The sequence below is a fragment of the Butyrivibrio sp. INlla14 genome, assembly GCF_900102515.1.
In the GTDB taxonomy this organism is placed as follows: domain Bacteria; phylum Bacillota; class Clostridia; order Lachnospirales; family Lachnospiraceae; genus Butyrivibrio.
The window spans coordinates 1-111,356 of record NZ_FMVS01000015.1 but is presented as its reverse complement, the minus strand read 5'-3'; the positions used below and the strand labels follow the sequence as shown (position 1 = coordinate 111,356).

Below are 111,356 nucleotides of genomic sequence, written 5' to 3'. Positions count from 1 at the left end.
TATGTAACTGTGCGGTAACCGGCTGACATATTTACCGTAAGCCGGTACAAAATGACTGATGGATTCGATGGATGGAAAGGAGAAAAGAAATGCCTAGAGCAGAAAAAAGCACGAAGGAACTTAAGAAAGATCTGGAGCGGATCACCGAGAAATACGAGCGCGCACTGGAGAAGGACAATCGGAAGATTGCCGAAGTAGTGCGCAGGTATCTCGGTGACGAACCAGATCTTGTGAAGCTCGATGAGGTACTTGCAAAAGCGACGGAGGAAAACGGAGCATTTGCATCATCGGGCAAGCAAAGCACCGCCGTGAAGGTACGGACTGTTCCTGAGAAAGCGGGAGCTTTTTCGGAACAGGATGTACCGGCAGACGGAACGGCTGAGGATGATGAATGAGCGGGTGTGGTGCGGTGTACACCGGGGACACGCGACATTTATCATTGGGCGGGGCTTTAAAGGAGCCTGATGCCGTGCATCGGGCGACTGCAGGGTCTCGGGGCGCAGCCATGAGCAAGCTACCAAAATGAAATTTTGGTATAGCTTGCCTATACCAAAAAAGAAATTTGGGAAAAGGAGTGACGGCTATGGCCAACTTTGAAAAATTCACTCGCGGTGATTACGGGCTATTCGCCCACTGCGAAAGAAAAAAGGACGAAAACGGAAACTATATCACTTTGGGAAACCAGCGTATCGATCCGGCAAGAACGCATCTTAATTACAACATGTGTCCCAACAGCGGGGAACAAAGGGAACGCCTTGAAGCGCGACTTTCGGACCCTAATGTCAAGTGCCTTAACAGAGCTGATGTGAATGTGTACGGCGGATGGTGCGTTACACTTCCGACTCATGTACCTGTACTTGATGATCTTGGGAACATCGTTTATGAACAGAAGACCGTCCACCATAAGGACGGTACGATCACTGAGGATACTGTACCGAAACTTAAGGAAGTGCAATACACCGGCGAAGAGACCAAACGGTTCTTTGAGCTGGTGTATTTGTTTCTTACCGAAAGGTATGGGGAGGAAAATGTGATCTCTGCATATGTACATATGGATGAAATAACTCCCCATATGCATTTCCTCTTTGTACCGGTGATAGAGGACAAAAAGTGGAATGCAAAGAACCCTGATAAACCTCCGAGGGTAAAGGTATGTGCAAAGGAACTGATTGATAAGATCGAGATGTCGGTGTTCCATCCCGAACTTCAAAAGTTCCTTGATACTCATTCAGAAAAGAACCTGTATCCGGTACTGAACGGAACAACCATCGGAGGTAACCGTACCATTGCGGAACTCAAAGCACAAACGGCTCTTGAGGAAGCGGCCGATGCCACGAGGCAGGCACAGGCGGTTAAAGAAGCAGCGGAACGTACCATTTCTGAAGTAAAGGAACAGGAAAAACAGGTACAGGCAGATATAGAAAGTATTCAGGAAGTACGGCAGGAAACGGAAGCAGATACGGAAAAGTGGCTCGAGGAACTTGAAGAGAAGGAAGTTCCGATAGTACAGGGCTTGCGGGATGATCTTAAAGATATGGGGATTGCTCCGGAGGGCTACGATGACATAAAAAACTTCGCAAAGGCGCTGGATAATCCTGTCAAAAGTAAGACCGGAAAAACTTATGTGGAGATCCCAAATCCCGAAAGAACTCTTCCAATCATCAAAAAGGTGATGAACAAGGTGATAGCTGCCATAGAAAAGACCAGAGAACTGACGAAGAAGGTTAAGGATCAGATGGGTAAAGCAAGAGTATCCGTCAGGGCAATGCTCAAGGAAGCGCAGGAAGAAGCAAGACGGCAAAACGCCGAAAGAAAGCCCACCGGAAAGAAGAAAGACATAAGCCGATAGGCCGCATATCTACTGGGATTTTCATTGAAAACAGTTGATATTTATGGTAGGATATATTTTGGGTTTTTATGTGATATTGGAGGGAAAATAAATGACTGAAAATCAGATTGTTATAAATGAAGGTAGTAAGATTTCGAATCAGAAAACATATGATACCGTGCGCGGATATATAGTGGCGGCGCAGAAACAAGTAAATGCGGCTGTTAATTCTGCAATGGTCGCGGCATATTGGAATATTGGCAAGCAGATTTATGAGGCATGTGGAGAAAGCGAACGCGCTGAGTACGGAAAGCAGCTTCTGCAATACTTGGCAGATAAGCTGACGACAGAGTTCGGAAAAGGCTTTACTGTGCGTAACCTACAAATGATGCGCCAGTTTCATTTGAAATTTCCAAATGCGAACGCACTGCGTTCGGAATTGAGTTGGACCCATTATCGAAGCCTTATGAGGGTCGAAGACGAAAATGCACGTAAATTTTACCTTGAAGAAGCAGTAAAATGCAGTTGGAGTTCCAGACAACTTGACCGACAGATCAATTCATTTTATTATCAGAGAATTTTGGCCAGTAAGGATAAGGATAGCGTAGCTGCTGAAATTGATACTTTAGAACCACAACCGGAATATGAAAAGATTATAAAGGATCCGTATGTTTTGGAGTTCTTAGATCTTCCAGTAAATGAACACTTCTATGAGTCGGATTTGGAGCAGGCGTTAATAGACCATTTGCAGAAGTTTTTGCTCGAATTGGGAAGAGGCTATTCATTTGTAGCAAGGCAGAAACACTTTAATGTAGACGGACGTCATTTCTACATTGATTTGGTCTTCTACAATTACATCTTGAAATGCTTTGTATTGATAGACCTGAAGATAGGCGATCTTACACACCAGGATATAGGCCAGATGCAGATGTACGTGAACTACTACACACGTCAGCTCATGAACGAAGGCGATAACCCTCCGATTGGAATTGTGCTTTGTGCTGATAAGAGTGACACCTTGGTTGAATATACACTGCCGGAAGACAATAGGCAGATTTTTGCTGCAAAATATTTACCGTACATGCCGACCAAAGACGAGCTTAGGAGAGAATTAAATCTGGAAGAATTCGAGAAGAAGGAAGAATAAGATCCTTGGTGGAATTGCAATAGTTGAACTTAACGGAAGAAGGAATCCAGACATGATGCGCTTGATGGCGTGTTTGAAGCTTCATCTTGCATTGGGATTCGAAGAAGCTAACAGGATCATCTGCTTCAAGAAAGGACTTTGAATGAATAAAGAATGGTCGGAGAAAAATAAAAGGATGCAGTCTCTCGTTGGCAGGGAAACGACCTTCGCCGAGGGTATAGATGTGCTGGTTGACTTAAGAAAGGATTTGTTTTCTCAGATATCATATATTGCGGATGCATTTCCCAAGGAGGCATTTTATCATATGCCTTTTGCCGGAGCTGATGGTTATCATAGTAAGACGTTGGTCTATTCCATGTGGCACATCTTCAGGATTGAAGATATTGTGACGCATACATTGATCAGTGGGGATGAGCAGGTTCTGTTTTCAGGCGGATGGCAGGAGAAAACGGGAAGCCCTATTATCACTACCGGAAATGAATTAAAGGGAGAAGAGATTGCGGAATTCTCAAAAAAACTGGATGTAGAAGCAGTGTTCCACTACTGCGAAGCAGTTATGGAATCAACAAATGAAATGCTACGAAGCCTTACATATACTGATTTAAAACGATGTTTTTCTGAAGAAGATAAGAACAGAGTGAAGGATAGCCATTGTGTGAGCACGGATAAAGATGCGGTATGGCTCGTCGATTATTGGTGCGAGAAAGATATCCGTGGGCTTATTAAAATGCCGTTTTCAAGGCATTGGATCATGCACATTGAAGCAATGTGTCGGATCAAGGATAGGTTGTGTCAGAAAGCGCGAAAAGGAACAGACCCAATCGCACGCTGCGGATTATCCTGTAATCATTGCTTTTTAAAGGAGTGGTGCGGAGGCTGCAGAACAGCCTATAATACATGTTCCGATGCAATGAATCAACCTGGGAAAGTATGTCCCAACACGTCATGTTGCATGGAAAAACATATTGACGGGAGCTATGAATGTGATCAAATTATAGACTGCAGGAAAGGCTTTTATGGATATGATGATGTGAATGCAGTAAAAGCAATGGCTTTGTTCACCCGCAAATATGGAAAAAAGGAACTACTAAAAGTGATGGATCAGCTTCATAGGGAGCATGATTTCGAAAAGATCCAAGAGGTTCTCGGTAATGATTTGGAGGAGGGGCTCCGGATATTGGAGAAAAACTATCGGAAAGTGGCGGTTTTGAAAGTATGAAAATAGCAGTTATGGCTGATATCCACAGCAATCACGTTGCATTGGAGAGATGTATAGACGAGGCAAAGAGACTTGGGACTGAAGAATTCCTGTTTCTTGGGGATTATATTGGTGAAATGGCTTATCCCGAACGGACATTAGAATGTCTAGCAAAGCTAAAGAAGGAATATCCCTGCACTTTAATTCGTGGAAACAAAGAAAACTATTGGATTGATCATAAAAACGGAAAGCATAATGATTGGATTTGGAAAGCCGGAACCTCAGGGTCCGGTATGTTACAATATTCATATGCGCACCTTACAGATACTCAAATTCAAGAATTTGAAAAAATGCCAATTTCAAAGACTATGCAATATGATAATATGCCTCCCTTTGTGATATGTCATGGGTCGCCGTTTAAGGTTAATGAGAGCCTGCGTGAGGATTATGATTATATTGATGCGTTGACAGAACGGCTGGAAACAGAATTAACAATTTGTGGGCACTTTCATATTCAAACAAAATATGTTCGTGGCGGAAAAAGAATAATTAATCCTGGATCGGTTGGAACCCCACTTAAAAGTAACGGAAAAGCGCAGTTTATGATGCTATTTGCATGTGGTGGAATGTGGGAGACTGAATTTCACACACTCACTTATGATGTGGAAAAGACCATTCAGGAGATGGACGAAGAAAACTTATCTGTGCAGGCTCCCGGATGGTATAGGGTAGCTAAAGCAGTATTACTCGGAAAAGATGTATCTCAAGTTCAGATTCTATCAAAAGCCTGCGAATTGTGTGAAAAAGAAGAAGGTAAAGTAGACTGGAGATGCGTTCCGGAAAAATACTGGAATCTGGCTCTCGAAGCATTTGGAATATAGAGAATATCATGCGAGGAAGGAAAAAGCAAGCACTTCAAATCGAAGTTTTGGTGGTGGCGATAAATGGACGAAATAAAAATAAATGATAAGATCAGTTACATTGCATCCTCTGAAAACCCTCTCTCCGCAGAAATTGGGATTATTCGAGATAACGGCGTCACTTGGCTCTATGATGTGGGCAACGGAGAGAATCATATAACTGATTTGGATGGAGGTTATAATATAGTTTTGTCTCACTTTCATCAGGACCATATTGGAAATATTAATAAGATTCAAACCAGGGAACTCTACTTATCAAAAGAAACGTATGAATATATTTCCAAAGGGAAAATTGTGTGTGGAAGCCTCTATATCGGAAATCTGCATATTTTTCCCTTACCTTCCAGCCATACAAAAGGTAGTTTGGGCTTGGAAGTAGACAATACTTATGCATTTGTGGGCGATGCACTTTACAGCAAAGTGAGAGATGGCTGTTATATATATGATGCCTGGCTTTTGCAGGAAGAAATAGCAGTTTTGAAAAAACTAAACGCTACCTTCTTGTTAGTCAGTCATTTTGAGGGGTTTATTCGAAGAAAAGAAGATGTTATAGCAGAACTGGAAATGATTTACGAAATGAGAGAGCAAAACGACACGGAAATAAAGGTCAAAATTGATACAGAATAACAAATAAAGATTAAAGGAGTGAAAGTAAAAAATGGAAGATTTCAAGATAATACCATTTGAGGAAAAGCACATAGAAATGGTGCTTGAATATGAAAAAGAGCTTCGCAAACAGGAGCCGGATACATATTATTGGGAACCGGATGAGAATTATAAGAATGCATTATTTGGTTCTTTTTCAGATAGCAGGTTCAATACGGCTGTATCCTATATAGCTGTGCGAGATGACAAAGTAATTGGTAGAATAGATGCATCTCTGATATCCAGCAGGAGTGATGCATCATGTTGTTCTGCATATTTGGATTGGATATGCGTTCTCAAGAATGAAAGACATAATAAGGTTGCACAGGCTCTTTTGGACGAACTACGAAAAGAGCTTAAGACTAAGAATGTATCTCTTTTGATTGCGCTTATGGCTAATAATAATGAGGCACAGAGATTTTATAAGTCTGTTGAAGGCGCATCTATCCATGATCAGGGAATTTGGATGGATATATAAGATAGGACTATGAGCTGTGGGGAGATTTTTGCTACAAACTTATAAAGGATATACATGAGAATTTCCATAATAATGTTATTGTACCTATGACACTTCTTAGGCAGAACTCTTATCGGATCATTGAGAATCTGCACAAAGACGGAATTGATACACATTTAGTTGTACTGGAAGCTGATCATCAGACTGTTCATGACAGAATTTTAGACAGACGAGAGAAAGAAGGCTGTTGGTGCATGCAGAATATCGACAAGTGCCTTGAAGCGTTGCAAAGTTATCGGCATCCAGTTCATATCGATACCCATGAAAAGTTTCTGGAACAGATTGCGGAGAAAATATTGACAAAGGAGTTGTTTTAACTATGAGATTTATTGAGCCTACATGTGAATATGAGAGCCAGATTCGTGATTATAGACAGGAGTTCCTGGATGAAGGTGGTTCTATGGATGGTACAGGAGCTCTTAGACGCATGGAGGATCCGAAAGAATGGATTGAGTACTGTGTTTTGAGCAAGAAGGAAGAAACTGTAACTGATGGATTGATACCTGCAACTCAATACATTTATGTAAAAGAAGATGACAACAAAATAGTTGGAATGCTTCAAATACGTCACTACTTCAATGAATTCCTTGAAAAATATGGCGGACATATCGGATATTCTGTTGCACCAAGTGAGCGCCGTAAGGGCTATGCTACTGAGATGCTTAAAATCGGATTAAACAAGTGCAAGGAGATGGGAATTAACGATGTCCTTATAACATGTATTGACGATAATGAAGCAAGCAGAAAAACTATTCAAAAGAATGGCGGAATTTATGAATCGACAGTAAGTGTACCGAATGAAGGAATTAACCTGGAACGATACTGGATAAAACTTACTGATTAGGAAAATTATAAAAAGCATCTCAACAGTCCTATTGCCCATCAGGTGTTATATTGTGTTATCGTGAAATCTTTCCCTTGTTTTTTCCCTTATCAGCACTCGTAAAGTGTCATGGGACGATATAACACAAGGGAAAACATAAGGGAAAGCAAAACATCTGCAAATTTAGTATTTACAAGGGTTTGCGGATGATGAAACAACAAATTGTAACGAATTATAAACCCATTGGGAATGGTCCATTCCCAATTCAAGTTTATCGAGATGATGTGACAGTGTGTTATATTGGAACATAATATAAATGTTGCGAAAGAACAGGGCATAAAGTATAATTTTTCAATATCTAATTTTTCAGAAAATTCACACAATTATGATTAAAACTAAAGGGCATGCACTAGATTTAATGGTGAAAATCATTAGACATAAGGAGACAAATTAGCATGAAAATGGGAAGCAGTAACGATAAAGAGGCAGTAAAGGCACAGTATGCGTCATCCAAAAGCCTCGATACCAGAATCAACTTCCACAACATGTATTCAACAAACAAGATGGGGTTTGGGCCCTGGCTCATATCTAACTATGAGATAAAAGAGGGAATGAAGGTTCTTGAACTTGGTACCGGAACAGGCGATATGTGGAAAGGGCACGACAATCTCATCGCAAAGTGTGATAAGCTGATTTTATCAGACTTTTCTGAAGGCATGCTTGAAACTTCAAGGAAGAATGTTGGAGAGCATGCAAACGTAGAATACAGGCAGATTGATGTTCAGAATATACCTTTTGAGGATGGTTCTTTTGACATAGTTATTGCTAACATGATGCTCTATCACGTACCAGACATTGATAAAGCAGTCAGCGAGATCAGAAGAGCCCTCAAGGATGACGGCGTGTTCTACAGCGCTACGTATGGCGAGCACAATTTCAACGATATTATAGCTGAGTGGTTTGGCCTTATTGGTGAGAGCTATGACCCTAATCAACTCTTTACCCTTCAGAACGGAAGCGACATTTTGGGAAAAGAGTTTGCGGATATAGAGGTGCGCCGCTACGAGGACTCTCTTCATGTTACAAATATAGAGGATCTTGCAGATTATCTTCAGAGTTTGAAGGCTCTACATGGCATTGGAAATATGGGAAGAGATGAGATCCTTAATATGCTCAAACTCCATGAAGAAGATGGCGCCATCAATCTGCAGAAGGAGTATGGAACCTTCATTGCACGATGCTAGGGAATGGACCACTATCGAGGAGAAATCATGAGCTATATAGAAGTAAAAAACTTAAAGAAAAATTTCACAGTTAAAAAGAAACATGAAAAAGGAAAACTTCTTAGGGAAAAAGAAATTGTAAATGCCCTTAAAGAAGTTTCTTTTTCTGTGGATAAAGGGGAACTTGTGGGTTACATTGGCCCAAATGGGGCAGGTAAGTCCACAACGGTCAAAATCCTGTCCGGAATCCTTACGCCAGATGGAGGAGAAGTAACTGTTGGCGGCATAGTGCCATGGAAAGAAAGAAAAAGACACGTAAGGAACATCGGAGTAGTCTTCGGCCAGCGAAGCCAGCTCTGGTGGGATGTTCCCATAATCGATAGTTATATGCTTCTCAGAGATATCTATAGAATTCCGCAGGGAGATTATGAATCCAGGTTAAAAGAGCTAACGAGTGCCCTTCAGCTTGAAGAACTTATGAGGACGCCTCTAAGACTCCTTAGTCTCGGACAAAGAATGAGAGCAGAGCTGTGCGGATCACTTCTCCACAGACCACAGCTACTATTTCTTGATGAGCCAACTATCGGTCTTGATGCAGTTAGTAAGCTTGCTCTAAGGGATTTTCTTAAATGGGAAAACAATGAGTATGGCACAACAATCATGCTGACAACCCATGATATGGAAGATATCGAGGCACTTTGTTCAAGAGTTATGGTATTAGGCCATGGCAAAAAACTCTTTGACGGAAAGCTTCCGGACCTTCTTGAGCGTTATGACACTGTCAGAAATGTAAATATAAAATACGAGGGAACTATCACGGACTTAAGGCTTCCTGAGGGTGTTAGCTGTAGTCATACAGAAGATGGAATAGAACTAAGCTACAATCCAACCAAGCTTCCTACATCGAAGTTTTTGGGATTATTGCAGGAAGCAGGAAACATCAGCGAGCTTACATTACAGCCCCAGAACACTGATCATATGATCGCAGCCATGTACAAGGAGCTGGACCTATAAAGAGGAATATTATGCCATACTTTACTGTTTTTAAAATGAGGCTTCGAATGGAGCTTCAATATAGAGGGGCCATGATTGGAGGAATTGCTTGCCAGATGTTCTTTGGCCTTATTCTGGTGGCACTGTATAGGGCACTTTACGCCGGTAAGCCTCAGTCAATACCGATAGAAAGTGTAGCGACTTATGTTTGGCTGCAGCAGGCTTTTTTCAGAATGATGCTGGCTTCAGACTCAGAGCTTGTTGATAAGATAAGGTCAGGTGATATAGCCTATGACATGTGCCGCCCTGTAGATATGTACGGCTTTTATTATGCAAGGATCATGGCGCAAAAGCTCATGGGAAGTCTCATGCGCGCGGTGCCAATGCTGATAGTAGCGTTTCTTCTTCCAAAGGGCTGGGGAATAAGCTTGCCGGCGTCTTTTCTAGAACTACTGGCAGCGCTGCCGGCTCTTTTGCTGGGACTTTTATGCGTCTGCGCACTTGAGAATATTACGGTGGCCTTTACCATGAAAACCCTTGATCCAAGGGGAATGCAGGGTCTTCTTAATCTTTTGATGATGACACTTTCGGGAAATCTTTTTCCACTGACGCTATTTCCAGAGAGCTGGCAGAAGATTATTACTTTTTTACCATATGCCCAGCTCCTTGATGCCCCTATAAGACTCTATACCGGGGAATATTTGCCACAGGAAGCATTTAGGATATACGGTATTCAGGCCTTTTGGGCTGTTATTCTCATTGCCCTTGGCGTATCTATGTGGAATGCCAACAAGAGACGAATGATAGTGCAGGGAGGCTAAGTAGTAAAAGGAAAATATATGAATACTTTGCGATTATATATTAAGTCAATAGGAATGCTTTTAAAGAGCCACCTTCAGTATCCAAGCTCTTTTATCATGCAGACTCTCGCCCAGCTTGTCATGGAAGGCGGCGAGATGATGGTGGTCATCCTTATTGTTGACAGATTTGAGAGCCTGAAGGGATGGAGCGGTGGAAATCTCTATTTCTTTTTCGGAATAATGTCAGTATCTTTTTATCTTACTGAAATGTTTGGAAGAGGAATCACAGGAGACTTCCCATCTATGGTCAGAACGGGGCGGCTTGATACTTTCCTTGTACGACCACGCGGGGTGCTGACCCAGGTTTTGTGCGGTGGAACGGACCCAAGACGAATTTCCTGCATAGCAGTGGGCGTTGCGGCGCTGATAATGGGAAGTAACTTATCTAACATAGCCTGGAATCCCCTTAAGGTGCTTGTTTTAGTGGAATCCATTGCCATGAGCTGTCTTCTGATATTGGGACTTTTTATGATCGAGGCAATCTTTTGCATTTTCAGTGTTAAGTCTGTGGAGCTTGTAAATGCCATAACTTATGGCGGCCGAAGCGCCTGCCAGTACCCGATTGATATTTACCCACTGCCTCTTAGGGCTCTTTTTACAGTCATAGCTCCATTTGCCCTTACAATGCATGTTCCGGCGGCCTGGATCATGGATAAACCGCTTTACGGCTGGCCTATTTGGACTGCTTTTGTCACGCCTCTTTCGGGAGCGGTAGTATTTGCAGTGATGACAGCGCTTTTCCATCTGGCGCTGAGGCACTACAGATCCACAGGAAGCTGATATGGACCTAGGGACGGAGTCAGAGTACTACAAAAAAAGAATTGAAGTAAATGCTTATTTTTGCTACCATAAGTCTGCAAAATTAAAAAGGACTTTTAATAATAATGAAAAAATTAGCATTTATAAAAGAAATAATAATTCTGACACTGGCCACATCCATAATTTCGGCGGCGGTTTTCTTTTTCCTAATGCCAAGTCATGCATCAGTTAGCAGTATTGCAGGTTTGGCTATTGTTTTAGCTAATTTCATCCCATTGTCGGTTTCAATGATAACCATCATATTAAACGTATTTCTTTTGATAATCGGCTTTATTACCTGCGGACCGGAGTTCGGCTACAAGACAGTATATACAGCGCTTCTGATGCCAGTGATCATGGGAGTATTTGAGAAAATGTTCCCTGATTTTCAATCCCTTACAGGGGATGCCACATTGGACGTTGTGTGCTACATCTTTTTTGTCAGCATCGGAATCGCGATTCTCTTTAACAGAAACGCATCTTCTGGAGGAATTGATATTGTTGCCAAGATCCTCAACAAATATCTGAGGATTGACCTGGGAAAAGCTATGTCCATAGCAGGTCTCTGCGTTGCGGGCTCTTCAATTCTTGCTTATGACACCAAGACACTTATGCTTAGTATTCTGGGAACATATTTTAATGGAATGATCATTGATCACTTTATCTTTGATCAGAAGCTTAAGAGAAGAGTATGTATAGTTTCTCCTTTTGAAAAAGATATTCGTGAATTTATAGTCACTGAGCTCCACAGCGGCGCAACTATCTATAAAGCAATAGGTGCGTACCGCATGAAAGAGCACAATGAGATCATTACTATTGTGGATAAAAATGAATACCAGAAGCTGATGGCTTTTGTGGATAAGGTGGACCCTCAGGCCTTTGTAACTGTGTATAAGGTAAGTGAAATGCAGTACATGGCCAAGTCAAACCCGGAGAGAATATTTGACTAAATTAACGCTTCTATTTCTTTTGCAGAATTAACAAGGAAAGTTGCGCCCTCATCTACCATCTCCGCAGTATCGCCATAGCCATATGTCACTGCAATACTGTCTATTCCTGCATCTGCGGCGCCCTTTATGTCATAGGCTGTATCACCCACCATTATGCAGACATTTTTGTTAAGACCATAGGTAGTAATAGCATTTTCTATTAGACGCTTTTTATCTGAGCTATGGTCAGAAAGATCTGGTCCAACCATGTGATCAAAGTATTTACTAAGACCAACTCTTTCAAGAATCTTTTCTGCAAACACAAGAGGCTTACTGGTTATCAAGATGACAGTGAAGCCTTTTTCTTTTAAATTACTTAGGAGTGTTGGAATACCATCATAGATACCCACGTCGTACATACGCTCTTTTTCGTAAATGCTCCTATAAAGAGCAACTGCCTTGTTGCAGTCCTCATCCTTCATCTGATATTCCCTTACAAATGAATCATAAAGTGAAGGCCCGATAAAGGTTTCAAGTTTCTCCTGTGGCTGATCAGTTATGCCAAAGTTTGACAGGGCATATGCTACTGACGAAGTTATCGCTCTGCCTGAATCTGTCAGGGTTCCATCAAGATCAAACATAACAACCTTGTATGGCACTATGAACTGTTTAACTTTCTGCAGGATGCCTCTAAGATTGTGGATATCTTTTGCTGCAGAGCCTGTTTCCAGAGAGTGATTAGCTTTATCAACTGTATATAGCTCAAGTCCTAGCTCTCCGCATCTGGATCTGGCAATATCAGTGGGACACCAGGAATCATCAAGCCCATGGAAGACAATGCCTGCCTCTTCCTTTAGCATATCGAAGGTCTGTGGCACCGGGGTAAAAACAAGATGCCTTGCACCAACCTGTAGCTGGCGGTCATAGTACGCGGCCAGGGCTGTGCCTATGCTTTTTCCAATGAATAGAACATCACTGTAATCGGTAAAAGAAATCTCTCCAAGCTCCTCTTTTATCTGATCAGCAGCAATTTCAAAGGCCTCCTTCATCCTGACATTATCATTCATGATCTCACGGGCCTTGTAAGGAAACTCGTAGTTTACTTCTATTATTTCATAGCCATTTTCCCTTGCTAATCGCTTTGAAAAATAAAGAAGTGGCTTATCGCTGTGATAACCCATGCCAGGGAAGATGACTGCAATCTTTTTGTTGTCCATGCGTGCCTCCGTACAAATAAATATCATTGTAAAAGTCAAAATTTCTGACTTATTGTACCACAGATTTCGAACTGATTCGGAATAAAGCAGCCATTTTCTAAAACAAATATAAACTGACTATAAAGCAAAAAAGGTACTATATCTTTAAAGATTTTTATGTGATAACGTCATACAAAACAAAGTTGCAGCTTAAAGAAAACATTTGGATTAGTAAAGGAGAACAGCCCATGAAAAAGAACATTCGTCTGGTTTTACTTGGAGAATTATTGTTGTTTGTAATAGTTTTTTTGATCCTTACTTTGGGAACTGGTTTTGGCGCATCTGCTATACTCTGGTTTCTTGATTTCCCATCAATCATTGTTATTTTGCTAATCCTCATTCCAGGACTTATAATAATGGGAGAGTGGAAGGACTTTCTCAAAGCTTTTTCTGTAGGAATAAAAGAATACAGGCTGTTAGAACTTAAAAACATACTAGAGGCAGTAGCTGCGGCTCAGAAACTTACTGTTTTTGCAGCTCTTTTTGCTATTATAATATCAGGTGTGCTGGTAATGGGTAATCTTAGTGACCCTGAGACTATCGGGCCTAACCTGGCAGTATGTTTCTTGTCTGGATTTTATGCAGTTCTCATTGAGTTCATTTTACTGCCACTCAGACTTAATGCTGAGCGGAAGATGAATGAAGAAATGGATATGGAAGATGAATGATGCTGGAATAACAAAAGAGCATTACCTTCAAGTGGTACGGAAATTTGGCCTGACAAAAAGAGAACTTGAACTAGGCTACTTAAAGATATCTGGTTTTTCAAACCACAGAATAGCGCATATGCTCGGAATTTCAGAACAAACAGTCAAAAATCATTTTACGCACATATTTGAAAAGGCGTGGGTTCCAGGAAGAAAGGAATTTAAAGAATTGTTCCTTCAGGACAAATCGTCATAAGGTTAATGTATAAGAGTATTAAAAGGGGGATTATTTTAAATGGGGAAATTTCTAAATGTCTGGAAAAAAGTTCGCGACTATGTGGAGTACTTCCTGATCTACAGCTTTGCAGGCTGGATTTATGAATCAATCTGGTGCGACGTCATATACCATAAAAGAGGCTTCTTAAACAGGGGAGTTCTCTTTGGACCTTGGCTTCCAATCTATGCAATAGGCTTTTTTATCATAATCGCTGTTCTGAAGCTGTTAAAAATCAAAAAGCCATGGCTGGTATTTATAGTTGGCGGATTTGTCGCAACACTGGCTGAGTTTGTTGCAAGCTACATAATGGAATATAAGCTGGGAAGCTATACCTGGGATTACAGCACCTATTTTATGAACTATGATGGCAGGATTGCGCTGGTCCCAGGCCTTATGTTTGGACTGCTTATCTGTCTTGCGGTATGTCTTTTGCACCCGGCTATTATAAAGCTTCAGAAAAAATTCCAGGATAATAAAATCCACAATATCTGCTTTGTAGTGATCACCCTTTTATTTCTGGCAGATCTTATCAGCCGCATTTGGCTTGGAAGTAACTTTAAGGGGTGACCAATGGACAGTAAATACAGACTTGCTGAGGCTATGAAAAGCTGCATGAAGACTACAACTGTTGAGAATATAACGGTCAAACAGATTGTGGAAAAGTGCGGAGTTTCAAGGCAGACTTTTTACCGCAACTTTATAGACAAATATGACCTGATCAACTGGTACTTTGACAGACTTCTTGAGGTGTCCTTTAAAGAGATGGGCAGCAGGGAAGCCTTAAGGGAAGGACTCATCAGGAAGTTTAAGTACATAAGGGAAGAAAAAGTTTTTTTTCAGGCCGCTTTTAAGGTGGATGATCAGAATAATTTAAAGGAACATGATTTTATCATGATCTTCGAGTTCTACTGCCGGCTTATCAGGGAAAAGACAGGAAATCTCCCCGATAAAAAGATAAGAAAGCTTCTGGAGATGTACTGTCAGTCCTCTATTTATATGACTGTTCAGTGGGTTTTAAAGGGGCTAAAAGAGTCTGAAGAGGAACTGGCCGACCTTATGATCGAGGCCATGCCAGCAAGGCTCGATGAACTATTCAGGACTATGAACATTTTGTGATATTCTAAGTCTTATTTGGAACAAATCAGGCAAAGTGTAACTTACAATAAAATAGCCATAATGCTATGCTTTTTATGGATTTTGTTAATCCGTGTAACGTAAACAAAAGTTTTGTGGAGGACTAGTATTATGGCTAACAGAATTTCTTTAAACGGAACATCTTATCATGGAGCAGGTGCTATTAGTGAGGTTGTTAACGAGTTTAATAACCATGGCTTTAAAAAGGCTTTTGTAGCATCTGACCCTGATCTTATCAAATTTGGAGTAACTGCCAAGGTTACAGATCTTTTAGACAAGGCACAGATTCCTTACGAAATCTACTCAGATATCAAGCCAAACCCTACAATCGAGAACGTAAAAAATGGTGTTGAAGCTTTTAAAAAGTCAGATGCTGACTGCATCATCGCTATTGGCGGCGGATCTTCAATGGACACATCCAAGGCTATCGGTATCATCATCACAAACCCTGAGTTTGCTGATGTTCGCTCACTTGAGGGTGTTGCTCCTACCAAGAATCCTTGCGTTCCTATCATTGCAGTACCTACAACTGCAGGAACAGCAGCAGAGGTTACAATCAACTACGTTATCACAGATGTGGAAAAAGAGAGAAAGTTTGTCTGCGTAGATACTCACGATATGCCAATTGTAGCTATTGTAGACCCTGAGATGATGTCATCAATGCCTAAGGGACTTACAGCTGCAACTGGTATGGATGCACTTACACATGCTATTGAAGGCTATACAACAAGAGCTGCCTGGGAGATGACAGATATGTTCCATCTCGAAGCTATCAGACTTATTTCAAAGAACCTTAGAGGCGCAGTTGAGAACACCAAGGAAGGCCGTGAAGGAATGGCTCTTGGCCAGTACATCGCTGGTATGGGATTCTCTAACGTTGGTCTTGGAATTGACCATGCTATGGCACACACACTTTCAGCTCACTATGACACACCTCACGGAGTAGCTTGCGCTATGTTCCTTCCAATTTCTATGGAGTTCAACCGTGAGTACACAGGTGAAAGACTTAGAGAAGTAGCAAGAGCTATGGGCGTAGAAGGTGTTGACAACATGACTCAGGATGAGTACAGAGATGCAGCTATCGCCGCAGTTAAAAAACTCTCTGAGGACGTTGGTATTCCTAAGACTCTTGATAAGATCAAAGAGGAAGACCTTGACGTTCTTGCAACCGATGCTCTTAACGATGCTTGCTATCCTGGAAACCCAAGAGAAGCAACCAAAGAGCAGGTAATTGAAATGTTCCGCATGCTTATGGCATAAAGATATTCGCATAATTGCGAAAATAAAGTTTAGGAAGCCTCCAGCCCTCACTGGAGGCTTCTTTTTGGTTAAAAACATTATCCAATCGACATAGAAACGTATTTGCGTGTAAAATGGAATGTATAGGAGTGCGATGAAACAAAGTGTTGCTTAATGTTTATGGGGTATCTAAATGAGCTATTTTCTTAAAACGCAGGATAACACTAACTTTTCTGACACCATAAGCCCAGCTATAGATCAAAATAGGTCCGGATGGACCAGGGTTTACTTGGCTGCATCTGCTTTTGCGGAATGTCTGGACAGAAAAATGTGATAGTTAAGGAAGACAAATGATGAAGAGAAAGCAGGGAATACTATCTTACGCACTTATTATTCTGGGAGCAATCATGGCAAGCTTTTCTGTTGCCCTGATTCTCTTGCCTAACGATGCCATAGATTACGGAACAGCAGGCGTTGCCATCATAATCAGTAAACTCACGGGGTTCCAGTTATCCCTCTGCGTTCTCTTTGTCTTTTTACCCTTTGCGGTTGCAGGATTTCTTTTCCTTGGTAAGAAATTTACTATAAAAGCCGCCCTTGGCTCTGTAATTTACATGCTGGGACTGGAAATCTTTGAGAATATTCCATTTGAGTTAAATACAGAGCACTTTCTGGCAGTGGCCTTTGGAGGGGCTATCCTGGGGGCAGGTCTTGCCCTGATACTTAGAAATGGCGGATGCATAGATGGCTCAGAAATACTGGCAAATATCGTGGTCAAAAGGCTCTCTGACAAGACTGGGCGTAACTATAGCCTGACACCTATCCTGCTGATCTTTAACGCCCTGGTGTACATCACCTGTTTTGTAGTTATAGACTCAACAGCAGCGCTTCTTAGCCTTCTTGTTTATGTGGTGGCAACAGCAGTTATCGACCACTACACCGACCACTTTGAAGCTATCAAGCAGGTAACCATCATTACCCAGGACCCCGATGGAATAATTCGCGACATAAAAGAAAAGCTAAACAAAACCTGCACGATAATGGACTCCCGCGGTGCAATTGCCGGAGAGAACAACACTCTTATCTGTTACATAAGCTTTTTTGAGCTTCCACTTATGAAGGATATTATCTCCACACATTCAGGAAGCTTTAGCACAGTATCCACCATCGATGAGATACTAAGATGATTTTGTGAATAAATAAGAAAAGAGGGACGGACATATGGTAAAGGAAATAGTAGGAGATCTTTTAAGACAACCTGTGGATATTGTAGCCCACCAGACGAATTGCATGGGCAACATGGGAGCGGGAGTGGCACTAGCAATAAAAAAGCAGCTGCTTACTTCTGATGCCTATGAGAAATATAAGTCAATATGCAAGGAACAGGGCTCTGACCTTATGGGAAAGACACAGCTTCTCGAGGCACCTGACGGGCGTATTATTGCTAACTGTTTTGGAGAAAATATTCCTACCGGAAAGGGCAAGGATACTGATTATGATGCACTTATGCACAGCATCGCAAAGGTGCGAAACTATGCAAAGAGAAGTGATCCCATGCTCTCTGTCGGTGTACCTGGCCTAATAGGATGCGGCCTTGCCGGAGGTGACTGGCGCATAGTAAGGGATATGCTATACAAGCTCTTTGGCGGTGAGGGCGAGCCTGACTTATACATTTGCTATCTGGATGAGAACGAGTATAGGAAATGGAATAGGGTATGACTTTGGCTGCAGTATTCTATGTCTAAAGTGGTGGACTAGGGACGGCGGTAAGGACAGCAAAAAGGACGGTGATAAGGACTGCAATAAGGATGGTGATAAGGACAGCAAGAAAGGCGGCGATAATAATGTGTCAATATTACGCACATTTTTTACTGCTGTATTTTGTATACCGGAAATTTAGCAGTAGCCCATTTTTTTCACTACTGCTAGAATCAGAAAAAAGGAGTTTTTATAGTAACATCATGGGTGCTGAGCAGTATTATAAGCGGATGTATCTAAAGAATTTACCTCTTATATTTGTTTTATCCATCAAATTAGATAATAATTGACAGATTTTTCAAGAAAATGTACGAAAATCTATAACAATTACACTCGTAGCATTACTAAAAAACTTGAGAAATGGTTATTCAGCAGTAGTGCAAAATTTGCCTTACTGCTGTTTTTTTAAAAAACCGAAAACAATAGTAAAAACTGCACGCAATATAGATAAAATATCTCCGACATGAAAACAGCAGAAAAAAAAGACACTTATAAGCACTTATCATCTACTACTATCTATGGCGACAGCAGAAAAAAGACACTTATAAGCACTTATCATCTACTACTATCTATGGCGACAGCATGGTATATAAAAGACAGCAACAAGTACATTAACAAGAGCAATATCTGCCATGCTTATGTGACAGAAAATGATAAGATATTCTTGATAAAACAGGATAAGAGGAGAAACTAGTGGGGAAAATTATTGTAAACTCAAACAATCAAACTACTTTCAATAACAATGTTGACTACTGCGTAGGAACAGGCCGACTTGGCCTTGCTCTTACAGAGGAATATCTAAAAGAACTTAAATTTGTTCAGGACATGATCGGCTTTTCTTATATCAGAGGTCATGGGCTATTTTCAGATGATGTGGCTATTTATCAGGAGTACGAGGAAGATGGCCAGATCAAGGTAGAGTACAACTACACCTACATTGATAGAATTTTTGACAGATTTCTTGAGCTGGGAATCCGCCCATATCTTGAGCTTGGCTTTATGCCAGAAAAGCTTGCAAGTGGCACCCAGACTATCTTTTATTGGAAAGGAAATACCACTCCGCCCAAGGATTACAAGAAGTGGACAAATATGGTCATCGCCCTGCTTGAGCACCTGAAAAACCGCTACGGACAGGAAGTTACATCCTGGCCTATAGAAGTCTGGAATGAGCCTAATCTTCCAGGCTTTTGGTACAAAGCAGACATGGAGGAATACTTCAAATTATTCAAGGAAACTTTTCTTGCAATCAAGACCTATGACAGCCGCTTTAAGGTCGGCGGTCCCGCAATCTGCGGCGTCAGGGATGCTGAGTGGATAAAGGGCTTTTTGGACTTTTGCAAAAAAGAGGGAATTTGCCCAGACAGGATCACAAGACACCACTACACAGTAGAGTTTCCAGAGAGAATCGGTCATTACGATTACTCCAAGCTTGAAGATTCCAAAATGCGCTTTGAAAACTTAAAGTCTACAAGAGATATTGTTGATTCCTATGAAGAGTTTAAGGACCTTCCTATACATCTTACAGAGTTTAGCACCTCCTACACACCAAGAGGAGTCATTCATGACACTAACCTCAATGCAGCTTATCTTGCAAGACAGTTGTCAGGCCTTGGAGATGTGAACGAAGCTTATTCTTACTGGACATTCGGCGATGTCTTTGAAGAGCAGGGAGTTCAAAACTCACTATTCCACGGCGGTTTTGGTATGGTGGCAGCAGGTAATATTCCCAAGCCCACCTTCTGGACCTTTTATTTTTTCAAGCAGCTTAAGCTCTTTAGCCAGGACTGCGTATATAGAGATGATAATGCTGTAATTGTTAAGAGTGATAGAGGCTACGCCGGAATTCTCTGGAATATTGATGAGGAAGATCAGGTAAAAGAGATTTCGTTTGCCTTTGGAGAAAAGCAAAACAAGTCAGGGCAGGATGCAGAAGAATATACTCTCGTGACCAAGACTGTTGATGAAACTTGCTGTAACCCACTGAAACTCTGGCATGACCTTGGCGAGCCAGCATATCCAACAAGAGAAGAGACTGAGCTTATAAAGAGCGCAGCCTGGCCACTTGTTGAGAGCAGCGTAGTGAAGGCTGATGATAGCGTGGCACTTGTAAAGGTTCTTGTTAGAAAGAATGGCGTTGTGTATTTTACACTTACTAAGAGAAGCTTCACTCCAGACAGGGGCTACGACTACGACAAGGTTGTTTCCTTCCACTAATAGATTAACAAGTTGCAAACAATCCAATTGCAATAAATTAAAAATGTGGTATAATCTTATCCATAGAATCGTAAAAACGCATCAATATAAGAGCAATTCATCATGTTTGCTCGGCATAGATTCTTGTGGACATATCTGATTAAGTTCACAAGAAGTTATAACGGTGATATGAAAGGAACATACCATGGATAAAGAATTCGATATTCAGGAATATATGACACATGGGGTTGAGAGAGTAGTATCTGACGCCATAAAGGCAACTCTTAAGAACCCAAGGGAAAGTGCCTATATGGCCAAGTTTGCCCTTGCCACCAAGGCAGCCTCCAGGAAAAGAGCTAAATTAGAGGCAGAAGGGGAACATATTCCACCATTTCTCATCGCCAGCATTACAAGTAGCTGTAACCTCCATTGTGCAGGCTGTTACTCAAGATGCAACAACGCGACACAGGATACAGAGCCTGTAAGCCAGCTTACAGATGAAGAGTGGCTCAAGGTATTCGATGAGGCCAGTGACCTGGGTGTTAGCTTTATCCTTCTTGCAGGTGGTGAGCCACTTCTTAGAAAGGGCGTCATCGAGGCAGCAGGACAGAGGCAGGACATTCTTTTCCCTATATTTACAAACGGAACATATATGGCAGACAAGTATTTTGATCTCTTTGACAAGAACAGAAACCTTGTACCAATCATGAGTATCGAAGGTGAAAAAGAGGCAACAGACAATAGGCGCGGCGAAGGCGTTTACGACAAGCTTATTTCAAACATGGATGAGCTTAACAGCCGCGGCCTTATCTATGGAGCTTCAGTAACTGTCACCACAGAAAATTTAAAAGATGTTTCATCCGAGGACTTTATCGGCAAGCTCTCAGCAAAGGGGTGCAAAGCAGTTATTTTTGTTGAGTTTGTTCCGGTTACAGATGATGCAGCTAGCCTTGCACCTGGGGATGAAGAAAGAGAATATCTAAAGAGCGAGATTGCAAGGCTCAGAAAAGAGCATCCCGAGATGGTATTTGTTTCTTTCCCTGGAGATGAGAAGAGTTCAGGAGGCTGCATCGCGGCAGGAAGAGGATTCTTCCATATCAACTCTCACGGCAGCGCAGAGCCATGTCCTTTTTCGCCATATTCAGATATCAACGTAAAAGAGACATCTCTTCGAGAGGCTATGAATTCCAAGCTTTTCAAAGCTCTTCAGACCGAAGGTACACTCCTTGATGACCACGCCGGAGGATGTGTACTGTATGAAAAAAGACATGAAGTGGAAGCACTTCTGGGATTGGGGAACAGGTAACGATTCAGCGAACTAGTAGAAGAAAGTTTTTCTTTTACTGACAGATAAGTTGGAGAAGATTATGGATAAAAAACTTGTTTTCCACAAACCAGTATTTGAAGAAGCCGCAGAGCTATCAAGAATTTATGCTCTTAGGGACAATAAGACCTGCGATAGCACGGTTTTAGATACATATATTTGGAAAGACCTGTATGATACAAAGGTTTATCTTGAGGAAGAGGCAGCTCTTATCCTTATGAAAGACGAAAAAGGGTATTTTGCAGCAATGCCCTATTGTAGTGCGGAAGATCTTCCTAAGTATTTCAAACTCCTTAGAAGTTACTTCAATGAAGAATTAAAGGCACCGCTAAGGATAGACCTTGCTGATGAAGATGCCCTGAATGCATTGGGGCTTATGGATAATCCGGATTTTGTAATAGAAGAGGAAACTGATTACAAGGACTACCTCTACGATGCACAGGAACTTAGAACCCTTGCAGGCAAGAAATTCCAGAAAAAGAGAAACCTTGTGAATAAATTCATGAAGGAATATGAAGGCAGATGGGAATATAAAACCCTGTGCTGCATGGACGAATACTTCCTTGAAAAGTTCATGGAAAAATGGGTTGAAATAAGACTTTCAGAGGGTGTGGACAGTAAGGATACGCTCATAATAGAGAAGGATGGAGTAATAGACATCCTAAGAAACTGTGACAAGGTAACCTTCAGAGTTGGCGGCCTTTTCATAGATGAGATGCTGGAAGCCTTCACCATTGGCTCCTACAACAGCAGGGAGCAGATGGCAGTTATCAGCATTGAAAAAGCCAATTCTGAAATACCTGGAATATATCAGATGATCAATCAGCAGTTTCTTTTAAATTCCTATGAAGATGCCAAGATTGTCAACAGAGAAGACGACATGGGTCTGGAAGGGCTAAGACACGCTAAAGAGAGCTATAACCCCATAGGTTATGCCAGAAAATATAGGATTTTGGAACAGATGGCTACGTAATAGATTTTTACTAGCCTATGTCAGATATAAATAGGCGGTTATCTTATGATAATAGAACTTACGGATAAAGAAAAAACGAGATCCCTCTACGAAGAAGCCTTTGACGATCCCAAGGTATTTGTTGATTACTACTATGAAGAAAAATGCCTTGATAACAGGATTATCGTCAGCCTTGAGGACGGCGAAATAGTATCTATGCTGCATCTTAATCCCTATAAGATGAACATGTGTAGGAGTGTTGTACAAAGTTACTACATTGTCGCCGTGGCTACCACTGAAAATGAGCGCCACAAAGGCCACATGAGAAGAATTTTTGAAAAGACATTTGAGCTTTTACAAAATGAACATATTCCTTTTGTATTTCTTTTGCCTGTGGATGAGTCTATATATTCCTGGCTGGGATTTGAAAAGATATGCGATTTTTCGGAGGAAAAAGAAACAGACTATAACAGGATAATGTCTCAATACGACGTTTACTGTATAAGAGATGAGGCCTACCTTCGCAGGATGAAAAGAGAGGATGAACTAAGAAAGCTAGGTAGTGGAGAAGTTCTCCCTGATAATCCTGTGATCATGGCCAAAATTACAGACCTTGACGCCTTTAACAAGGCAGCAGGCACTGATTTTACTGATGAGAAAGAAGCACTTTCATGGCTAAGGAATAAGAATATTTATATATGCGAAGAAGTGTGAATAATAATCCTTGTGGGATTTGACTAAGTGGAGGAAAAACAATGAGTAACTTTTTAAACCTTGTAAAAGAGCGTAGAAGCGTCAGAACTTTTGATGGCTCAGCTCCTAAAAAAGAAGACCTTGAGGCACTGGTAAGCTATGCCAAGGACATAACAAACCCCTATGGTGTTGACGTTAGATTTGTATTTCTTGATGCAGATAAGAACAAGCTTTCAAGCCCTGTTCTTTCTGGTGAAAAATGCTATGTCAGCGCCATTACAACCAAGAAAGAACACGCAGAAGAGGCCTATGGCTACAGCTTTGAAAAGCTTCTTATGAAGGCTCAGGAGCTGGGACTTGGCAATGTATGGATTGGCGGAACAATGCCAAGAGATAAGTTTGAGCAGGCTTCAGGCCTTACAGATGGCGAGATCATGCCATGCATGAGCCCTCTTGGAACTCCGGCAAAAAAGATGTCTGTAAAAGAGACTCTTATGAGAAAAGGAGTTAAGGCTGATTCAAGATACAAATTTGAAGAGCTCTTTTATGTTGGAGACTTCAATACTCCTATGACAGAAAGCTATGCTAAGAGCCATGGACTTTTTGATGATCTTGAGGTAGTAAGACTTGCACCATCTGCAGTTAACAAGCAGCCCTGGAGAATCGTCATTGATGGAAACAAGGCGCACTTCTTTGAAAAGAAGGACAAGGGATTTCAGACACCTGACTATGACCTTCAGAAGATAGATATCGGAATAGCTCTTTTCCACTTCGAGAGTCAGATGCTAGAAGAAGGAAGAAAGCCCGTTTGTTTGGTAGAAGACCCTGGTCTTGCACTTCCAGAGCAGACCGAGTATGTAGCAACATATACGTTCTAAGCCAAAATTGTACTAGGGGACGGAGTCAACGGTTCATCTTTAGTCAGACATTGCGGAGATAGTTCGCACTGTCTGGCTTTTTCTTTTTTCTTTTCCCAAAACGTGATACTCTAAGACAGTAAGATACAGAGAAATTGGAGCAAAAGAGATGAAGAAAGAAGAAAAAACGAATGTGATGCGTGTCCTTGATGGCAAGAAAATACAGTATGAAAGCCATACATACCAGCAGGACGCAACACTTACTGGTGAAGAAATAGCAGGGATACTAGGAGAGGATGCTAAGAAAGTTTTCAAGACCCTTGTAACCCAGGGCAAGAGCGGGGCCTACTATGTATTCGTAGTTCCGGTGCAGGCAGAGCTTGATCTTAAGAAAGCTGCCAAGGCAGCAGGAGAGAAGGCTGTCAGCATGATAAAGCAAAAAGAACTACTGCCCCTTACAGGCTATGTACACGGCGGATGCTCTCCAATCGGCATGAAAAAGCAGTTTCCAACTTTTGTCCATGAAACTGCCGCGGGATTTGAGAAAATTTTTGTCAGCGGCGGCAAGGTTGGTTATCAGATAGAAGTAGCACCAGGTGATATTGTTTCTCTTATAAGGGCTACTTTCGCAGACATAGTGAGCTGAGCCCCATGCGGAGCTGACGCTTCCTATCGCATGATCACAAGCCAGTAATGGTATGAAAAAGACGGGAGAATTGTACTAGAATGACTTATCGCTTGATTGCTTTATTTTTTCTTGCTGTTTTTTATTTTATTTACTTCGCCAAGATGCTTTTGCAGAGGCAAAAGGGCATAGTAACTGACCAGATTGCCAAAAGTAAGGTCCACGACAGGGGCTTTTATATTGAAGCCGTGATGAAGCTTGCCACAATCGCAGCACCTATTACAGAGGTTATCTCAATAGCCTATGGCAGGAGCATGTTCACCATCATGTTCAGGGTGATTGGCATGCATTTGGCATTCCTTGGGGACCTTGTGTTCCTGATGGCTGTCTGGACCATGAAGGACAGCTGGAGAGCGGGAGTTGCCAAGACGGATACAGGCAAAAGAGATCTCATTACCGCAGGCATTTACAAGTATTCAAGAAATCCGGCATTCCTGGGTTTTGATCTGGTATACCTTGGGATACTACTTATGTTTGGTAACCCGCTACTGTGCGTAGTAACTGCCTGGGCTATATTGATGCTTCATCTGCAGATCCTTCAGGAGGAAAAATTCCTTGAGGAGGTTTACGGAGAGGACTACAGGACATATAAAGATAAGGTCAGCAGGTACGCTGGACTTGGGAAGCTGACAAGGCCACTGGAAGTTGCAGGTAGTGATGATGCTGATTCCACTGCAAGGCATATGAGTAAGGCAGCTATCGCATTTTCCAAAATCTGCCTGTACATATACTTCATTTTGGGAGTGTGGTCAGTTCTTTATTTCTTTACCTGCCTTGCCTATGGCGGAGGCCCTAAGCTCTCCTGGGTCTGGATTTGGATCCTTATAGCCGCTTTTTCTTTTGCAAGAGTAGGGATGATAAAGGCTAGGCTCCAGGGCCGGGAAAAGATAAAGATTCCTGCGGCACTTAAATGGATATACAGGTTAGTATTTGCACTGTGCCTTGGAATATTCATTGTTACTGAGGTAAGGATAATTGGTGCCATGACGGCAAAACCGCAGGAAAATCTGGATTATATCATTGTTCTTGGAGCGGGACTTCGTGGAACGGAGCCTTCAAATCCTTTTAAAGCAAGAATTGAGAAGGCAGCAGAGTACCTTAATGAAAATGAAGGCACACAGGCTGTGGCTTCTGGCGGACAGGGAAGACACGAGGCTATCAGTGAAGCGGAGGCTGCAAAGCGCAGGTTGTCGGACCTGTATGGTATTGATGAGAGCCGCATTATCTTGGAGGACCAGTCAGCTGACACAGAGCAGAATCTCAAGTTCAGCCTTGAGATAATAGGCGATGCTGATGCATCTGTAGGAATTGTGACTAATGGTTTTCATGAGCTTCGCGCTATGTCAATTGCCAGAGAGGTCGGCTACAAGAATGTGTACTCAGTTCCTGCACGAACTCTTTTTCCAGTGGGTATACACTACTGCGTCAGAGAGTTCTTCGGAATGATGGAATTTTATGTGAAATATAAGTTGTAAAAGATGGTTACAGCGGCGGAAGTTTATCGTGTGAAATTAGCATGATGTGGAACTGCAAATAAGCAAAGTAATAAAGGAAAGGAACAGGAGATGGAAAATTTCAAACTTTATACACCAACAGAAGTGGTCTTCGGACGAGGCGTTGAGGAAAACACCGGAGAAACTGCAGCTAAATATGGCAGGAAAGCGCTTCTTGTTTTTGGAAAAGGCAGTGTAATAAAAAGCGGACTTCTTGAAAGAGTAGAGAAATCTCTTGCGGCAGCAGGCCTTGAATACAAGGAATTTGGCGGAGCCAAGCCAAATCCAACTCTTGCTCATGCTGAGGAAGGAATAAAGGAAGCTCTTTTGTTTGGAGCAGATATGATAATTGGTATTGGCGGCGGAAGCGCCATAGATACTGCCAAAGCAATTGCCCACGGAACAGCCAACAAGGACCAGAACCTGTGGGACCTTTGGACTAGAAAGGTTCCTCTTACAAAGTCGCTTCCAGTGGGCGCTGTTCTTACAATTGCCGCTGCGGGAAGCGAGATGAGCGATTCTGCAGTTCTCACCAACGAAGCCATAGGTAAAAAAGCCGGCATCAACACTGATTTTAACCGCTGCAGATTTGCAATTGTAAATCCTGAGCTTGGAATGACACTTCCCAAGAATCAGTTATCAGCTGGCGTTACAGATATCTGCATGCACACTATGGAGAGGTACTTTATTCCGGGAATCAAGTGCGATATGACAGATGAGATTGCAGAAGGACTTCTTCGCACTGTGATAAAGAATGGAAAGATCATTGTGGAAAACCCTTCAGACTATGATGCAATGTGCGAAGTATTCTGGGCTTCAAGCCTTTCCCACAACAACCTTACTGAGGTTGGCCGCGGCAAGGACTTTTCTGTTCACAAGCTGGGACATGCGCTGTCAGCCCGCTATGATTTTACTCATGGAGACTCTCTTTCAGCAGTATGGGGATCCTGGGCAAAAGAGCTATACATGGACGCTATAGACCGATTTGCAAGATTTGCACGTAAGGTGTGGAATGTAACAGAGGAAGATGATACAAAGGCTGCTCTTGAAGGTATTGAGAAGACTGTTGATTTCTTTAGATCAATTGGAATGCCAACAAGCATCAAAGAGCTGGGTGTTAACCCTAGTGATGAGGATTTGAAGGCTCTTTCGCTTGATGCTACAATGAATGATACTGTAAAATTATCCCGTATCAGACCGCTTGATGCGGCAGCGGTAGAGAAGATCTACAGGGCTGCGCTGGGATGATATTGCGACGCAAAAAGATATGAGTGCTGAACAATGCTCATACAGTGTATGCTGCAGGAGTCAATACTTTTGATAATAGAACATGAGACGAATGGAGAGACCAGATGGCAGAGACATTAAAGAAAAGAAGCGAAGTACCAGAGAATTTAAAGTGGGATACTTCCAGAATTTATAAGACAAAAGAAGATATGAATGCGGGGCTTGAAGCTCTAAAGAGCCTTAGCGCAGAGATTGAGAAAAACTACAAAGGAAAGCTGACTGACGGGAAGACAATAAATGAGTGCCTTGTAAGGTACAATGATTTCCTGATCATGGTTGATCATGTATCAAATTATGCAAACCTCAACCTTTCAGTGGATTACACAGACGCAGAAAACGCCAGGACAGATGCCTTTGTAACTGGCGAGTATATGAAGGAGCTTGCAAGGCTTTCTTTTATCGACAGTGAAATAGCCCAGGCTCCTGAAAATGTGATAAAAGAGGCAATTGATACCGCTACTATCTCAAAGAACTACCTTGAGGATGTCCTTAGATTTAAACCACATATGCTGAGCGCAGAGACAGAGGCTACCCTGGTTTCAATGCAGGAGGTAACAAGCGCTCCTTATCAGATGTACGAGCAGACCAAGCTTGCAGACATGAAATTCCCTGACTTTGAAGTTAATGGGAAAAAGTATCCGCTTGGCTATTCTCTTTTTGAGGATGACTATGAGTATGAAGAGAACACTGATGTCAGAAGAGCTGCATTTAAGGCTTTCTCTGAGAAGTTAAGAGACTATATGTACACTACAGCAGCTCAGTACGGGGCAAGAGTTCGTTCTGAGAAGATACTTTCTGAGATAAGACACTTTGACAGTGTATTTGATCACCTTCTCTTTTCCCAGAAGGTTACAAGGGAAATGTACGATCGTCAGATTGACCTTATCATGGAAAAGCTTGCTCCACACATGAGGAAATATGCAAGACTTATCAAGAAGGCTCACGGCCTTGATAAGATGACCTATGCAGACCTTAAGCTTCCTCTTGATCCAGAGTACAACCCAAATGTTACTATTGAGAAATCCAAGGAGTATATTCTTGACGGACTCTCTATAATGGGCCCAGAGTATCAGGAAATGCTTAAAAGAGCTTACGACGAGAGATGGATTGATTTTGCCCAGAACGTTGGCAAATCAACAGGTGGTTTCTGTGCAAGCCCATACCAGAAGGGGTCATATATTCTTTTATCCTGGAATGAGAGAATGAGTGATGTCTTTACCCTTGCTCACGAGCTGGGTCACGCTGGACATTTCTACAACTGCCAGCAGCATCAGAGCTATTTTGACAACGAATGCTCACAGTACGTGGTTGAGGCTCCTTCTACAATAAATGAGCTTCTCATGGCTGAGTATCTCAAGGACAAGAATACAGAGGATAAGCGCTTCCGCAGATGGGTACTTGCTTCTCAGATTTCAAATACCTACTACCACAACTTTGTAACCCACCTTTTAGAGGCTGCTTATCAGAGAGAAGTTTACAAGCGTGTTGATAAGGGCGAGTCAGTTCCTGCTGAAACTTTAAATGAGATCTTTAAGGGTGTTCTGCAGAAATTCTGGGGCGATGAAGTTGAGCTTACAGAAGGCTGTGAACTTACCTGGATGCGCCAGCCACATTACTACATGGGACTTTATTCTTACAGCTACAGCGCAAGCCTTACAATTGCAACTCAGGTCATGAAGAGAATCAGGCGTGAAGGCCAGAGCGCAGTAGATGACTGGAAAAAGACCCTTAAAGCTGGCGGAAGCGTAACTCCTGTTGAGTTTGCGAAAATGGCAGGCGTTGATGTAACAACTGATGCAGCTCTTCTAGATACCATCGACTACATCGGAGGCATCATTGACGAGATAGAGACCCTGTCTTGATTTAAGGAATAGGATTGTAAGTAGTGATAAGAGAAAAAATAGAAAAGATAATTGAAGAAGAGGTTATTCTAAGGGGAATAATCAGTAAGCCCAAGTTAAAAACGTCTGAATACAGGAAAATTGATATCCAGTTGATTGCGGGCAAGGACAGCAGTAATTCAAAAAAAACCAAGGCTGGCACATCAGGAAATGACGATGCTTCCTGTTGCAGTGGAAAGGCTGTCGAAAACTGCAGTTATCAGATTTCAAAATATACTCAGAAGCAGGTTTTTCACGAGAATGTAAGCGCATCAGACCTTGCAGGTCGGATCGAAGAGATCATAACTGACCTTGAGATGAGGCAGATGAGCCTTTGGACTGATAATTATGAATACATATTTCTTTTGTCTAAAAAGGGCGAACTTAGCACCAAGCGCAGAGCCCTGAAAGCAGAGGAGAAGGTCCAGACCAGCACCTCTCACAACAGGCAAAAGAACTATATCATCAGTGAGGGCTCAGATGTCCCTCCACTTGTCGATATGGGCGTCTTTACCAAAGATGGCAAGGTTGTAAAGTCCATGTATGACAAGTTTAGGCAGATAAACCGCTTTCTGGAAATTCTTGATGATGAGATAGACAGCGGAAAGCTTCAGCATTTAAACGTCATAGACTTTGGCTGCGGCAAGTCATACCTTACTTTTGTGGTGTACTATTATCTGACTGAGATAAAGGGCATTACAGCTAACATTATAGGTCTTGACCTTAAGGCAGATGTGATAAAAAAGTGCAATCAGGCTGCTTTGAAGTACGGCTATGAGAACCTGCATTTTGAGCTTGGGGATATCAATGGTTATAAGGCACCATTTGATGTGGATATGGTAATTACGCTTCACGCCTGCGATACAGCCACCGATTACGCCCTGTACAACGCAGTGCAGTGGAATGCCAGAATGATCTTTTCCGTGCCCTGCTGTCAGCATGAGCTTAACAAGCAGATAGAAAGCGATGATCTAGCTCTTTTGACCAGGTATGGAATAATAAAAGAAAGATTTGCAGCCCTGGCTACAGATGCCATAAGGGGAAATCTTCTGGAGTATATGGGGTATAGAACGCAGCTTCTTGAGTTTGTAGACTTCGCCCATACTCCCAAGAATATCCTGATAAGGGCCGTCAAGAAGCCAATGGGCGCCAAGGGAGCAAGACAAAAGGCCCTTGATGAAGTGGAAAGCCTTATGAAGGAATTCCACACAGAGCAGACTCTTTATAACTTGCTAATTGAAAAGAATGGAGGACAAAACAATGGCAGTAAACAGTATTGATGCAGAGGACGATCAGTTTGCGTATCGCTATGATACTCAGCTTCTCATAGATCGTAGAGACAAGGATCTTGATGAGGACGAGATTTCAGATTACATCACAGAAAACTTCGAAGGAAATTCACTTATTGCAGCAGGAGATGAGGATCTTGTTAAGATCCACTTCCATACCAACGAACCTTGGAAGGTGCTTGAATACTGCAATACAGTGGGCGAAATCTACGACATCGTTGTAGAAGACATGATCAGACAGTCCAATGGCCTTCAGGGCTGAATGTGACGCTCGGCCTTTCACACGTGGATATTTGATTAGAAATGTTTGTTCATGTAAATGTTTTGGTATTCTTTGGGAGACATACCGTATACTTTTTTGAAGGCTTTGAAAAAGCTAGAGTAGTCGCGGAAACCAAAGCGCTCATAGGTGCTGGTGATGCCTTTTCCACTTATTATGGCATCACGGCACTCTGAAAGCCTCTTTTTTATTATGTACTGATGAAGCGAGATGCCCAGAGTATCTTTGAACAGGTGTGCAACATAATACTTGCTGACAAAAAACTGCCCAGCTACATCATCGAGGCTAAGGCTCTCTTCAAGGTTATTTTCTACGTAACTTAGGATGTTCTGGAAAAGAGTAAGCTCATCGCTGCCAGCATTATTGTGATCTTCATCGTAGATTATGCGATTGATAGTCAGGATCAGGTCACAAAGACAGATATGACGAAATGCATCACTGGCATAACGGTCCTGACTTGTCTCTTCTAAGAGGCGCAGAAACTTAGATTCCACCTGATGAAACTGAGCAGGAGCCAAGTGATAGATGTATTTCTTGAAGGCTTCTGCTCTCTGCATAAGGTACATGTAATCCACAGATTCTTTTATAAGACTATTACAGCAATCCTTGCTGATCCAAAAGACAAATCGTCTATAGTATTCATCCGATTCGTGCATAATAGCATGGTGTGAAACCCCTGGAGGAACTATCATCAGATCCCCCGGGGTCATTTTGTATTGCTGGACTTTTGATGAATTGCGATTTTCATATATTTCCATGGTCACATCCCCTTCAAGAAAGAGGTAGCATTCATAGTAATCGTGGGCATGTGGCTGAAGGGTTCGGAAATTCTTGTCAGAGTAGTAGTACACTTCAAAGTCAGAAGAAAGCATGTACTGTCTGGAGTTAAAAGAAGAACGAAGCTTGTTTTTCATATCTTGTGATCCTTCTGGTTGTGGACTAGTTGGAGTAACATTTGTAGTCAAAGCCTTAAAAGCATATAAAATCGCAGAAACCCAAGTTTTTATAGGTGCCCTGCAGGAAAACTACAGCCATAATTATATCTATGCACCGCAACTTTTGCAATATAAGAAACAAGACCGTCAATTCCAAATCCCTCCCTAAAAAAGTAAAGTGTTATTGAAAAAGAAATAGGCCTGTGGGGGACAATAGCAGGTATGCACAAAAGGAGAACAATCACATGGAAATGACACTTCGCTGGTACGGCAAAGAGTACGACACAGTAAAACTATGGCAGATCAGACAAATCCCAGGAGTAAAGGGAGTTATTACAACTCTTTATAATAAACAGGCAGGCGAGCTCTGGACTCAGGACGAGATCAAAGCTCTCAAGGCAGATGTGGCTGCAGAAGATATGCACATTGCAGGAATTGAGTCAGTGAACGTATCTGATGCCATCAAGGCTGCAACAGCAGACAGAGATGAGCACATCCAGAACTACATCGACACACTGGAAAACCTTGGTAAAGAAGACATCCACATGGTGTGCTACAATTTCATGCCAGTATTTGACTGGACCAGAACAGAGCTTGCAAGGAAAAGAGCTGACGGCTCAACAGTTCTTGCCTACACACAGGAAGCAGTTGATGCTATAGACCCAGCCAAGATGTTTGAATCTCTTTCAGGAGATACAAACGGAACAGTAATGCCAGGTTGGGAGCCAGAGAGAATGGCTCATGTAAAAGAGCTTTTTGAAATCTATAAAGGAATCGACGAGGACAAGCTCTTTGAAAACATCGTTTATTTCCTCAAGGCAATCATGCCAGTTTGTAATAAATATGATATCAAGATGGCTATTCATCCAGATGATCCTGCATGGTCAGTATTCGGCCTTCCAAGAATCATCAACAATGAAAAAAATATCCTAAAGCTCATGAAGGCAGTTGATGATGTGCACAACGGTGTTACTTTCTGCTCAGGATCCTATGGAACAAGCCTTGAGAACGACCTTCCACACATGATCAGAGCTCTTGAAGGCAGAATCCACTTTGCACATGTAAGAAACCTTAGATTTATCTCTCCTACAAACTTCGAGGAGTCAGCACATCTTTCATCCGATGGAACCTTCGATATGTACGAGATAGTTAAGGCACTGTATGAGACAGGCTTTGACGGCCCTATCCGTCCTGACCACGGCAGAATGATCTGGGGAGAAATTGCTATGCCAGGCTATGGCCTCTATGACAGAGCCCTGGGCGCAACCTACATCAACGGACTTTGGGAAGCTATTGAAAAATCACATCAGCGCGGAGTGTGATAGAAGAACAAACCAGTGTATTCTGGTGGAAAACAGCCAATTAACGCCGCCTACTTTGTATGCTGCAAAAGCGGGAAACGCTGAGAATAAGTTCAATAACGAAAAGAGGATATTGTAAAATGAAACTCAATTATGAAAGTTTAAAAAACAATAATTCCTGGAAAGAGAAGGGCTATTTTGTTCCTTCTTTTGACAGAGATAAAATGATAGAAGAAACCAAGGCAAATCCAGAGTGGGTGCACTTTGGCGCCGGCAACATCTTTAGAGCATTTCAGGCAAATCTCTCACAGAGAATGTTGGAGCAGGGCCTTACAGACAAGGGCCTTACAGTAGTTGAGGGCTTTGACTATGAAATCATTGAAAAGATGTACAGACCACACGACGATCTGTCTATCCTTGTTACATTAAAGGCTGATGGAAACGTTGAAAAGTCTGTTATAGAGAGCATAGCTGAGTCATGCATTTTGGATTCTAACAATGAAAAAGAGTTTGCCCGTCTTAAGGATATCTTTTCCGCAGATTCTCTAAAGCTTGCAACCTTCACAATCACTGAGAAAGGTTACAGCCTTGTAAACGGCGCAGGGGAAACACTTCCAACTGTTGCAGCGGATTTTGTGAATGGCCCGGAGAGGCCCCAGAGCTACATCGGTAAGGTTTCAGCTCTTTTGTATGCAAGATATCTTGCAGGTAAAAAGAAAATTGCCATGGTCAGCACAGATAACTGCTCCCACAATGGGGATAAGTTATTTGCTGCCGTAAGTTCTTTTGCCAAGGCATGGACTGAAAACGGCAAGGCAGATGGAGGCTTCCTGTCATATATAGAGGACGAGTCTTTAGTTTCCTTCCCGTGGTCAATGATAGACAAGATTACACCTAGACCAGACGAAAGCGTTAACGAAATCCTCAAAAACGACGGTGTTGAGGAACTTGAGCCAGTTGTAACCTCAATGAAGACCTGGGTTGCCCCTTTTGTAAACGCTGAGGAGAGTGAATATCTGGTAATTGAGGACAAGTTCCCAAATGGAAGACCAGCTCTTGAGAAGGTCGGCGTGATCTTTACAGATAAAGAAACTGTGGATAAGGTTGAGCGCATGAAGGTTTGCACCTGCCTTAATCCTCTTCACACAGCACTTGCTGTATACGGATGTATCCTTGGATTTACCAAGATCTCTGACGAAATGAAGGACGAGACACTTGTGAAACTCGTAAAGACAATCGGCTACGTAGAGGGACTTCCTGTTGTTACTGATCCTGGCGTTATTAAACCACAGGAATTCATTGATACAGTAGTAAATGTGCGTATTCCTAACGTGTTCATGCCAGATACACCACAGCGTATCGCTTGCGACACTTCACAGAAGCTTCCAATCAGATTTGGCGAGACAATTAAGGCTTATGCTGCATCAGATAAGCTTGATGTGCAGGATCTTAAGCTTATTCCGCTTGTTTTCGCCGGTTGGCTCCGCTACCTTATGGGCATTGACGACAACGGAAACTCTTTTGACCCTAGCCCAGATCCACTTCTTGAAAAGGCTCAGGCCTTCGTAAAAGATATAAAGCTTGGCGAAACTGATGAGGCAAAAGTCAAAGCTATGGTTCTTCCGCTTCTTAAGGATGCAACAATCTTTGGAGTTGACCTTGAAAAAGTAGGCCTTGCAGACAGAGTCGTCAGCTACTTTGTAGAACTCATCGCAGGAAATGGCGCAGTTAGAAAGACTCTTGAAAAATACGTTGGCTAATCAAACATAAGGAAATATGAAAAGATCCCATGGCTTATTTTGCAGAGCCGCTGATATGAAATATGTCAGCTAAGCTGACCAGCGGCTCGCAGACGAGTAGGAAGACTAGCCGTCTTCTACTTGGTCAAATGTTAAGCCATGGGATTGTTTATTGTCTAAGAATGCAACATAAAACGGATGCGCATTGTTGATATGATGGATGAAACGTGATATATTTTTAACGTTTGTGCGATTGGAGGATTTTATTATGAAAAAGGGAAACAAGAAAAACAATTGGTTATACGTAGTATTTGCTGTAATGGCAATTATACTTGGAATAATCGCAATATTAACAGCTGAAACATCAATAAAACCAATATATTATGCCACCATGCGAGGGGGAGTACTGATATTCGCCGGAATTATGATTTTAGTATGTGTCATCGATGAAAAATTGCAGTCAAAGAAATGATGTTTTTTTGATCAAGACGAAAATAGTTTGGAAATGATTTTTTGAGGAGGAACTAAAATGAATAAAATTGATCATCCAGCCTTTAAAAAGGCTTATAATGGGAAACTTGCCGGAGTGATCATCGGTGCAATATTGACGGCTGTTGCTCTTGCAATGTTTGTGGGAGGCTATTACTGGAATCAAACTAAGATGTATGAGGCGATTCCCTTTGGACAGGCTTACAACGAACAGCGACTTGAAGATGACATTTATGTATATGTAGAAGTCAGCACAGAGCCTTATGAATTTGCATATTATGATGATGGCCCCAGCTATTATTACATTTCTGACGGTGATGAAATTTATATCATGAAAGCCTTTGAAAGTGACTATGAAGAAATAGTCGCTGGCATCGATAGCGACGGCTATTATCTTCTTATAGGTACTATGGAGAAGATAGATGATGAGGATGTTATTATATTTGCTATAGAAACCTATAATGAAGATGAAACAGATCCTGATAAGATCATTACCAGAGAAGACTTTGATACCTATTTTGCAGGTGTTGTCATTAATCCTAATGGAGGCACAGAGGTCAGCAGCAATCTATATCTCGGCGGAGTCTTTGTGGGTATCTTTGCTTTGATACTACTAATAGCTGCAGGATTAGAACTTTATCATTACAACAGAGCTTTAAATGGACTTAGCGAGTATCAGGCTCAGTATATTACCAATGAGCTTTATAGCCCACAGACTGTATATATCAAGAAATGTAGAGTATTCCTGACTTCTACTTGCATAGTGAGCCTTGGGAACAGACTGGAGATAGTTCCTTACAACAATATCTTGTGGGCATACAGATATGATCAGAGAACAAATATGGTGCCAACCCTGACAAACATGAAGGTTATGAAAAAAGATTTTTCAACAGTATCTATTGCTGATATGCCAGGAGCTGCAAGAGGCAAGGAGGAAGTACTGAATCAGATTTTTGCTGCTATAAGCGCAAGAAACCCTGAGGTACTTCTTGGCTATACACCACAGAATCAGACATATGTTAACCAGCTTAGAACTCAGCAGACCTTTCAGAATAGGGCCATGTAAAAAGAGATGTTTCCAGGCTGGCATTTGCCTTGTTTCCGGTGATGCAAATTAAGAATAATCAAGTGTTCTGCATGATAAGTCCGGTGTCAAGTGATGCAAAATAAGAATAATCAAGTGATTTGCATGATAAGTCCGGTGTCAAGTGATGCAAAATAAGAATAATCAAGTGATTTGCATGATAAGTCCGGCGGCAGGTGATGCAGAATAATAATAATCAAGTTTTTGCATGACAATCTCAGCGTCAAGTGATGCAGAATAAGAATAATTTGATATTATGCATGACAATCTCAGCGTCAAGTGATGCAAAATAAAAATAATCAAGTTTTTTGCATGACAAGTCCGGCGTCAAGTGATGCAAAATAATAATAATCAAGTTTTTGCATGACAATCTCAGCGACAAGTGATGCAGAATAAGAATAATTTTATACTCTGCATGATAAGTCCGGCGACAAGTGATGCAGAATAATAATAATCAAGTTTTTGCATGACAATCCCAGCGTCAAGTGATGCAAAATTGGAATTGTCGTACGCCCTGCATCACAGAAATGATCATAATGATGCAGGACTACCACATTTGCTCGCTATGCATTACAATGAAAAAAGAGATACCGATTTGTCACCAATAACCATTTTAGGAGCTTTCATAAACATAGGAGATTTCATCATGAAAAATGTCACACTTGGACGTACCGGCATATGCGTTCCCCAGAACGGTTTTGGAGCCCTTCCAATCCAGAGAGATTCCCTTGAGGAATCAGTTAAGATACTTAGAAAAGCTTACGATGGGGGCATGAGATTTTTTGACACTGCAAGAGCGTATAGCGACAGCGAAGAAAAGCTGGGTGCAGCCTTCGGAGATGGCTATGTAAAAAGAGAAGACATAATAATCGCTACCAAAACTGGTGCAAAGACACCAGAAGAATTCTGGCAGCATCTTGAAACTTCACTTGCAAAGCTGAAAACAGATTATATTGATATCTATCAGTTCCATCTTATGGGACAGTGCTGGAAACCAGGCGACGGCTCAGGCATGTACGAATGTATGCAGCAGGCAAAGGAGCAGGGCAAGATAAGACATATCGGTGGAACTGCGCATAAGCTCGGCGTTGCCATTGAACTTGCTGAGTCTGGCCTCTACGAAACTGTTCAGTATCCTATGAGCTACCTTGCTACGGAAAAAGAAATAGACCTTATCCACCTTTGTAACAAGAACAACGTAGGCTTTATCTGCATGAAAGGACTTGCAGGCGGACTTATCACAAACTCCAAGGCAGCTATGGCCTTTGCTTCTCAGTTTGATGGACTTGTGCCAATCTGGGGAATCCAGAGAGAGTCTGAACTTGATGAGTGGCTTTCCTACATGGATAACACACCGGTTATGGATGACGAAATCCGCGCATTTATCGAATCAGAGCGTGCTGACCTTATGGGCGATTTCTGCCGCGGCTGCGGCTACTGCATGCCTTGCAGTGTTGGCATCCAGATCAATCAGTGTAACCGCATGATCCTCATGCTCCGCCGCGCTCCAAGCGACTCCTGGTTAAATGATTACTGGCAGGCAGAGATGAACAAAATTGATGACTGCATCCACTGCGGCGCATGCCTCTCAAAGTGTCCGTACGAGCTGGATATTCCTAACCTCCTCAAGAAAAATCTTGAGGACTATAGAGAAGTGCTTGCGGGAAATAGGAAGGTTAAATAATTTTCAGAATAATAAAACTAGCAAAAGCGTAGATTCCAAAAGAGTCTACGCTTTTATAATGCGTAAATATTCATTTAATAATTATTTAACTAGTGGAATAATCGCATTATTGATAAAATGTAAATGGAACATTGCGCAGTTTTTTATGCAACTGACTTCCTGAAAATTGCTGAAAGTCAGAAAAAATCAAACAAATTTAGTTTTGACTGTTAAATTTTCATACAATATGCCGATATATTTGTTAGAGACTCATTCACAACCTATGAGGGGGTTATGATATGGCAAAAACAGCAACATTAAGGGCAGAATCTTTAAGCAATGCGGTCGTTGGACGAAAGATAATTGAGCTAAATTATCAGGAAATCTTTGACCACAAGCCCAATATCTACAAATGGACAAAAAGAGCCTTCGATATTGTGGCTGCAAGTATCGCATTGATACTGTTTTCTCCGATATTTCTTTTGACAGCCCTTGCAATTGAACTGGAAGACGGCGGCCCTGTGTTCTTTACACAGATTCGTGCAGGCCAGAACATGAAACCCTTCAAAATCTATAAATTCCGCAGCATGTACAAAAATGCAGAAGCCATGTTCGAACGCATGCAGGCCCAGAATGAGCAGACTGGCCATGCTTTCAAGATTAAGAACGACCCTCGCGTAACACACGTAGGCAAGTTCATCAGAAGATATTCAATCGACGAACTCCCTCAGCTTCTAAATATTATTAAAGGCGATATGAGCATAGTAGGTCCAAGGCCTATTCTCTATAATCAGATGGAAGAGTGCAACGCCTATGAGAAGCAGCGCCTCATCGCAAAACCAGGCCTTACCTGCTATTGGCAGGTATGCGGCAGAGCCAAGATCAAATGGGATCGCTGGGTTCAACTCGACCTTCAGTACATCGAGGACATGAGCCTTCTTAAGGACATCGAACTTATCTTTAGAACCTTCCCAGCAGTCTTCGGCAAGGACGGAGCTTACTAATTCTCGGGTAAAAGAAATAATGCAGAGCGTAGATTTTCTTGATTGGAAGTCTACGCTTTTTTGATGTGGTAAATACTTATATTCGATATACATAAAACATTAATAAATTTCGATGGGAAATCTTAAGAATTTGATGCTAAACTAATATCTGTGCTTGTTTCTGAGCACTTTATAAAGCAAAATGCTTTATCAATCTGACATTCGTCAGGCAATCCCGAGTATGTGCACAAATAATCGGTAAATGAAAAATGCAACTTAAAGGAGAAATGTATTTGAATAGAAACAACATAGGAAATACAACACACGGTATAACTTATAATCAGGCTAAAAAGGCTATTCAGGAAATGAACCTGATTGAGAATTTTATGTTTGATAGTTCAATTGAAGACAAAGATGATGCGCAAATAGTAATAGGCAAGATACTAAAATCTATTTATGGCAAAGAGTTTAAGAATATTAGAATAGAATGCCAAAAACAGTTAAATGGACTCGAAACAGATTGCCATGGAATACGTCTAGATGCTCGTATAACACAGAATGAATTGGATGAATATCTTGATGCGTCTATTATTGATGTTGAAATGGAGAATAGAGCAGAGGATAAAAAGGAGCTGCCACGACGTCATAGATACTATGAATCACTTGATGATTCTAAAAGTCTTGAAACAAGCACCCCATATGGAAAGCTACCTAATTATGTATCTATAACCATATCGTCTTATGATCCCTTTGACGCTAATGATATGTGCTATGTAGCTACAACAGTCTTGACTTCTCATTTGCATATTCCTTACGATGATGGAGTTATGCACCTATATTTTTATTGTAAGGGGCGACCAAATTTTAATGAGATTATTGATGCAGGCCTCATCAAATCAAAATCGCATAGTAAAAAGCTTCAAGAAATGCTAGAATATATTGTGTCAGGGAAGAAGCCAGCTACATCTGATTCTGATATAGATGCGGTTGATAATGTTGTTACCAAAGTCAAAAATAAGAAGGAGGTAACCACAAAATATATGAGATGGTTTGATGAAATACGTCATTATAAGATGGATGAGAGAAACAATATTGCTCTAAAAGATATAAAGTTTGATAGGGAAAATGGCATTTCTGCAGAAGTTACTAGGAATAGGCTTAGAGAATGGGGCTATGATGACATGGAAATAGATGAGCTTATGTCTACAGTTGCAGAAGAAAATAAATCAGTAAGAATTTGACATAGAGCTAAAAGAATGGGAGAAATCGATATTTTGTTAACGGAAGAAATGCAGGATAGGGAGTTTGTAAAAGCCTGGAAGGAAACAGAACAGGAATATGACATGAAGAGAAGACAGATTGCAGATAAAATCGAGAAAAGCAAAGTCAATAGTTAAAGAAGGCAGCAACATACTTTAATGATGGAGATATGGGAAGCGTAGATTGTACAAAATCTACGCTTTTTTCTATGACAAAAAACTATATATAGTTTATAATTATTGTGTATAAGTACAGCTAATGAAAAGTTGGGTGTTGAGATGAAAACTATATTGCATGTGACAGAAGTGCTGTCAGGTGGGGTCCTTCCTGTGGTATCAGGTATATGTAATGGCTTATGTGATAAGTATAATTTTGTTGTCGCATATGGAATAAGGCCGGATATGCCTGATAATCTTTCTGATCATTTTGATTCTAGAGTTAAACTTATTCCTATACCAGATTTGAAATTGAAATTGTCTCTTAGAGGAGATCTAAGCGCTATTAGAGCGATAAAGAAGATTGTAAAAGAAGAAAGTCCGGATATAATCCATATTCATTCAACTAAAGCTGGTATAGATGCACGAATCGGATTATTGGGGTGTGAGGCAGTTAAATATTATACTCCTCACGGGTTTTGCTTTTTACGAAAAGATCAACTGGGGTTGAAGCGTTTTGTTTTAAGAACAATGGAAATAGTACTTGCGAGATTGTGCGATGGGATAATTGCTTGTGGCAAGTATGAATATGAAGAAGCAAAGAGAATTACTTCAAAAGCCTTGCTTGTAGAGAATGGCTTAGACACAGATTATATGGATGATATTCTTGATGAAGAAGACGAATATGAGCATCAGTACACCATTTATACGGCTGGAAGGATTGGACCGCAAAAAAATCCTAAGGTATTTAACGCTATTGCAGAAAAAATGATTGACTACAAGTTTGTATGGATAGGTGACGGAGAAGATAGGGCATTGCTTAAAAGCAAAAATATAGAAGTGACGGGGGTATTAGATAGGAGAGAAGTAATTAAAAAAGCTGTAAATTTCGATTGTTATATATCCACAAGCCTATGGGAGGGGTTACCAATTGCTCTCATGGAGGCTATGTATATGGAGAAAGAATGCGTAGTTACGGATATCGAAGGTAATAATGAGCTGATTATTGATGGTAAGTCCGGAAGGCTATTTAGATCATTAGATGAAGCGTTTAAGGCATTAACAGATGAAAAGAAATCTTTTGGTGTTAATGCTAAACAGAGAATTGTTGATAATTATACTTTAGTAAAAATGTGTGAAAAGTACGAGAAAGTTTATGGGTAAAAAATTTGAAAATTATGACATTACGTTGGTAGTTACACATAGATGTAATGCCAGATGCAAAATGTGTAATTCATATGAAAACGCATTATGTGCCCGGGAAGAAATAGACTTGGATGATATAAACAAAATTCCTAATTCCAAGTTTGTTCAGATTACTGGTGGTGAGCCATTTTTGCGAACTGACCTGGAAGAGATAGTGGATATATTATATCCAAAAACAAAGCGATTAATGATTAATACCAATGGCTATTTCACGGATGAATTGGTGCGTATTTGTCGCAAGTATCCTAAGCTGGCAATAAGAATATCTATCGATGGAAATAGAGAAATTCATAATGAAATTAGAGGTATTGATATTTATGACAGAGCAGTGAATAGTCTTGAAGAAGTAAAAAAGCTAGGAGTGACGGATTTGGGAATTAGCTTTACACTTCAGGAAAAAAATGCTAATCAGCTGATTGATATGTATAGGTTTGCCTTAAAAAAGGAAGTGGATTTCGGCGTTAGCGTTATTCATAACTCTTATTATTTTAATAAATCCGATAATGCTATAAAAAGTGAAGACTCATTAAAGAATGCTTTGAAATCTCTTGTTGATCTACAACTGAAATCCACAAGAAAGAAAGATTGGGCAAGGGCATATTTTAATGATATGAGTATTAACTATATAGATGGAAAACCTATGCCTGTAAAATGTGATGCCGGAGTGAGTTCGTTCACCATTGAGTGCGATGGAAATGTACTTCCGTGTAATATGACTCCTATGCCATGGGTAATGGGAAATCTAAAAATGCAGACATGGGAAGAAATTATTTCAAGTGAGATAGCAGAAACAATTAATAGCAAATGTAGGAATTGCAAGTTAAATTGTTGGTCTATTTGTAATGTTCAAAGCGCCATAAAGAAAAAAATATGGATTCCAGCTAGTTGGTTGATTGTGAATATTGTAAAAAAACGATAGGACATTATTTATGAACGAGTTGGTTAGCGTGATTGTTCCTGTTTATAACACTGAAGAGTATTTAGAAGAGTGCTTAGATTCTATACTTGAGCAGACATATAAAAATTTGGAAGTTATATTAGTTAATGATGGTTCGACTGATAACTCTTCTTTGATTTGTTCATTGTATGAAGAACGCGATTCAAGGGTGTGTGTTATTAACAAAGAAAATGGAGGACTGTCCAGTGCAAGAAATGCTGGTATACGAAAGGCTAACGGAGAGTATCTGGTATTCGTAGATAGTGATGATATAGTTGCACCTTTTTTTGTTGAAGCCATGGTTAGTTCTATCCAATTGTATGATTGTGATATCTCTTGTTGTGAGAGTGTAAAGTTTATTGAAGATGGATCAAATAAGGCACGAAAATGCTGGTCGGAATTTGGAATAAATGATGTCAATGGAACAATTTACACTAAGGAAAGAGCGATAAAGGATAATTTATATGAAAAAATAAGGATAACTGAGATTCCATATAAAGTGTATAGAAGACAAGTTTTCAAGGATATATTTTTTCCGGAAGGTATTATTTACGAAGATTTGGCAGTTACTTTCAGGTTGTTTATGAATGCTAACCAAATTGTTGTTTTGAATAAAAAATTATACGGATACAGAAAAAGGAAACAATCAATTATAAGTAGTAAATTTGGTGGAAGGAATATGAGTAGTGTCCGTGTGGCTCAAATATTGCAAGAGCACTTGGGAAATGATCCTCTTTATCAAAATGCGGCAGCAAACGCATGTTTCCGAATTAACAGGGTGGCTTTTTCAAAGGTGCCTTATCATATGATTAGAAGCCAAATTTGGGAGCAAATTACTACTTATAGAAAGGAAGTTATGCTTGATAAAGAAGCAAAAACGTATGAAAGACTATTGGCATTTTCTTCTTTCCTAGGACCACTATTCTTTAGGTTTACAGTTGGATTGTTTGAACGCCTGAAATATGGGTATTACCATATTCAAAAATGAATGGAGATTTGAATGATGCAGTTTTGGGGAGTTAATGCAGCTATATTTTTTGCATATTCACTGATTCTGAATAAGTTTAATAAAAAGGAAATATATTTATGGATTTCCTTCATACATTTATGCTCTTTGGCGGCCCTTAGAGGAATTAGGATTGGTACAGATACATTTAGATATTCTAGCGACTACCTGCGAATTTCAAAAAATATTTTTGGTGGAAGCGTAACAATACCAAAATCATCTCTGATGCATAGATATTTTTCTTTTGTTTCTATATTTTTTCCTGGCAGAAATGGATATATGATTACAACATCAATTCCAACGATTAGTGCTGTATTTCTCCTGATAAAGAAATATTCAAAAAATTACTTCTATAGCATTTATCTATATTTGGGCTTTTATTTATACTTCTTTTCTATGAACGCAGGAAGACAGTTTTTTGCCATTTCATTAAGCATTGTCGCTTTTATTTTGCTACGCGAAAAAAAGCTATTGCTTTCGCTTGTGTTCTATTTATTTGCTGTATTGATGCACAGTTCAACTATTATATTCGGAGCATATTACATTATTCATATGATAGAGTGGAATATGGCATTGTTCATTAGTTATTCCGCATGCGCGACTGCTGCAAGCTTGTCTATAGGATTCTTTTTGAGACTTTTTCTCTTTGTTTTTCCGAGATACAAATGGATGGTTAAAACATCCTTCTTATACGAGTGGTCATCAAATGGACGTACTTCTGTTTTACTGGCCCTTTATTGTGTTACAGCTATAGTTTTATCTTTGTATTGGATGGCTGTAAGTGAAGGACGATTTGTATTTACAATCGGAGATAGGAGAATATGTGGAAAAAGAGTTCTAAACAAGGATAGTATAGCATTTATGTACGAATTGATGGCTTTATTGGTAATTGTGGTGGTTATAAATGGTTTTCACCCAACAGTTATTCTTTTTACAAGGCTTACATATACGCTATTTATTTATATTCTGGTACTGCTTTCTAATGCAATCGATAATTTTGGCAAATTGGGTAAATATATCGCCATAGTACTGTTTGCACCATTATTTGTTTTTATGTATCTGCAATTAAAGGGTAATTATTCGGATGTATTGAATTATACGTTCTACCAGTTGTGGTAATAGGGATAATACATATGAATATAAGGGTTATTCTAAATAGAGTGATACAGAATTTAGAAAAAATAAAGATTAGGCTACTGTATTTCGATATTTATGATAATGGAAAAAAATATCTTGCACTAGAAAATTCGTATGAACGAGAATTAGGAGATTATACTCCGAATGCTAATAAGAAGATTTCTAAGAATAAGCAGTATCCTGCAGGCAAAATATTGCGATTTATATTTGAGGGTAATTATTTTGATATTGCAGTTATATATAGTAAAAGATGTTTTATTAAAAATATGTCACCTAAGGCTACAAGTGCGTTGAGCATATTTAGAGTAGATAAGGGAAAGTATGAGAAACTCGCGGAAATAGCACCTAAGAATCCGCATGGACTATTTATACAAAAGAGGGTACCAATAGATAGCGCTGATCCCAATGAAATAGCTATTTTTTTACCTTCGTACGCGAAAATAGACAGGATATCATTAGTGGCACCAAAAGAAATAAAAAAGGTATCTATCCATAGAAAGAACATATTGTTTTATGGATCGAGTATAACTCAAGGCTGTGCAGCTAGTGCGACGAGTAGTAGTTATGTTTCAAAAATAGCCATAGCCATGGATTTGAATGTTTTGAATTTTGGGTTTTCTGAGGGCGCTAGGGGCGAACGTGAATTAGCTGAATTCTTGGCTTTAAAACATGCAGACTACTATGTAATCGAATATGATCATAATTCTGATGAAAAAGAGTTAACTGAAAGGCATTTGGAGTTTTATAAAACAATCAGAAAAGAGAATCCAGAGACACCTATTATTATTATTTCAAGGCTGTCGTATGGAATATCAGTTTCTGAATCTGAAGCACGGAGACGAGAAGAAATAATAAAAAGAACAATTGGATACGGAAGAGAAATGGGTGATAAAGCATTATTTTACATAAATGCGGGTAGTAGTTCTATCGATGAGAGACGAAAGCTACTTGCTGATGATAGACATCCTAATGACGATGGAATGGATTATCTTGCCAGGCAAGTGATAAGCATACTAAGGGGATGGAATGATAAAGATAATTAAAAGTAATCTAAAAAAGATACTGCCAAAAAGATGCCAGGCTTTTCTTAAAATGGGGAAAGATTTTTGGACTTTAAAAAATAGAATAAATAATATTGGACAAAGCGGTGTTGTTGATGTTTTAGTTGGAACACCTTTGCATCAGAATATTGGGGATCATATTATTGCGGAAGCTGAAAAACAATTTTTACTTAGATGTCAAAAAGAAGTAATAGAAATTCCGATGGAAGCTTTTGTGTATTTTAAGGGGAGAATTCAAAACAAAATTGATTATATAGGGACAGTGTATATAAGTGGAGGTGGATGGCTTGGGAATTTATGGCCAGAAGATGAAAACAACTTTTTGAATATGATCAAAGTGTTTGAAAACAAGCGAATAGTTGTGTTTCCACAAACTGTTTATTATGATGACAGCTTAGAGAGCACATTGAAAAAACGTGAAAAAGAAGTTTTGTCAAATAAGAGTGACTTGTATTTCTGCGCAAGAGAACGAACAACATATGACTATGCTAAGAATAATTATGTCGGCGTAAATGTATATTTGTTCCCAGACATTGCTTTTTTTGAAAATTTTGATGATATGTTGGAAAGAAAGAAAAACAGCAATGTTGTAGGGGTTTGTCTGAGAAATGACAGAGAGAAAGATGTGGACTGTAATATAAGTGATCAGTTAAAACAACATAATTATGAAATACGTAAAGTAAACACCATTTACCCACATAGAGTTCACTTGGCAGATAGAAAACAAGCGATTAGCAAGGTTGTTAGGGATTTTTTAAAATGTAATTGTGTTATTACTGATAGGTTACATGCAATGATTCTTTCTGCAATTCTCGGTATTCCGTGCATAGCCATTGATAATAAAACTCATAAGGTAAGGGGGATATACGACGAATGGTTGGGAAACTTTAAGTGGATTTGTTTTGTTGAAAAGAACAAGGTATCAGAAATGGATATTGAGAATATGATAAATACGCTTAAAATACCGGATTCTTTTGACTTAGATTTATTGCGTTCAAGATTTGACGATATGAGGCAAATAGTATGAGTCAAGTAATTAAGAAGCTAATTTTATGTTATTTACCAAATAATACTTGTAACTTACGTTGTTCATATTGTTATATTACGCAAAGTGATAGATGGGAAAAACCGAAAAAGCTTGAATATTCTTATGACTATATTAGAAAGTGTTTTTCAAGAGAAAGATTGGAGGGAACATGCCTTATAAACCTTACTGCGAATGGTGAAACATTGCTACATCCCGATGTGGAACTGCTAGTAAAGGCTTTTTTGGATGAAGGCCACTTTGTGGAGATAGTAACTAATGGAGTGCTTACAAATGCTATTGATAGAATACTAGATAAGAATTGCGATAATCTTGCTCATCTGTTTTTTAAGATTTCATTTCATTATACAGAACTAGTAAACAAGAACCTTTTGGAAGTGTTTTGGAATAATGTTAAAAAAATAAAAAGTTCTGGATCGTCATTTACTATAGAACTTATGCCGAATGATGATCTGGAAAATGAAATAGACAGTATTAAAAAGATCTGTATAGAACAGGTAGGAGCGTACTGCCATCTAACGGTAGGTAGAAATGATAGTATAAATTCTAAACCTTTATTATCAAAGCACCCTGAAGCAGAATATAGATGTATATGGGGGGGCTTTGAATCAAAAATGTTTGATTTTAAGATGGATATCTTAGGGAAAAAGAATCGAAGTTTTTGTTATGCTGGCGATTGGAGCTATTTTGTTAACTTGTATTCTGGTGACGTTCAAGGGTGTTATTGGCAGCCTGTTATTCAAAATATATATGAAAATCCAGAAGAAAAACTTAAGAGTATTCCTATCGGAGGACATTGCAAATTGCCTTATTGTGTAAATGCTCATGCCCATATGGCCTGGGGAATTATTCCAGAGAAAAAGACACCATATTACAACGAGATTAGAAATAAAAAATGCTCAGATGGAAGTGAGTGGATTGTTGGCGAATGCAAGGAGTTTTTCTGCACAAAATTGTATGATTGTAACGAACAGTATAGTTTAGTTAGCAAAAAAATAAAGAATATTCTCTATTACTACTACGCTATAGGTGGCATCTTGGGTAAACCAAAAGAAAGCTGGGAGCGGGTTGAAAGATATCTTAAGAGAAAGAAAAATGGATAAGAATTTTAGTAAGAGCAAGGGAATTACATTTGATGTCTTAGTTTTTTTAATTGGGAATGTGTTAGCTAAGGCAGTTCAATTTTTTTTATTACCATTGTTCACTGCTTATATGTCTACAGATGCATATGGAAGTGGAGAATTAATTAATAATTTTTCCGAATTATTATTACCGTTTGCTACTTTATGTATTTATGATTCTGTTTTTAGATTCTCTGTTAATGAGAATAATTCTGCTTTCCTTAATTCGGCAATTAGTCTATTGATGAGGAGTGCGATAATATGTGGAGTCGCAGTAATTGCTTTTTGGCTGATAAGCAAAGATTGGGCTATAGTTTACTTGTTTGTGATAGTTTATTTATATTCGCTAAAAATGATCTTGGCCTATTACATTAGAGGAAAAGGGAAAAGCGTTTATTATGCATTAAGCGGGGTGATTAATGCATTTTCACTATTCTTATTTAGTAGTGTTTTTTTGGTACTATTAGGTTTTGAAGCGAGGGGATACTTGGCATCTATAGCATTGGCATATATGGTTACATCAATCTTCTTGTTATTTGGCATCGAAGAGAAGATGGTTATAACAATCCGGCCAATTGATAAAGAGATATATAGAAAGATGCTCAAATATAGCACTCCTTTGATCATTTATAATACAGGATATTGGATTACAAACATGTCCGGTAGATACGCGATTTCTATTTTTTCGGGAGTTGGAAATGCCGGAATATACTTGGCTGCGATGAAGATTGCGACGATTATCAATATGATACAACAAGCTTTTTTTATGGCATTTCAATTAAATGGAGCAAAACAATATGATCAAAAAGGCAGTAATGAGTATTTTGACGATATATTAACAATATATCTGGCTGTAGTTTTTATTTTTGGCGGTGCTGTTATGATGCTGTACAAAGTTATAGCAAGGATAACACTTCACGGTGATTTCTATTCTGCTGTAGTTTTCTTGCCTGTAATTATATTAGGTGCTATTGTTGATTGCTTTTTTTGCTATTTTAAGGTCTTGTATTCAGTATTTAAAAGAACAAAAAGGATTATTATTAGTGTTTTGATAGGGGCTATAGTTAATGTTTTTATGTGTGTGATTTTGGTGCCGCAATTGGGAATTCTCGGAGCATGTATATCGAGTATTATTTGTTTTTTTGCGCAGGGAGTATTTAGAATATTTGATACTAGGGCTTTCATAAAGATAAGGATTAATTGGGTGGAACTGCTGACGGTTTTATTTGGAATGGTAATGCAAATGTTCCTATATATGAATGGATATTATTGGGAAGCTGTTTTGCTATATTTAATCATTTCAGCCGCTTTGGTAGTTGGAGTAGTTAGGTTTTGGAGAAGCAGAAGTTATCGACAATTGTAATCTAAAGATAAAAATGGAATATACAAAGACTATGGAAAAAAATGAGAAAAAACTAGCTAGATTGGATTATATTGATTGCGTTAGAGGTATCGCGATATTCCTGGTTGTTTTTGCGCATATAGCAGAGCGATACATGAAATTTGATAGTTATCCAGAGTATTATTCTTTGTATGAACTTGTTTACAAGATAACGTATGCGTTTCATATGCCATTACTAATGATGATCTCTGGGTATGTGTATTGCTATGTTTTTTTTAGTGAAAAAAGAGTTCGTGAAGTAAAATTGAAAAATCATGTATTGGATTTGGGCATATTATATTTTCTAATGAGCTTTCTGGCTTTCTTTTCAAAAATTATATTTTCAAATGATGTTTTGGAACCGATATCTTTCGATAGCATTCTGTATATTTTCATAAAACCCATAGGGCATCTCTGGTATCTACATGTTTTGATTGTCCTTTATTTTATAAATATTTATTTGGTTAAGCTGACAAATGTTTATAAAAGCACTGTTTTTATAGTTGCATTTGTGCTGCTTTGCATGTTCTCAGATTTTGTTCCTCGCGATACGATGATAGCTTCGTTATTGGCACGAATAATGAAATATGAGCTGTATTTTTATATTGGTATAGTGATGAAAGAAGAACCAGAGCATTTTCTATTAAGAAAGTCTCTTATATATTTATATTTTATTGCCTCAGTTATAACGTTATATTTTGCAATGGCTCAAACAGAACGGCCTGATAATCAGAGATTTATTCATGTTATTATGGCAGTTGGATTATCGTTGGGAATTATATATTTTTGCAAGTGGTATAGTATCGGAAATGTGGGAGTGTTTAGAAAACTTGGTCTTATTAGTCTGGAAATATATCTTTTGCACCAGTATTTGATAACATTGCTTAGACTATTACTTTCTAGAATATGCAGTAACGGAATAATTAGCCTTTTCTTGAATGTTACTATTACTTTGGTTTTAATTGCGGCGCTAGTGAAAACTATTAAGCATTATGGGATAAGAGATTATATATTCAAACCTTACAGTAGTATATGTAATGTGCTGAGACGCAAGCAGCGTATATGCCGCTAATAATAAATGTAGATTAATACAATATAGATAATCCTGATTATTAAAATGATAGCACTTAAAATGATAGCGCAAAATAAGAATCATAGCAAATCAAACAAATGTTTGCTATAATAACCAATGGTGCTACCATTTTCGGTGGGCGGTTGGCTCCTAGCCAGGAATTCCTGAGAACTCTCATGTGTTATAGGAGGGATACTATATGGGAAATCTGAAGCTAGAGCTATCTTGATGATTGAGATTGTGGTGACTCTTGTGAGTATTGTGGTGACGATTATCAGTATTATCGTTATTATAATTAGTAATTTGCAAGAATTCAAAGAAATAAGTATTTTATTATGTCCAAGCATCAAAAAAGACCGCTATTTCATTTGGCAATGTAGGATGCGATCTCTTTTGATTCGTAACTATTAACCAGAGCTAACCGTCTATCGGTAGCACTTTTTATACGCTTATAATAGCACATATTTTCAGTTATACAAGTAAGAAGGAAAAAAATGTCAACCTTAGAATCCATAACACAAATAGTAAAAAACTGCGGAGCTATCATGCTTGGCGCGGACAGGAGGAGCCTTGGAATAGATGAAAAGGTAGGACCTGCCAATTTTGTCACAGAATATGACAAGAAGATAGAGAAGATCTTAAGGGAAGAGTTGCTTTCTCTTTTGCCGGATGCAGGATTTATCGGGGAAGAGGGCGAGCAGGCTTTATTTTCTGATAAGGGCAGATTTTTTATCGTTGATCCAATAGACGGAACCACTAATTTCATCAAAGACTATAAGCAAAGCTGCATTTCCGTAGCACTTATAGAGGACGGAGAGGCCAGCATAGGCGTGGTTTACAATCCATATTCTGATGAGATGTTCACGGCTCAGAAGGGGCAGGGGGCATTCTGCAATGGAAAAGAAATCAGGGTTTCCAGGCAGCCTTTGGAAAACGGAATTGTTCTTTTCGGGACGTCGCCATATTATGAGGAACTCAATGAGGAATCTTTCAAGAAGGCTTTTGAATATTTTAAGAAAGCTCTTGATATCAGACGTAGTGGTTCAGCGGCCCTTGATCTGTGCAGCATAGCTGCAGGAAGGGCAGAGCTATATTTTGAACTCAGGCTATCTCCATGGGACTTTGCAGCTGGGGCTCTTTTGGTAAAAGAGGCAGGTGGCAGAGTTACTACGGTTGATGGACAGGAGATTACTTATGACCAGCCATGTTCTGTGCTCGCATCTAATGGAATTTGAGGGATAACAATTATTCAAAATGGGGGAATCCAATGATGAAATCCAATACATCAAAACCCAGCACTCTAACCTTCTGGTCCATGGTTTGGCTTCTTGGCCTTGCGGGGCAGCTTTGCTGGAACATGGAAAATCAGTGGTTTAATACCTTTGTGTATGCCAAGATAGCCAAGGATCCGACCATAATATCCTGGATGCTGGCAATATCGGCGCTGGCAACCACAATTTCGACATTTCTGTTTGGCTGCGTCTCTGACAGAATGGGCAACAGGCGGAGTCTGGTGTCGATTGGATATATCCTCTGGGGCGTGTTTACGATTCTCTTTGGAACGACGCAGTTTTTAAAGCATGGGAACAGCGATGAGACAGCCCTTACCGGGATTGCGCTGGCAGTTGTTGCTGCGGATGCCATCATGAGCTTTTTTGGATCCATGGGTAACGACATTGGCTACAATGCCTGGATCAACGATCATATGACAAAAGACAACGCTGGGGGACTGGGAGCGTCGCTGGCTGTTCAGCCTGTTATTGGAACAATAGCAGGAACTGTGCTGGGCGGACTTCTTGTGGGGGCAGATGATAACTACATGAGGCTCTTTGCTGTAATGGGCGGCCTTGTTATCCTGCTTGGAATAGTGTCCCTATTTGGAATGCGGGATGTAGCAGGACTTAAGCCTTCTAAAAAGGGAACCTTTACTCAGCAGTTCTTTTCCATATTTGATGTAAAAGAGTACATGCAGCACAGAGAACTTGTGTGGGTTAATCTCATGCTGGCGGTTTACTTTGTTTCTTTTAACGTATATTTCTCACATCTGGGAAATTTCATGATCTATTATCTGGGATTTACTGCAGATACCATGGGACTTATAGAGGGAGTGGGGCTTTTGATAGCCATGTTCTCCACAATTCCAGCAATAAGGCTGATCAGGGCAGACAGGTCATCACTGATAATCCTAATTGCAATAATACTTAATAGCATAGGACTTCTGATCATCGGGCTTTTCGTATCACCTGAGAATGTGAACACTGCTACCATATGGAATCCTCATCTTCTTGCTGGAGTTCTTTTTGTGGGAATAGGCTACATTCTGTTTCTGCAGACCATCACGGTGTGGTCAAAGCGCCTGTATCCTGAGGATGCAAGAGGCAGCTTTGAGGGAATCAGGATTGTGTTCTATGTGCTGATCCCGATGGTAGTAGCGCCACTTATTTCAAACCCTATCATCAAGAACAGCGGCGAGTTTGTGGATGAATACGGCTTCACAGAATATCTTCCTACGAATACTCTTTTCCTTGCGGGAGTTATGATCGTGCTGATGACGCTTGTGCCGCTTATCTGGGCTGACAGAGAGCACCGGGCGACTCGTTCATAATTGACCAAATCGCTCGTGTCTGAATTCGCATGCTTAGCACTAATTCTCGAAAATGCCTATTACCACTTGCTTTTTAGGATATCTCTTTTTAGATAAAGGTTTCCATTGGCGTTTTTCTTTATTGGTTCAAGCTGGTTTTTTGAAGCTATGTAAGACAGATTTTGCCTGGAGCATTCCAGTATATTACAACTGTCTGTGGTGTCTAAGATATTGTATCTGGCAAAGGACGTGAAATCCTGGTATTTTAGCGGGATGGAGCGCCCTTTTTGGTATAATGCCCAAGCGGGAATATCGTAAGCGTCGTCGAAAGTGATATAGAAACCGTCAGTGCCTAGAGAACAGGATGCGAAGAGAACATCATTTTTGAGAATCTTATCCACACCAGCAATATCTTTTAACTTGTTTAGGGATACTTTTTTTGTGGAATCATCTGCAAAAAAGCACAGTATACTGTGGCCGTCCAATGGAAGGCAATCAACCAGATTATGCTTCATGCGTTCTTCAACATATATTGGTAATTCATCAATTTTCCTGATGCAGTAAGAATCCTGTGAGCAGCGACCATCAGATAATTCCAGGAACTTCATCTCATCATAGGATTTCAATTTGTGCGTTGAAAGAATACTGCCGATATTCTGGCGGCCACTCGGAATGATCCTTTCTCTTACCCAGGTTAGGCTCAGCTGTCTTGAAATGGAAAAGATATTTCTTTTGACAAGATTTGTGAATAGAAGTGGAGCGGACCATTCGTCCAGATATTCTGGGAGTTCAATAAGGAAGGCCTTCTCCTTGTCATAATACAGAAGAGTACCTACAGACATTCCATTTTCTTCATCATAAATATCATAAATTCTCATAAATCATGTACCTTTCGTATATCATTTCCCAGATTCTGTCTATGAAAACTTGAGAGAGAATAGTCTCTAATCCGTCAAATATTTCCTCTTTATGCTGAGCTTTAAGTTTACCAGCAAATAACTTGTTTTTTGGTAAAAGAGCTAAATTATCCATGCATGAGAAGCTGCCGATGAAGTTATTGCATTTTTTATCAGCTAAAATATCAAAAGAGGTAGCACTATCATCTGAGTCACACGAATATAACAAAGATATGCCATGGTCAAACAGGGGAGCAATACGCAAGGTATGAGCTCGGGAGTTTCTGAGTATTTCTATATTTGCTCCATGTCTGTCTCTATTAAGAATGAGGTAATCAATTACTATCATCTGATCGATATAAGTCTGCCAGCCCATGCGCTTACAAAAATCATAATGAGATTCTAAAGGAATGCAATTTTCCCTATAGTAGTCATCTAAGGCAATCTTGCTCTCACCGCGTTTTTTGAAATCCTGCGAAGCGCATAGATAGGTGGTATATTTTCTGTTTTCAATTTCTATCTCAGCATTAATAAGCTCATATCTCAAATGGTCAACGCCTAGAATTGTAAGAAGCCTGTCTACTATTATTTCATTAATGCATTCATGTCCAATAATACCTCTGGCTGGATCATAATTTGAGAGCTTATAGTATTTTTTCACTCCTCCAAGGGTAGATGTGGACTTTAAAAAAGTGCCGGCTGTTCCACTGGATGAGCGTATGTGTGACCAATTAAGATAGGTTAGGTCCTGTTTTTCTTTTATTATAGTTGCCATGTGATCACCCTAATTCCAACTTGATATAAATGATAAAATATTTGACGTTCGTCAAATAATCTACAGTAATTATATAATTTTATTTGACGCACGTCAAATAAAGTAACTTGTCAGTATTTTTCTGCCATGCTATTATGCAACTGATAGCTAAGTTGTCGCGCCTATAATACACTGAATATGAAATATAAGAATATTACTAAGGCAAAGTTCATAAAAAGGCCAAATAGGTTCATTGCTCACGTTGAAGTTTTGGGTGATGAACTTGTTGTCCATGTCAAGAACACAGGAAGGTGCAAGGAACTTCTGATCCCGGGCTGCACGGTGTATCTTGAAAAGGCTGCAAATCCAGAGAGGAAGACTCCCTATGACCTGGTGGCAGTTGAGAAGGACGGCCGGATAATCAACATTGATTCCCAGGCACCTAACCAGGTGGTAAAAGAGTTTCTTATGAGTCAGAAACAATACTCATACATTAAACCTGAGTATAAGTATGGCAAATCAAGAGTAGACTTTTATATGGAAAAAAAATCCGAGAAATACCTCATGGAAGTCAAGGGCTGCACTTTGTTCAGGGATGGCGTAGGCTATTTTCCTGATGCACCAACAGAGCGCGGAGCCAAGCACCTAAGAGAACTAATAGATGCCAAAAGAGAAGGGTACCATGCCAGGATTGCCTTTGTAATCCAGGGAGAGGGCATCAGAGAGGTCAGACCCAACACGGAGACAGATCCTGAGTTTACCAAGGCCTTTATTGAGGCCAGGGCAGCAGGAGTTGAAGTGGTATTCTATCTGTGCAGAGTGACAGCGGACGAGCTGGAAATCATAGAGGAATCCGGCTAAGCGAAAATAATCAGAAATATGGAAATGGTTGCACATCTGCTTTCAGATAGCACATAGGCCTAAAAAACATGTTACAATGAACAAAAGAACCCGGCTATTTTGCACGTGTCAGTACGATAATTCAAGTGAATCCAGCCAGGTTATATTTAGGAGGAATCATGGTAAAAGATAACAATTGCGGATATTGTGTTGGCGGAGAGCCACTTGCTAAGTTTGGTATTAAGATCTGTGATCTTGAGGTTAGCCAGCTTATTCTTTTTAAGGAGCAGAGCCATCCTGGCAGATGCATCGTAGCTTACAAGGATCACGTTAGTGAGATCGTGGATATTTCTGATGAAGAGAGAAATGCTTTTTTTGCAGATGTAAACAGAGCTGCCAAGGCTATTCACAAGGCCTTTAATCCTGACAAGGTCAACTATGGCGCATATGGCGATACAGGTTGCCATCTTCACATGCATCTTGTTCCCAAGTACAAGGACGAGTTTGAGTGGGGCGGAGTATTCGAGATGAATCCTCAGAAGAAATTCCTTACAGACGAGGAATACAGTGAGATGATCGACAAGATCAAGGCATGTCTGTAACTTAGTTCCTACGTAGTTTATTTTATGCTCAGCACTGGCTAAATAACTATAAATGGCTAATTCTGGATTGTCAGGATTAGCCATTTTGCTATAGGATAGTATTTGGAAACACTAGTTGGAGGGAAAAGAGATGGCATTTGAATTTGATGTACCGGATTACAAGAAAATAAGAGTTATTGTGGATACGGATGCAGCCTGCGAGGCAGATGACCCCTTTGCTATAGCCCATGCGCTCCTTAGCCCCAAGCTAATTGTAAAGGGCATAATTGCTGAACATTTCAAGGTTCCGGGCTCTATGGAAAAGAGCTATGACGAAATAATGACTATTCTTGATGCCATGGATTTAGAAGTTCCTGTTTATCATGGCCAGAAGGGCCCTCTTGGCCAGGATACGGAAGTGTCTGAGGCAGTTAGCTTTATCATTGACGAAGCAAAAAGAGAAGACGACAAGCCACTTTTTATCCTGTGTCAGGGAGCAATAACCAATGTGGCCAAGGCTCTGCAGGTTGAGCCTCAGATAAAGGACAAGATAACCGTCATCTGGATTGGAACCCATGGCGAGGCCCCATGCACAGCGCCTTTCACAGAATTTAACTCAGTAAATGATATAGAGGCAGCCAACTTCGTGCTCCAGAGCGGAGCCAATATATGGCTTGTACCCTCCCATGTCTACATCACAGTCAACATCGGACTTTCCGAGATCCAGCGTCGCATATCTCCCTGTGGCAGGATTGGGCAGCATCTCTTTAATAACATGGTAGATTATAACAATTCAGAGGGAGCTGGCTGGACTCAGGGCGAGAGCTGGTCTCTTGGAGATTCACCGGCTATCGCAATTGCCATAAATCCGGGCTGTGGCCATTATCATGAGGCTGTGGCGCCCCTTGTTCTTGATGACACCTCCTCCGCAGTCAAAGAAGACAACCCAAGGATCAGGATTTATACTGACGTTGATTCCAGATATATTCTTGAGGATTTTATTGCAAAGCTGGAAATAGCCTATGGAAACAACCGTTAACTCTGCCGCCAGGTCATCAGCATCTTACTTAAAAGAGCTGGATATTGCCAAGGCAATTGGCATCATCCTGGTGGTTTATGGACATTTTTATATTGAATTTACAAGCAAATCTGCGCCGGAATTTGCAGTGGCAAGAGTGATATATCTTTTCCACATGCCCCTATTCTTTGCTCTGACAGGCCTTACAAACGGAATATATGGTAAAAGAGCTGCTTCCCACTTTAAAAGCGACCTAAAAAAGCTCTTTATCCCCTATATCATCTGGAGTTTCATATATCTTCTTGCAATAATTCTTGTAAGAGGCGTGATTCCTGGGAAAATGGACAAACTGCCAGGCATACTTTCTGAGCGTTTTCTGGCCTTTATTACAGGAAGGGGAATAGCACCCATATGGTTTTTGCTGGCGCTTTTTTTAGGCCGCACTGTCTATGACCTTATCAGAAGAGCAATCTCTTTTGACAAAAGAAAAAGCAGAGTATTGGTACTACTAGCCTTTGGCGCAATTTCGCTAGTTTCTATTGTCATTTTTAAAAAGCTATCTGCAATGCTGCCAGGCGCTGAAAATACTGCCTACAGATATCTTTTGATAACTCTTTTCAGGATCCCTCTTACGGTCTTCTTCTTGATAGAGGGAGAGTGCATCGGCAGAAACTGGGCCTTTTTTAAAAACCTGAAAAATGCGGGAAGGCTTGCTATAGCTATCATGTGCGGAATTATTCTTGCAGCGTCGGAATTTTTTTTCCATGCGAAGTTTAATTTTCACACCTTGGATGTGCCTAATGCGCCGCTATTTCTTTTGACAGGAACCGTAGGAACACTGATGGTTCTGATGATCAGCCTTATCGTTGCTGAATTCGAGTGGGCGATAGTATTTGAGCCCATAGGCAGGCGCAGCTTTGACATAATGCTGCTGCATTATCCACCTATGCCCTTTATGACAGTGCTGATCCTTGCGGAAAAGAGCCTTCACCTGCCAAGACCATATATTATCAACACAGCAATTACCGTTTTGCTATGCATGTTAATTTCAAAATATTTCTTGAAATTATTTAGAAAGAGAAGTTGATTATCGCTTTTTAGTTATTTTATCAATTTTATACAATGTTTATTAGAATATCCTTAAAATATGATAAATAATTATATTGTACTTGATTTACTTTTTTTTATCATAATGGAGGGATACTATGAGTCTACAGGAGAAACAAATTTATGAGAGTAACCTTCTGGCCTTTAAATTTGCCTGTATAATTCAGGTCTTTGAGCTGATAGCAACAGTCGCCTATCAGTCCCAGAGAGTGGGATTTATGAATACAGTCTCAATGTCTGTTTTGCAGGTGCTGATCTTTATTGCTTCCATCGTGAGCTTTGTAATGTACAGTAAGCGTACAAGGGGCAAGTACCTGCTAATGGGGTGCCTTGCAGGGAGCTATCTGGTAGTAATGCTGGGATCTGTGCACATTACCTATATGTGGGCCTTTGGACCATCTCTTTTGATCCTGGTTCTTCTCTATGCAGATCCGGTTTTGACTTTGGCAACATCAGTTTTTGTGGTGGCTGTCAATATTCTGTATATTCCTCTCTTTTACGCATACTCAGTTGAAGTTGCAGACAGGCATATCGCGGTGCTGACAGATGCTATCTTTGCAGTTTTGCTCTCACTTATGGCAATCTTTTACGCCAGACTTAGCAAGAAGCAGAATAAAGAAGTAGTTGATGAAATTGAAGAACATGCGGTTCAGCAGGAGAAGGATGCAGAAGTCATAAAGAACATTGGCATTCAGATTGGTGAGAAGCTTGAAGAAGCCAACGATGCCATGGAATCCCTTTCTGAGAAAGTCATATCAAGCGCGGAGTCTTCACAGGAGATATCCAAGGCTATCACCCATACTGCAGAGGCTATCCAAACCCAGACTGAGATGAATTCCAATATCACCAAGTCACTTGAGGATATTGCCCACCAGTCCAGGGCTATGCGCCGAAACGCAGATGAAGTTACAGAGAACATAACGGAAGGTAACAATCTGGTAAAAGACCTTACGAAGAAGTCCCATGAATCCTCTGAAATCAATGCTGAGACAGCGGATATGACTTCTAACCTTCAGCAGTCAGCTGGCACGGTAAAAGAGATAGTGGATACAATCCTTAGTATTTCCGGCCAGACAAACCTTCTTGCCCTTAACGCTTCTATAGAAGCCGCAAGAGCTGGCGATGCCGGCAAAGGCTTTGCAGTTGTTGCCGATGAGATAAGAGCTCTTTCAGAACATACCAAGGAATCCGCAGAGCAGATAGCATCTACCATAGATGACCTTATAGGTAAGGTAAACACAGCATCTGCTAATATGCAAAAGAGTGTAGACTCTGCAAATGAGCAGGGCGAAATCATTGCAGAGACAGGAGAAAAATTTGAGGAAATCCTAAGCAAAGTATCTGACCTTACTTCCAGAGCAGGCAAGATTTCTGATAACGTTGAATCCTGCGTAGATGCCAACACTCAGGTAATGGATGCTATCAGCAATCTTTCAGCGACTTCTGAAGAGGTTGCAGCATCTGCCCAGTCCAGCATTGAGATCAGCAGAGACTGCGAAAATGACATGGAGATCACCAAGGATATACTTACAGACATTTTAAAGATCAGTAGAAGTTCGCGGAAGGAATGACATAATGAGAAGACAAGGCCTGACAACACTATGCTACCTGGAGCGTGACAATAATTATCTCATGCTCCACAGAGTCAGCAAAAAGAACGACATAAATAAAGACAAGTGGATTGGCGTTGGAGGCCATCTTGAGGACGAGGAATGCCCTGAGGAGTGCATAAAAAGAGAAATCTTTGAAGAGACAGGATATGATATTCCTCTTTCTGATCTTGAATTCAGGGCGCTTGTGACATTCGTGTCACGAAAAGGTGACTATGAGCTCATGTCTCTTTTTACAGCTACAGCACCAGATGGAGAACCAAAAGAGTGCGATGAGGGCAAGCTAGAGTGGGTGCCCAAGGATAAAATATATGACTTAAACCTCTGGGAAGGCGACAAGATCTTTTTACGTAAGCTCTCCGAGAGCCATAAGTTCTTTTCCCTGAAACTTGTATATGATACTGAGGATAATCTTATCGAGGCAATTCTTGATGGGGTAGATTTGCTGAAGAGGCGATGACAAGCGCTTATATTAAGACTATTTGGAGATGCAGCCATGGCAAGTTGCAGAGTGTGTTACAGAAGATGCGAAATAGCGGAAGGTAAATTTGGGTTCTGCGGCGTCAGACAAACCAAAGATGGCAAGGTAACCCCTATTAATTATGGGAAAATTACCAGCATGGCCATGGACCCCATAGAGAAAAAGCCTCTTTCCAGATTCATGCCAGGCAGCAGAATCCTTTCAATCGGAAGCTTTGGCTGCAATCTGCGCTGTCCATTCTGCCAGAACTATGAGATTTCCTGGTCAGAAGAGGCTTACGCCTTTGGAAAAAGAGCTGACGAATATACGCCGGAAGATATTGCTCAGATTGCTTTTAGCCATAAAAAAGAAGGAAATATCGGAGTTGCCTACACCTACAATGAGCCTCTCGTGTGCTATGAATTTGTCCGTGACTGCGCAAAACTGGTTCATGAAAAGGGCATGGTCAACGTGCTTGTTTCTAATGGAATGGCAAGTCTTGAAGTTTTAGATGAGATAATCCCCTATATCGATGCCATGAACATAGATCTAAAGGGATTTACAGATACCTACTACCGGGATATCCTTGGTGGCAACAGGTATATGGTGATGGATTTTATAAAAGAAGCTGTAAGGCACTGCCATGTTGAGCTTACAACTCTGATAGTTCCTGGAGAAAATGATACTCCCAAGGAGATGAGAGAGCTTAGCAGCTGGATTGCAGGGCTAACAGACAAAGACGGACAGACAATAGGGCAGAACATCCCCCTTCACATTTCAAGGTTCTTCCCCCGCTTTAAAATGATGGACAGAGATGCCACTTCAGTTCGCCTTATCTATGAACTGGTGGATGTTGCCAGGGAGAAGCTAAACTACGTTTACCCTGGGAATGTATAGATTATTATTTATTGGACTTTAGTAGAACTTCACAATGGGTACCAGAGTCTTTTTCTTTATAGCCTCCTGGTACTCTTTTTTCTTGGTCTTTCTAGTGGAACTATTTATGCCGATCCTGACACTTACAGCTCCCTCAGGAATATCTATCATGCTATCTGTAAAACCGTCCCAACTGTTCTTATTTCCAACAAGTCCTTTGTTTTTGTCAAAGAAATAAACATAGTGGAAGGCATGCGTATTCATGTCACCATAGCACAATAGCTGCAGGGACATTGTGCTTGCGCCCTCCGGAATAGACACAAGACCTGTACCATCTCGGCTACATACCAGCGTGCCCCAGTTGGGGTCTTCCTTGAGTGCGCCGCTACTTTGATCGACAGTCATAAAAAGAAAATCCTTCCACTCAGAGAAAGTTTCTCCTTCGCTTGAAGTAAAGGCAGCAGGATGCATTATGGCATCTATCATTGCCTGGCTGCAGGTCAGTTTCTTTCTGTCTATGATGGCAAAATCGCTGCCATTATCCCAATAAATGCAATTAAGTCCGTGGGCCTTGGCTCTTGCTACATAATTTCCTGCGTGAACACTTCTAAGGGAAGAAGGTTTGTAGCCTGTTTTGGTGCCCCATTCGCCTATTATCACAGGAGCGCCAATTCTTTTTGAAAAACTCTCAAGTCTTGCAAAGACAGGCTCAACTCCCTGGTCAAAAAACTGAGGATAGAAGTGCACTGTGGCCATAAGCCTGTCAGGTACTGTGTCCTTGGGAAGCACAAAGGCATCAAGAAATTTTTCTCCATTTCCATCAAGGAGTGTCGGAAGAACAAGGATTCTCTCACTGTTATAGCCTCCTGTACTTCTTACTACATTTACAAAGAGCTGATTGAGCTCATTTATCTGAGATGCAGCCTTTTTACCAAATTGCCAGTATTTCTCGTAGTTGTCAGGCTCATTAAAGGCTTCAAACATGACTCTTGTGTCAGTATCTGCAAAGTACATTGAAATGTCGCTCCATATAGAAGTGACATCAGCTTTTATTTTGTCAAACTCAGAGGCACTGACCCCTGCGTGGAAAATCTTCCCATCATGGTGAGAATCTAAAATGACATACATGTCATTGGATAAACAGTAGCCCACTACCTCTTTTACCCTCTTAAGCCAGTCCGGGTGAACGCGAAGATTTCCGTTTGCATCAGTATAGGTGTGATAGTACCAGGACACAGGAACCCTTATGGTGTCAAAGCCAAGGCTCTTTACATAGCCGATCTGCTCTTTGGTGATCTTGGGCTGCCCCCAGATCGTCTCCTGACCAAGGTTCGCATCCCCTGTGGGTTCCTGATAGTGAGAGTCCAGGGAATTTCCAAGATTCCAGCCAACATTCATAGATTTAGCAAAAGAGCTGGCGGTCAGCTGAGTTTCTGTCTTTTTGCCTGAAGCGGCAGATACCTTTGATGCAATAAAAAGAGAGTAGCCATGTTCAGAAACAGCCTCAAAAAATTGAGGCATCGAGAAAAACAGAATTATGGATAATAGAAAACCTATGATAACTCTAAATTTCTTTATTCTGAACATATGGCTACTCCCCAACTCGCGTATTGACCAATTTTATTTAAGTTCAAACACTGCAAATGCCTGTGGATTAATTGTAAGGGAATTTCCACTAATCTGGCAACCACCTATGGAGTATACTTCATTAAACGCGCAGTGACTGCCGGAAGAATCTTTTTCTTTTACAAAGGCTTTATCTGAGAGAGTTGCGTTTGCCTTATTTCCTGACGGATTTATGGCAATGAGCAGGTTTCCGCGCCTGTACACAAAGGGAAACTGCTCTTTTTCTGCGTAGATGACTTCAAAGGAACCATCGGCCTGAAGATCAGCATATTTGTGGCGCAGGGCAGTAAGAGCCTTAACTGTATTGTAAAGAGAAGAAGAATCCTGAGCCTGGTTTTCTACGGTTGGTGCATCCTCTGACTCATCAACAGGAAGGTAGAGCATATCGCTTGAAGCTTCTGAAAAGCCCTTGTTCTTGCCATTTGTCCACTGCATTGGAGTTCTTGTTCCTGTTCTTGTGTAGCCGCCTTCCTTGGTTGGAAGCTCGAAATAGCGCATACCGATCTCGTCGCCATAGTAGATAAATGGTACACCTGGAAGTGTCAGGAAAAGCGCCCATGCAAGTTTAAGTTCATCTAATTCCAAAGTTCTGCGGGCTCTTGGGGTGTCATGGTTGCAGGTGATAAAGCTAATGTAGCCATCTTCCCTGGTTGCATCATACTTTGGAAGATAATCCAAAAGAAAACGCATAATATCGCCATTTCCATCTTTTTTAAGGAAAGAGTGATCTCCACCTGGAGTTTCGTAATCGCGAAGAAGAGTATTATAGCCATTTCCCTGGTGATCAAGGTAAAAGTCAGCATGGAAGCCGCTTTTAAGGGCCTGCTGAGGATTGCACCACTCAGAAACAATTGCTGCCTCTGGATATTCCTTATCTAGCATCTCTCTGATATTCTTCCAGATCTTGCCAGTAGCTGACTTGTTCTCATCGTCATCTTTTACCAGAGAATCCGCCATATCTACGCGGAAACCATCGCATCCGTGATCTAGCCAGAAACGCATAACATCCTTCATAGCTTCTCTTGTGGCTATACATGCCGGATCATCTGGAGAAAGCTGCCAGTCCTGAGTCTTGTTGAGGAAACCATAGTTAAGAGCAGGCTGGCACTTAAAGAAATTGAGCATGTAGGTGCCATCTCTGTCTGCTTCCCCTCCGACATAAGGGTGGCCGTTTATTCCATAAAACCAGCAGTTTGTCCACACATATCTGTCAGAATACTCATTGCGTTCAGCTTTTTTACTTTCTAAAAACCATGGATGCTCCTCTGATGTATGGCCTGGAACAAGATCAAGAAGAACATGAATCCCCTTTTTGTGCGCCTCTCCAAAAAGTCTGTAGAGATCTTCATTGGTGCCATATCTAGGTGCAACCTTCTTATAATCCCTTACATCATAGCCTCCGTCCTTAAAAGGAGAGTCATAGATAGGATTGATCCAAAGGGCATTACAGCCCAGCTCCTTAACATAATCAAGCTTTTCAATGATACCGTTTATGTCACCGATACCATCGTTATTTGTATCCTTAAATGACTGTGGGTAAATTTCATAGAATACTGCATCTTTTAACCATGCTGGCATAATATCATCCTCCGTATAAATTTGAGAAACCTCGGAACATATCCTGCAGACTTCTTATGGGCATATTCCGCTTTTGCCCACAAGAAGTCACTTATTGCTACATACCTAAGCCTATATAAATAATTGTAAGCCTTATAATTTCTGATAACAATAATGCAAGTAATGTAAGTAATACAAGCATATCTGTATGATGGATAGTAGCGGTGCAAAAAATAAGTTCCGGAAACGTTTCCATTATAGCATATTAGCTTGTCTTTGGGCAGAGATATTTTTAGTTCTCGGACCGAGGATGATGATTTTCAGAACGAAAAAAAGCAGCAAATGCCGATTTCTCTGAGCAAGGTCGAAATGAGGCATTTGCTGCTGTTTGAGTTTTAGTGGTGGAATAATCTAAGTCCGGTAAAGGCCATTACCATGTCATGGCTGTTTGCTGCTTCGATAACATTGTCGTCACGAACTGATCCGCCAGGCTGAGCAACATACTTAACACCGCTCTTGTAAGCGCGCTCGATGTTGTCTCCGAATGGGAAGAAAGCATCTGAGCCAAGGGCAACATCAGTGTTCTTGTCAAGCCATGCTCTCTTTTCGGCCTCTGTAAATACTGCAGGCTTCTCCTTGAAGATGTGTTCCCACTTACCATCAGCAAGAACATCCATGTAATCAGCACCGATGTAAAGGTCTATAGCGTTGTCTCTGTCTGGTCTCTTGATACTATCAAGGAATGGAAGGTTCAGAACCTGTGGAGCCTGACGAAGGAACCAGTTGTCAGCCTTTGAACCAGCAAGTCTTGTGCAGTGGATACGGCTCTGCTGGCCAGCTCCGATACCGATTGCCTGTCCGCCCTTAACGTAGCAAACAGAGTTTGACTGTGTGTACTTGAGAGTGATAAGAGCTATCTTAAGGTCGATGATTGCTGACTCTGGAAGGTCCTTGTTGTCAGTAACAATGTTCTCAAACATTTCATCACCAATCTCAATGAAGTTATGGCCCTGTTCAAATGTGATTCCAAATACCTGTTTCTTTTCAATAGCATCTGGAACATAGTTTTCATCAATCTTGATTACAGCGTAGTTGCCGTTCTTTTTAGCCTTGAGGATTTCAAGAGCTTCATCGGTGTAGCCTGGAGCTATGATTCCGTCTGAGACTTCTCTTTTTACAAGTCTTGCTGTATCAGCATCGCAGACATCAGAAAGGGAGATGAAATCACCAAAAGATGACATTCTGTCTGCGCCGCGGGCCCTTGCATATGCATTTGCAAGTGGGCTAAGTTCACCAAGATCCTCAACCCAGTAGATCTTTTTCTCAATCTCTGTAAGAGGAAGACCTACAGCAGCGCCTGCTGGTGATACGTGTTTAAAAGAGGTAGCGGCTGGAAGTCCGGTTGCCTTCTTGAGCTCTGACACAAGCTGCCAGCCATTTAATGCGTCAAGAAGATTGATATATCCAGGTCTTCCGTTGAGAACCTCGATAGGAAGATCTGCGCCGTTTTCCATGTATACTCTTGATGGCTTCTGATTAGGGTTACATCCATATTTTAACTGAATCTCATTCATTGTTTTTACTCCTTATGCGTTCTTGTTGATGATCCTGCTCTCGTATTTGCCTGTTGTAATCTCGATATATCTTGTGAAAAGAGATACCTTATTATCAGCATTTAAGGCATTCCATACAGTGTTTGTGAAGCTGTCAAGGTCACCCTCGATATTTACAAGTGTAGGTTCTCCTTCATAGCTTGGAAGTGGGTTTCCATCCTTCATGTATGTGTGGATGAAATATCCTTCTCCAGCCTTTGGATTTTCGTAAGTGTATGTGAATCGCTGGCAGGATGATGGATCACCGTGATTGCTCTTTAAGATTGACATGGCAAAGTCATATTTGCCATCCTGAACGTTCATGATTCCTGAAATTCTAGGAGTGTAGTTAGGAGCATCTGGTTCAAACTCTCTTGTTCTAAGTGACTGTTCAAAGGTCTGTCCCTCTGACATAAGATCATAGATTGTGTCTGTCTGATCGCCGTTTGTAACGATAGTTGAGTTTCCAAGAACTCTTACTGGAGCGTAGATGATAAGGCTTGGATCCTCCATCTTGGATGGATCAAAAGCTTGTGTGCGGATTCCTTCGCCATCCTCTACAAATACTCTGTTGCGGGAATTCTCGCTTCTTCCCATGATGAAATATGCACATGCTGCATATTTGCCATCTGGGGTAGTGCCAATTACAATTCCTCTTCCTGGGTAAGTGGTGCTGCTAATTTCTGCTGCTAAATTCTGCATATGTCTCCTTTTTCTTTAAGATCTGCGTGTTAAGCAGACACAAACTCGAAAACATTTCATGTTTTCTCGTTCGTGTTGCTCATCATATAGATACAATTGTTTATTCATGCAAGCATGAAAACAATTGTATCTGCATGACTCTGCTTCACACGCAAAAACCGCCTGAGCATACCTCTAAAAGCGGTTGCCCAGGCGGTCGACATTCAATATTATTATCCGTACTCCCATGTGGTTATCCACTTCCGCCAGTTGTACAGACACTTAAAACATACAATATGTTTCATAAAAAATCAACCACTAAATGATGCAAGTACAAGAATGCAATAAACGTGACTTATTGCAAGATTCTATCTATATGATAATGCTGTCAGACTCCCGTGTTTATATGAAAATGGCCTTAATGTAATTTTCGTATAGTAAGCATAGGCATGCATTAGGCTACTTCTTTATATGCAAATCTAATAATTTTAGTATTTCATTTAATGCTCGGAAGACAGGCTTTTAAAACTTGTTATATGCAAAAGCTTGAAAATAGCATTTGCATGTAATTGCTTCAAGACTGAGTTATAAAGAAACCTTACACGAAAATGCCTAAACAGGCTTTTTCATGCACTATCTTCCTCACATCAGCTTCTCGTCATAGATAGCTCTCTGGCCGCCTACGTACTTAGGGCGGTGACGGGCGCAGATGATAGGAGCGGCGCCAATCTTGCGAAGAGAGATTCTAAGGGGCACCACAACACTGTGCATATGCATACCAATCATAGTTCCGCCGATATCAATTCCTGCATCAGCCTTCTGTCTGATGTCCTCTACAAGCACAGGATCATCAAATCTCTCATAGCATACAGTTGCAAAGGCGCCACCTGCGTGGTTTGGCTGAGGAATAGCATTTACCTGCTCAAATCCATATTTTTCCATGCATGCGCGTTCTACTACAAGAGCGCGGTTTAAGTGTTCGCAGCACTGAGCTGCCACAAAGATGCCCTTGTCCTTCATAACAGGAATTATTCCGTCATAAACAGCATTTGCAGAATCAAGATTTGTTGCTGTTCCAATCTGATCCCCTAATATTTCGCTGGATGAACATCCAACTACAAAAATAGAGCCCTTTTTAAGACCGGCAGCTTCTAATATTTCAGTTACGGCCTGCTTGCTCTGGGCAGTTATTTCAGAAAAGTCCATTATTTCTCCTCCCAGGATATATATTTGGCAAAAGATATGCCAAAACCCGTGTTTATTTCAATATTTACGTTAGCATATTCCAAAGATATGTCAACACAGGTGAAGTATCTGAAAATCCGCCGCAATCGACTCAAATCATTTGTTAAATTACGATAAACAATTCTCTACTCGACGTATAAAAGTTCACTTCATGCTATAATGTATATGATATAGGGTCGAAGGTCATAATGCGTACATGCTTGCATGTAAAGCAGTATGACTTTACGACCCGAACAAATATGAGGAAAAAGCAATTTACGAAGTAAATTAGCGGTTTCCGAGGCCAGTAGTACTTAACGAGGCACGAGTTTAGTACTACTCCCACAGAGTGATATTTGTAGAATTGCGAGAATAACGAAGTTATGGAGCAATTCGTATATCATATACATATGTGAATATAGGGTCAAAGGTCATAACGAAGTTATAGGTAAACTAATGGAAGAGCTAAATCAGGTTTCTAACAGATTAAATGATGGATTTGATGAGCTCACAGGGCTCCTAAACCTCAAGGGAATCCTGCGCCTTCTTACTGAGCACAAAAATATAAGCGGCAAAACCTACTCCGTTATCATCTATTTAAACGTCATGAACTTCAAAGCCTTTAACCAGCAATACGGCTTTGCTGGAGGAAATGAATTTCTAAAGGGTATCGCCCAGGAAATCCAGAAGGTTTTTGATAATGATCTGATCGCAAGAGCTGGCGGTGACCAGTTTATCATCCTCGCCCATTCCATGGAGGAAGAATCCTTACTAAAAAAGATAAAGCTAATACAGGAAGCTTCTCACATTCATGAGAAGGGCCTTAAGATGCGCATAAAAGCAGGCATATATCTTTCAACAGGAGACGAGTCTGACCCGGTTGTTATGGTAGACAGGGCCAAGATAGCCTGTGATGACATTATCAGGTTATACGACAAAGACATTAATTTTTATGATGACAACCTGAAAAAGAGAAATGAACTAAGACAATATGTAATAGATAACTTCGAAAACGCTTTTAAACAGAAGTATTTCAAGGTTTATTACCAAAAGGAAGTCCGCGCCCTCACAGGAAAGGTATGTGGATACGAGGCTCTGGCAAGATGGATAGATCCGAAGTATGGAATGATATCTCCTGCAATATTTGTGGAAGTATTGGAAGAAGTTCATCTTGTCCACAAGCTTGATATGTACATCATAGAGGAGGTATGCCGTGACCTGAAAAAAGATATAGAGTATGACATGGCTGTAGTGCCTGTATCTGTCAATCTTTCAAGACTTGATTTTGAGATATGTGACATAAAATCAGAGATAGACAAATGCAGGGAAAAGTATGATATTCCAAATTACCTTCTAAACATAGAAATCACTGAGAGCGCCATCGCTTCTGGAGAAGATTTCCTGGGACAGCAGATAAAGAAATTCAGAGATGACGGCTACCAGGTCTGGATGGATGACTTTGGTGCAGGCTATAGCTCTTTAAACAACCTTAAGGTATACGATTTTGATGTCCTTAAGATAGATATGAACTTCTTAAGGTCCTTTGAAAACAACAAGAAGTCAAAGGTTATCCTGGCAACAATAGTCAACATGGCCAAGGAACTTGGGATGCACACTCTGGCAGAAGGCGTAGAAACTCAGGAACAGTATGACTTTCTTAAGAAAATAGGCTGCGAAAAGATGCAGGGCTACCTCTTTGGCAAGCCTACCCCTTTGGAAGATTTTGTTAAGCCCGATGATTTTACTTTTGAAAAATGTGAAGATATCAGATACAAAAAGTACTATCACGAAATTGGCGAGTTGAATTTGCTGGGAAGTGCACCTCTAAAAGCCAAGGATATGGAAGTGCGTAATGATGTGCCGATTGCCTTAATGGAGCTTAACGGCGAAGAGATGAAGTTTATATATGCAAATGAGGCCTATATAGAGTTCCTTCATTCTGTTTCTATAAATGGATTTGAAGAAGCCAATAAAAGAACTACAGGCGTCGAACTTGCTGAGACAAGAACAATGCGCAAAGCTTTTGCGAAAGCGGAAAGTAATCCAAATCACATCAGCGATGTAGACGTCATAATCAATGGCAACGTAGTGATAGCAAAAGTTAAATTTATTGTAAGAGAAGGAGATAAGGCAGCCTTTGTTGTAGTGCCGCGAAATCTTTCTGTTTCAGAAAATGAACAGCGACTTGCTGACAACATTCACGTGGCCATGGCCCATGTTCTGGAACAGTATTTTAGAGTTGATCTTTATGACGAGGATGGAACTGTAGATAACATTTTTTTAAATGGAGCCCAGCTTCCTGTTGCTGACGTTGAGCGGAATGCTATCAAAGCTGTCAGTATGTACGCGGATCTGTATCTATATCCGGAAGAACGCCAGAAATTCAAGGACTTCTATGATATGACAACGGTGAGAGACCGGGTAGATAAGTGTAAACGGGATTATCTTGTAGAATACTTCCATTCGGCAATTCCGGGAGATGAGGGAAGAATGCAGATGTACATGATACTTCCTTTCTATTATAATGACAGATGGAAGTATATCTCCTGCTGCAGATATGCTGACGAGATTAACGACGAGTTCAAGCAGCAAATTTTGCAAAAGAAAGACTAGAGAAATGTTAAGGTTTTGTTTTGGGGCATCTGGTGCAGGCAAGAGCACCACAGTATTTGGGGAGATCATAGATAGAAGCTTTCAGGAAAAAGACAGAGATTTTATCATCATAGTTCCTGACCAGTTTACAATGCAGACGCAGAAGGATGTAGTCAGAATGCACCCTTCTCACGCCATCATGAACATCGATGTACTGAGCTTTGGCAGACTTTCTCACAGAATATTTGAGGAAGTAGGCCTTAGCTCTTTTTCTGTGCTTGATGATGTGGGAAAGAGCCTTATCCTCCGCAGAGTATCAGATATTCTTGGGGACAAACTCCCGGTCATCGGCCCTAACATGCACAAACCGGGCTACATAGATGAAGTTAAGTCCACAATTTCAGAGTTTATGCAGTATGGAATCACAGACAAAGAACTTTCTGTCCTTGAGGAAAAAAGCTCTACAAGAGGCGCACTTAACAGCAAAATAAAGGACCTGCGCCTTCTCTACAGAGAATTCCACAATTATATCTCCGGAAAATATATAACTACAGAGGAAACCCTTGATATACTCTGCAACTCAATCCCAAAGTCAGAGCTTTTAAAGGGCAGCGTCATCGTCTTTGACGGCTTTACAGGCTTTACCCCAATTCAGTATAGAGTTATTGAAAAGCTTCTTCTGCAGGCAAAAGAGATAATTGTCACAGTTACAATTGATCCAAAGGAGAAACCTTACGATTCAGCCTTTGAAGAGCAGGAACTCTTTATGCTGAGCAAAAAGACAGTAATGGACCTTGAAAGATTGGAGTACAAGATCCAGCAGGAGGAAATGAAGAACGTTGGAAGCCTGCCTGATTTTAACACCTGGAGAACTTTAAGGGACAGGTCTTTGGATATCATAATAAAAGATCAGCATGTAAAAAGACTTGAAGGCAACCCGTCATTATCTTTTCTTGAGGAGAATATATTTAGATATAATGCCAAAAAATATGACAAAGAGCCGGAAGGCCTTGAAATATACGAAGCCCAGACACCTGAGACGGAAGTGCGCCAGACCATGATCAAAATCTCTGACGCCATCAGAAGCGGCAAATATGCCTATAGAGATATCGCCATTGTATGCGGCTCCCTTGAGGAATATAGCGAACTCCTGGCCAAGTCTTCTGACAGATTCGGGATACCTGTGTATATAGATCAGAACACAGCTCTTATGCTGAATCCATTTATAGAATACATCACAAGTGCCCTGGGAATCGTGATCTCAGGCTACAAATATGAGGACGTTTTCCACTATATGAGAAGTGGTATGACCTCATTTACAAGGCAGGACACTGACCTTTTGGACAATTACGTAAGAGCACTTGGCATAAAGGGACAGAAACAGTGGGACGACAGATTCTCAAGGCGCATGCCCGCCCGCTTTAAAAAGAAAGTAAAAGAGGGAAGCCCTGAGGCAGAACGCGATGTGGCCATAATGGCAAAACTTGAAGATATGAGAAGCCACATCAGCACCCAGCTTCAGCCACTTACCAAGGTTAGGAAGGCAACAGCAAAAGAGATTTCGGAAGCTCTTTTAACTGTTATCTCTGAGAATGCCTGCAGCGAAAAACTCCTTGCCTATAGAGATATGTTCCTTGAAAAGGGAGATACCAGAAAGGCCAAGGAATTTGAACAGGTTTACGACAAGGTTGTAAGGCTCATAGAGCAGATAGGCGACCTTATTGGCTCAGATGAGATTACACTTTCCGAGTATAGAGACATCTTAAACGTTGGTTTTGGTGACATTGAGGTGGGCACAATCCCTCAGGATGTTGACAGGATCATAGTTGGAGACATGGAGAGAACAAGGCTTAAAGAGATAAAGCTTTTGTTCTTCCTGGGAGTTGTGGATGGCGCAATTCCCTCAAATGTAGGAGGCGGCGGAATAATCTCTGACATAGACAGGCAGTTTCTGGTGGACCTTGGAACAGGCGTTGAACTTGCCCCAACTCCAAGGCAGCAGATGTACATCCAGAGGCTCTACCTTTATATGAACATGACCAAGCCCACAGATAAGCTCTTTTTGTCATACTCTGAGCTTGGAAGCGACGGAAAATCCCACAGGCCAGCCTACTTGATTCCTAAGGTGTCCTATATGTTTCCGGAGCTGAAAATCCAAAGGCCGGAGGAGGGCTCTTTTGAAAAACAGAACGTGGCAGCTGGGGACAGTCTTATAAACGCCTCAGACATGCTAAGACAGTACGCTTTGGGAGTTCTTCCTGATGAGGAAAAGAAAAATCTTTACGCTCTAATGCATGTTTTAAGAGATGTAGATGCCACTAAGAACGCCTACATTGAAAAGCTTATGGAGGCAGCCTTTAGGCACTACGAGAATAAGCCATTATCCAAAGCCCTCGCTCTTACGCTTTATGGTGCAAATCTTGAGAACAGTGTCAGCAGACTTGAGCTTTTTGCCTCCTGCTGTTATGCACATTTTATCAAGTATGGCCTAAGGCTGGAGGAGAGGCAGGAGTACGACTTTGACGTTTCAGACCTTGGCAATGTATTCCATGAAGTTTTGGAGAAATATACCGCTAAGATCATGGAGAAGGACCTTGACTGGAGAAGTATTAATAGCCAGGAATCAGAGGAAATCCTAGATAAAGCGCTTGCAGAATGTGTGGAAAACTATGGAGATACCATTCTTTTTAGCAATATACGCAATCAGTTCATGATAGAAAGAATCCGCAGAATACTTCTTAGGACTGTTAGCGTTCTCAAGTACCAGATCAGCAAGGGCAGATTTAATCCGGCCTTCGTGGAAATGGACTTTAGAGAAGCCGGAAGTCTCGATGAGATCAATATTACTCTTTCTGAGGATGAGGAGAATCACATAAGAGAGCAGATGAATCTCCACGGCAGGATCGACAGGATAGATCTTTGCAGGGATGAGGACCATGTTTACGTCAAGGTAATAGATTTTAAGTCAGGCAAAAAGAAATTCAATGTGGCAGCTCTTTTCCATGGCCTTCAGCTTCAGCTTGTTATGTATATGGACGTTGCTGTGGCAGCCCAGAAAAAGTTATCTGGTGGAAAAGAGGTCATTCCGGCAGCAGTTCTTTATTACCATGTAGATGACCCTATGGTTGATGGAAAAGAGGGCATGGGCCCTGAGGAAATCAACGAGGCCATCAAGAACGAACTTAAGATGACAGGACTTGTTTCTGACAGCGATGATGTTATCCAGAGGCTTGATGAGGGACTTTCCTCAAAGTCTGACATAATTCCTGTTGCTTACACCAAGAGCGGGGGACTTACCGCTAATTCCTCCACTATATCAAGTGGAGATTACCAGCTGGTTTCAAGGTACGTAAATACCAAGATAAAAGAGTTTGGGCGCCGGATCTTAAATGGAGATATCGCAGTAAACCCATACGAATCTGGGGATAGAAACTCTTGTACTTTCTGCGAGTACAAGGGAATATGCGGCTATGACGAGAGGCTTTCAGGGTACAAGACAAGGAAGCTTGATTTGTCTGAGAAGGCTGGAGTCAGGGCTCTTGAGAATATCAGAGAGCTTTTTGAGGAAAAAACAAGTGACAGTGCAGAATGAAATAATTAAGGCGGATTTACCACAATGGGGATAAGTTTTACAGATGAACAACAATCAGTCATAGATGCAAGAGACTGTAACATATTGGTATCGGCAGCAGCGGGTTCAGGCAAGACCGCTGTTTTGGTAGAGCGCATAATCCAGATGGTGCTTGAAGGGTGCGATATCGACCACCTTCTGGTAGTTACCTTTACCAAGGCAGCAGCGTCCCAGATGAAGGAAAAGATAACAGCGGCTATACAGAAAAAGCTCATGGAAGAGCCAGATAATAAGCACCTTCAGAAACAGGAAACTCTTATCCACAATGCCCAGATAACAACAATTGACTCTTTTTGCCAATATGTTCTTAGAAATAACTTCAATGCAATAGGGGTCGATCCTTCCTTTAGAGTTGGAGATGACGGAGAACTAAGGCTCTTGCAGGAAGATGTGATGCAGGAAATGCTGGAAGAGGAGTATGCAAGGGCAAAAGAGGAAGGAGAAGGCAGCGACTTTCTCTTTTGCATGGACTACTTTAGTACAGGCAGCAACGACAAAAAGGTGGAAAGCTACATCTCATCTCTCTATAGATTTTCCATGAGTATGCCCTGGCCAGAGGACTGGATCAGCGAAAGAGCTAGAGATTATCAGCTTGATGGAGCCTGTTTTGATGAGCTTGACTGGGTTATCGACTGCATAGACATGACCAGAACCAAGGTAAAAGAAATGGTGGAAAACCTCGATGCTGCAGAGAAAATCTGCTGTGAGAGCGATGGACCATACATGTACGGAGATATGCTTGATGGGGAAAAAGCCAGTGTTGAAGCGGTTTTGAAGTATGATACCTACGACCAGCTATTTGACGGGCTTCGCATTGCCAGAAACAGCTTCGGAAGGCTTCCTTCCAAGAAGGATGATAGTGTAAATCCGGATAAAAGAGAGTACGTCAAGGACCTTCGTAGCAGTGTCAAGGATGACCTGGGTAAGCTGGTAGAGACCTATTTTGCTCTTCCTTCAGAAACAATACTTGACCAGATGAAACTCTGCGACAGAGCGGTTAAAGAGCTATGCCGTCTGACTATCAGGTACAAACAGCTCTTTGACGAGAAAAAGAGAGAACGTCAGCTCATAGATTTTTCAGATATGGAGCACTTTGCTCTGCAGATACTGGTGGACCATCCGGCAGAGGAAGAAACTAAGGGCAAGTCCTGCCAGGAAATAATAGACATGTGCACAGCTTCTGCAGTAGCTCTTGAGTACAGGGATTACTACAAAGAAGTGTTGATCGATGAGTATCAGGATAGTAACAACGTTCAGGAGCTTATCCTAAAATCTATTTCAGGCGAGACCCCTGATAAGTCTGAGCGATTCATGGTTGGCGATGTCAAGCAGAGTATTTACAAGTTCCGTCTTGCAAGGCCTGAGATCTTCATGGAAAAGCTCTCTACCTATAGTAAGGATGCTGGGGCAAAAGACAGACGAATTGACCTTCACATGAACTTTAGAAGTAGGAAAGAAGTCCTTTTTGCCACCAACTATATCTTTGAGAAGATCATGGGCACTGACCTTGGAAGCGTAGATTACGACAAGGATGCAAGACTTGTTCCAGGCGCCAAATGCGAAGAGGCCGGATTTGATATAACTCCTGAGCTTATAATGTTTGACAGCGCCAGTGACAATGACCTTCTTGCAGATTATGATCCCAAGGAAAAAGAAGCCCTTGTTATAGCAGAGCGCATACATAAGCTGATGAAAGAGGATTCTTCTATAAGATTCAAGGACATCGTCATACTCTTAAGATCTGTGTCTGGATGGGATGATACCTTTAAGAAAGTCTTGGAAGAGCAGGGAATACCTGCTTATATTGAGTCAAAGAGCGGCTACTTTGATGCCTACGAGGTTTCAGTTCTACTGGATCTTCTTGCAATTGTGGATAACCCAAGCCTTGATATCCCATTAGTTAGTGTAATGCACAGCCCTATCGGAGGCTTTGATGATCAGGAACTTGCAAGGCTTCGTGTGCTTGCAGATTCCGACGAAAGAGCCTGCTTAGAGGATTCTTTTTACTATGGGATAAAAGAGATAGTGGAAGCCGGAGATGGAGAGAACAGGGAGACACTTGCAGGAAGCGAAGAAGTGCTTGATAAAGCGGAAGACTTTATTGATTTTATTGAAGATTTAAGAACATTATCCGTATACACTCCTGTTCATGAGCTTCTTGAGTATATCATTGAAAAGACAGGCTTTGACAATTACTGCCTTGCCATGCCCTGTGGCAACCAGAGAAAGGCTAATATCGATCAGCTTCTTGCAAGAGCCTTTTCTTTTGAAAAGACAAGCTTTAAGGGACTCTTTCACTTTGTAAGATACATTGAGCACATGCGTTTCGTGCAGGTAGACTATGGCGAAGCCGGAATAATAGATGAAAACGCTGACGTAGTCCGCATTATGAGTATTCATAAGAGTAAGGGCCTGGAGTTCCCGGTAGTTTTCGTATCGGGCCTTACCAAGAGTTTTAACCGCATGGATACTAAGGGGGATCTTATTGCTGATATGGATCTTGGAATTGGCGTTAAATGCATTGATCCGGATTTAAGAGTAAAGTACGACACTCTTAAGAGACTCATAATCGCAGACAAGATGACCTTAGATAGCCTTGGAGAGGAACTTAGGGTTTTATATGTTGCCCTGACAAGAGCCAAGGACAAGCTGATCCTAACGGCTTCTGTTAAAAATCTTTTTGATAAGATTGGAGGAGTAGTCAAGAAACTTCCTGTGCTTGCTGGAGATGACAGACTTCTTCCTTATTCTGTAAGGGCGGGAGCAGGCAGCTATTTTGACCTAATATTATCAGCACTTGTAAGGCATCCTTCCTTTGCTGATGCAGCGCAGAGGCTTGGCTTTGCTCCGCAGCAGTTTTCTGAATACATAGATAAAACCAGTGCAGACACAGCCTTTAACTTTATTTTCTTAAATGATGAGGATATCATAGCGGACATCCTGACAAGTGATATGCTTGGCATTAACAGGCAAAAAGAGCTGGAGGATAATATCCTTAGCTTTGATGAGGAAATAGCTGACAGGCTAAAAGTGAAATTTGAATCTAAATATGCCTTTGAGAATCTGAAGGGCCTTTTTACAAAGACTACAGTTACGGAGCTTAAAAAGCATAAGCTGGAGGAGATGGGTGAGGCCTTTGCAAATGTAGCAACCTTTGTGACTGAGGCAGAAGAGGTTGAATTTATTGAACACTCGAGAGACACAGAATTATCAGAAGATGCTGAAGTTTCAGTAAATTCAAGAGATGCAGATAGGACAGAGAAAGATTCTGAGATCGCAGCCAAAGAGCTATCGAAGGAAAAAGAGAAAAAGCTCACCGGCGCTGACAGAGGTACCGCCTACCACAGAGTTATGGAGATTCTTGATAAGGAAATCTACGGGGATGAAGATTTCATGGAACGTGCAAGAACTGACGCAGAGGGCGGACAAAAAGTAACTCCAGTTGCCAAGCGCATCTACGCCTGGATGGGTCAGCAGGTAAAAAAAGGCATGATTCCAGAAGACTACCTATCCTGCGTATACAGCCCTGATATCGAAGCTTTTTTAAGGACCGACCTTGGGAAGCGCATGGGAGAAGCCTATAGAAGGGGTGATCTATACAGAGAGAAACCTTTCATGATGGGGATTTCCGCAAGAGATCTAAACGAGAAGTATCCTGAGGATGAGATGGTGCTTATTCAGGGAATTATCGACGCCTGGTTTGTGGAAAATGGAGAGATAGTTCTTTTGGACTATAAGACAGACAGGGTAAAAGAAGCTGGAGAACTTGTGAGCAGATACAGCATTCAGCTTGATCTTTATAAGCAGGCTCTTGAGAGGACAACTAATATGAAGGTAAAAGAGGTACTTATATATTCCTTTGGGCTGGCTGAAGTGATTCCTCTGAATGTAATCTGATTTTGTAATAAAAATGTAATTTTTGCCAATTGAACATAGAATTCAAACAAATATTATTATAAGCCGCAAGAGAAAGAAATAATTAGTATCTTTTGCGGCTTTTGCTTTTTTAAAAATAGAATTAGTGCATAAAAGTTGTGGAAACTATGATGAATTTTTGAGGTAAAATTACGAAAATGTGTATCGTTTTATGGAAACGGAGAAAATATTAAGCAAAATGTTACAAAATTCGCAATAATAGTTAATAAAGGCGCAATTAATGAGAAGTCTATCCTATGTAGAATTGTTAGAATGAGGGTGCTCGAGCAGTTGCACAAATTGTATATGGAAAGGGGTCAAGTATGAAAAAGCGTATAGCATTGGCACTATGTCTCATGCTGTTTGGGGGAGCAGTTATCGGAAATAGTGTGGATGTACAGGCGGCCTCTGTCGTAAATGGCAGCTATGTTAAGGCTGACAACGAGAATAACCCGCTTGTAACACAGAATTATGGCGCAGATCCTGGTGTACTTGTGTATAACGATACAGTTTACGTTTATACCACTAATGATACTCAGGAATTTGCAGGCAACAACGAGAACACTTACGGTAAGATCAACACATTGAACTGCTATTCATCCAAAGATATGGTCAACTGGACAGACCATGGCAGCTTCAAGATTGCAGGCAGCAGCGGAGCAGCTAAATGGGCTTCAAATTCATGGGCTCCATGTCTTGCAACCAAAAAGATTAATGGAAAAGACAAGTTCTTCCTTTATTTTGCAAACAGCGGTGGCGGCATCGGCGTTTTGACAGCTGATTCACCTACAGGACCTTGGTCAGATCCTAACGGAAGAGCACTTGTAGATGGAAGAACACCAGGAGCAAGCGGAGTTGTTTGGATGTTTGACCCTGCTGTACTGGTAGATTCAGATGGAACTGGATATCTTTACTTTGGTGGTGGCGTTCCAAATGGACAGGCTGCACATCCAAAGACAGCAAGAGTTATAAAGCTTGGAAGCAACATGACTTCTGTTTCAGGCTCTGCTGTAACAATTGATGCTCCTTATCTTTTCGAAGATTCAGGAATCAATAAGATTGGAAATACATATTATTACTCATATTGCTCTAACTGGAACTGCGCAAATGGTTTCAATAACGCAGCAATCGAGTACATGACAAGCTCAAGCCCTATGGGACCTTTCACATATCAGGGCGAGATCATGAAGAACCCTGGAGTATTCTTCTCAGGTTCAACAGGTAATAACCATCACATGATCTTTGAGTTCAAGGGCAGCTACTACATGGCTTATCATACAAGATCTGTAGAGTCTAAGGTTATCGGAAAGAGCCTTGGCTACAGAACAACTCAGATTGATAAGATCAATGTATCAGGCGGCAAGATCAGCGCACTTACACCTACAATGTCTGGTGTATCACAGCTTTCATACGTTAACCCATATGAGGCAGTGCAGGCTGAGACAATGTTCACTCAGAGCGGCATTACTGTTTCTGGTAATGGCGATGGAGTAGCATGGGTTGGAAGTATTTCAAATGGCGATTACACAAAGGTTAAGGGAGTTAACTTCTCTAAGGGACTTGGCTCTATCACTGTTAACGTAAACAGCAGAGGATCAGGTACTGTTCAGGTTAGAGAAAATAGCCCTTCAGGAAACCTTCTTGGAACAATCAACCTTTCAAACACAAATGGCAAGAACGCAGACTTTACTGGCACAATGAAGAATGTATCAGGTGTCAAGAACATCTGCTTCGTATTCAATGGAAACTTTGAGTTCGATTACTGGAAAGCATCTGCAACTGGTGAAGCTGCAGGCGGCAACGAAGGCAATCAGGGTGACAACCAGGGTGGAAACGAAGCTTCTCAGAACGTTAGCAAGGTTGAGTGCGAATCAATGACAAGATCTGGCGAGTATGCAGGTCTTATCAGCAGCCCATTTGATGGTGTAGCTCTTTATGCTAACGGCGATACTGTAAGCTTTGATCAGTACTTTGCTTATGGAACACATGACGTAACTCTTCGTGCTTGCTCTAATAACAGCACAATGGCCAAGGTTGTTCTTAAGATTGGCGGAGAAGAGAAGGGAACCTTCTATTATGGCGATGAGTATCCTGCAGAGTTTACTCTTAAGGGAGTAACTCATGGCACAGGAGTTCAGAACGTAGAACTTACAATTACATCTGATGATGGAACATGGGATGCATATCTTGATTACCTTTCATGGGGCCAGGGATCAGGCTCATCTGAGAGTGGCAACCAGGGTGGAAACCAGGGCGGAAATCAGGGCGGCAACCAGGGCAACACAGGAAATCAGGGACAGGTTGTAGAAGCTAACCTTCGCAACACCTATGGCGCTCAGTATGGCTATTCAGGAACATGTATCAATCTTTATCAGCTTAGAGATGCAAGCCAGCTTGCATTCCTTAAGACACATTACAACTCAATCACACTTGAGAATGAGATGAAGCCAGATGCTCTTCTTGGCGGCTCTGCAAAGCTTATCTCTGTAAACGATGCTAAGAGCAGAGGCTACTACATTCCAGATGGATATAGCGAGCAGTACGTTCCTCAGATCAACTTCAATACAGTTGATGAAGTTATGAAGATCTGCTATCAGAACGGCCTTAAGATGAGAGCTCACACACTTGTATGGCATTCACAGACTCCATCATGGTTCTTTAGAAATGGCTATTCAGGAAATGGCGGATTTGTAAATCAGTCAACAATGGACAAGCGTCTTGAGATGTATGTAAAGACGGTTATGAACCATGTATACAACAGCCAGTATGGATCAGTTGTATATGCATGGGATGTTGCCAACGAAGTTATCCACGCTAACAACTCTGGCTGGGAAGCAGTTTATGGCAACAACAGAACAAATGCTCCTTATGTAAAGAAGGCATTTAACTACGCTTATGAGACTCTTGAGTACTTTAAGCTCACAGATTCAGTTAAGCTCTTCTACAACGATTACAACACATACATGGAAGTTAACAACGTAATCAAGCTTGTTAACTACATTAACCAGGGTAAGAAGGTTTGTGCAGGTGTTGGTATGCAGTCTCACCTTGGAACCGGATTCCCTTCAGTTGATTACTACACAACAGCACTTAAGTCATTTGTAAATGCAGGATTTGAAGTACAGATCACAGAGATGGATATCACCAACAAGGGTGATTCCGATATGGCTAACTATGCATATAATCTCTTTAAGAACATTAACAATGTAAAGAAGAGTGGCGGTAAGATCACAAGTATTACCTGGTGGGGACTTTCAGATCAGACAACATGGATTGACAACTCAGCTCCACTTCTCTTCTCAAGACCAGGAAGTCCAAAGCAGGCTTACAATAAGGTAATCCAGGCTTATACAGAAACCTTTGGACAGCCTACAGCAGGTGGCGGATCAACAACACCTGAGATTAACCCAAATCCAGATCCAACACCTTCACCAGTTGTAAATGAGAATGCTACTGCAAATATTGCAGATGGCTGGTACTACATTAAGAATCCTATGTCACAGAAGTACCTTACAGTTGAAGGCAACAAGGCAGATGGATGGAACAGCGTAGTTATCAGCACAGGAACAGGTGTTGATGGTCAGAAGTGGTATGTGACAAATAAGGGTGATGGTTACATCACACTTACAAGTGCTCTTGGAAATATCATGCTTGATGTTGCTAATGGCGAAGATGTTGACGAAGCTAATATCGGAACATATCAGGGATATGGCGGAGATGCTCAGCAGTTCATCGTTAAGACAACTTCAACAAGCGGTGTATACACTATTGGTACAAAGTGCTCAAATGCCAGCAAGTATCTTGATATCTATGAGAAGAAGACAGCTGATGGCACAAATGTAGTACAGTGGACATACAATGGTGGTGCTAACCAGCAGTGGCAGTTTGAAAAGACTGAAGCTGGATCACAGCAGGGCGGCGGCTCATCAGAAGGTGGCCAGGGCCAGCAGGAAGATCCAAATCAGGGTCAGACAGATCCAGAGCCACAGCCAGAACCAACTCCTGTTGCTTCAGGACTTGAGCTTGAATACTCTATCAACAGCTGGGGTTCAGGATATCAGGTAACCTACAAGATCGTTAACAGCACAGGAAGTGATGTTAACAGCTGGACACTTAAGGTCAACAAGAATCAGATCAACATCGATTCTTCATGGAACGTAAATGTTAAGACTGATGGTGACTACTATGTGATCACACCAGTTGACTGGAATGCTCATATCGCAAACGGATCAAGCGTAGAATTTGGTTCTATTGGCGTTGGCCAGGTTGGAAGCTCTTTTGACTACACTTTAAACTAATCAGTTTGCAGACAGTAATTACAGACTAAATAATGGGAACCGGTGCAGTAATTCTGCGCCGGTTCTTTTTATGAGTGCACCTCGCGAGAGAATGTCGCAAGCGACACTTTGTTCTCATCTGGTAAGGAGGCACTATTAAGGTTTGTTTTGCATTATTATGCCAAGTTAAGTGATGCAAAGAACTGGAATTATTGATTTGTGCATTACTCGAGCGTTAGAGAATGATGCAAGAGTGGTGATTTAACTTGTTTTGCATTATTATGCCAAGTTTAAGTGATGCAAAGAACTAGAATTATTGATCTGTGCATTACTCAAGCGCTAGAGAATGATGCAAGAGTGGTGATTTAACTTGTTTTGCATTATTAGGTCAAGTTTAAGTGATGCAAAGAACTGGAATTATTGATTTGTGCATCAGTCACATCAATAGCGGCACGCTTTTCGCCGGCTTCAGTTCGTATTCGGAGATCAGATAGAATAGAAGCATGAATGATATTAAATAAAACTAAAATAATGACTTCCAAGATATGCTATAATGAACTGACTTCAAAAACGGTCTTTTCTAAGGAGGAATTATAATGGCACAGAACCCAGTAGTTACATTTACAATGGAAAACGGCGATGTTATAAAGGCTGAGCTTTATCCAGAAATCGCGCCAAACACAGTTAATAACTTTATTTCACTTATCAACAAGAATTTCTATGATGGACTTATTTTCCACAGAGTTATCAGAGGTTTTATGCTCCAGGGCGGAGATCCAGAAGGCACAGGAATGGGCGGCCCAGGCTACGAGATCAAGGGTGAGTTTTCATCAAATGGCTTCAAGAATGACCTCAAGCACACTGAGGGAGTTCTTTCTATGGCTAGAACTAACATCCCTGATTCAGCAGGCTCTCAGTTCTTTATCATGCACAAAAAGGCTCCTCATCTCGATGGAGATTACGCAGCCTTTGGTAAAGTTATAGAGGGTATGGAAGTTGTAAACAAGATTGCAGAGACAGACACTGACTGGAGTGACCGTCCTGTAAATGATCAGGTTATGAAAACAGTTACTGTAGAAACCTTTGGTGTTTCTTATCCAGAACCTGAAAAGGTTTGATCAGCAGGCAATTTTTATAACGCTGCTCCTGGGGATAATATAAGGTTCCAAAGTCTCAGGGTCTGTGATTATAGAGCAATCAAGACCGTATATCTTTTTCATGAGATCCTGAGTGATGATATCCCTTGGAGCACCTTCTGCTATGAGTTTTCCGTCCTTCATGGCAAAAATGTGATCTGCATATCTGATAGACAGGTTGATATCATGCAGGATAGCAACTATAGTCGTTTTCTTTACCTGATTAAGTCTTTCAAGACAATCAAGAATTTCCACCTGATAAGCAATATCAAGATAAGTTGTAGGCTCATCAAGAAGCAGTATATCTGTATCCTGAGCAAGGACCAGTGCAATCCACACTCTCTGGCGTTGCCCTCCTGAAAGAGATTCAACAGGCTTATCTGCAAGATCTAAAATGCCCATGGCTTCCATGGCCGCTGATATGGCACTGTAGTCAGCTTTTGTAAGCTGGCCTAAAAAGTTCTGATATGGAAAGCGCCCTCTTGAAACAAGGTCAGCCACAGTAATGCTGCCTGGAACAAGTGGTGACTGAGGGAGAAGACCGATCTGACGGGCAAGGCAGAGAGTTGGAATCTCATAAATTGACTTGCCATCCAGCATAATGTTTCCCTTCTGGGGCTTTAGGAGTCTTGCAAAGCTCTTTAAAAGAGTTGACTTTCCACATCCGTTGGGGCCTATGATAACGCTAAACTTTCCCTCAGGAATCGTGATATCAAGATCATTTATTATTGTTCTGTCTTCGTAACCGACAGATATATTTTCTGCAGAAAAATTCATTATATCTTTTCTCCCTTCTTGTTAAGGCGCAGCAGGAGCAGCAGTAAATACGGAGCTCCGAGGATTCCTGTGACAACGCCTACCGGGTACTTGGTTGTAAATAGGTTCTTGGATGCAAGCTCTGCGGCATATACAAGGATTGTTCCAATAAAACCTGCAACTATCAGTGCATTCTTGCCATTTCTGGTAAGCCTTACTGCAATTGGGCCAGACAAAAAAGCTATGGACGCGATAGGTCCTGTTGCTGCAGTTGCGACAGCGGTTAGGAAAAGAGAACATACCATGCAGCAGATCCTGACAAGATTTAAAGGAGCGCCAAGAGCTGTAGCATATTCATCCCCAAGCTGCATGATCCTGAGGTATCTGTTACAGATAATAAGAAGCCCTCCGCAGATAATGGTAGTCACAAGGATCATTGGGATGTCTGAAACTGTAACAGAGTTAAGACTTCCTCTTAGCCATCTGAGTGCTGTTCCAACATCATATTCTGAGCCAACAAGCAGCATCCAGGAAATAAGTGCATTTAAAGCAGCCTGCATTCCTATACCTATGAGAATCATCTTGGTTCCAAAGGCATTACCTCTACCTGAGAGCACAAATATCAGCGCTGTGATCAAAAGACCTGCCGCTATTGAAAAGACTGATACGAAAGGCCCGCTGATCCCCAGGATCAGAATGCAAAAGACAGCAGCCGCAGAGGAACCTGATGTAATTCCTATAATGTCTGGACTTGCCAGAGGGTTCCTAAGAAGGCTCTGAAAGGTATGACCTGCAATTCCAAAAGAAAAACCGGCAAGGCCTCCAACTATCAGCTTGGGTAGCCTTAAGGTCTTTATGGTGTAGGCCGCTCCAGATGTTCCCTTACTGCCAAGAACCCTTATCACCTCTAAGAGGGAGTAGTTTGTGTTTCCAAGAGTCATCATAAGGATTCCTAGAACTACTATGACAAGTAGCAGAACTCCTGCACAAAAAAGGTTCTGGTAGTAAGATTTCTTATATATTTTCTTGATATATCTTTCTGTATTGTTCATTTGATAGTATTTCTCACATACTCTTTGCTTTACTTTTCCACACGATCCAGATAAATACTGGTGCGCCCAAAATGGCGGTTATTATTCCAACTTCCAGTTCTCCCGGCCGTCCAAGGACTCTTCCCAAAACGTCAGAAATGACAAGCAGCCCTGCACCGCCAAGGGCTGAAAAGGGGATTATGAGCCGCATGTCGTTATCAAGGAGCTGCCTTATAAGGTGCGGAAGCATAAGGCCCACAAAGCCGATAGGACCTGCAATTGCTGTGATCACAGCGCAGAGCATAACTCCGGCCAGAGCAGAGAAGGCTCTGACAAGACCAACCTTGACACCAAGGGATACAGCCATTTCATCTCCAAGAGCCATTGCATTTAGGGGAGATGCCATGATAAAAGACATACCTATTCCCACAATGACAAATGGCACCACAAGCTTTATGTCACTCCAGGTAGCACCGCCGATACTTCCAACCTGCCAAAAACGAAATTCCTTCATGACCTGTGAGTCTGGGAGCATTATTGTATTGACCAGGGCTCCAAGAGCAGTGCTGACTGCAGCTCCCGATAAGGCAAGCTTAAGAGAACTTGCGCCTCCAAATCCGTAGGAAGCTATCCCATATACAAACAGCGCAGTCAGTATGGCTCCTGCAAAAGAAAGACCAATAAGGCCAAGTCCTGATGAAATATTAAGGTAGGCAATTCCAATAACCACCATAAGAGAAGCACCTGTGTTTACGCCAAGAATACTTGGATCAGCAACAGGATTTCTAGTGATAGCCTGCATAAGTGCTCCTGATATTCCAAGGGCAGAACCTGCCAGAATGCCAAAGACAGTTCTTGGTATCCTGGCGTATATAACTGCAGCCTCAAAAGAGTCACTGCTTTTTCCAATGGTTAGAAGGTAGTGTGCCACATCTTTTAGCGGAATATTCTTACTGCCATAAGCAATAGAGAATAGAACGCTCAGGGCCACAATGATAATTTCTGCGACTAAAAATATTAAGATTTTTGATTTACTGTATCTTTTCTGCTGCATCATTTAACGCTTTCAGATAATCATCAATGCAATAAGGTATGGAAAGAATAGTTGGTGTGCTTGCTGCTGCAAGAACTTCATTTGAATCAAGTAATACGAAGGCCCCGTTGTTAACTGCAGGAATCTTTGAGAATCTTCCATCATTCTGCATTGCAGTTATAAGTGACTCCTCGCCATATGTAATGATGATATCCACATCATCTAAAAGGTCTGCGTTCTCTGCACTTACTGTTACATAGAAAGCATCCTCATCCTCTATGAGATTAAGTACGCTTTCAGGTGTTTCAAGACCAAGATCTCCAAGGAAAGCAGCTCTTGGATCATTGTTTGTATAAATATAGAAAGAACCAAGGTCATCCTCGCTAAGCCAGAAGAATCCAACCTTCTTGCCAGCAAGATCTGGGTAAGCGCTTAGCTTTTCCTGAATGAGCTTTTCTGTATTTTCAACAAGAGCTTTTCCTTCTGCCTCAAGGCCAAGGGCAGCTGCGTCGTTAACTGTTTCTTCCTGCCATGTTGTAGCCCAGGCAACGCTAGGATATGTAACTACAGGGGCAATCTCAGAAAGTCTGTCGTAATCTTCTTTGCTAAGTCCTGAATAAGCTGCAAGGATAACATCAGGATTGCAATCTGCGATAGCTTCGTAGTCCCATCCATCTGTATCATCAAATACATTAGGACTTTCTACTCCAAGATCAGCAAAGCCCTTGGCTGTCCACGCAAGAAGTCCATTCTCATCAACTGGTCCAAAGTTTGCCTCTGATACGCCAACTGGAACAATTCCAAGAGCAAGAGGAACATCAGGATTTCCCCAGGCAATTGCAACCACGTTTTCAGGCTTCTCCTCGATAGTTACTGAGCCAAGAGCATGCTCTATAGTTAAGGGAAAAGAAACATCGCTGGCATCGCCATTTGTAGCTTCAGCCGATGGGCTCTCAGAAGTGATTGCTTTTTCATCTATGTTTTCTACTGTGGAAGATGCTCCACATGCTGTAACGCTTGCTGTCATTACAAGCGCTGTAAGTACTGATAAAATTTGTCTTTTCATGTCATTCCTCCTTTATTAACTTGTTAGCAAAAGCTAACAAGGATTGTTGCATACGACTAACAAAATGTCAAGGATTTTATGAAAGATAATCGCGTAAAATTTGTTTTCTTAAAGATAAAGGTATCTGCATACTTGTAAACTGCCTGAAAAATTTTAGTTTCCGTAGTACACATTTCTTCTTGGTAAATTGCTCCCTAATCCCATGAATCCTGGAAGGCTTTTTGTTTCATTTTTTCCTGCCATAAGTGAATTTTTGTTTTTTTGAATTATCTATTTACAAGTAAAAAAGTATTTGATATATTGTCCCTCATCAGAAACAGTTAATAAATTTTTTAGAATTTGTTTAGACGGAGATAATATTTATGAAAAACATTAAACTTCTTGTTGCATCAGTATTTATGGGAAGCTTTTTGCTTACAGGTTGCGGAACTAACTTTGTTGAGTCACAGATCGAGCTTGAGACAGAGAATGAATTCGTTGTTGAATTTAACGATGAGAATGTTGATATCAGCAGCGCTGTAGCTTCAGTAGAGAGCGTTTCAGACGCAAGCTATAAGGCACGCCCTTACGAAGGCTTCTTCATATTCACAGTTGAGGACGGCTCATACGAGCAGCTTGAGACTATCTGCTCAAACCTTGAACAGCTCCCAGAAGTAAAGGGCGCTCACACAAAGTGGGATAAATAAGTAAAAAGAATTCACGGAAAGAATAAAAGGACTCCATCAGGATGCTTGAAACATCTTGGTGGAGTCTTTTTCGATTCCATTTTAGCAGTATAATAAAAAATTGCATTTATGATGTGACTTTTTTAATTATTTCTTGGCTATATAGGTGTAAGGCGCTTACAAAAACCAAGAAGGGAGCACGTATGAAAGACGAAGACATAATAAACCTGTATTTTATGCGGGATGAAAGAGCTATAGAGGAAACAGACTTAAAATACGGGAAATACTGCAAAACAATAGTTAAGAACATATTGCAAAATGCTCAGGACATTGAGGAATGCCTTGACGACACATATATGAAAATGTGGAAAAGAATTCCTCCAGCAAAACCATTGATCCTAAGGGCATTTATTGGGAAGATTGCCAGAGATTTGGCACTAAATATGTTCTACGCAAGTAAAAGAGTAAGGCGGGGCGGCGGAGTTGTTAATGAAATATTAGAAGAACTTGATGAATGCATTCCTGATAACAACGACGTTGAGCATTCCGTGCTGCGAAACGAATTATCCAATATAATCAGGACATTTGTAAATGAACTTGGGCAAAGGGATGCATATATTTTTACAAGCAGATATTTCTATGCTGAAGATATTTCTAGTATCGCAAGAAAATATGGAATGACCAGGCATAATGTCACCGTTACACTTAGCAGGCTTCGTAAGAAATTGCAGAGCAGATTGGAAAAGGAGGGGTATTTAGCATCATGAGAGCAGAAGACTTATTACAGGCAATGAACGGCATTGACGATAAGATAATAGCAAATACATATAATAGTTCTAATAGCGGAACTATTGTTCATATCAAAAAGAGCTTTCCACTGGCAGCATGCATAGGCATTGCCTTGTTTGCGGCAGCCACAGTTACTGCCGCAGCGGCAATCCGCCATTTCTGGGGACGAGGAATGAATGGAATTGTCAGATCTACAAGCCAGCAGCAACAGACTCTGACTGAACAGGGGCAGGCGGTTGTCTACCCAGAAAAAACAGATTATTCTTCCTATCAGGTCACAGATCAGGGTGTTTCAATTGCTCCTGAGACTGTAATTGCTGATTCTCACTACGCATTTATTTCATTTAAGGTTCAAGGCCTTAATGTAAACGAAATGGAAGAACCCGGTGCAGAGCTCACTTATAATTTAACAGATGCTTCTGGTGCAGAGTCCTATTATATAAATGGCACAAGCAGCTTTTTTGATGGAACTTATCCAAATGAAGAGGGCATGGCAGTATATGAAGATGGCTCACCTATGGAATTTACAGAAAATGGAGAGCTAAAGCTCCGTTATGTGGATGAGAATGGCAACCTTGAGTATAATCTAATGATCTCTACAGCGGATGCATCAGACACTTTGCTTGGAAAGACTCTTCATGTAGAGTTTCAGGAGCTTGGAATATATGCAGATAAATGTGAGTTTGTTCCTTCCGTGGAGGGCAAATGGAACTTTGATCTGAATCTTCCTACAGTCAGCAACGCCAAGACAATTGAGGTTAACAAGGCTGTTCCTGGAACAGAGTGCACCATTGAAACCATTGAAGTGACACCTATCTCAATTATTGTTAATTACAAAATAGATGGAAGCCTTCAGCAGATTGAAGATTGTAACGGAATTCCTATGTTTTCAGGACTTGGCCTTAAGGATGGCTCCAATTACATGTATCTATCAAATGGAGGTTCATCATATTTTACAGATGATTCAATGAAAAAAGGTGCATCATCATCCTGCTTCCAGAGAATCATAGATACTTCAGAAATCAGATCTCTCTTCATAAGAACCAGCGACTACGAAAACGCTGAAGTAGTGGAAATTGAATTGCCATAAACGGATTTGTTGGATTTACTGCACTTGCTAATACATTTGGATATACTGAAATAACACAGTGATATTTCTTGTTCATATCATAGTTGAAAGCCCTGGAGAGTCATAAAGATTTTCCGGGGCTTTTCATATGTAGCACGTCTTACATATTTCCGTGTCATAGGATTGAAAACAGATTCTTTATCTAAAGTCAAAAAATACAAGTATTATCAACCATTGACTCTATTTATTGTAGCAAGCAATTCGTGATTGTTTTACTTCTTTGACTGTGTTATGGTAGAAAAGCCGTGTCCCTCCAGCAGAAAGGAGGTGAGGCAGTCAATGCAGCTTTTAATCACTTTTGCTATCTCTGTAATGGCAAGTATAGTCGCCAACTATATTTGCAAATGGCTGGACAGAGATAATTAACACGGCACTAGCCTGAGTGCAGCTCGCTCTAAAGAGCAAGAAACCCTCGATGTCGCCACATCGAGGGTTTCGCTTTGCCAATACAACTTTTAATCACTTTTAATGCGTTTCCGCATAATCATGTTACTACAATTGTCATGTAGAGTCAATTCCAAAGAATATATGTATTGTAACTGAAAAATCAACTACTATCATTGATTATACCATACATAATTACCGATAAGTTAATAGCAAGATTATATTTCGATTATATATATATGATATAATGTAACAACATAATAAAGAATTATTGGAGTTAGTTTTGATGAGGAACATTTATATGAAATGTAAGGACTGTGGATATAATAATAAGTTGCTTACGCATTATTGCATCAATTGCGGAAAACCAACTAAATATCCTTTTTATTTGCAGGCGTGGTTTTGGGTGATAGTGGAAATAATAATGGTGGGGATTGATAATGTTCCATTGACACTAATTACTTTTGCCATAGTTATTTATATGGTTGTTATAGATATTAAACACAATAAGGTAATAAAGGCTTATAAAAAGAGTTATTTAAATGCATTGGATTATGATTCTCAGAATATTTCTAATGCTCCTTTTAATAGGAATATTGGAACTAATAATGAAAGTCATAAGCCTAGGTGCAAGGAATCTCCAAATAAAAAAGTTACTTTTGATGTAGAGGCATTTAATAGTATTCCACCAAGTGAGATTGTCTTGGAGAAAAAAACAATAAATAATGTAGAACAATTTGAAAAAGTTCATTATACAAATGTTACCGTTAGAACAAATTATGATAAACTTGGTAATTTTGTAGTGATTGATACAGAGACGACTGGCCTAAATGGAAAAAATGACAAGATAGTTGAATTGGCGGCAATTAGATTTGAAAAATGGGAAGCGGTTGAGAAATTTGAAACGCTTGTTAACCCGAGAATCAAGATTCCTAAGGCAGCTAGCTCAAAAAATAACATTTACGATGACATGGTACAAAATTCACCCTCTATAGAAGAAGTAATAAAGAGCTTCTCAGACTTTATAAAAGGTTATAGTATAGTAGGTCAGAATTTGAACTTTGATTTGGAGTTTCTTCATTATGCTGGTGCTGAGTATAGAGGTTTCAAAACCAAATACTATGACACAATAGATCTTGCTAAAAAAATACTTACTTCGCCACGTAGTAAAGTTTTCAATCCAGAGCTTGGATATACAGTTCCAGTAGAAGAATATGATGTTGAAAACTATAAATTGTCTACTTTAGCAGAGTATTACGGTATAGGAGATGATTCTTTAGCGCATAGAGCAGCATATGATGCATTTATTACAGGCTTAGTCTTTAAGAAAATTGTAGACCAAAAAATAAGCAGAAATGAATAGTGTGTAGAATTTCTGTATGTTTTCATCAAAGTTGCTAGACACCAAAGATTAATCAGAATCTGAAAGAGGCTAGTCAGAAATGGCTAGCCCTATTTTCGTGTCATACTTTTTTCTAATTTCGTGTCATACTTTAAAACGGCGAGTGACGAAAAAACGCATAAATAGCACTTTTGAATTGGGATTAAACACAACATATATGACACACTAAAGCAAGAAAAAACCCCGTAACCATAATGGTTACGAGGTTTTTGATTAACAGGGGAAGCAGGATTCGAACCCGCATGAGCGGTTTTGGAGACCGGCATACTAGCCATTGTATGATTCCCCTTTATTCTGTTAACATCGGCCTCATGCACCGACGAATGTTAGTATAGCATAGTGATATGGGGTTGTAAAGGAATATTTTATAGTATTTTAATGATTGATTAATCGTGCTTCGGGAACAAGAGCAGAGCTGTGAACGTTGGAAAACGTTTTCTTTTTTGAGGCGATGTGCTACACTGAAATTGCTTAATGACAGTTACAGAAAGACTGCTAATATGCAGGAAGAACAAGATAAGCAAACTAGTAATATCGAAGTTTTCTTTGATACGTGGAGGAAGTATGATCAGGAAGAATTTTTGGAATAAAACTATAAAGACAGCAGCTTTAGTAACAGCGCTTACGATGACAATGACAGCCTGCGGGCAGAAGGTAGTGTCTGATGAATCAGCGGTTCAAACATCAATAACTGATGAAAACACTGTAGAGCCTACAGACCAGTCAGAGTCCACAACCACCACAGATGGTGAAGGAAATCAGGCAAGTTTAAATAACTCAGAGCCCCTTCCTCCCGTCAATATCCTTGATGACAAGTATCGCACCGCCTACGAAATATTCGTGTATTCCTTCTACGATAGTGACGGGGATGGAATAGGAGACCTCAAGGGCGTAGTGGACAAACTTGATTATATTAACGATGGGGATGACAGCACAGATGCTGATCTTGGCTGCAATGAAATCTGGCTTATGCCAATTTCACCTTCACCAACTTACCATAAATATGATGTCACAGATTACATGGCAATTGACCCTGAATATGGGACAATGGAGGACTTTGAAGCCCTTTTGGCGAAGTGTCATGAAAGAGGCATTAAGGTCATAATCGACATGGTCTTAAATCACACTTCCAACCAGCATCCATGGTTCAAGGAAGCAGCGCAGTTTCTGAGGGATAATCCTGACCTTCAGACAATTTACACAGACAGAGAGACTATGGCGCCAGTGCCGGAAGTCCAGGAAAAATGCCCATATTTATATTATTACAATTTCACCAACGAGCAGCAGACAGGCTTTGAGAAGCTTGCTGGAACAAATTGGTACTATGAAGCCCGCTTCTGGTCTGGAATGCCTGATCTTAACCTTGACAACGATATGGTAAAAGAGGAAATTGCCAAGATCACAGACTATTGGCTTAATAAGGGAGTGGACGGCTTCAGGCTTGATGCTGTTACTTCCTATTACACGGATAACGACACCAAGAATATCGAGTTCATGACCTGGCTCAACGATACCATAAAGGCTCAGAATGCGGACGCATATATAGTTGCTGAGGCCTGGACCAATATTTCTACCTATTCTGAATATTACAAGAGCGGAATAGACAGCTTTTTTGACTTTAATTTTTCTGGAAGTGAAGGCCTGATCGCATCTGTGGCAAGAGGCAAGAAGTCTCCCCAGAGCTTTATACAGGCCATGGCTGATGCCGAGAGTTCTTTTGCTCAGAACAACGAAAACTACATCGATGCGCCATTTTATACAAATCATGATATGGCAAGGTCTGCTGGTTACTATGTTGGAAGAGGCTCCAAGGAAAAAATAAAGATGGCGGGAGCGCTAAATCTCCTTATGGGCGGCAATGCCTTTATATATTATGGCGAGGAGCTTGGCATGAACGGCTCTGGCAAGGACGAGAACAAGCGCGCGCCCATGCAGTGGACAAATGAGAAGTCAAAAGAGTTTGATGTCAGCTCTTTATCTGAAAAAGAAAAGACAAAAGTCGATCCTGCCGGTATGTGCCAGGGTCCAAAAGATATGGACAAGTTTGAAATTACCTGTCCTGGTCTTGATGCCCAGATGGCAGATAAGGACTCGGTTTACAACTATTACAAAAAGGCAATCCGCCTTCGCAACACATTCCCAGTTATCGCAAGAGGCAAGACTCAGCCAATTGACGTTTTGGCGGAGGATAATGTTGGAGCCTTTGTGCGATATAGAAATTCCGGCCTCTCCTCCGATTCAAATGATTATATTGTATTCAATGAAAGCGGCGAGAACATAGGAATAGATGGAAGCGTGCATACAGTACTTGGGGCAAAAGATCCATTGTATGGAGAGGCAGCTCTTTTGATCCTCATAAATAACTCTGACGAGACCAAGACCATCGACCTCTCCAAGTGGAGCGGCACAGGAACAAATCCAGAGCTTGCCTACCAGCTAAATGTCAGCGAGGAGACTAGCTCTCTGAGCGGAACTCAGCTTTCAATCCCATCCTATGGCATAGTCGTAATCAAATGAAATTAAGTAGTTGGGATAGAGGAGAAACATTATGAAAGAATACGAAACTTACATTTTTGATTTATATGGAACCCTCATCGATATCCACACCGATGAGGAGGATCCTGCCCTTTGGGAGAAGATGACGGAGTACCTGAAGGAGAACTTTTCCGCAGAATATACCCCTAAGGCCCTTAGGCAGAGATATCTTGAAATCTGTGCTGAGGAAGAGCAGAACTTGGCAAAAGAAAGCGGCGCTGAATTCCCAGAAATTAAGATTGAGAAGGTCTGGGCAAGGCTCGTACAAAAAGATATTCTGGAAACGTCCGATGAAATCCGTGCCCTCTGTATCTTTTTCAGAGAAGCCTCTAGAGATAAGCTTGTGGTATACGAGGGTGTCACAGAAACTCTTGATAAATTAAAGAAAATAGGTAAGGGCATATATCTTTTGTCCAATGCCCAGAGAGTCTTCACGGAAAAAGAACTATCGGATTCGGGGCTTACAGACTATTTCGATGATATATTCATATCCTCAGATCAGGGCATAAAAAAGCCACAGAAAGAATTTTTACAGCGTCTTCTAACAAAAAACAGCCTATCTTATGAGAAGTGTGTTATGATAGGAAATGATATTTTCAGCGACGTGGGTGTAGCCTTTAAAAATGGCATGGACAGCGTCTTTTTAAACACCTACGACTTTTCTGAAAAGAAAATCGAAAATGAGCTTTCTGAGCTTGGAGTAAAAGGCTCAAGGCTTATGCCGGTTATTGTAGGAGATGGAGATATCCGCCGGATTTTGCCCTGATGGGACGAAAAGGCTAAATCCTGGCGGTAAATGGCAAATAACATATAAGAGAGGTTTATTTATGCAGGACAGATTACCAAAACGTGACGAAGTTGCTGTTGAGCTTACCTGGAGACTTGAGGACATCTATGCCGATGAGTCCAAGTGGGAGGCTGATTTTAACAGAATATCAGAGATTTCAGATAAGATTGCTTCATATAAAGGAAAACTTTCAGAGAGCGCACAGACTCTTTTTGACATGTTCGTTCTTTATGAGGAACTTGAGCACGTAACAGACAATGTTTACGGCTATGCTCATATGAGAGAGGACCAGGATACAGCTAATTCCAAGTATCAGTCACTTCAGCAGCGTGCAATGTCTGCAATTGTGGGCGCTTCTGAGAAGACAGCTTACATCAATCCTGAGATTCTTCAGCTTACAGATGATCAGCTTGATAAGTTCTACGCTGAGTGCGAGGGCCTTGCCAAGTATAAGAGAGTGATAAAAGAGATCAGAAGACTTAAGGATCACATGCTCTCAGGCGAGATGGAAGAGCTTCTTGCCAGCGCATCTGAGGTTCAGGGCGCTTCACAGAAGGCTTACGGAATGCTTTCAAACGCTGACCTTAAGTTCCCTTCAGTCAAGGATTCAAAGGGCGAAGAGGTATCTCTTTCAAACGGAAGATTCGTACCAGTTCAGATGTCCAAGGACAGAGAACTTAGAAAGAATGCCTTCGAGGCTTTCTACGGCAGATACCAGGAATTCAGTAACACATGGGCTGCTATGTACGATGGAGAAGTTAAGGGCCGTATCTTCGAGTCCAAGGCTCGTAAGTACAATTCAGCTTTCGAAGCAGCGGTTGATGGCAATGACGTTTCTCCTGCTGTTTGCGACAGCTTATTTGAGTCAATCCACGACAACATGGACAAGATGCACAGATACGTAACACTTCGTAAGAAGCTTCTGGGTGTTGACGAGCTCCACATGTACGACGTTTACGTTGGAATGCTCCCTGACTTTGATATGAAGGTTTCCTATGAGGAGGCTAAAGAGCTCTCTTTAAAGGCACTAGCACCTCTTGGCGATGACTATCTCAAGGTGGTAAAAGAGGCTTATGACAACAGATGGATCGACGTTGTTGAGAACGAAGGTAAGAGAGGCGGCGCATATTCAGGCGGTACCTACGATGTACACCCTTACATGCTCCTTAACTATAACGATACTCTTGATGATGTGTTCACTCTTGTTCACGAGATGGGACATTCAATGCACACCTGGTATTCTAACAAGACACAGAACATTCTTGATGCAAATTACAAGATCTTCGTAGCTGAGGTTGCATCCACAACTAATGAGGTCCTTCTTTATCACTACATGAAGGATCACGCACAGGATGCCAAGGAGAAGGCATTTATCATCAACCACTTCCTTGACAGCTTCAAGGGAACAATGTTCCGCCAGACTATGTTCGAAGAGTTTGAGAGAAAGACCTGCGAGATGGCTGAGGCTGGAACTCCACTTACAGCAGAGGCTCTTTACGATGTATATCTTAACCTTAACAAGGATTACTTCGGAAAAGATATGATTTCTGACCCTCAGATTGGCTGGGAGTGGTGCAGAATTCCTCACTTCTACTACAACTTCTATGTATATCAGTACGCTACGAGCTTTGCAGCTGCTGTTGCTATTGCAGACAGAATTCTTAAAGAGGGTGCTCCTGCAGTTGAACAGTACAAGAAGTTCTTATCAAGCGGATGCACACAGGATCCTGTAAGCCTTCTTAAGATTGCAGGCGTTGATCTTACAACAAAGGCTCCTATTGATTCTGCGCTTGCTGTATTTGGCGAGGCAATTTCTGAGATGGAAGAGGCTGTAAAAGAGCTTTAATAAGAGGTTTTATCAGATATGGCAAAAGAGGTATGGCGCCCTGGCAATATGCTCTATCCGGTTCCACCAGTAATGGTGAGCTGCGGCAGAGAGGGCGAGACTCCAAACATAATAACTGTAGCATGGGCAGGCACTATTTGTAGTGATCCTGCCATGCTTTCTATATCTGTCCGCAAGGAGAGATTTTCTCACGATATCATCAGGGATACAGGTGAGTTTGTGGTGAACCTTACCAGCAAGAAACTTGCCTATGCAGCGGACTGGTGCGGAGTAAGGTCTGGCCGCGACTGTGACAAGTTTAAAGAGATGAAACTGACTCCACTTAAGTCTCAGAAAATCTCAGCTCCTGGGATCGAAGAGTCCCCTGTTAACATAGAGTGCAAGGTTAAGCGGGTTGTAGAGCTGGGAACCCACGACATGTTTATAGCTGAAGTGGTTTCTGTCTCTGTGGATGATAAGCTTCTTGACGACAAGGGAAGACTCAACCTTGGCAAGGCCAAACTTATAGCCTATTCCCACGGCGAATACTTTATGCTGGGCGAGAAGCTTGGAAAGTTCGGCTACAGTGTTGCCAAGAAGAATAAATCTAGAAACAAAACTGGAAAAAAGAAATAGAGATATGAAATATTTTTGGATGTATATAAAGCAAACATTGCGGTTTGTGTTAAAGCCACTGTCATTTGTGCCCGCAATCATAATGATGATCCTGATATTCTCATTTTCAGAGCAGGACGGAGCTACCAGCTCACAGCTCAGCTATCAGGTAGGCGTCAAGGCATTTACTGTAGCCAATGAAGTTTTTGACAAGGGCTGGAGCAGCGAGAGAATAAGTCAGCTGTCTGAAAAATCCCAGTTTTACATCAGGAAGACGGCTCACTTTACAGAGTACTTTTTGCTGGCAGTTTCAGTAGCTTTTCCTCTTTACGTATTTGGCGTAAGAGGACTTTGGCTTGTTTTCTTTGCAGGAGGTTTCTGCGTCGCCTTTGCAGGCCTTGATGAATTCCATCAATCTTTTACCGTAGGACGCAGCCCTCAGAAGAGAGATGTGGTGATTGACAGCTGTGGTGTCCTTTTAGGAGTAATACTCACCAGAATAGTAGGCTGGACAGGTAGGATGACCATTTTCAGGCCATTGTCAAACATTAGAAACAGATAGTTTTGTTTTTAAATATAAAGCAGTGGCTTCGTATGTAGAAGAGTTGTAAGAAATAAGAGACTCTTGCTGTCAGTAAGAATTTGTGGTAAAGAAGAATACATAGGGGGCGTGCTATGATGATAACAGATAAGCTGGATAAACTTCTTGATATGGCAAAAGAGAACCCAAAGCTTAAGGAGGCTCTTCTTAGAACCAGAGAATCAGACAATCCTATAGCAGATTTTTGCAAGATAGCTACTGACAAGGGGCTTCCTATGACCGTGATGGATATAGTTAATCAGGGGGAGGAGTTCTACGCTGAGATAAAGCGCAGCACTAACGGTGGCGGAGAGAATTCACCTGATCTTGATTATCAGAATGACGAATATTCTATTTTCATGATGAGACTTCAGGACTTATGAGCCTTGGTCCGCGCTATTTGCTTGATTATTTTACAGGAAAAAGAAATAAGTGTTGACATTATACTTGTAATTGTGTTATATTATGTCAGTATTTGAAAACAAAGCAGAGTATCCGCTCTCACCCTGCGGCTTAGCTAGCAGGCGTTAATATCTTTTAGATACAAATTTTTATTTGTGTTTGATTTGATTTCAGGTGGATACATTGCAATGTGTCCACTTTTTTTATGCACTGAGTGCATACGTATTATTGGAGGTATAAGGCCATTAGCGAATTATTTATTAACGATCAGATCAGAGCCAAAGAGGTAAGGGTTATCGGTATCGACGGAGAGCAGCTCGGAGTAATGTCTATCCAGGATGCTAGAAAGGTTGCAGATGATGAGGGTGTAGATCTTGTTATGATCGCTCCTACAGCTAAGCCACCTGTTTGCAGAGTTGTTGATTATGGCAAGTTCAAGTATGAGCAGCTTCGCAAGGAGAAGGAAGCCAAGAAGAAACAGAAGACTGTTGAGATCAAAGAGATCAGACTTTCACCTAACATTGATACTAACGATCTGAATACTAAGGTCAATGCTGCCAGAAAGTTCCTTGAGAAGGGAAACCGCGTTAAGGTTACACTTCGTTTCCGCGGTCGTGAGATGGCTCATATGGGTGCCAGCGTTCACATCCTTACAGACTTTGCTGAGGCACTTAACGATGTAGCTTCTATTGAGAAGCAGCCTAAGGTTGAGGGACGTAGTATGACAATGTTCCTTACAGAGAAGAAGAATTGATTTTCACCAATTTATTGGTTGGAAATAGATATGCTATTTATGGATTGCATTTAGTGTTTGGAGCAATCTGGTCTATATAGCAGAGAAAATTATTTAGATTCACAGGAGGATTCAGTTATGCAGTTAAAGATGAAGACAAAGAGAGCTGCTGCCAAGAGATTCAAGGTTACAGGCACAGGCAAGCTCATGAGAAACAAAGCGTATAAGCGCCACATCTTAACAAAGAAGTCCACAAAGAGAAAGAGAAATCTTAGACATGCTGGACTCGTTGACGCTACTAATGTAAAGGCTATGAAGAGCATTCTTCCTTACGCTTAATCGTAGGTAGTCAGTTAGTTCGCGTTTTAGTTTTAGAAGTACCAGTATTATTTGATTATTTTAGGAGGATATTAAGATGGCAAGAGTTAAAGGCGCATTAAATGCCAAGAAGAAGCACAATAGAGTATTAAAGCTTGCAAAGGGCTACAGAGGAGCAAGATCAAAGCAGTACAGAGTAGCTAAGCAGTCAGTTATGAGAGCACTTACATCAGCATTCGCTGGACGTAAGCAGAAGAAGAGAGATATGAGATCTCTTTGGATCACACGTATCAACGCTGCAGCTAGAATCAATGGCCTTTCATACAGCAACATGATGCATGGTCTTAAGCTTGCTGGCGTAGACATCAACAGAAAGATGCTCGCTGAGCTTGCAGTTAACGATCCAGACGGATTCAAGACACTTGCAGAGCTTGCAAAAGAGAAGATCGCTTAATAGATTTTCACAAGAATATAAAAAGTTTCCAGAATGATATTTATTCTGGAAACTTTTATTGTATTAATAGTTTTTATAGGATAAAATGTAGGGGTATCGAGTATTTGATACCCCTTTTGACATTATTTATTATCGAGATCAACTAGTATTAATATTTTTAGTTTTGATAGAATGTAGAACATATTTGGAGGCGAGATCATGGCACTTGAGAATTTACAACCTAGGGAAGTATTTACAAGATTTGAGGAGCTTTGCAATATACCACATGGCTCTGGCAATCTTCAGCAGATTAGCGACCACATTGTTTCTTTTGCAAGAGAGAGAGGATTAGAGGTTACTCAGGACAGCGAGCTCAACGTCATCATCAAGGCACCTGGAACAGCAGGCTACGAGGATAAAGAGCCAGTTATCCTTCAGGGACACATGGATATGGTAGCTGTCAAGAATGACGACTGCGATATAGATATGAAGACCGAGGGCCTTAGAGTTACAACAGATGGCGAATATGTATGGGCAGAGGGCACCAGCCTTGGCGGAGATGACGGTATCGCAGTAGCATATTGCCTGGCACTTCTTGATTCCAAGGATATTCCTCATCCACCACTTGAGGTTGTCATCACTACCAATGAAGAGACAGGAATGTATGGCGCAGCTGCTATCGACCTATCAGGCCTCAAAGGTAAGAAGATGATCAACATTGATAACGAAGAGGAAGGTGTATTCATCACAAGCTGTGCTGGTGGAGCAAGAGTTTACTCCAAGGTTACAATGGCAAAAGAGTCAGTGGCTGGTGCTTTATGCAAGGTCAGCATTTCAGGGCTTCTTGGCGGCCATTCAGGTGAGATGATAAAGTACGGCAGAGGAAATGCCAATATTATCGCTGGAAGGCTTCTTAAGAACCTTTCCAAGGCTATAATAGTTAATCTTGTTAGCATTGGAGGGGGAGTAGCAGATAACGCAATTCCAGGAACAGCAAGCCTTGAGTTTGTTGTAGCTAATGACAAAGTGGATGAAGCCGGAAATATAGTAAATAATACTCTTGCAGAGCTTAAGGGCGAGCTTGAGGGCAAGGATGATAACATCAATATTTCTTTTGACAAGATTTCAGAAAACGAGGCTGTAGATGCATTTTCAGCTGCATCAACAGAATCTCTTGCCAAGATGATCAGTATCATGCCAGATGGAGTGCAGGCTATGAGCGCTATGGTAGAGGGACTTGTAGAGACATCCCTTAACCTTGGCATCATCAAGACAGAGGGAAATCTCGTAACACTTGAACAGTCTGTTCGTAGCAGCGTTGAGAGTTCCAAGAATGTACTTATAGGTAAACTCCTTACAATTGGAGAACTCTTTGGAGCTGAAGTTACCGTTAGCGGCCAGTATCCAGGCTGGAAGTACAGACAGCATTCAGAACTTCGTGACCACATGGTTTCTGTATATGAGAAGATGTATGGCAAGAAGCCACTTCTTCAGGCAATTCACGCAGGACTTGAGTGCGGAATCTTAAGTGAGAAGATAGACGATCTTGATTGCATCTCAATTGGACCTGATATGCAGGATATTCATTCAGCATCTGAGAAGCTATCAGTTAAGTCTGCTTCTAATGTTTGGGAATATTTGAAGGCTGTACTTGCGTAAGATTTATGAAGTATACAGATATAGCAATAGCTACAGGAGGGCTTACATGGAAGAGACAAGACAAATCATAATGGACGCGGTTATTGACCAGTTCAACCAGAAGGGAATGAAGTTTACGATGGATGACATATCCAAGGAGCTTCATATCAGCAAGAAAACCATTTACAGAGAATTTGATGACAAGGATGAACTTTTCTTTGCAACTGTTGATTATGGATTCTCTGCTATCAAAAAGAAAGAGGCTGAGATTCTGGCAGATGAGTCTTTGGGACTTATAGAAAAAATTTCCAAGCTCATTGTCTGCCTTCCTGATAACTACAAGAACATTGACTTTAGAAGAGTTTATCAGTTAAAAGAAAAATATCCTAAAGTATACATGAAGATAGCTGAGAAGGTTGAAAGTGACTGGGGAGAAACTGTAAAACTAATTAATCAGGCCATGGATCAGGGACTTATAAAAAGAGTTCCTGTAGAGCTTATAAAGCTTATGGTAGAGGGAGCTATTGAGAAATTCCTAAGTTCAGAAGAATTGGCAAACTCTCAGTATAGCTACGAAGAGTCACTTAATATGATGATAAATGTACTTATCAATGGGATTAAGGCGTGATACAAGAGTTTAAAGTTATTGGAGGATTTTGTAAATGATCTATGCAGATGGAAATCTCTTTTTGCTGCAGACAAGGCATACATCATATCTTTTTAGAAAAACAGGTTCAGGACATCTTGAACATATTCATTTTGGAAAATCTATAATTTCAGAAAAGGCTTATGAAAGAGCTCTTGAAAGTGGCAACCTTGAGGAGGCGTTTAAGCTTGGCAAGGATGGGCTTCTTAGCATCACAAACGCTATAGGGCCAAGCCATAAATTTGGCGGCGGTAATATGAATAATTACTCTGCCGAGCATCCTGAAGTTTTTCTTGAAGTGCTGGGCCTTGAGATGTCTTCTTTTGGAAAAGGAGATATCAGAGAACCGCTTATAGAGCTTACCTACGCAGATGGAAATACAACCTCTGATTTTTTATATGATAGCTTTAGGGTTATTGATGGTAGAGAGGCACTTGAGACACTTCCGTCATCCTATGATGATTCGGGGGCTTTAGCTGTTTCAGGCTCAGAAAGTAGCACTAGTACTGATAAGACTCAGGAGCTTATTGTAACTCTCAAGGATTCTGGATATGGTACAAGGCTTGAACTTATCTATACTGTCTTTGCTGACAGTGATGTCATAACAAGAAGTGCTACTCTTTATAATGATAGCGACGCAGATGTCAGGGTTGAGAGACTTCTTAGCACACAGATTGATTTTGATACTCCAGCCCTTAAACTTACTTCTTTCCATGGCAGATGGGCAGATGAAATGGGCATGCACACTTCAATTTGCACGGGCGGCAAGGTTGTGTGTGAGGAGCTTGCTGCCGGAGAGTCCGGTTCAAGATCTAATCCTTTTGTTATTGTTAGTGATGTTGATGCCGGCGAAGACCATGGCGAATGTATTGGTTTCAACCTTGTATATAGTGGCAACCACTACGAAGCTCTTTCTTCTAACAGCAAGAATATGAGCAGATTTGTGGCTGGAATTCAGCCAGTAGGTTTTAACTGGCTTCTTACTCCTGGCAGTAAATTTGAGGCTCCAGAGGCAGTTATGGCTTTCTCTGATGAAGGCTACCGCGGCATGAGCATCAGAATGCAGGACTTTGTGAGAAAGCACATTGTAAGAGGCTCCTGGAGAGATAAGGAGAGACCAATCCTTATAAATAGCTGGGAGGCAGCATATTTTAACTTTACGCAGAGTTCTCTTTTATCCTTGGCCAAAGAGGCTAAGAAATGCGGAATTGAGCTCTTTGTAATGGATGATGGCTGGTTTGGTCAGCGTGATGACGACAAGAGATCCCTTGGAGACTGGTACGAGAACAAGAAAAAGCTTCCTGGTGGTATCAAGGAACTTGCTGATAAGATAAATAAACTTGGTATGATGTTTGGTATCTGGGTTGAGCCTGAGATGGTCAATGCGGATAGTGACCTTTATAGAGCGCATCCTGACTGGGCTGTGACAGTGCCTGGTAAGCCACATTCTACTGGACGTAATCAGATGAATCTTGATCTTTCAAGGACTGAGGTTCAGGATTATGTAATAGATGCTATGAAGAAGGTCTTTTCCGCAGGAAACGTGTCCTATGTAAAGTGGGACATGAACAGGATCTTTTCAGACAGGTTCTCTAAGGGCCTTTCTGCAGACCGACAGGGAGAATTCCAGCATAGATACTATCTTGGACTTTATCGTATTATGAAGGAACTTACAGAGAGCTTCCCTGAAATACTCTTTGAGGGATGCTCAGCTGGTGGCAACAGGTTTGACCTTGGTATCTTGTCTTACTTCCCACAGATTTGGGGCAGCGATGATACAGATGCTTTCTGCAGACTTGATATTCAGAGAGGATACAGCTATGGCTATCCTGCAAGCACAGTAGGGGCACATGTTTCTGCAACTCCTAACCATCAGACACTTAACAGTCTTCCTCTTGAGACAAGGTTTGAAGTTGCCTGTCCAGGCTGCTTTGGCTACGAGCTGAATCTCTGCGAGATGTCAGATTCAGATAAAAAAGTTATATCTGACCAGGTAGAATTCTATAAGAAGTGGAGAAAGGTCTTCCAGTTTGGAGATTATTACAGACTTCCAGATTATGGCTATATGATCGTTAGTAAGGATAAGTCACAGGCAGTGGCTTTTGCTGTTGAAAAGGGCAGTAGGCCCAATAACGATTATAGGAAGATCAAGTGTGTTGGTCTGGATGCAGATGAGATCTACAATATTACAAACCGCGTGGTTCCACTTAGACTCAAGGACTTTGGAAGCCTTGTTAATGCAGTTGCTCCAGTTCATGTCAAGCAGGATGGAATTATCCACAATGTGATGGACAAGATGGTTCCTATGAATGGCGAAGAGCAGAAGGCATGCGCAACAGGTGCCTCACTTATTAGCCACGGTTTTGCCCTTAATCCTAGTTTTGCAGGAACTGGCTATGATCAGGATATCAGGATCATGAGGACTGGAGATTCAAGACTTTATACATTTGAGGGCAGTACTCTTAAGGCTTGAGGAAATGTATAAGTGGTTTATAGCAAATGTAGGCTTAATTAGCTGATCATTGTTACTTTATGCAAGATTTATTGTTATAGCCTCTTGATTTATCCAATACATGATAGTAGAATAGATTTTGCGCAATCTAATATTGAATTGCTTTAAAGAGTAGTTCATACTCATATAGTTGAATAGGGAAAGAGAATGGGAACATTAAAAGATTTATTCTTTGGAAGTGAAGAGGAAAGAGAGGATAGTAATATGAGCGAAGAAGTTAAGGACCAGGCTGCTTCAGGAGAGCTTGTTACTTCAGATATGCTTGTTGGCGATATTATTGTTAAGCATCCACTTGCAGCACAGTTCCTTATGGAGTGCGGAATGGGATGTATCCATTGCCCGGCATCTCAGATGGAGTCACTTGCTGAGGCATGTGCTGTTCACGGTATCGACAGCGAAGAGATCATTGATGCCCTGAACGAGTATCTTGCTGAGCACAACGCATAATAACAAAGCTGTTACCCCTAATATCTCAAAAAGGGGTAACAGCTTATTTTTGCCTTAATTTACAAATGCTAGAATTAGTATCCACCATACTGAGCAAGAAGCGCAGCACCAAATACAACATAGATAATGATTGTAATTACTACACCAATAAGTACCCAGATGAGCTGAGCTTTAGCCCAGTTGGATTTAGATTTGGGAGCGCTGCTTCCAAATGCCCATACAAAGAGCATGATGATGTTTACACATGGAATACACATGAGTAAAATTGTGAGTACCCAATCCCCTACAGATACTGGAGTCTCAACCTCGGGCTGACCTACAGGCTGTGTGTAAACAGGCTGCTGATTCTGGTTCTGGTTCATGTTGTTAGTGTCCATTAAATTCCCTCCTCAAAGAAATAATGTGTTAGTAAAAATACCACATAGACTATTATACGGAAACATGATATTTTTTGTAAACGTTTAAGTGGTGATTTTTCAAGGCTTTACAGCTTTATAATAGATGTGCGTTCGATTACTAAAATAAGCTAAATGTGAGTGAACTGTTACACTCTGGGATTTTACTATTGATATGACATACTCGGGAAATGTATATTTATAGAAATAAATATAAACATAAGGATAATACTATACAGAGAATATATGTGGATAAATGGGAAGAACTATGCGAAACACAATAAATAGAATATATGAAGATATAAAGAAAAACATAGTGCCACTTTCTCTTATCTTTGGTGTTTGGACAATAATGACCATAGTTTTCCACCGTTTTTGTCCAGTTGTCTTATTTTGTGGATTTCCATGCCCTGGCTGCGGAATGACGAGGGCTTTCTTTAGCTTTTTTACCCTCCATCCCATAAGGGCCTTTTTCTATAATCCTGTATATCCCCTCTGGCTCATTACACTGATCAGTGTGGCCTTTAGGCGTTATATCCAGGGAAAGAGCCTAGTTTCCCTTCGCCCACTCTTAATCTTAACGGCTCTTGCCACAATCGCAATCTACATTTGGAGAATGATCTACGTATTCCCAAACCATGAGCCCATGACCTTTTTCCACAAAAACCTCATGTCAACACTCTTTCCATCCTACGATAACTTCATAACCACTCGCATCCGCTAACAACACCCCTCGCCCTCCGGAGTAAGGAGAAAACGATATTCATGAAAGCTTTTTTCGTCTGTGTAAGGAGGAACTATTCATGAGGCTCTTGAAAGGACATAAGAATTCTGATTCGGTTCAACATGTCCGAGCACCAGAAGGCAGCTTTTTACTCACGCCAGTTCCCGTAGTGCTCGTCACTGACAAATGCAGATTTTCTTAGATGTTTCCGCAGTTTTTCTTTTAATGCGCATGCTGCAGCTAAAACTTGCAGGACGGGAAGTAATATTACAATAGAAAATGCCATCGCCCGTGATACGGGCCTATAAAAGAAATACGACATCAACTTCTTCAAGCGAGCTTGGAAGATTGATGTCGTATTTCTTTTAGGCGCAAGCACCACATGGCATTTTCTTAGATAAGATAATTAGCCGTCCTGCTTCAGACAACGCTTCGCATGCGCAGGAAAAACTGCCATGGAAACATTAGAAAATCGCATTTGCCATCTAAGACTCGCATAGGAAACTGGGCGCCTCGCAAGCGCTGCCCTGGTGCGAGTTTTGAACCGTAGAATTCTTATGCACCTTTCAAGAGCGTATGAATATCCGAACTGAAGCCGACGAAAAAAGCTTTCTGAATGAGTGAATATCTTTACTCCGGAGGGCGAGGGGTGAAAATACGGGCTCCAGAGCGTTAGAGGTGTTCCCTGATCATGGCGGAGGTGCGCTTTATTTCTTCCCAGAAATCGCGGGCGGAGAGGCGGATGGCTCCACCACTCATGACGATGACCTGCTCGATGGCATCGGATGTGGCTACGGTTACCCGGTACTTTTTGCCAATTTCGTGAGCGGCTTTTTCTATGTACTGATCCGCAGTTTCAGCTTCCTTGGTGTAGATTACGGTCAGCCCAGCATGATCCTCCATGTGCTCTGTACCGCCTCTTACTCTGTAGGCATCAAAAACAAGAATTACATTCTCTTTTCTGTAACCCTGAAAGTTTATAAGTATATCAACAAGAGAGTCTCTTGCAGCCTTCAGATCCTGGGCTGCAAGCGCCTTTAATTCATCTGAGGCATAGATAACATTGTAGCCGTCAACCAGAAGATATTCCTTCTGGCGCTCTGCAAGGCGCTGCTCCTTTTTGCTGTTTTGCTTCTTGGCAGAAAGAGAAACTTCTGGCGCACCCTCGTCAGGGTCAAGTAGTCCAGCTGCAATTGCTGCTTCTCGCGCCCTCTGAGCGTCCTGAGCTGCGTAGCGGCGTCTGTCTTCCTCGGTTTCAACATACCTTGGTTTTATTGTTCCGTAAGTTTTTTCAAATATATCCTTGAGCTCATTTTCCGTAAAGCGAAGATCACGTTCGATCTCCTCAAAACTACGCTCATCAGTAGTCTTTTTGGTGCTCTTTGCCTGCAATTTCCTAAGGGCTTCCATATCAATGTTATCCACAAGGTCAGTCCTTGCACCAACTCCGCCTTCCGCAGTCCAACCTGTATCAAGATGCATATGGGAGCGCACTTGGTCCCAGGGCACAATTGTTCCAGCTCCGTGGGAACAAAATACAGAAGATGCAGGATTGGCAGTATCAAGCTCGGGGTAGTAGTTCTTTTCTTCAAGAACCTCCTGAGTATTGTGGCAAGGCATATATCCACTAAGGCTTGTGGATATCACCCCCTCGCCCTTTGTAAAACTTTTAAGTTCCTGGGCATAATCATAAATGCAGGCTGCAGGAACTGTTCCAGTCACAATTGATTTGCCATTTTCAAGCTCCGGAAGTCCTACAGTGCCATTCATCTTCTGAATGTCGGACAACACTCTTCCAACATTTTCCTGTGGAACCTCAATCCTGAAGTCAAAGACAGGCTCAAGTAGCACGGACTGAGCCTCCATGAGCCCCTGTCTTACAGCTCTGTAGGTAGCCTGTCTGAAGTCGCCGCCTTCAGTATGCTTTTCATGGGCACGTCCAGTTAAAAGAGTAATCCTCATATCTGTAATCTCAGATCCAGTCAGTACTCCGACATGTTTCTTTTCCTGGAGATGAGTCAGGATAAGCCTTTGCCAATTGAGATTAAGCTCGTCAGTGCTGCATTTGTTGTCAAAAGAAATACCGCTTCCAGGTTCTGTTGGTTCTAACAGAAGATGAACCTCTGCGTAGTGCCTTAAAGGTTCAAAGTGGCCTACACCCTCTACGGGGCCTGCAATAGTTTCTTTATATACAATCTGGCCGGGGCCAAAGCCTACTTCGATTCCAAAGCGGGTAAGGATAAGGTGATGCAGGATTTCTTTTTGCACATCCCCCATGACCTGAACCATGATCTCGCCTGTAGTTTCGTGGATGGACAGAAGGAGCATGGGCTCTTCCTCCTCCAGAACCTTGATTTTCTTATAAAAGGAGATTGCGTCAACTTCTTCTGGAAGAATCAGCGAGCAGGAGAGGATTGGCTGAATGACCTCGGCCTGGGCCTGGCCTTCCAGGCTTCCAAGGCCTTCACCTGCTCTTGTGGTGGAAAGGCCGCTTATTGCAACAACCATGCCTGCTGTCGCTTCAGGAAGCGCTTCAAACTTATCTCCTGAGTAAAGCCTTATCTGGTCTATCTTTTCCCCTCGAATCACATCGCGGACTTTTATAGAACCGGAGAGAATCTTGATATGTGTCAGGCGGTTTCCTGTTGCATCGCGGTTTATCTTATAAACTCTGGCCGCAAAGGGTATAGAAGCAGAGCTTGCTGCAAGATTACTGTTAGCTTTTGGTGCACACTTGGCGCTTGATATGTCAGTATGGACCATGGCGTACTCATCAAGTATATCCAGTAGCTCTTTTACCCCATCAAGTTTGAGAACTGAGCCAAAAAGTACAGGAAAGCACTTGCGACTATTTATAAGGTTTTTGATATCAGCAGATGTTATCTCTTTGCCCTCAAGAAAGGCCGCAAGAAGATCATCGTCGCAGACAGCAAGCTCTTCCTGAAGGTCTAAAGACATGGATTTATTACTCCCAGATGCTAATCCGGAATCAGGCATAAAAGAAACACAGCAGTTTCCAAATTTTTCTTTTACCTCGTCCAAAACTGCCTTTCTGTCAGCGCCTGGCTGATCCATCTTATTTACAAAAAGTATTGTTGGAACCTTGTAGTGATCAAGAAGCTTCCAAAGAAGCCTTAACTGGCTGGTTATACCGTCAGCAGCGCTGATGATAAGTACCGCCATATCAAGGATCTGGAGTGTTCTCTCCATTTCAGGAGAAAAATCTGCGTGACCAGGAGTGTCCAAAAGGGTGAAGGTTGTGTCACCATGTTGGAACATCGCCTGCTTGGAGAATATAGTGATGCCGCGGGATCTCTCTAGCTCGTAGCTATCGAGGAATGCATCCTTGTGATCCACACGGCCAAGTTTTCTGATTGCTCCGGATGTGTACAGAAGTGCCTCCGAAAGGGTAGTCTTTCCGGCATCAACGTGGGCCAGAATTCCGATTGTGATATTTCTTTTCATGAATATGCTTACTCTATTGGGCTGTAGGCAATCTTGACATTGATGTCCTGATTGTAATTGCCAAATCCTTTTCCGAAAATAGTAAGGCCACCAACATGCTCGGCATTTTCTGGAACTTCCAGCTTTAATTTGATGCTGCTCTTGGAGGTGAGAGATAAGCTATCTATAGTCACATCCGAAATCTTCAGACCATCGATGAAGGTGCCCTTGTGGTTAATAACCAGCATCTTGAGCATACCATATTGGTTCCAGTTAGGAAACCACCAATCAGGAGTAAAGATTCCCTTAACATCCCCGAAATCTCCGGGAGAGATCCAGGTACCGAGCAGTATATCATTTAGGTAAAAATATATATCTGAGGGCCATACGTTATTGACACCAGGGGCTTCAGAGCTAAGCTCTGCACAAATGCTGATCTCATCAATCTTCTGGCCGGCAGGAACAAAGTTTGGGAGAGAATAATCCACAAATCCTCTGGTAAACCACAGAATATCGGCATCAAATCTCTCCTGGTGGGCAAAGTACCTTGTATCGTCAACTTCCCCAATCAGCTTGTCGGATGAAGCAAGACCGCAGGTTGGATAAACTTCAAAATCGCTAAAATGCCCAACCTTGATATCTGCAGTGTAGACATTGGATTCGCGAGGTGGCTCCTGTATATCAATAAGAATCTTGTCCAGATTGACTGAGCAGCGCTTCTGATTGCCATGTCCTGTTCCCTCTGCAGAAACTACCACAATTCCACTTTCCTCAAGCTTGCGGATATGCGCAGTCAGGGCACCATTAGTGATCTTCAGCCTTCCAGCCAGCTCATTCATATTCATTCCGCCTTCTTTAAGGAGAATGTTAATGATTTCAATTCGTATTTCTGATCCAAGAGCCTTAAAAAGCTCAAGACCTTCGTCAAGATTCTTGATGTGCAGCATGTCTATACCTCGATGTGATTTTGCCAGATTTGCCTTGCTATGACAGGCAAATAGTGGTTGTTTATGAGAATATAAAATATTTCACACTTTATTATATATGCCCCAATAGCTAAGTGCAATTAAATAAAACTTTCCCAAATCGTCGGACTATAGGTTAAGCCCCTAAATCCGCGGTTTGTTACTTCAATTGTCAGAAAATGAGTGCACCAAAGGCAAAAATCCTTGGTAAACCGCATCATTTTCCCTGATTTTTACTGCACTTTGACATCAGATTTTTGTAAAATGGGACAAAGAAAACTTGATTATATAGTCCGACTATGGTATAATAGGACTATATAAAAAGGAGGCTTTCTTATGCCAGTTCCAGCAGATATCCGTGCAGTTCCCAGACCAGTGAATACTATTGTAGATGACAGTGGACGTGACGGCCCTAAAAGGTACGCCGTTAGAGAAAGAGCATCCA

98 protein-coding genes, 1 tRNA gene and 1 riboswitch are annotated in these 111,356 nt (G+C 41.2%); of the genes, 82 read left to right on the top strand and 17 right to left on the bottom strand.

Going from position 1 to position 111,356, the window contains the following annotated elements; translation table 11 throughout:
* Positions 1-89 precede the first annotated feature (89 nt).
* From BLO53_RS11260 to BLO53_RS11195, 14 genes are all read left to right on the top strand, one after another.
* A complete protein-coding gene (locus tag BLO53_RS11260; protein WP_092061551.1) occupies positions 90-395 on the top strand; it encodes a hypothetical protein in 306 nt (101 codons plus the stop codon).
* Between the two features lie 188 nt (positions 396-583).
* Positions 584-1,849: a plasmid recombination protein gene (locus tag BLO53_RS11255; protein WP_092061548.1), complete on the top strand. Its 1,266-nt coding sequence runs from the start codon at positions 584-586 to the stop codon at positions 1,847-1,849.
* 91 nt (positions 1,850-1,940) lie between these two features.
* Positions 1,941-2,975 (top strand): PDDEXK nuclease domain-containing protein, encoded by a 1,035-nt coding sequence (locus BLO53_RS11250; RefSeq protein WP_092061546.1) that lies wholly within the window; start codon positions 1,941-1,943, stop codon positions 2,973-2,975.
* A gap of 142 nt (positions 2,976-3,117) precedes the next feature.
* Entirely contained in the window at positions 3,118-4,194 is a 1,077-nt protein-coding gene (locus BLO53_RS11245; RefSeq protein ID WP_092061543.1) for a hypothetical protein, read from the top strand.
* On the top strand, positions 4,191-5,054 hold the full coding sequence (locus BLO53_RS11240; RefSeq protein ID WP_092061540.1) for a metallophosphoesterase family protein: 864 nt from the start codon (positions 4,191-4,193) through the stop codon (positions 5,052-5,054). The genes BLO53_RS11245 and BLO53_RS11240 overlap by 4 nt, the downstream gene beginning before the upstream one ends.
* Positions 5,055-5,117: 63 nt before the next feature.
* On the top strand, positions 5,118-5,720 hold the full coding sequence (locus BLO53_RS11235; RefSeq protein WP_092061537.1) for an MBL fold metallo-hydrolase: 603 nt from the start codon (positions 5,118-5,120) through the stop codon (positions 5,718-5,720).
* Between the two features lie 31 nt (positions 5,721-5,751).
* Positions 5,752-6,216, top strand: a complete 465-nt coding sequence (locus BLO53_RS11230; RefSeq protein ID WP_092061534.1) for a GNAT family N-acetyltransferase — start codon at positions 5,752-5,754, stop codon at positions 6,214-6,216.
* 86 nt (positions 6,217-6,302) lie between these two features.
* Positions 6,303-6,572 carry a hypothetical protein gene (locus BLO53_RS11225; RefSeq protein WP_092061531.1) on the top strand — a complete coding sequence of 90 codons (270 nt, stop codon included), beginning with the start codon at positions 6,303-6,305 and terminating at the stop codon, positions 6,570-6,572.
* Positions 6,573-6,574: 2 nt separating this feature from the next.
* Positions 6,575-7,099, top strand: a complete 525-nt coding sequence (locus BLO53_RS11220) for a GNAT family N-acetyltransferase (RefSeq protein WP_092061527.1) — start codon at positions 6,575-6,577, stop codon at positions 7,097-7,099.
* Between the two features lie 434 nt (positions 7,100-7,533).
* Positions 7,534-8,322, top strand: a complete 789-nt coding sequence (locus BLO53_RS11215; RefSeq protein WP_092061524.1) for a class I SAM-dependent methyltransferase — start codon at positions 7,534-7,536, stop codon at positions 8,320-8,322.
* Positions 8,323-8,325: 3 nt separating this feature from the next.
* Positions 8,326-9,315 carry an ABC transporter ATP-binding protein gene (locus tag BLO53_RS11210; RefSeq protein ID WP_442857214.1) on the top strand — a complete coding sequence of 330 codons (990 nt, stop codon included), beginning with the start codon at positions 8,326-8,328 and terminating at the stop codon, positions 9,313-9,315.
* Positions 9,316-9,326: 11 nt separating this feature from the next.
* The gene (locus BLO53_RS11205; protein ID WP_092061517.1) at positions 9,327-10,115 is read left to right on the top strand and encodes an ABC transporter permease; all 789 of its coding nucleotides are present in this window, start codon (positions 9,327-9,329) and stop codon (positions 10,113-10,115) included.
* Between the two features lie 18 nt (positions 10,116-10,133).
* Positions 10,134-10,934 (top strand): ABC transporter permease, encoded by an 801-nt coding sequence (locus BLO53_RS11200; protein WP_092061514.1) that lies wholly within the window; start codon positions 10,134-10,136, stop codon positions 10,932-10,934.
* Positions 10,935-11,038: 104 nt separating this feature from the next.
* The gene (locus BLO53_RS11195) at positions 11,039-11,902 is read left to right on the top strand and encodes a YitT family protein (protein WP_092061512.1); all 864 of its coding nucleotides are present in this window, start codon (positions 11,039-11,041) and stop codon (positions 11,900-11,902) included.
* Here BLO53_RS11195 and BLO53_RS19655 read toward each other — a convergent pair.
* A complete protein-coding gene (locus BLO53_RS19655; protein ID WP_242875367.1) occupies positions 11,899-13,098 on the bottom strand; it encodes an HAD hydrolase-like protein in 1,200 nt (399 codons plus the stop codon). The genes BLO53_RS11195 and BLO53_RS19655 overlap by 4 nt on opposite strands.
* A gap of 227 nt (positions 13,099-13,325) precedes the next feature.
* Here BLO53_RS19655 and BLO53_RS11185 point away from each other — a divergent pair, with 227 nt between their 5' ends.
* The 19 genes from BLO53_RS11185 (at position 13,326) to BLO53_RS11090 (ending at position 31,107) form a co-directional block, all read left to right on the top strand.
* Positions 13,326-13,805: a hypothetical protein gene (locus BLO53_RS11185; protein WP_092061509.1), complete on the top strand. Its 480-nt coding sequence runs from the start codon at positions 13,326-13,328 to the stop codon at positions 13,803-13,805.
* Positions 13,777-14,040: a helix-turn-helix transcriptional regulator gene (locus BLO53_RS11180; RefSeq protein ID WP_092061506.1), complete on the top strand. Its 264-nt coding sequence runs from the start codon at positions 13,777-13,779 to the stop codon at positions 14,038-14,040. Before BLO53_RS11185 ends, BLO53_RS11180 begins: the two co-directional genes overlap by 29 nt.
* Positions 14,041-14,079: 39 nt before the next feature.
* Entirely contained in the window at positions 14,080-14,628 is a 549-nt protein-coding gene (locus BLO53_RS11175) for a putative ABC transporter permease (RefSeq protein ID WP_092061503.1), read from the top strand.
* 3 nt (positions 14,629-14,631) lie between these two features.
* Positions 14,632-15,177: a TetR/AcrR family transcriptional regulator C-terminal domain-containing protein gene (locus BLO53_RS11170; protein ID WP_092061499.1), complete on the top strand. Its 546-nt coding sequence runs from the start codon at positions 14,632-14,634 to the stop codon at positions 15,175-15,177.
* A gap of 129 nt (positions 15,178-15,306) precedes the next feature.
* On the top strand, positions 15,307-16,455 hold the full coding sequence (fucO, locus tag BLO53_RS11165) for a lactaldehyde reductase (protein ID WP_092061496.1): 1,149 nt from the start codon (positions 15,307-15,309) through the stop codon (positions 16,453-16,455).
* 329 nt (positions 16,456-16,784) lie between these two features.
* Entirely contained in the window at positions 16,785-17,621 is an 837-nt protein-coding gene (locus BLO53_RS11160; protein WP_242875366.1) for a YitT family protein, read from the top strand.
* 34 nt (positions 17,622-17,655) lie between these two features.
* On the top strand, positions 17,656-18,153 hold the full coding sequence (locus BLO53_RS11155; protein WP_092061490.1) for a macro domain-containing protein: 498 nt from the start codon (positions 17,656-17,658) through the stop codon (positions 18,151-18,153).
* A 502-nt stretch (positions 18,154-18,655) separates the two neighbouring features.
* Positions 18,656-18,886: a hypothetical protein gene (locus tag BLO53_RS11145; RefSeq protein WP_092061484.1), complete on the top strand. Its 231-nt coding sequence runs from the start codon at positions 18,656-18,658 to the stop codon at positions 18,884-18,886.
* On the top strand, positions 18,886-20,406 hold the full coding sequence (locus BLO53_RS11140) for a GH39 family glycosyl hydrolase (protein WP_092061481.1): 1,521 nt from the start codon (positions 18,886-18,888) through the stop codon (positions 20,404-20,406). The genes BLO53_RS11145 and BLO53_RS11140 overlap by 1 nt, the downstream gene beginning before the upstream one ends.
* Positions 20,407-20,590: 184 nt before the next feature.
* Complete coding sequence (locus tag BLO53_RS11135) at positions 20,591-21,691, top strand: radical SAM protein (RefSeq protein ID WP_092061478.1); 1,101 nt, start codon at positions 20,591-20,593, stop codon at positions 21,689-21,691.
* A gap of 61 nt (positions 21,692-21,752) precedes the next feature.
* Positions 21,753-22,682 (top strand): DUF2156 domain-containing protein, encoded by a 930-nt coding sequence (locus tag BLO53_RS11130; RefSeq protein WP_092061475.1) that lies wholly within the window; start codon positions 21,753-21,755, stop codon positions 22,680-22,682.
* A 45-nt stretch (positions 22,683-22,727) separates the two neighbouring features.
* Complete coding sequence (locus tag BLO53_RS11125) at positions 22,728-23,375, top strand: GNAT family N-acetyltransferase (RefSeq protein ID WP_092061472.1); 648 nt, start codon at positions 22,728-22,730, stop codon at positions 23,373-23,375.
* 41 nt (positions 23,376-23,416) lie between these two features.
* Positions 23,417-24,232 carry a nitroreductase family protein gene (locus tag BLO53_RS11120; protein ID WP_092061469.1) on the top strand — a complete coding sequence of 272 codons (816 nt, stop codon included), beginning with the start codon at positions 23,417-23,419 and terminating at the stop codon, positions 24,230-24,232.
* 148 nt (positions 24,233-24,380) lie between these two features.
* Positions 24,381-24,857, top strand: a complete 477-nt coding sequence (gene ybaK / locus BLO53_RS11115; protein WP_092061466.1) for a Cys-tRNA(Pro) deacylase — start codon at positions 24,381-24,383, stop codon at positions 24,855-24,857.
* A gap of 80 nt (positions 24,858-24,937) precedes the next feature.
* The gene (locus BLO53_RS11110; protein ID WP_092061462.1) at positions 24,938-26,371 is read left to right on the top strand and encodes an ElyC/SanA/YdcF family protein; all 1,434 of its coding nucleotides are present in this window, start codon (positions 24,938-24,940) and stop codon (positions 26,369-26,371) included.
* 90 nt (positions 26,372-26,461) lie between these two features.
* Complete coding sequence (locus tag BLO53_RS11105) at positions 26,462-27,637, top strand: iron-containing alcohol dehydrogenase (protein WP_092061459.1); 1,176 nt, start codon at positions 26,462-26,464, stop codon at positions 27,635-27,637.
* A 104-nt stretch (positions 27,638-27,741) separates the two neighbouring features.
* Positions 27,742-29,538 (top strand): oligoendopeptidase F, encoded by a 1,797-nt coding sequence (gene pepF, locus BLO53_RS11100; protein ID WP_092061457.1) that lies wholly within the window; start codon positions 27,742-27,744, stop codon positions 29,536-29,538.
* A gap of 23 nt (positions 29,539-29,561) precedes the next feature.
* On the top strand, positions 29,562-30,836 hold the full coding sequence (locus BLO53_RS11095) for a class I SAM-dependent methyltransferase (RefSeq protein WP_092061454.1): 1,275 nt from the start codon (positions 29,562-29,564) through the stop codon (positions 30,834-30,836).
* Positions 30,817-31,107 (top strand): hypothetical protein, encoded by a 291-nt coding sequence (locus tag BLO53_RS11090; protein WP_092061452.1) that lies wholly within the window; start codon positions 30,817-30,819, stop codon positions 31,105-31,107. The genes BLO53_RS11095 and BLO53_RS11090 overlap by 20 nt, the downstream gene beginning before the upstream one ends.
* A gap of 35 nt (positions 31,108-31,142) precedes the next feature.
* Here BLO53_RS11090 and BLO53_RS11085 read toward each other — a convergent pair whose 3' ends face one another.
* Positions 31,143-32,039, bottom strand: coding sequence for a helix-turn-helix domain-containing protein (locus BLO53_RS11085; RefSeq protein WP_092061450.1), 897 nt, complete (start codon positions 32,037-32,039; stop codon positions 31,143-31,145).
* A gap of 266 nt (positions 32,040-32,305) precedes the next feature.
* Between BLO53_RS11085 and uxuA the strand changes: the two genes are divergently transcribed.
* The 19 genes from uxuA (at position 32,306) to BLO53_RS10990 (ending at position 53,305) form a co-directional block, all read left to right on the top strand.
* Complete coding sequence (uxuA, locus tag BLO53_RS11075; protein WP_092061446.1) at positions 32,306-33,382, top strand: mannonate dehydratase; 1,077 nt, start codon at positions 32,306-32,308, stop codon at positions 33,380-33,382.
* 119 nt (positions 33,383-33,501) lie between these two features.
* Positions 33,502-35,121 carry a mannitol dehydrogenase family protein gene (locus BLO53_RS11070; protein WP_092061444.1) on the top strand — a complete coding sequence of 540 codons (1,620 nt, stop codon included), beginning with the start codon at positions 33,502-33,504 and terminating at the stop codon, positions 35,119-35,121.
* A 247-nt stretch (positions 35,122-35,368) separates the two neighbouring features.
* The gene (locus BLO53_RS11065) at positions 35,369-35,572 is read left to right on the top strand and encodes a hypothetical protein (RefSeq protein ID WP_092061442.1); all 204 of its coding nucleotides are present in this window, start codon (positions 35,369-35,371) and stop codon (positions 35,570-35,572) included.
* Between the two features lie 57 nt (positions 35,573-35,629).
* Entirely contained in the window at positions 35,630-36,655 is a 1,026-nt protein-coding gene (locus BLO53_RS11060) for a hypothetical protein (RefSeq protein WP_092061440.1), read from the top strand.
* Between the two features lie 664 nt (positions 36,656-37,319).
* Complete coding sequence (locus BLO53_RS11055; RefSeq protein ID WP_092061438.1) at positions 37,320-38,357, top strand: aldo/keto reductase; 1,038 nt, start codon at positions 37,320-37,322, stop codon at positions 38,355-38,357.
* Positions 38,358-38,635: 278 nt separating this feature from the next.
* Positions 38,636-39,340: a sugar transferase gene (locus BLO53_RS11050; RefSeq protein ID WP_092061436.1), complete on the top strand. Its 705-nt coding sequence runs from the start codon at positions 38,636-38,638 to the stop codon at positions 39,338-39,340.
* A gap of 272 nt (positions 39,341-39,612) precedes the next feature.
* Positions 39,613-40,560, top strand: coding sequence for a hypothetical protein (locus BLO53_RS11045; RefSeq protein ID WP_092061434.1), 948 nt, complete (start codon positions 39,613-39,615; stop codon positions 40,558-40,560).
* Positions 40,561-40,575: 15 nt separating this feature from the next.
* Complete coding sequence (locus BLO53_RS19220) at positions 40,576-40,716, top strand: hypothetical protein (protein WP_176757252.1); 141 nt, start codon at positions 40,576-40,578, stop codon at positions 40,714-40,716.
* 141 nt (positions 40,717-40,857) lie between these two features.
* Positions 40,858-41,898: a glycosyltransferase gene (locus tag BLO53_RS11040; protein WP_092061432.1), complete on the top strand. Its 1,041-nt coding sequence runs from the start codon at positions 40,858-40,860 to the stop codon at positions 41,896-41,898.
* Entirely contained in the window at positions 41,891-42,859 is a 969-nt protein-coding gene (locus BLO53_RS11035; RefSeq protein ID WP_092061430.1) for a radical SAM protein, read from the top strand. The genes BLO53_RS11040 and BLO53_RS11035 overlap by 8 nt, the downstream gene beginning before the upstream one ends.
* 10 nt (positions 42,860-42,869) lie before the next feature.
* Entirely contained in the window at positions 42,870-43,865 is a 996-nt protein-coding gene (locus BLO53_RS11030; protein WP_092061428.1) for a glycosyltransferase family 2 protein, read from the top strand.
* Between the two features lie 12 nt (positions 43,866-43,877).
* Positions 43,878-45,002, top strand: a complete 1,125-nt coding sequence (locus tag BLO53_RS11025; protein ID WP_092061426.1) for an EpsG family protein — start codon at positions 43,878-43,880, stop codon at positions 45,000-45,002.
* Positions 45,003-45,016: 14 nt separating this feature from the next.
* A complete protein-coding gene (locus BLO53_RS11020; protein ID WP_092061424.1) occupies positions 45,017-46,063 on the top strand; it encodes an SGNH/GDSL hydrolase family protein in 1,047 nt (348 codons plus the stop codon).
* The gene (locus BLO53_RS11015) at positions 46,047-47,108 is read left to right on the top strand and encodes a polysaccharide pyruvyl transferase family protein (RefSeq protein ID WP_092061422.1); all 1,062 of its coding nucleotides are present in this window, start codon (positions 46,047-46,049) and stop codon (positions 47,106-47,108) included. Before BLO53_RS11020 ends, BLO53_RS11015 begins: the two co-directional genes overlap by 17 nt.
* A complete protein-coding gene (locus BLO53_RS11010) occupies positions 47,105-48,229 on the top strand; it encodes a radical SAM protein (protein ID WP_092061420.1) in 1,125 nt (374 codons plus the stop codon). Before BLO53_RS11015 ends, BLO53_RS11010 begins: the two co-directional genes overlap by 4 nt.
* Complete coding sequence (locus tag BLO53_RS11005; RefSeq protein ID WP_092061418.1) at positions 48,222-49,610, top strand: lipopolysaccharide biosynthesis protein; 1,389 nt, start codon at positions 48,222-48,224, stop codon at positions 49,608-49,610. Before BLO53_RS11010 ends, BLO53_RS11005 begins: the two co-directional genes overlap by 8 nt.
* Positions 49,611-49,641: 31 nt before the next feature.
* On the top strand, positions 49,642-50,700 hold the full coding sequence (locus tag BLO53_RS11000; RefSeq protein ID WP_176757251.1) for an acyltransferase family protein: 1,059 nt from the start codon (positions 49,642-49,644) through the stop codon (positions 50,698-50,700).
* Between the two features lie 494 nt (positions 50,701-51,194).
* Positions 51,195-51,935, top strand: a complete 741-nt coding sequence (locus BLO53_RS10995) for an inositol monophosphatase family protein (protein WP_092061414.1) — start codon at positions 51,195-51,197, stop codon at positions 51,933-51,935.
* Between the two features lie 32 nt (positions 51,936-51,967).
* Entirely contained in the window at positions 51,968-53,305 is a 1,338-nt protein-coding gene (locus BLO53_RS10990; protein ID WP_092061412.1) for an MFS transporter, read from the top strand.
* Positions 53,306-53,364: 59 nt separating this feature from the next.
* Here the strand turns inward: BLO53_RS10990 and BLO53_RS10985 are convergent, their stop codons facing one another.
* Both BLO53_RS10985 and BLO53_RS10980 read right to left on the bottom strand, forming a co-directional pair.
* Positions 53,365-54,162 carry a hypothetical protein gene (locus BLO53_RS10985; RefSeq protein ID WP_092061410.1) on the bottom strand — a complete coding sequence of 266 codons (798 nt, stop codon included), beginning with the start codon at positions 54,160-54,162 and terminating at the stop codon, positions 53,365-53,367.
* On the bottom strand, positions 54,149-54,841 hold the full coding sequence (locus tag BLO53_RS10980; protein ID WP_242875365.1) for a hypothetical protein: 693 nt from the start codon (positions 54,839-54,841) through the stop codon (positions 54,149-54,151). Before BLO53_RS10980 ends, BLO53_RS10985 begins: the two co-directional genes overlap by 14 nt.
* Before the next feature lie 291 nt (positions 54,842-55,132).
* Here BLO53_RS10980 and sfsA point away from each other — a divergent pair, with 291 nt between their 5' ends.
* The 7 genes from sfsA to amrS all read left to right on the top strand — a co-directional run bounded on the left by sfsA (position 55,133) and on the right by amrS (position 61,447).
* A complete protein-coding gene (gene sfsA / locus BLO53_RS10975) occupies positions 55,133-55,795 on the top strand; it encodes a DNA/RNA nuclease SfsA (protein ID WP_092061406.1) in 663 nt (220 codons plus the stop codon).
* 158 nt (positions 55,796-55,953) lie between these two features.
* Positions 55,954-56,376, top strand: a complete 423-nt coding sequence (locus BLO53_RS10970) for an HIT family protein (protein WP_092061405.1) — start codon at positions 55,954-55,956, stop codon at positions 56,374-56,376.
* A 130-nt stretch (positions 56,377-56,506) separates the two neighbouring features.
* Positions 56,507-57,394, top strand: coding sequence for a nucleoside hydrolase (locus BLO53_RS10965; protein ID WP_092061403.1), 888 nt, complete (start codon positions 56,507-56,509; stop codon positions 57,392-57,394).
* Complete coding sequence (locus BLO53_RS10960) at positions 57,378-58,460, top strand: acyltransferase family protein (RefSeq protein WP_092061402.1); 1,083 nt, start codon at positions 57,378-57,380, stop codon at positions 58,458-58,460. The genes BLO53_RS10965 and BLO53_RS10960 overlap by 17 nt, the downstream gene beginning before the upstream one ends.
* 118 nt (positions 58,461-58,578) lie before the next feature.
* Positions 58,579-60,051 (top strand): methyl-accepting chemotaxis protein, encoded by a 1,473-nt coding sequence (locus BLO53_RS10955; protein WP_092061401.1) that lies wholly within the window; start codon positions 58,579-58,581, stop codon positions 60,049-60,051.
* 4 nt (positions 60,052-60,055) lie between these two features.
* Positions 60,056-60,550 (top strand): NUDIX hydrolase, encoded by a 495-nt coding sequence (locus BLO53_RS10950; protein WP_092061400.1) that lies wholly within the window; start codon positions 60,056-60,058, stop codon positions 60,548-60,550.
* Positions 60,551-60,586: 36 nt separating this feature from the next.
* Positions 60,587-61,447, top strand: a complete 861-nt coding sequence (gene amrS / locus BLO53_RS10945) for an AmmeMemoRadiSam system radical SAM enzyme (RefSeq protein ID WP_092061399.1) — start codon at positions 60,587-60,589, stop codon at positions 61,445-61,447.
* An 18-nt stretch (positions 61,448-61,465) separates the two neighbouring features.
* Here the strand turns inward: amrS and BLO53_RS10940 are convergent, their stop codons facing one another.
* From BLO53_RS10940 to BLO53_RS10920, 5 genes are all read right to left on the bottom strand, one after another.
* Positions 61,466-63,013 (bottom strand): glycoside hydrolase family 5 protein, encoded by a 1,548-nt coding sequence (locus BLO53_RS10940; protein WP_092061397.1) that lies wholly within the window; start codon positions 63,011-63,013, stop codon positions 61,466-61,468.
* Between the two features lie 33 nt (positions 63,014-63,046).
* Positions 63,047-64,630 carry an alpha-amylase family glycosyl hydrolase gene (locus BLO53_RS10935; protein ID WP_092061395.1) on the bottom strand — a complete coding sequence of 528 codons (1,584 nt, stop codon included), beginning with the start codon at positions 64,628-64,630 and terminating at the stop codon, positions 63,047-63,049.
* 374 nt (positions 64,631-65,004) lie between these two features.
* Positions 65,005-66,183, bottom strand: coding sequence for a phosphoribosylaminoimidazolecarboxamide formyltransferase (locus BLO53_RS10930; protein ID WP_092061393.1), 1,179 nt, complete (start codon positions 66,181-66,183; stop codon positions 65,005-65,007).
* A 12-nt stretch (positions 66,184-66,195) separates the two neighbouring features.
* Positions 66,196-66,903, bottom strand: coding sequence for an IMP cyclohydrolase (locus BLO53_RS10925; protein WP_092061391.1), 708 nt, complete (start codon positions 66,901-66,903; stop codon positions 66,196-66,198).
* Between the two features lie 179 nt (positions 66,904-67,082).
* Positions 67,083-67,166, bottom strand: a riboswitch (ZMP/ZTP riboswitch).
* Positions 67,167-67,524: 358 nt separating this feature from the next.
* Positions 67,525-68,088, bottom strand: a complete 564-nt coding sequence (locus tag BLO53_RS10920) for a TIGR01440 family protein (RefSeq protein WP_092061389.1) — start codon at positions 68,086-68,088, stop codon at positions 67,525-67,527.
* A gap of 474 nt (positions 68,089-68,562) precedes the next feature.
* On the opposite strand from BLO53_RS10920, the gene BLO53_RS10915 reads away from it, so the two are divergent.
* From BLO53_RS10915 to BLO53_RS10895, 5 genes are all read left to right on the top strand, one after another.
* A complete protein-coding gene (locus BLO53_RS10915) occupies positions 68,563-70,719 on the top strand; it encodes a bifunctional diguanylate cyclase/phosphodiesterase (protein ID WP_092061387.1) in 2,157 nt (718 codons plus the stop codon).
* Positions 70,720-70,723: 4 nt separating this feature from the next.
* Complete coding sequence (locus tag BLO53_RS10910) at positions 70,724-74,290, top strand: PD-(D/E)XK nuclease family protein (RefSeq protein WP_092061385.1); 3,567 nt, start codon at positions 70,724-70,726, stop codon at positions 74,288-74,290.
* A gap of 24 nt (positions 74,291-74,314) precedes the next feature.
* Positions 74,315-78,226 carry a helicase-exonuclease AddAB subunit AddA gene (gene addA / locus BLO53_RS10905; protein ID WP_092061383.1) on the top strand — a complete coding sequence of 1,304 codons (3,912 nt, stop codon included), beginning with the start codon at positions 74,315-74,317 and terminating at the stop codon, positions 78,224-78,226.
* Between the two features lie 341 nt (positions 78,227-78,567).
* Complete coding sequence (locus BLO53_RS19650) at positions 78,568-82,542, top strand: endo-1,4-beta-xylanase (protein WP_242875364.1); 3,975 nt, start codon at positions 78,568-78,570, stop codon at positions 82,540-82,542.
* A 575-nt stretch (positions 82,543-83,117) separates the two neighbouring features.
* Positions 83,118-83,639, top strand: coding sequence for a peptidylprolyl isomerase (locus tag BLO53_RS10895; protein ID WP_092061381.1), 522 nt, complete (start codon positions 83,118-83,120; stop codon positions 83,637-83,639).
* Here the strand turns inward: BLO53_RS10895 and BLO53_RS10890 are convergent, their stop codons facing one another.
* The 4 genes from BLO53_RS10890 to BLO53_RS10875 are packed head-to-tail and all read right to left on the bottom strand — an operon-like array spanning position 83,640 to position 87,543.
* The gene (locus tag BLO53_RS10890; protein ID WP_092061379.1) at positions 83,640-84,434 is read right to left on the bottom strand and encodes an ABC transporter ATP-binding protein; all 795 of its coding nucleotides are present in this window, start codon (positions 84,432-84,434) and stop codon (positions 83,640-83,642) included. It lies immediately after the preceding gene.
* A complete protein-coding gene (locus BLO53_RS10885; RefSeq protein ID WP_092061377.1) occupies positions 84,434-85,465 on the bottom strand; it encodes a FecCD family ABC transporter permease in 1,032 nt (343 codons plus the stop codon). The genes BLO53_RS10890 and BLO53_RS10885 overlap by 1 nt, the downstream gene beginning before the upstream one ends.
* A gap of 13 nt (positions 85,466-85,478) precedes the next feature.
* Entirely contained in the window at positions 85,479-86,501 is a 1,023-nt protein-coding gene (locus tag BLO53_RS10880) for a FecCD family ABC transporter permease (protein ID WP_092061375.1), read from the bottom strand.
* Positions 86,476-87,543: an iron-siderophore ABC transporter substrate-binding protein gene (locus tag BLO53_RS10875; RefSeq protein WP_092061373.1), complete on the bottom strand. Its 1,068-nt coding sequence runs from the start codon at positions 87,541-87,543 to the stop codon at positions 86,476-86,478. Before BLO53_RS10875 ends, BLO53_RS10880 begins: the two co-directional genes overlap by 26 nt.
* A gap of 362 nt (positions 87,544-87,905) precedes the next feature.
* On the opposite strand from BLO53_RS10875, the gene BLO53_RS10870 reads away from it, so the two are divergent.
* From BLO53_RS10870 to BLO53_RS10855, 4 genes are all read left to right on the top strand, one after another.
* Entirely contained in the window at positions 87,906-88,229 is a 324-nt protein-coding gene (locus BLO53_RS10870) for a hypothetical protein (protein ID WP_092061371.1), read from the top strand.
* A gap of 182 nt (positions 88,230-88,411) precedes the next feature.
* Positions 88,412-88,975, top strand: a complete 564-nt coding sequence (locus BLO53_RS10865) for an RNA polymerase sigma factor (protein ID WP_176757250.1) — start codon at positions 88,412-88,414, stop codon at positions 88,973-88,975.
* Positions 88,972-90,087: a hypothetical protein gene (locus tag BLO53_RS10860; RefSeq protein ID WP_092061367.1), complete on the top strand. Its 1,116-nt coding sequence runs from the start codon at positions 88,972-88,974 to the stop codon at positions 90,085-90,087. The genes BLO53_RS10865 and BLO53_RS10860 overlap by 4 nt, the downstream gene beginning before the upstream one ends.
* A gap of 724 nt (positions 90,088-90,811) precedes the next feature.
* A complete protein-coding gene (locus BLO53_RS10855) occupies positions 90,812-91,873 on the top strand; it encodes a 3'-5' exonuclease (RefSeq protein ID WP_176757249.1) in 1,062 nt (353 codons plus the stop codon).
* Positions 91,874-92,129: 256 nt separating this feature from the next.
* Here BLO53_RS10855 and BLO53_RS10850 read toward each other — a convergent pair.
* Positions 92,130-92,201: transfer RNA gene (locus BLO53_RS10850), tRNA-Trp, on the bottom strand.
* A gap of 275 nt (positions 92,202-92,476) precedes the next feature.
* Here BLO53_RS10850 and BLO53_RS10845 point away from each other — a divergent pair.
* The 13 genes from BLO53_RS10845 (at position 92,477) to BLO53_RS10785 (ending at position 105,383) form a co-directional block, all read left to right on the top strand.
* The gene (locus BLO53_RS10845) at positions 92,477-94,429 is read left to right on the top strand and encodes an alpha-amylase family glycosyl hydrolase (RefSeq protein ID WP_092061363.1); all 1,953 of its coding nucleotides are present in this window, start codon (positions 92,477-92,479) and stop codon (positions 94,427-94,429) included.
* 31 nt (positions 94,430-94,460) lie between these two features.
* Positions 94,461-95,213 carry an HAD family hydrolase gene (locus BLO53_RS10840; RefSeq protein ID WP_092061361.1) on the top strand — a complete coding sequence of 251 codons (753 nt, stop codon included), beginning with the start codon at positions 94,461-94,463 and terminating at the stop codon, positions 95,211-95,213.
* A gap of 61 nt (positions 95,214-95,274) precedes the next feature.
* On the top strand, positions 95,275-97,080 hold the full coding sequence (pepF, locus tag BLO53_RS10835; RefSeq protein ID WP_092061359.1) for an oligoendopeptidase F: 1,806 nt from the start codon (positions 95,275-95,277) through the stop codon (positions 97,078-97,080).
* Positions 97,081-97,098: 18 nt separating this feature from the next.
* Positions 97,099-97,695: a flavin reductase family protein gene (locus BLO53_RS10830; protein ID WP_092061357.1), complete on the top strand. Its 597-nt coding sequence runs from the start codon at positions 97,099-97,101 to the stop codon at positions 97,693-97,695.
* Positions 97,696-97,699: 4 nt separating this feature from the next.
* Complete coding sequence (locus tag BLO53_RS10825) at positions 97,700-98,236, top strand: VanZ family protein (RefSeq protein WP_092061355.1); 537 nt, start codon at positions 97,700-97,702, stop codon at positions 98,234-98,236.
* A gap of 113 nt (positions 98,237-98,349) precedes the next feature.
* A complete protein-coding gene (locus BLO53_RS10820; RefSeq protein WP_092061353.1) occupies positions 98,350-98,637 on the top strand; it encodes a hypothetical protein in 288 nt (95 codons plus the stop codon).
* Between the two features lie 233 nt (positions 98,638-98,870).
* The gene (gene infC / locus BLO53_RS10815; protein WP_081671313.1) at positions 98,871-99,410 is read left to right on the top strand and encodes a translation initiation factor IF-3; all 540 of its coding nucleotides are present in this window, start codon (positions 98,871-98,873) and stop codon (positions 99,408-99,410) included.
* Between the two features lie 117 nt (positions 99,411-99,527).
* Complete coding sequence (gene rpmI / locus BLO53_RS10810; RefSeq protein WP_026489337.1) at positions 99,528-99,728, top strand: 50S ribosomal protein L35; 201 nt, start codon at positions 99,528-99,530, stop codon at positions 99,726-99,728.
* A gap of 76 nt (positions 99,729-99,804) precedes the next feature.
* A complete protein-coding gene (gene rplT, locus BLO53_RS10805) occupies positions 99,805-100,161 on the top strand; it encodes a 50S ribosomal protein L20 (RefSeq protein ID WP_013280184.1) in 357 nt (118 codons plus the stop codon).
* Positions 100,162-100,359: 198 nt separating this feature from the next.
* Positions 100,360-101,799 (top strand): aminoacyl-histidine dipeptidase, encoded by a 1,440-nt coding sequence (locus BLO53_RS10800; protein ID WP_242875363.1) that lies wholly within the window; start codon positions 100,360-100,362, stop codon positions 101,797-101,799.
* 46 nt (positions 101,800-101,845) lie between these two features.
* Positions 101,846-102,406: a TetR/AcrR family transcriptional regulator gene (locus BLO53_RS10795; protein ID WP_092061350.1), complete on the top strand. Its 561-nt coding sequence runs from the start codon at positions 101,846-101,848 to the stop codon at positions 102,404-102,406.
* Positions 102,407-102,440: 34 nt separating this feature from the next.
* Complete coding sequence (locus tag BLO53_RS10790) at positions 102,441-104,897, top strand: alpha-galactosidase (RefSeq protein WP_092061348.1); 2,457 nt, start codon at positions 102,441-102,443, stop codon at positions 104,895-104,897.
* A gap of 186 nt (positions 104,898-105,083) precedes the next feature.
* A complete protein-coding gene (locus BLO53_RS10785; RefSeq protein ID WP_026489333.1) occupies positions 105,084-105,383 on the top strand; it encodes a DUF1858 domain-containing protein in 300 nt (99 codons plus the stop codon).
* 74 nt (positions 105,384-105,457) lie between these two features.
* On the opposite strand, the gene BLO53_RS10780 is transcribed toward BLO53_RS10785, so the two are convergent.
* Positions 105,458-105,760 (bottom strand): hypothetical protein, encoded by a 303-nt coding sequence (locus BLO53_RS10780; RefSeq protein WP_207648474.1) that lies wholly within the window; start codon positions 105,758-105,760, stop codon positions 105,458-105,460.
* A 274-nt stretch (positions 105,761-106,034) separates the two neighbouring features.
* Between BLO53_RS10780 and BLO53_RS10775 the strand changes: the two genes are divergently transcribed.
* Positions 106,035-106,502 (top strand): DUF2752 domain-containing protein, encoded by a 468-nt coding sequence (locus tag BLO53_RS10775; protein WP_092061346.1) that lies wholly within the window; start codon positions 106,035-106,037, stop codon positions 106,500-106,502.
* A gap of 672 nt (positions 106,503-107,174) precedes the next feature.
* Here the strand turns inward: BLO53_RS10775 and BLO53_RS10770 are convergent.
* Both BLO53_RS10770 and BLO53_RS10765 read right to left on the bottom strand, forming a co-directional pair.
* Positions 107,175-109,967 carry a translation factor GTPase family protein gene (locus tag BLO53_RS10770; RefSeq protein WP_092061344.1) on the bottom strand — a complete coding sequence of 931 codons (2,793 nt, stop codon included), beginning with the start codon at positions 109,965-109,967 and terminating at the stop codon, positions 107,175-107,177.
* Between the two features lie 8 nt (positions 109,968-109,975).
* The gene (locus BLO53_RS10765; RefSeq protein ID WP_026489330.1) at positions 109,976-110,893 is read right to left on the bottom strand and encodes an ArsR/SmtB family transcription factor; all 918 of its coding nucleotides are present in this window, start codon (positions 110,891-110,893) and stop codon (positions 109,976-109,978) included.
* Between the last annotated feature and the right edge of the window lie 463 nt (positions 110,894-111,356).

Excerpts from the sequence above, each read along its gene's own strand:
- BLO53_RS11260 (WP_092061551.1), top strand. The coding sequence starts at position 90 with ATGCCTAGAGCAGAAAAAAGCACGAAGGAACTTAAGAAAGATCTGGAG.
- BLO53_RS11255 (WP_092061548.1), top strand. The coding sequence starts at position 584 with ATGGCCAACTTTGAAAAATTCACTCGCGGTGATTACGGGCTATTCGCC.
- BLO53_RS11250 (WP_092061546.1), top strand. The coding sequence starts at position 1,941 with ATGACTGAAAATCAGATTGTTATAAATGAAGGTAGTAAGATTTCGAAT.
- BLO53_RS11245 (WP_092061543.1), top strand. The coding sequence starts at position 3,118 with ATGAATAAAGAATGGTCGGAGAAAAATAAAAGGATGCAGTCTCTCGTT.
- BLO53_RS11240 (WP_092061540.1), top strand. The coding sequence starts at position 4,191 with ATGAAAATAGCAGTTATGGCTGATATCCACAGCAATCACGTTGCATTG.
- BLO53_RS11235 (WP_092061537.1), top strand. The coding sequence starts at position 5,118 with ATGGACGAAATAAAAATAAATGATAAGATCAGTTACATTGCATCCTCT.
- BLO53_RS11230 (WP_092061534.1), top strand. The coding sequence starts at position 5,752 with ATGGAAGATTTCAAGATAATACCATTTGAGGAAAAGCACATAGAAATG.
- BLO53_RS11225 (WP_092061531.1), top strand. The coding sequence starts at position 6,303 with ATGACACTTCTTAGGCAGAACTCTTATCGGATCATTGAGAATCTGCAC.
- BLO53_RS11220 (WP_092061527.1), top strand. The coding sequence starts at position 6,575 with ATGAGATTTATTGAGCCTACATGTGAATATGAGAGCCAGATTCGTGAT.
- BLO53_RS11215 (WP_092061524.1), top strand. The coding sequence starts at position 7,534 with ATGAAAATGGGAAGCAGTAACGATAAAGAGGCAGTAAAGGCACAGTAT.
- BLO53_RS11210 (WP_442857214.1), top strand. The coding sequence starts at position 8,326 with ATGGACCACTATCGAGGAGAAATCATGAGCTATATAGAAGTAAAAAAC.
- BLO53_RS11205 (WP_092061517.1), top strand. The coding sequence starts at position 9,327 with ATGCCATACTTTACTGTTTTTAAAATGAGGCTTCGAATGGAGCTTCAA.
- BLO53_RS11200 (WP_092061514.1), top strand. The coding sequence starts at position 10,134 with ATGAATACTTTGCGATTATATATTAAGTCAATAGGAATGCTTTTAAAG.
- BLO53_RS11195 (WP_092061512.1), top strand. The coding sequence starts at position 11,039 with ATGAAAAAATTAGCATTTATAAAAGAAATAATAATTCTGACACTGGCC.
- BLO53_RS19655 (WP_242875367.1), bottom strand. The coding sequence starts at position 13,098 with ATGGACAACAAAAAGATTGCAGTCATCTTCCCTGGCATGGGTTATCAC.
- BLO53_RS11185 (WP_092061509.1), top strand. The coding sequence starts at position 13,326 with ATGAAAAAGAACATTCGTCTGGTTTTACTTGGAGAATTATTGTTGTTT.
- BLO53_RS11180 (WP_092061506.1), top strand. The coding sequence starts at position 13,777 with ATGAAGAAATGGATATGGAAGATGAATGATGCTGGAATAACAAAAGAG.
- BLO53_RS11175 (WP_092061503.1), top strand. The coding sequence starts at position 14,080 with ATGGGGAAATTTCTAAATGTCTGGAAAAAAGTTCGCGACTATGTGGAG.
- BLO53_RS11170 (WP_092061499.1), top strand. The coding sequence starts at position 14,632 with ATGGACAGTAAATACAGACTTGCTGAGGCTATGAAAAGCTGCATGAAG.
- fucO (WP_092061496.1), top strand. The coding sequence starts at position 15,307 with ATGGCTAACAGAATTTCTTTAAACGGAACATCTTATCATGGAGCAGGT.
- BLO53_RS11160 (WP_242875366.1), top strand. The coding sequence starts at position 16,785 with ATGATGAAGAGAAAGCAGGGAATACTATCTTACGCACTTATTATTCTG.
- BLO53_RS11155 (WP_092061490.1), top strand. The coding sequence starts at position 17,656 with ATGGTAAAGGAAATAGTAGGAGATCTTTTAAGACAACCTGTGGATATT.
- BLO53_RS11145 (WP_092061484.1), top strand. The coding sequence starts at position 18,656 with ATGAAAACAGCAGAAAAAAAAGACACTTATAAGCACTTATCATCTACT.
- BLO53_RS11135 (WP_092061478.1), top strand. The coding sequence starts at position 20,591 with ATGGATAAAGAATTCGATATTCAGGAATATATGACACATGGGGTTGAG.
- BLO53_RS11130 (WP_092061475.1), top strand. The coding sequence starts at position 21,753 with ATGGATAAAAAACTTGTTTTCCACAAACCAGTATTTGAAGAAGCCGCA.
- BLO53_RS11125 (WP_092061472.1), top strand. The coding sequence starts at position 22,728 with ATGATAATAGAACTTACGGATAAAGAAAAAACGAGATCCCTCTACGAA.
- BLO53_RS11120 (WP_092061469.1), top strand. The coding sequence starts at position 23,417 with ATGAGTAACTTTTTAAACCTTGTAAAAGAGCGTAGAAGCGTCAGAACT.
- ybaK (WP_092061466.1), top strand. The coding sequence starts at position 24,381 with ATGAAGAAAGAAGAAAAAACGAATGTGATGCGTGTCCTTGATGGCAAG.
- BLO53_RS11110 (WP_092061462.1), top strand. The coding sequence starts at position 24,938 with ATGACTTATCGCTTGATTGCTTTATTTTTTCTTGCTGTTTTTTATTTT.
- BLO53_RS11105 (WP_092061459.1), top strand. The coding sequence starts at position 26,462 with ATGGAAAATTTCAAACTTTATACACCAACAGAAGTGGTCTTCGGACGA.
- pepF (WP_092061457.1), top strand. The coding sequence starts at position 27,742 with ATGGCAGAGACATTAAAGAAAAGAAGCGAAGTACCAGAGAATTTAAAG.
- BLO53_RS11090 (WP_092061452.1), top strand. The coding sequence starts at position 30,817 with ATGGCAGTAAACAGTATTGATGCAGAGGACGATCAGTTTGCGTATCGC.
- BLO53_RS11085 (WP_092061450.1), bottom strand. The coding sequence starts at position 32,039 with ATGAAAAACAAGCTTCGTTCTTCTTTTAACTCCAGACAGTACATGCTT.
- uxuA (WP_092061446.1), top strand. The coding sequence starts at position 32,306 with ATGGAAATGACACTTCGCTGGTACGGCAAAGAGTACGACACAGTAAAA.
- BLO53_RS11070 (WP_092061444.1), top strand. The coding sequence starts at position 33,502 with ATGAAACTCAATTATGAAAGTTTAAAAAACAATAATTCCTGGAAAGAG.
- BLO53_RS11065 (WP_092061442.1), top strand. The coding sequence starts at position 35,369 with ATGAAAAAGGGAAACAAGAAAAACAATTGGTTATACGTAGTATTTGCT.
- BLO53_RS11060 (WP_092061440.1), top strand. The coding sequence starts at position 35,630 with ATGAATAAAATTGATCATCCAGCCTTTAAAAAGGCTTATAATGGGAAA.
- BLO53_RS11055 (WP_092061438.1), top strand. The coding sequence starts at position 37,320 with ATGAAAAATGTCACACTTGGACGTACCGGCATATGCGTTCCCCAGAAC.
- BLO53_RS11050 (WP_092061436.1), top strand. The coding sequence starts at position 38,636 with ATGGCAAAAACAGCAACATTAAGGGCAGAATCTTTAAGCAATGCGGTC.
- BLO53_RS19220 (WP_176757252.1), top strand. The coding sequence starts at position 40,576 with ATGGGAGAAATCGATATTTTGTTAACGGAAGAAATGCAGGATAGGGAG.
- BLO53_RS11040 (WP_092061432.1), top strand. The coding sequence starts at position 40,858 with ATGAAAACTATATTGCATGTGACAGAAGTGCTGTCAGGTGGGGTCCTT.
- BLO53_RS11035 (WP_092061430.1), top strand. The coding sequence starts at position 41,891 with ATGGGTAAAAAATTTGAAAATTATGACATTACGTTGGTAGTTACACAT.
- BLO53_RS11030 (WP_092061428.1), top strand. The coding sequence starts at position 42,870 with ATGAACGAGTTGGTTAGCGTGATTGTTCCTGTTTATAACACTGAAGAG.
- BLO53_RS11025 (WP_092061426.1), top strand. The coding sequence starts at position 43,878 with ATGATGCAGTTTTGGGGAGTTAATGCAGCTATATTTTTTGCATATTCA.
- BLO53_RS11020 (WP_092061424.1), top strand. The coding sequence starts at position 45,017 with ATGAATATAAGGGTTATTCTAAATAGAGTGATACAGAATTTAGAAAAA.
- BLO53_RS11015 (WP_092061422.1), top strand. The coding sequence starts at position 46,047 with ATGATAAAGATAATTAAAAGTAATCTAAAAAAGATACTGCCAAAAAGA.
- BLO53_RS11010 (WP_092061420.1), top strand. The coding sequence starts at position 47,105 with ATGAGTCAAGTAATTAAGAAGCTAATTTTATGTTATTTACCAAATAAT.
- BLO53_RS11005 (WP_092061418.1), top strand. The coding sequence starts at position 48,222 with ATGGATAAGAATTTTAGTAAGAGCAAGGGAATTACATTTGATGTCTTA.
- BLO53_RS11000 (WP_176757251.1), top strand. The coding sequence starts at position 49,642 with ATGGAAAAAAATGAGAAAAAACTAGCTAGATTGGATTATATTGATTGC.
- BLO53_RS10995 (WP_092061414.1), top strand. The coding sequence starts at position 51,195 with ATGTCAACCTTAGAATCCATAACACAAATAGTAAAAAACTGCGGAGCT.
- BLO53_RS10990 (WP_092061412.1), top strand. The coding sequence starts at position 51,968 with ATGATGAAATCCAATACATCAAAACCCAGCACTCTAACCTTCTGGTCC.
- BLO53_RS10985 (WP_092061410.1), bottom strand. The coding sequence starts at position 54,162 with ATGAGAATTTATGATATTTATGATGAAGAAAATGGAATGTCTGTAGGT.
- sfsA (WP_092061406.1), top strand. The coding sequence starts at position 55,133 with ATGAAATATAAGAATATTACTAAGGCAAAGTTCATAAAAAGGCCAAAT.
- BLO53_RS10970 (WP_092061405.1), top strand. The coding sequence starts at position 55,954 with ATGGTAAAAGATAACAATTGCGGATATTGTGTTGGCGGAGAGCCACTT.
- BLO53_RS10965 (WP_092061403.1), top strand. The coding sequence starts at position 56,507 with ATGGCATTTGAATTTGATGTACCGGATTACAAGAAAATAAGAGTTATT.
- BLO53_RS10960 (WP_092061402.1), top strand. The coding sequence starts at position 57,378 with ATGGAAACAACCGTTAACTCTGCCGCCAGGTCATCAGCATCTTACTTA.
- BLO53_RS10955 (WP_092061401.1), top strand. The coding sequence starts at position 58,579 with ATGAGTCTACAGGAGAAACAAATTTATGAGAGTAACCTTCTGGCCTTT.
- BLO53_RS10950 (WP_092061400.1), top strand. The coding sequence starts at position 60,056 with ATGAGAAGACAAGGCCTGACAACACTATGCTACCTGGAGCGTGACAAT.
- amrS (WP_092061399.1), top strand. The coding sequence starts at position 60,587 with ATGGCAAGTTGCAGAGTGTGTTACAGAAGATGCGAAATAGCGGAAGGT.
- BLO53_RS10940 (WP_092061397.1), bottom strand. The coding sequence starts at position 63,013 with ATGTTCAGAATAAAGAAATTTAGAGTTATCATAGGTTTTCTATTATCC.
- BLO53_RS10935 (WP_092061395.1), bottom strand. The coding sequence starts at position 64,630 with ATGCCAGCATGGTTAAAAGATGCAGTATTCTATGAAATTTACCCACAG.
- BLO53_RS10930 (WP_092061393.1), bottom strand. The coding sequence starts at position 66,183 with ATGAATGAGATTCAGTTAAAATATGGATGTAACCCTAATCAGAAGCCA.
- BLO53_RS10925 (WP_092061391.1), bottom strand. The coding sequence starts at position 66,903 with ATGCAGAATTTAGCAGCAGAAATTAGCAGCACCACTTACCCAGGAAGA.
- BLO53_RS10920 (WP_092061389.1), bottom strand. The coding sequence starts at position 68,088 with ATGGACTTTTCTGAAATAACTGCCCAGAGCAAGCAGGCCGTAACTGAA.
- BLO53_RS10915 (WP_092061387.1), top strand. The coding sequence starts at position 68,563 with ATGGAAGAGCTAAATCAGGTTTCTAACAGATTAAATGATGGATTTGAT.
- BLO53_RS10910 (WP_092061385.1), top strand. The coding sequence starts at position 70,724 with ATGTTAAGGTTTTGTTTTGGGGCATCTGGTGCAGGCAAGAGCACCACA.
- addA (WP_092061383.1), top strand. The coding sequence starts at position 74,315 with ATGGGGATAAGTTTTACAGATGAACAACAATCAGTCATAGATGCAAGA.
- BLO53_RS19650 (WP_242875364.1), top strand. The coding sequence starts at position 78,568 with ATGAAAAAGCGTATAGCATTGGCACTATGTCTCATGCTGTTTGGGGGA.
- BLO53_RS10895 (WP_092061381.1), top strand. The coding sequence starts at position 83,118 with ATGGCACAGAACCCAGTAGTTACATTTACAATGGAAAACGGCGATGTT.
- BLO53_RS10890 (WP_092061379.1), bottom strand. The coding sequence starts at position 84,434 with ATGAATTTTTCTGCAGAAAATATATCTGTCGGTTACGAAGACAGAACA.
- BLO53_RS10885 (WP_092061377.1), bottom strand. The coding sequence starts at position 85,465 with ATGAACAATACAGAAAGATATATCAAGAAAATATATAAGAAATCTTAC.
- BLO53_RS10880 (WP_092061375.1), bottom strand. The coding sequence starts at position 86,501 with ATGATGCAGCAGAAAAGATACAGTAAATCAAAAATCTTAATATTTTTA.
- BLO53_RS10875 (WP_092061373.1), bottom strand. The coding sequence starts at position 87,543 with ATGAAAAGACAAATTTTATCAGTACTTACAGCGCTTGTAATGACAGCA.
- BLO53_RS10870 (WP_092061371.1), top strand. The coding sequence starts at position 87,906 with ATGAAAAACATTAAACTTCTTGTTGCATCAGTATTTATGGGAAGCTTT.
- BLO53_RS10865 (WP_176757250.1), top strand. The coding sequence starts at position 88,412 with ATGAAAGACGAAGACATAATAAACCTGTATTTTATGCGGGATGAAAGA.
- BLO53_RS10860 (WP_092061367.1), top strand. The coding sequence starts at position 88,972 with ATGAGAGCAGAAGACTTATTACAGGCAATGAACGGCATTGACGATAAG.
- BLO53_RS10855 (WP_176757249.1), top strand. The coding sequence starts at position 90,812 with ATGAAATGTAAGGACTGTGGATATAATAATAAGTTGCTTACGCATTAT.
- BLO53_RS10845 (WP_092061363.1), top strand. The coding sequence starts at position 92,477 with ATGATCAGGAAGAATTTTTGGAATAAAACTATAAAGACAGCAGCTTTA.
- BLO53_RS10840 (WP_092061361.1), top strand. The coding sequence starts at position 94,461 with ATGAAAGAATACGAAACTTACATTTTTGATTTATATGGAACCCTCATC.
- pepF (WP_092061359.1), top strand. The coding sequence starts at position 95,275 with ATGCAGGACAGATTACCAAAACGTGACGAAGTTGCTGTTGAGCTTACC.
- BLO53_RS10830 (WP_092061357.1), top strand. The coding sequence starts at position 97,099 with ATGGCAAAAGAGGTATGGCGCCCTGGCAATATGCTCTATCCGGTTCCA.
- BLO53_RS10825 (WP_092061355.1), top strand. The coding sequence starts at position 97,700 with ATGAAATATTTTTGGATGTATATAAAGCAAACATTGCGGTTTGTGTTA.
- BLO53_RS10820 (WP_092061353.1), top strand. The coding sequence starts at position 98,350 with ATGATGATAACAGATAAGCTGGATAAACTTCTTGATATGGCAAAAGAG.
- rpmI (WP_026489337.1), top strand. The coding sequence starts at position 99,528 with ATGCAGTTAAAGATGAAGACAAAGAGAGCTGCTGCCAAGAGATTCAAG.
- rplT (WP_013280184.1), top strand. The coding sequence starts at position 99,805 with ATGGCAAGAGTTAAAGGCGCATTAAATGCCAAGAAGAAGCACAATAGA.
- BLO53_RS10800 (WP_242875363.1), top strand. The coding sequence starts at position 100,360 with ATGGCACTTGAGAATTTACAACCTAGGGAAGTATTTACAAGATTTGAG.
- BLO53_RS10795 (WP_092061350.1), top strand. The coding sequence starts at position 101,846 with ATGGAAGAGACAAGACAAATCATAATGGACGCGGTTATTGACCAGTTC.
- BLO53_RS10790 (WP_092061348.1), top strand. The coding sequence starts at position 102,441 with ATGATCTATGCAGATGGAAATCTCTTTTTGCTGCAGACAAGGCATACA.
- BLO53_RS10785 (WP_026489333.1), top strand. The coding sequence starts at position 105,084 with ATGGGAACATTAAAAGATTTATTCTTTGGAAGTGAAGAGGAAAGAGAG.
- BLO53_RS10780 (WP_207648474.1), bottom strand. The coding sequence starts at position 105,760 with ATGGACACTAACAACATGAACCAGAACCAGAATCAGCAGCCTGTTTAC.
- BLO53_RS10775 (WP_092061346.1), top strand. The coding sequence starts at position 106,035 with ATGGGAAGAACTATGCGAAACACAATAAATAGAATATATGAAGATATA.
- BLO53_RS10770 (WP_092061344.1), bottom strand. The coding sequence starts at position 109,967 with ATGAAAAGAAATATCACAATCGGAATTCTGGCCCACGTTGATGCCGGA.
- BLO53_RS10765 (WP_026489330.1), bottom strand. The coding sequence starts at position 110,893 with ATGCTGCACATCAAGAATCTTGACGAAGGTCTTGAGCTTTTTAAGGCT.